The sequence below is a fragment of the Pantoea sp. Ap-870 genome (assembly GCF_011752515.1).
Taxonomy (GTDB): Bacteria; Pseudomonadota; Gammaproteobacteria; order Enterobacterales; family Enterobacteriaceae; genus Pantoea; species Pantoea dispersa.
The window spans coordinates 567,872-671,302 of record NZ_VWXG01000002.1 but is presented as its reverse complement, the minus strand read 5'-3'; the positions used below and the strand labels follow the sequence as shown (position 1 = coordinate 671,302).

The following is a 103,431-nucleotide window of genomic DNA, read 5'->3' as shown; positions in this document are numbered from 1 at the left end:
CCGCACGGATCGTAGCGGCGCAATTCATTGCGCATTCCGGCAACTGTGAAATGTTTAACTTAGCGCGATAAATCGCGCCGCTACATATTGTGCGGTCGGAGGGTACGGATATAATTTTTGGTACAAAGTCTTAGCATCGCTATTTCCTGCATTTTTAATCATCTCGCTATCTGCGCTCCCCCATCCCATTTTCTGCCAGCCAGCCCGCTTCTGCTGCTGTCTGAATCGTCTACACTTCAGGTTGAAAAAGCCGCAGCGGTGTAAAAATGGCGTAAAAATTTGGCCGATTGGTATAAAAATCGTGTACAAAAAAACGCCAACCCCTACCGATTACGCCGCTGAAAGGCTATCTTCGCCAGCATAAAAGTGGGTGATTGCGACACGCCAGTGCGGTTGATGGCGCTCGCCCTTTCTCCCTGAAAAAACAGGAAATGTATGAGTCAATCAGAGAAACAGTCTCTGCCTGCTGGCATGCTGGCCGCCGCCGGCATCGTGTTTGGTGATATCGGTACCAGCCCGCTGTATACCCTGAAAGAGTGTCTGTCGATTTTGCCGGACGGCGCGCCGTCGGCACTGGCGGTGATGGGCTTTCTGTCGCTGATCTTCTGGGCGCTGACGCTCATCGTCACGCTGAAATATGTCTGCTTCGTGATGCGCGCCGACCACGACGGCGAAGGCGGCATTCTCACCCTGATGTCGCTGGCTCGCCGCAACGTTGGCCGCAAAGCCGGTCATATCATCGTGCTGGCCGGTCTGATTGGTGGCGCATTTTTCTACGGTGATGGCGTGATCACCCCGGCCATCTCGGTGCTGTCGGCCATTGAAGGGATTCAGGTGGTCTCGCCCGGGCTGGAAAAATATGTGGTGCCGCTGGCGCTCACCATTCTCGCGCTGCTGTTCATTATCCAGAAACACGGCACGGAAAAGGTCAGCCGGGTGTTTGGCCCGGTGATGTTTGTCTGGTTTGTGGCCATCGGCGCGCTCGGCATTCGCGGTATTCTGCTCAACCCGGAAGTGCTGCACGCGCTCAGTCCGTCCTATGCGCTGACCTTCCTGCTCAGCCACAAAGCGCTCTCGCTCGCGGCGATGGGCATGGTGGTGCTGGCGGTGACCGGCGCGGAAGCGCTGTATGCGGATATGGGCCACCTGGGCAAAGCGCCGATTCGTCTAGCCTGGCTGGTGATCGCCATGCCGGCGCTGATACTGAATTACTTTGGCCAGGGCGCGCTGGTGATCGCAAATGCGCAGGCGCTGAACAATCCGTTCTTTAATCTGGCTCCCGGCTGGGCGCAGATTCCACTGATTGTGCTATCAACGCTGGCCACGGTCATCGCGGCGCAGGCAGTGATTTCCGGCGTCTATACCCTGACGCATCAGGCCATTCGCCAGGGCTTTTTACCGCCGATGCGCATCATTTTTACCTCGCATACTGAGTCCGGGCAGATTTACATTCCGGTGGTCAACTGGCTGCTGTTTACCGCCGTGATGCTGATTGTGCTGGCTTTCCGTCAGTCGTCGGCGTTGTCCTCGGCGTACGGCATCGTGGTGACCGGCACCATGGTGATCACGGCCTGTCTGGCGGGCGTGGTGGCGCTGCGTAACTGGCGCTGGCCGCTGCCGCTGGCGCTATTGTTCCTGCTGTGTATGCTGGTGGTCGACGTGCCGCTGTTCATCGCCAACCTGATGAAGCTGCTGTCCGGCGGCTGGGTGCCGGTGCTGCTGGCGCTGACCATGATGGGATTGATGCTGATCTGGAGCAGCGAGCGTAACCGCCTGATTCGCCGCTTAAATAACGACCAGGACGGTTTACTGGCGCTGGTGAAATCGCTGGAGAGCAATCCGCCGAACCGCGTCGAGGGCACCGCCATCTTCCTCGCGCGCAAGGAGTTTGAAATTCCCCAGGCGCTGTTGCACAACCTCAAGCATAACCGCGTGCTGCACCGCCGCGTGGTGCTGTTGCATATCCGCACCACCGACACGCCGCGCGTCTATAACCAGCAGCGCATCAGCATTACGCAATTGTCGCCGTCGTTTTGGCAGGTCACTGCCGCTTATGGCTGGCGTGAAGTGCCGTCAATGGCCGAGATTCTGCATCTGTGCGGACTGGAAGGTTTTGGCTGCACGGTGAATGAAGCGTCATTTTTTACCGCGCACGATACGCTGGTGATGAAAAAACGCCGCGGCCTGGCGCGGGTGCGCGGCGGAATTTTTCACTTCTGCCAGCGCAACGCGCTGCGCGCCCATGAGCAATTTCATATTCCGCCCAACCGGGTGATCGAACTGGGCGGCCAGCGCGAGTTTTAAGCCGCAGGGCCACGGATGGCCGGATTTGCCTGCACATGATGCACCGACTTTTTTAATGGCAAATGTAAGCAGATGAAAAAATATTAGCGAAACATTACCGGAGTTGTGGCGGAACTTTTCTTAACATCTGATTAGCAATTAAAGCTAAAACGCATAACCTCAAAAGGTGTTTATTAACCCTACCGGCATGATGATTCACCGTGCGCTTTGCCGGAATGTATAAACCAATAAACAACGATCTCAGGATCGGTTAATTCACTTCCGGCTCTGTTGTTATTTTTGAGGAGTAAGACCATGAAAGCGTTAATTAACGATGTGATTTCCATTTTTACGCCGCAAAATGTTAAACCGGTTTTAATTCGCGCCGATTTGACGCACCGCGAATTATCCTCAATCCATCCGGCAGGTGTGACCTCAGTAAGCTGGGCCACGTCAATGGAAGAGTTAACAGACGCCATTGTGAAAAAAGCCCAGGCGGCTGGAGCCGTCGGTTATCATATTACCGACGTTGAATCGCATGAGCCGGGCCACGACGGCCAGCACGTGATGGCAGCCACTGCGACGCTGTATCACATCAATGACAAGGTGGCTTACGGCTGATGCTGGGATTAACACGTTTTTCTGTTTATGGCCTGCCCGTCATTTCCGGCAGGCTTTTTTCATTAAAATAGGCAGCGAGAAAATCGAGAAAAACTTTAATACGCTGCGATTCTGCGGCGCGTTGCGTATACACCGCCCAGATATTGGCTTCCTGATACCACTGCGGTAATACCGCCACCAGCTCGCCCGTCGCCAGATACGGCGCCACATCCCACGCTGAACGCAGCGCAATACCATGCCCCTGCAATGCCCAGTGCAGAATCACCTTGCCGCTATTGGAAGAGTAATGGCTGTTCAGGCGACACAACACCTGCTGCTCGCCATTGGTCAATGCCCAGTTACCAAATGAATTATCGCGCTCATTAATGATCAGACAGCTGTGATGAATTAACGCATCCAGCGAGGCTGGCATACCGGCGCGGGATAAATACGCCGGCGCGGCACATAAAATACGCCGGTTAGCAATCAGCCGGCGGGCAATATAGGAAGGATTGAGATCATCGCCAACGCAGATTTCTACATCCGTGCCGCTCTGTAGCAGGTCGAATGCCCGATCGCTTAGCATCAGTTTAATATTCAGCGACGGATGCTGGTGAATAAATGCCGAAACCGCATCCGATAAATAGTCCTGACCGAAACCAAATGAGCAGCCGACGGTAATTTCCCCGGTCAGCTCGCCGCGCCACTGACGGAAATTATTGAGAAAGCCATCCATTTCCTGCACTACCTGCAGCGCGCCCTCAAGCGCTTTTTCACCTTCCGGCGTCAGGCGCATCACGCGGTTAGTGCGGAAAAACAGCCGCGTCTCCAGCTGTTTTTCCAGAATGGCGATGCGTTTACTGATGTAAGACGGTGACTGACCCAGCTCAATCGCCGCGCGGCCGAAACCGTCATGCCGCGCCACGCTGATAAACACGTACAGGTCTTCAATCGACGGCCAACCCTGTAACGGCTTCTGATAACTTTTTCCGGCAAGCAGTATTTTCATAACAGCACATGGTGAGTGAACGCCACGTGGTTATAACACAGATCCCAGGAAGCGCTGAAGCGAGTGCAGAAACCGCTCTGGCACCTCTTCCTGCGGTGAATGGCCGCACGGTAACGCCTCGCCCTGCACCTGCAGCGCCTTGTCCTGCCAGGTGTGCACCACATCATACAGCTGACCGACCGTGCCCTTTTCGCCCCACAACAGTAACAACGGGCAGGCAATGCGCCGGTCGCTGTCAGCGGCATCGTGTTGCAAATCAATGCTGGCGGCGGCGCGATAATCTTCACATACCGCGTGGATCATCGCCGGATCCTGATAGCAGCGCAGATAATCTTCGAATATCGCCGCTTCGGTCGCACCCGGCGTTTTCAGCTGGCCATCAATGTGTTTACGCAAAAAGAACGCCGGATCGTGACCAATCATGGTCTCCGGCAGCGGGTGCGGCTGAATCAGGAAGAACCACCAGAAATAGCGCGTGGCGAACGCCTGATCGGTCAGCGCGTACATGGTGGCAGTGGGTGCGATATCGACAAACACGCAGCAGCTGACTTTCTCCGGATGATCGAGCGCCAGCCGGTGCCCGACGCGCCCGCCGCGATCGTGGCCGACAAACGCCACGCGCTGCAGGCCAAGCGCGTCGATCAGCTGACTGATATCCTGTGCCATGCTGCGTTTGGCATACGGCAGATGTTCAGCATCGCTGGCGGGCTTGTTGCTGTCACCGTAGCCGCGCAAATCCGGCAGGATCACCTGATAATGCTGCGCCAGCTGTGGTGCGATTTTACGCCAGGCCAGATGATTTTGCGGATGGCCGTGCAGCATCAGCAAAGGCGTGCCCTTGCCGCCGCTGGCCACGCGCAGCGTAACGCCATTATCCAGCGTCACATCCTGCAGGGTAAAACCGGCGATAAACGGCGACGGGCCGCGATCGATAATCTTACTCATGGTTGCTCCCTGGTGCGCTGCAGCCACGGGCGCTGCGCAAAGTGCTGCGCTTCAAACTGGCGGATATCCGCTTCATATTGCAGCGTCCAGTCCACCGCGCTGCCGCCACCGATCAGCATTTCGCGCTTCAGGGCACTGACCGTAAAGTGAATCACTTCATCCGCGAACTGAATGGTTTGCTGCTCCAGCGACACGCTGATGGTGTTGCGCTGCGCATCGGCGGCCACCGCGCTCAGACGCTGATAATCCGCCTCGCTCAGGCTCAGCGTCAGCACGCCGTTACGCTGGCAGTTGTCGTCAAAAATGCCGGCGAAGCTGGTGCCGATAATCGCGCGGATGCCCAGCTGATTCAGCCCCCACACTGCATGTTCGCGGCTGGAGCCACAGCCAAAGTTGGCGCCGACCAGCAAAAACGTCGCGTTCTGCCAGCCCGGCTGATTGAGGATGAAATCAGGGTTTGGTGCACCGTCGGCCAGAAAGCGCAGGTCAAAGAACACGCCGCGGTCCAGCTCCTGCCGGTCAATGCCTTTGAGAAACTGCTTGGGCATAATCACATCGGTATCGATGTTAGCAGCCGGCAGCGGTGCCAGCTTGCCGGTGATGGTAGTGAAAGCTTGCATATTAAACCCCGGATTGCAGATAGTGACGAACATCAACCAGATGGCCCGCCAGCGCAGCGGCGGCGACCATCGCCGGACTCATTAAGTGAGTACGCGCGCCCGCGCCCTGACGGCCGGCAAAGTTACGATTGGTGCCAGATGCGCAGCGATCGCCCGGTGCCAGCACATCCTCGTTCATCGCCAGACACATCGAACAGCCCGACTGACGCCACTCGAAGCCGGCGTCGATAAAGATGGCCGCCAGCCCTTCCGCCTCCGCCTGCTGCCGTACCTGGGTTGAGCCCGGCACGATGATGCCGCGCACGTGCGGCGCGATTTTGCGGGTGCCGATCACCGCTGCCGCAGCGCGCAAATCTTCAATGCGCCCATTGGTGCAGGAGCCGATAAACGCGTGGGTGATGGCAATGTCGGCCAGCGGCGTGCCGGCTTGCAGCCCCATGTAGTGCAGCGCATTTTTCATCGCCTGCTGTTTCACCAGATCGGGTTCGTCTGCCGGATTAGGCACGTGGCCGCTGATGGCGCAGGCCTGATCCGGGCTGATGCCCCAGGTGACCTTCGGTTCCAGATCGCTGCAATCAATGGTCAGTTGCCGGTCAAATACCGCATCATCATCGCTGCGCAACGTGCGCCACTCGGCCAGCGCCTGCTGCCACAGTTCGCCCACCGGCATTTGCGGTTTGCCGGCAATGTAAGCGTAGACCTTGTCATCCGGCGCGATAATCGCCCCGCGCGCACCGGCTTCCACTGCCATGTTACACAGAGTCATACGCCCTTCCATGCTCAGCGCATCAATCGCGCTGCCGGTAAACTCAATCGCATACCCCGTAGCGCCGGATGCGCCAATCTGTTCGATCAACGCCAGCACGATGTCTTTGGCGGCGCAGCCAAATGGCAGCTCGCCGGTGACTTCAACGCGCATGGTTTTCAGCGTGCGATAAATCAATGTCTGTGTCGCCAGCAGGTGCTCGATTTCCGAGGTGCCGATGCCGAACCCCAGCGCGCCAAACGCCCCGTAAGTGGTGGTATGGCTGTCGCCGGCGGCAATCACCATCCCCGGCATCACCAGCCCCTGCTCGTGCGCCACCACATGTTCAATGCCCTGTCGCGGATCGAGCACGTCAAACAGCTCAATGCCAAAGTGTTCAGCATTTTTGCGGAAGTAATCGACCTGCAGCTGGCCGCCAGCGTCGGTCATCGCCGCATCGCGCATCGGCCGCGTCGGGTTCACATGGTCGACGTTGAGTAGAATGGTGGCCGGATGGCGCACGCGCCGCGACCGGTCGCGCAGACCGCTAAACGCCTGCGGGCTGGTGTATTCATTGAGGATTGACCGGTCGATATAGAGCAGCACGTGCCCCTCATCGTCCAGGTGACGTACCACATGCTGTTCGATCAGCTTTTCATACAGGGTTTTGCCCGCCATGCTCATGTCCACGCGAAAGTTAAACAAGTCATCAGAGACCTTAGGGTAAACCCATTCGGCGTCAGATCATCAACACGCTCCGTGCAGTGATAGTGCATGATTTGTCATCGCGGCAGCGGATTTAATTTGACCTAAGTCGTGCCCGTCGTTATAAATAATAACCGCGCTCCGTTAGCGGATATATTGTTGCTTTTTCCCGCATTTCTGCTGTATTCCTGCCGTTTATTTCGCCATCCCGCTTTTATGAAAGTTAATTAATTGCCATCAATAGTTAATTAACTAAAAACAAGTTAATCTTTTCGTAACAATCTTTTAATTTGCCAACCGAATTTTTAACGTTCATCTGCAAAGAATAAACAGGACTGGCATGACTCAGACCAAAAAACTTGTGTCCGCGCTTTCGCTGACGGCACTGCTTGTCTCTTCAGCGGTTCACGCTGAGAACGCACCAGAAAAAACCGACGTGCTGCTGATTGGCGGCGGTATCATGAGCGCCTCGCTCGGTACCTGGCTGCAGGAGCTGCAACCGGGCTGGAAACAACTGATGGTTGAGCGTCTCGACGGCGTCGCGCTGGAATCCTCCAACGGCTGGAACAACGCCGGTACTGGCCACTCTGCCAACATGGAGCTGAACTACACGCCAGAGCGTGCAGACGGTTCCATCGATGTGAGCAAGGCGCTGGAAATCAATGAATCGTTCATGATTACCCGCCAGTTCCTGACCAGCCAGGTACAGCGTGGCGTGCTGCACGATCCGCGTTCGTTCATCAACTCCACCCCGCACATGAGCTTTGTCTGGGGCGACAAAAATGTCGAATACCTGACCAAACGCTATGCGGCGCTGCAGAAAACGACCCTGTTCCAGGGCATGAAGTTCTCTACCGATCACAAGCAGATCGAGCAGTGGGCACCGCTGGTGATGGAAGGTCGCGATCCGAATCAGAAAGTGGCCGCCACCTGGACGCCGGTGGGTACCGATGTGAACTACGGTGAAATTACCCGTCAGCTGATCGGCAGCCTGCAGAAAGATCAGAACTTCAAGCTGGAAACTTCCTCTGAAGTCACCGATTTCAAACGCAACAGCGACAACTCCTGGCACGTCACCATCAAAGACGTGAAGAGCGGCGCAAACCGTGAAGTGGATGCGAAATACGTATTCATCGGCGCGGGCGGTGCGGCGATCAAGCTGCTGCAAAAAACCGGTATTCCTGAAGCCGATAACTACGGCGGTTTCCCGGTGGGCGGTTCGTTCCTGATGACCGAAAACCCTGAAATCACCAGCCGTCACCTGCAGAAAGTGTATGGTCAGGCTTCCGTAGGCGCACCGCCAATGTCGGTACCGCACATCGATGCCCGTAACCTCGACGGTAAGAAAGTGGTGCTGTTTGGGCCGTTTGCCACGTTCTCGACCAAATACCTGAAGAACGGTTCGCTGTTCGATCTGCTGAGCGCCACCACCACCAGCAACTTCATGCCGATGACGCACGTGGGCATCGATAACTTTGACCTGGTGAAATACCTGATTGGTCAGGTGATGCTGAACGATGACGACCGTTTTGCCGCGCTGAAAGAGTACTACCCGAACGCGCGTAAAGAGGACTGGAAACTGATTCAGGCCGGCCAGCGTGTGCAGATCATCAAGAAAGATGCTGAGAAAGGCGGCGTGCTGAAGCTGGGTACCGAAATCGTGACCGATCAGCAGAAAACCGTGGCGGCCCTGCTGGGTGCTTCACCGGGCGCATCAACTGCGGCACCGATCACCCTGAACGTGATGCAGAAGCTGTTCCCGCAGCAGTTCGCGTCACCAGAGTGGCAGCAGAAGATCCGCGCTATCGTGCCAAGCTTCGGCCAGAAGCTGAACGGCAACACCGCGCTGACCCAGCAGGTATGGGATAACACCGCATCCGTGCTGCAGCTGACCAAACCGCCAGTGATTAACATGGACGATCAGCAGTCGGCACCTGCGCAGGCCAAACCGCGCGAAGAGTCCGCGAAGCAGGATATGGCGCTGTAATACGCCATCGCTGAGTCAATCGAACCGATGCCGGTGCGCGAGCAATCGCCCACCGGCATTTTTTTATCTGGAATCTGATGATTGCTATGTCAGACTTCACCAGTGTTACCGCTGAGAGATGCCCTGTGGTTCAGCGACTCTTCCCACTGACTTTGACGATGCAGCGTGCTAAAATTGAACTTCTGACGGGAGATTAATTATGAGCAGAAATACATCTCTGAGTATTGCCAGCCAGATCCAGAATTTAGCGAAGGCTAACCATATCACCGCCGAGCGTGACGGTGTCAGCCTGATGGCTGCTGCGATTACTCATCTGGCAGGCGACAGAGTAGAACTGGATTACGTTGAACAACTGCTGGTTAATCTCAAAAGAAAAGGTGTACTGACTAAAGCAGAAACGCTGAAGCTTCAGGGTTCTTATCTGCAGGAAAAACGTGAGCACAAGCAGAACTTCAGCGCATGACGTTTGATCCTTTCAGCGATTTTTCTACTTCTGGCTACCTGAGAAACGCGTTGGGGCTTAAAGATGCGGATGAGGTAAAAAAAGCTGAGCATCTGGCCTTTGAATCGAGCGTCGAAGATGCGCTTCATTTACTGGCACTTCAACCTGCAATCACTTACAGCACTTTTTTGTCAGTTCATAAAATTCTGTTTTCTGACTTTTATCCCTGGGCGGGTAAAGATCGCAACGAGTTAGTTCCTCATCTTGCTGTTTTTAAAGGCATGCCAGAAGATGCTCATTTTACCATGTTTGAGCAGCCCCACTCGATTCAGCTCGCCGTTGATTATGCACTGCGCCTTGCCAGCGACTCATCGCGGTTCAGAAAAAAACCGGGTGAGGTTATGGGACAACTGGCTTTTGCTCATCCTTTTCTGGATGGTAATGGTCGAACGTTGCTGTTGCTATTTATGGAAATGACCTACCGTGCTGGCTTTGCCATTGAATGGGCAAGAACCAAAAAAGATGCGTATCTTAGCGCACTCAGCGCTGAGATTCGTGAACCCGCTAAAGGCCATCTGGATAATTATTTACTCCCCTGCGTTGTTGATATTGCCAGTCGAAGCGAATGGCCGGCAATGATTAGTGGCATAAAAGGGTTGGACGGTTTAGATAAAGAAGACATTTACTACGGTGCGGTTGATGATCCTGATATCAAAGCGCTCTATAAAAGCTATACGTCATCTTCCCGATTGCCTCATCCACCAGCAGAGCCAGAATAAATACGGTTCAGTCGCTATAGCGGGTCGCTATTAATAGCGACCCTACATGATACAATTTAAGGGTGAACTTTCTCCGTAGGGTGCGCATTCATGCGCACCTGGAAAATAATTACGACTTTACGTAATCCGAATAGGCATTTTGCAGCGCGATGTGGTCGGCAATATATTTCGCATCGTGCCACACGCCGTAAATAAACGACGACGCCCGGTTGACCAGATTGGGCAGGCCAAGGAAATAAATACCGCGCTCGGCAGAAATACCGCGCTTGTGGAATGGCAGGCCCTGTTCATCAAACGCATCCACCTGCAGCCAGCTGAAATCAAATTTAAACCCGGTAGCCCAGATAATGGTGCTGATGCCCGCCGCCTGCACGTCCAGCTGCATCAGCGGATTTAACAGGCAGTCCGGATCCGGCAACAGCTCCCACGCCTGCGGCTCGGCCGGTAAATCCAGCCCGTTGCGCTCAATGTACGCATCCGCATCGCGCAGCACCTCGAAATAGGCTCTGTCACCTTCGGCGATATTCTCTGCCAGCCCCGGCGCAAAGCGCAGCACGCCGTTATCCCAGCGCTCGGTGATGCCGACCAGCGTAATGCCCATATGGGCCAGCCGGCGGAAATCCACGGTTTTACCGCCTTCATAGCCGCTGACGGCAAAGGCCACGTGCTGTTTCTTCGGCTTGATTTTCACTTCGTCCCACAGTCCCAGCGCGCCAAGCCACCAGCAGTAATCACGGTCGCGATAGGCGCGTGGCGGGCGGTAGTGCTCGCCGACCGACAGAAACACCTCGCGGCCGGCCTGACGCAGCTCCTCGGCAATCTGGGTGCCGGACGCACCCGCACCCACCACCAGCACCGCACCGGGCGCCAGCTGCTGTGGATTCTTGTACGCCGATGAGTGGATCTGCTGCGGCACCGCGTCTTCAGGCACGATGGCCGGGAACGCGGGTTTCTGAAACGGCCCGGTGGCAGCCACCACATTATCCGCGTCGAATTCTCCCGCCGACGTCACCACCCGGAAGCCGCTGCGTCCGGGCAGCCGCGTCACCTGCTGTACTTCAACCCCGGTGCGCACCGGCGCGTTGAGCATCTTTGCGTAATCCTCGAAATACTGCGCCATGCGCTCTTTCGGCGGAAACGCCTCCGGTGAAATATTATCAAACTTCAGCGAAGGAAAGCGGTCGTGCCACGCCGGGCCGTTAGCCACCAGCGAGTCCCAGCGTTCGGAGCGCCAGCGCTCGGCAATGCGGCTGCGCTCCAGCACCACGTGCGGGATTTGCATCTGCGCCAGATGTTCGCTCATGGCGATACCCGCCTGGCCCGCTCCGACGATCACGGTATTGATTTTTTCTACTGACATAGGTCATCCCCGAATAGTTGGCATGCCACCAGCGCGGCGCAAATATTGCGCCGCTGGCGATTAACACCAGGTTGTCATGTTTAACGGCGGCTTGATGGCACAGCGAAATTAATGCCCGGCCTCAACGTTTAATATTTTTCCCAGCCCGAAAAATTTATTGGCGATAATTAACATCGCGGCGGTCACCACAATATAAATAACCGACAGCGCCGCCAGCGTCGGGTCGGCAAATTCACGCACGTAGTTGTACATCGCCACCGGCAGCGTCTGCGTCGCCTGGGTGGTAATAAACAGCGAGGCGGTAAATTCATTGAAAGAGAGAATCGCCGCGAACAGCCAGCCACCAAACAGGCCCGGCAGAATCAGCGGCACGGTAATGGTCCATACTACGCGTAACGGCGATGCGCCGAGGCTGGCCGCCGCCAGTTCTATCCGCTGCTCGAGATTTTTCAGCGATACATAGACGCTGCGCAGCACGAACGGCAGTACTAATACCACGTGGCAGAAAATCACCAGCGCGTAGCCGCGTCCCAGATTGAGCTGCGACACCAGCATCAGCAGGCCGAGGCCAATAGTGAAATGCGGAATAAACAGCGGCGACAGCAGAATACTCTCCAGCACCTGTTTGCAGGGAAAGCGATAGCGCTCGATGGCAATCGCCAGCGTGGCACCGATGACCACCGCCAGCGTTGACGCCCATGCTGTGACAATCAGTCCGGACCAGAAGCCGTGACGAAAATCGTCGTAGCTCAGCGCCCGCTCAAACCAGCGCAGCGACCAGCCTTTCGGCGGGAAGAACAGCACGGAGGTGCTGCTGAACGACGAGATAAACACCACGACGGTGGGCAACATGACAAACGTCAGAATGGCGATCACCAGCAGTTTACCCAGCAGCGCGATCAGTTTGTCGTTGTGAGAACGGGTCATATCAGTGCCCTCCCATGGCGTGCAGGAAGCGCGTCATGCGCTTCAGCGCCAGCAGCAGCAGAATGGTCAGCAGCAGGCCAGCAATGCTCAGCGCTGCGGCAAACGGGAAGTTCATCGAGGAGAAGCCCAGCTGATACACCAGCGTAGCCACGGTACTGACGCGCCCGCCGCCAATCAGTTGGGGCGTCGCGAAAGCGCTGAAGGTCCAGGCAAACGCGGTGGTCAGGCTGGCGATGATGCCGGGAATGGATAGCGGAATGGTCACCGTCAGCAGCGCGCGTACCGGTCCGGCACCAAGGCTGGTGGCGGCTTTTTCGTAGTCCGGATTGATGTGTGACAGCGCCGTCGCCAGCATCAGCACCATGATCGGCATGGTGACATGCACCAGCGCGACCACCACACCGGTCTGGGTAAACATAAACTGGATCGGCTGGCTGATGATGCCCAGCGCCAGCAGCAGGCTATTAAGAAAGCCGCTGTTACCCAGCACGATAATCCACGAATAGGTGCGCACCACTTCCCCCAAAAATAGCGGAGTAATCGCGATGATCAGAATGGTGGATTTGATCCACGCAGTGCGGGTGCGCACCAGCGCATAGGCCAGTGGGTAACTCATCAGCAAACCAAATAAGGCCGTTTTGGCGCTGAGCAGCACGGTATTGAGAAACGCATCGCCGTAGATGCGTTTGAACAGGCCACTGAAATTGGCCAGCGTAAAGCCGCCGACATCCAGCGAGCCGGGGATGTACGCGCGCACGCTGAACTGCATCACCGCAAACATCGCGACGACCAGCCCCATCGCGGTCAGCGTGGCGGGAAGAATGAACCAGGGTAAAAATGTCGGTTTTTTCGTCATGGACGTTACTGCCTGCATAGGTGTTACCGGCTGCGGCGAGGCACCCGCCCCGCCGCAGCACCAGGACAATCAGTGAGACATGATGTTTTCAGAGAACCACTGACGCCACTCGGCGGTTTTCTCCGCGCGCAGTTGCGGATCGGTATTGATGGTGGCATTCCACTGCGCCGGCGTGGTCAGCATGCCTGGCAGCTTCGCCAGCTCCGGATCGATATGCGCGTTGGTCACCGTCGGGCTACCGCGATAGATCTTCGCCACCTGCTGCTGAATTTCCGGTTTCAGCGCGATGTTGATGAACTTGTACGCCAGATCGGCATGTTTGCTGCCTTTATTGATGCCGACGGTATCCACGCCGAGGATCGCGCCCTCTTTCGGTATCGCCAGCTTAATGTTGACCCCTTCCGCAATCATGCTGTAGGCGTTCATTGACAGCATCACCTGCACCGGCGTTTCTCCGGTGGAGATCAGCTGCTGGCTGTTGGCATCATCGGTGTAGAACGATTTGATGTTAGGAATCAGCGCCTTCAGCTTCGCCTGGCCCTGCTGCCAGTGCGCGGCATCGCTGCCGGAGAGTTTTGCGGCCACGGCGATGATGTGGCTTGGATCCCAGTCGGGCAGCGCCAGCGTGCCTTTCAGCTCCGGCTTCCACAGGTCGTTCCAGCTGGTAAAGGTTTCCCCTTTCGGCACCAGATCCGGACGGTAGCCGATGGTGTAGACGTAGCCCCACACGCCCAGATGATACGGGCTGACTTTCGCCTGCTGCACCAGATTGACCGCGTTAGGGATTTTGCTCATGTCGAGCTTCTCGAACAGGCCGCTGTTGGCATACAGATAGCCGACGTGCGCGGTGGTGAAGGTCACGTCAGTTTCCGGCGAACCGCCCGCCAGTTTGGCTTTGTTGAGGCGATCGATGGTGCCGCCGGTGACGAACTGGACTTCGACGCCGGTCTCTTTAGTGAACTCTTTAGCGATGGTTTGATCGATCAGATCTTTAAAGCTGCCGCCCCAGGTGCTGACAATCAGCTTGTCGGCGGCCATGGCATTCCCTGCGCTCAGAATTCCCGTGGTTAACAACGTTAAGGCACACATCTTACGCAACATATTTTTGTCCCCAGTGAATGAAAAGGCTGTTATCGCTGCTCTGAACCACCGTTGATTCGCCACGGCGCGCTGCGCCAAAACAGTGCGAAAGTGAAAAGCAGGTGTCACAGCGATTCTGCCGCTGGCCGCTGCTGCGGTAAAACAGCCTTTTCCTCGCCGTTGCATCGGAATTTCTGACGCTAAAAAAGTCGCTGCTTTGCAACGGATTTTCTTAAGCCTTAGTGAGGCAGAAGCGAATGGGCGTGAAGGGTCAGGCAGGGGATTATGCTGCTATTCGCTGTCCGGCATGATAAATGCATGGAAACAGGGGTAAATAGAAAAGCCGGCGCGACAAGATCGCGCTGGCGACACCAGGAGAATCTGCATGCTCAGTCGCATCACCCAGCGCCAGCTGGAATACTTCGTCGCGTCCGGCGAAGCCGGCAGCATTATTGGCGCATCCGAACGTATTCACGTATCGTCACCGTCGATCTCTGCCGCCATTACCCACATCGAATCCGAGCTGGGGGTGCAGCTGTTTGTGCGCCACCACGCGCAGGGCGTGTCGCTCACCGCCATTGGCCATCAGGTTTTAAAAGAGGCGAAGCTGATTCTGGAACAGATGTCGAATCTGTATACCATCGCCTCAGAGTCGCTGAACAACGTGCGCGGCCCGCTGCGCGTCGGCTGTCTCGACACGCTGGCCCCGATGCTGACGCCGGAGCTGGTGTTTGGCTTTGGCCGTGCCTTCCCCGGCGTGCGCATCACGCTGGTGGAGGGCAATCATGAACAGCTGCTGAAACAGCTGCGCGCCGCCGATATCGATATCGCGCTGACCTACGATCTGGTGCCAGCCAGCGACATCGCGTTTCAGTCGCTGGCACAGCTGCCGCCGTATGTGATGGTCGGCGAACATCACCCGTTTGCCAGTCAGTCTGCGGTGACTATTCAGGATCTCGCTACGGTGCCGATGGTGCTGCTGGATATGCCGTGGAGCCGTGAATACTTTCTCAGCCTGTTTAGCGAAGCGGGCGTCACGCCCAACATTGTGATGCGCTCCGGCAATATGGAAGTGGTACGCGCGATGGTGGCCAACGGCGTGGGATTTGGCATCGCCAATGTGCGGCCCAAAGCCAATCTGTCGCAGGATGGCAAACGGGTGATCCGCGTGCGCCTTGCCGGTGTGAACCGGCCAATGTTGCTGGGATACGCCACTGTGGCCCACGTGCAGCAGTCGATGGTGGTCAACGCCTTCGCCGAGCGCTGCCGCATGTTCATCTCCGATCAATACATTCCGGGCATGGCCGCGCCAAGCTACTTCGACCCGCAGGTGGTGCGCGTCGCCTGACGCACTCAGTAACCCCGCGCGGGAAACACCTGGTTGAGCACCGGCTCGCCGCGCATCACCCGCTGGATGTTATCAGCCACCTGACGCGCGGCGCTGGCCGGGATCGCCACCGACGCCAGATGCGGGGTGACCAGCACATTCTCCATGCCCCACAGCGCATCGTCGGGCGGCAGCGGCTCGCGATCAAACACGTCTAATGTGGCGTGCCCGATCTGTCCGCTCTGCAGCGCCGCGGTCAGCGCGGGCTGATCGACAATCGCGCCACGCGACACGTTGATCAGCGCGCAGCCCGGCGGCAACCGCGCCAGACGCTGCGCATCCAGCAAACCGTGGGTTTCCGGCGTGAGCGGCAGCATCACCACCAAAATGTCGCTGCTGGACAGAAACGCATCCAGCGCCTGTATGCCGCTGACGCAGTGAATGCCGTCCAGCGCTTTGGGCGAGCGCGACCAGCCGCGCACGTCGAAGCCCTGACGCGCCAGTTCGCGCGCCGCATACGCACCCAGTTCGCCCAGCCCCAACACGCCCACGCGAATCGACGCCGGCTCGCGCGGATGCAGATAATGCCAGCGACGTTCACGCTGTGCGCGCTCAAATGCCGGTATGTCACGCGCGTAACGCAGCACGGCAAACAGCACGTAACCGGCCATCATGCGCGCCATATCCGGGTCCGATAGCCGGACGATCGGGATGTCAGGCAGGTCGTCGCGCCCTACCAGCGAGTCAACGCCCGCGCCCAGATTCACCAGCAATTTCAGCTGGCGATACGGGGCAAAAAAGCCGCGCGGCGGCTTCCACGCCAGCGCAAACTGCACGCTATCGGCATCCGCAACCTGATCGGCACGGCAGATAGCGACATCCGGTAACTGCGGTGCCAGCAGCGCCGACCACGCCTCAAAGCTGTCGAACTCGCTGTAAAACACCAGAGTCGTCATGCGCTGGGCTCCTGTAGCAGCGTCGCCAGCGCATCGATAGCCAGTTCATAGCCCAGCGCGCCCAGCCCGGCGATCACGCCAGTGGCGGCTTTCGACACCAGCGACTGATGGCGAAACGGCTCGCGCTGCCAGATATTGCTCATGTGCGCTTCGATGATCGGGCCATCGAACATCAGCAGCGCATCCAGAATCGGCACCGATCGATACGACAACCCGGCGGCATTGATGATCAGCCCGTTTGCCTGCTGGCGCGCTTCCTGAATCCAGTCCACCAGCACCCCTTCATGGTTGCTCTGACGAAACTGCAGCCTGAGGCCGTGCGCGTCGGCGCGCCGCTGACAGCGCTCGGCGATGCTGGCAAAACTGTCGCTGCCGTAGGTACCGTGGCGATCCATGCCGTACAAATTGGCATTGGGTCCGTTAAGAAAGAAAATCTGCGACATGGCGGCTCCGTTACAGGTGCGGGCGCGTCGCGGCCATCGCCGGATGCGCGTCAAAAAGGGCAAACCAGGCGGCGCTCTGCGGATGCGTGGCGCGCCAGTTGAGTTCAGCAAAACGGAAGTCGAGGTAGCCCAATCCGCAGCCGATGGCGATCAACCCGAGATCGTCGGGCGTGCGGCTGAACGCCTCCGCCTGCTGCTCAATGGCCGCCAGCGCAGCCGCCACTTTGGTCAGCTGTGCGTCGCGCCACGCTGACCACTGCTTTTCCAGCGGGCGGGCGCTGGTTTCATAGCGCGCCAGCAGCGCGGCGTCCAGCAGCCCATCACCCAGCGCCTGGCGCGTAAGGCACAGCCAGCGTGCCTCGCCGTCTGCCGGCAGCAGCTGGCCCGCGGCGCGGTGGTTAAGGTATTCGCAGATCACCCGGCTGTCGTATAAACATAGTCCCTGTTCGGTGCGCAGCGCCGGCACTTTAGCCAGCGGATTAAACGCGGCAATGCGTGCATCGCGCTCGATGGGGTGCGCCGCCGACGCCAGCAGGGTGATCTCCGGCGTAAGACCCAGCAGCCGGGCGCACACCATCACTTTTCGCACGTAAGGCGAGGTAGACGCGTAATAGAGTTCCATCATGGCATGGCCTCCGCATCTGGCAGTAGCAGCACTTTGCCGATATTGGCATTGGCTTCAAGGATGCGGTGCGCCTGCGCGGCGGCCGTCAGCGGCAATCGCTGATGCACCTGCGGCGTGATGCGCCCGGCGGCCAGTAAAGGCAGCAGATGGGCGCGCACGCACTGCGCCAGACGCGCTTTTTCCGCCGCGCTTTTCGGTCGCAGCGTGGAAGAGGTCAGGCTTAAACCTTTGCGCATGATCAGCTGTAAATCGATCTCCACCGTGGCCCGCTGCATAAAGGCGAGGCTGACGTGCCGCCCGCCCGCTGCCAGCACGCTGAGGTTGCGCGCAATGTAGTCGCCGCCGACGTTATCCAGCACCACATCCACGCCATGTTCCCGGGTCAGCGTCTGAATCACCGCCACAAAATCTTCGCTATGGCGATCGATGGCGCGCCACACGCCCAGCTGCTGCAGCGCGGCAATTTTTTCCGCACCGCCGGCGGTGGCAATCACCCGCGCGCCACAAGCCTGGGCGCACTGGATCGCCAGCGTGCCCACGCCGCTGGCCGCGCCGTGAATCAGCACGCTGTCGCCCGGCATAAGACGCCCCAGCTCAAACAGGTTGTGCCAGACGGTAAACGCGGCTTCGGGAAAACCCGCCGCGTGGCTGAGCGGCAGCGTGTCCGGCACCGGCAGGCACAGTTCGGCGCGCGCCACGCAGTATTGTGCATAACCGCCGCCGCTGAGCAGCGCCATCACCGCCATGCCCGGCTGCAGTTCGCTGACGCCGGCACCCAGCGCCACAATCACGCCCGCCGCTTCCAGCCCGAGAATATCGCTGCAGCCTGGCGGCGGCGGCATGCCGTTGCGCTGCAGAATATCGGGCCGGTTGACCCCCGCGCTGACCACGCGCAGCAGCACTTCGCCCGGTCTCGGCTGCGGCACCGGGCGCTGCACCGCAGTCAGTACGTCTGCGTCACCCGGCTGCGCGGCGATGATCGCCGTCATGGTTTCCGTTGCCATGCGTTATCCCTGTGCGTCACTGGCGAAGGCGCAAACGCCCTCGTCATCAAACGTCAGCCCCACCACGCTGCCGACCGGCCAGCGCGTCAGCGCCTCCAGTCCGGACTGGCGGGCAAACAGCGACGCACTGCCGAGCGCCGGAATATCAAGATGCACGTCAACGTGATCGCCCTGAAACACATGCGTCAGCACCGTGGCGCTGAGCAGCGCCTGCGGACCGAGCGGCGCCAGCTGCACATTTTCCGGACGCACATACACATCCAGCCGGTCGCCGACGCTGGCCTGCACCCGTTTGGCCGGCAGGCGCAGCGTGTTGCCGCCCAGCTCCAGCAGCGCGCTGGTGTCACGGCCGGCGTAGCGGCCCGGCAGTATGTTGACGTCACCGACGAAGCCGGCGACAAACGGATCCTGCGGGCGGCGATAGATCTCATCCGGTGGGCCAATCTGGCGCACGTGACCGGCCGACATCACCACCACGCGGTCGCTCATGCTCAGCGCTTCGCCCTGATCGTGGGTGACGAAGACCGTGGTCACGCCGAGTTTGCGCTGAATCGCCTTCAGCTCGACCTGCATGGATAAACGCAGATTTTTATCCAGCGCGGAGAACGGCTCATCCAGCAGCAGCACTTTCGGGCGAATCACCAGCGCGCGTGCCAGCGCCACGCGCTGCTGCTGACCGCCGGACAGTTCACGCGGTTTGCGCTGGCCGTAACCCGCCAGCTTCACCAGCGCCAGCGCCTGTTCGACCCGCTCGGCGATTTCCGCTTTCGGCACGCCGCGCATGCGCAGGCCGTAGCCAACGTTTTTCTCCACCGTCATGTGCGGAAACAGCGCGTAGTTCTGAAACACGATGCCGATCTCGCGCTGATAGGGCGGGATTTCCGTTACCAGTTCGCCATCGATAAAAATCTCACCGCCGTCGGCTTCGGCAAAGCCGGCCATCAGGTTCAGCAGCGTGGTTTTGCCGCAGCCGGACGGGCCGAGCAGCGTAATGAACTCACCTTCGTGGATGGTGAGAGAAATTTTATGCAGCGCGATGGCATCACCAAAGCGCTTCAGGACGCCATCCAGCTGCACCGCCACGTTGGCCTTATGCGGTGCCGATGACAGCGGCTGCGGAAACGGGGTTACTTCTGCACTGACCATACAATCTCCGGATTCGGACGGGGTGGCTCGTCGCGGGTTCATTCGCACATCCAGGTCGCCAGCCGGCGTAACAGGCTGTCACAGGCGTCCAGCTGTGCGAGGGTGATAAATTCGTCGGGCTTATGGCCCTGCTCCATACTGCCGGGACCGCACACCACACAGGGGATGCCGGCGGCGGCAAACAGTCCGCCTTCAGTGCCAAACGCCACGGTGCCGAAGCTGTCGCTGCCGCTCAACCGGGCAATCAGCTGTGCCGCGGCACTGTGCGCGGCGGTATCCAGTCCTGGATAGGCGCTGAGCGGCGAGAAGCGGATGGCGCTGGCGGGCTGCACCGCGCGCATCTGCGGCTCCAGCGTCTGCTGCGCATACGCCACCAGCTCCTCTGCCACCTGCTGCGCATCCTCCTGCGGCAGCGTGCGCACTTCGAAATCAAAACTGCAGGCGTCAGGCACGATGTTCAGCGCGCGTCCGCCGTGGATCACCCCGGTTTGCACGGTGGTAAAGGGCGGATCGAAGCGCGCATCCTGCCGATCCGGCGCCGCCAGACGTTCACCGATGACAGTTAAGCGCTGGATCAGCTTCGCGGCGTATTCAATCGCATTGACGCCCTGCGGCGCGTACGCCGAGTGGCAGGCCGCGCCCTGCACTTCGCAGCGCATTGCCAGCTTGCCTTTGTGGCCCAGCACCGGACGCAGTTCTGTCGGCTCGCCAATCAGGCAGATCGCCGGTCGATCGCTGCGCTGCGCCAGCGCCTTCACCAGCGAGCGCACGCCGAGGCAACCCACCTCTTCGTCATAGGAGATAGCCAGATGCAGCGGCTGACGCAGCGGCTGGGCGAGAAAATGCGGCACAGCAGCCAGCATGCAGGCGAGAAAGCCTTTCATGTCTGCCGTGCCGCGTCCGTACAGCTTGCCGTCACGTTCGGTGAGCGCAAACGGCGGCACCGTCCACGTCTGGCCATCAACCGGCACCACGTCGCTGTGGCCCGATAGCATCACCCCGCCGCTGCCGGCTGGCCCGAGCCGCGCATAGAGATTGGCCTTGCTGCGTTCTGCGTTGTGCATCAGTTCACAGGTCACGCCCAGCCCGCTGAGGTAGCGCCAGCAGAAATCGATCAGCGCCAGGTTGGATTCGCGGCTGGTGGTGTCGAAAGCCACCAGATGTTCGAGCAGGTTACGGCTGGTCAGCATCGCGTCTCCTCACGCTTATTCATCACCCGGCACGCCGTAACGGGGTGCCAGCGTGGGATTGAGCGCGCGCGTCAGGTAATCCTGCATCTGCGGCTGATAGGCCAGCCACAGCTGATGAAGTTCTGCGATGGGATCGCCCTCCGTCCAGTCAACGCGCAGATCAACCAGCGGCCACGACGGTTCGCCCACCACTGCCAGCGCCGCCGAATGAACCGGCCCGGCTTCACCTCCGGCGGCCATCCCGGCCTGCATGGCCGCGATTAACCGTGCGGCCAGTTCGCCCGGCTGCTGCGTAAACGCGCTGACCATCGCCGCAATCACCTCGGAATTCGCCAGCAAATTACCGGCCGCCACGCAGTCGCTGCCGCACAGCGCGTGATTCACCCCCAGCGTGTGCGTTCCGCTGAAGCAGGCACTGCTGCCGTCGGCCGCCAGCACCGTAAGCTGGCGATAATCAAAAAAATCATCGCTGGCAAGGCCGATCTGCAGCGCCTGCTGCGCCGTCTCGCCCTGACTCAGCCGCTCAAGAATGCGCGGGCCCAGCGCCGGCAGCGTGATGTTCTGTGTGGAGACCGCGCCGACGCCGGCGCGCAGCCACGGACAGCGTGCGCCGACCGCAATACTCGACGAGCTGACCGCAATGCCCAGTTGGCCGGTTTGCGCACAGCGTCCAACAATCGATAACGTCATGATGCGGCGCTCCTTATTGCGGCTGCCAGTCGTCGGGGATCACCGCAATCACGTCGATCTCCATCAGCCACTGCGGCTGGCCCAGTCCCGAGATCACCAGACCGGTGGAGATGGGAAACACGCCTTTCAGCCACTTGCCGACCACCTGATACACCGGCTCGCGATAGCGCGGGTCGATGATGTAGGTGGTGGTTTTCACGATGTGCGACAGGTCGCTGCCCGCTTCTTCGAGCAGTTGCTTCACGTTTTTCATCGCCTGCTCGGCCTGCGCTGCCGGATCGCCCAGCCCCACCAGGTTGCCTTCGAAGTCGGTGCCAATCTGACCACGCACGTAAACGGTGTTGCCGGCGCGCACGGCCTGACACAGGTCGTTGTCCAGCGACTGATTAGGATAGGTATCTTTGGTATTGAATTTGCGGATGCGGGTATGGGTGCTCATGATGCCTGCCAGCGTTTAATTGGTTTCCGCAAGGTATACCGGGCTTAGCGCAGCAGGGAAAACAGCATTAACTGAGGTGTTGCTTTAAAAAATCCGAAGGAGTGCGGCAGGCCTGCTGGCCCGCCGGTGAGTGATTAATGCGCAGCCTTATTTAGCCGCATAAACCGCATCACAAAATGCTTTGCGCGCGCCCAGTTTGGCTGACAGGCGTGCTGCCGCTTCGCGCATCAACACGCCTAACTCTTCATCTTTGCGATTCAGCGTCAGACGCGAAACCGGGCCGGTCAGCGCCAGCGCAGCGGTTAGCCGATCATTTTCGGCAAATACCGGTACGGCAAAGGCCGCGATGTGCGGATCGCGCGCGCCTGAGCTAAATATTGGCAGCGACGGCAGCGCATCGAAGAGATTTTCATTCATGCCCCAGAAACGCAGCACCTTACTGATGGCTGAGTTATCGAGCGGAAAAATTGTCCCCGGCAGGCGCGTATGACGCAGGCCATCAGACGATTCAGCACGAAACAGGCACAGACGCTGGCCGTTATCCAGTACGTACCAGCTGGCGCTCTCGTTGGTCGCCGTTGCCAGCGCCTGCAATTCCGGCTGCACCACGCTGGCCAGATGGAATGATTGCTCATAAAGCTTGCCGAGGTATAACAGACGCGGGCCGAGCGTGTAGACCCCGCTGTCACTGCGCACCACATAGCCCATCCTTTCCAGCGAGTTCATCAGACGATAGACAGTGGTTTTGTGATAGCCGGAAAGCTGCGACAGCGCAGTCAGCGACAGGCTCTCTTCGCCCGGCTTAAAACAATCCAGCAGCGACAACGCCTTCTCCACCGCATTAACGCCTTCATTTCCCATTTTTTCCTCCTGATTTGTGCCGTCCTGAGTGTACCTGAAAACTGTGAGTCACATCGTGTTTACATCACAAACACCTTCGTAACACTGGCATGCGGCGTCAGATCGTCGATATAGTTGTTTTATATTGTACAACATTGTTGTACCAGGTAAAACAAACCACGAGGTGAATTATGTCTGTGTCTGCAAATAACCTGATCAACCGCAACATTGAGCGCGTCAGCGCCCTGTCCGTCAGCCAGGCCGCCGCATTCCAGGCCGCGATTCTGGCCGATGTCGCCGGTCGTCGCGGCACCCTGCATGGCCGCGTTAAGCCGCTGTCGCCGCAGATGAAAGTCGCCGGGCCGGCCATCACGGTGGAAGTCCGTCCGGGCGATAACCTGGCGATTCACGCGGCGCTGGCTATCGCCCAGCCGGGTGATGTGCTGGTGGTAGACGGCAAAGGCGACATCAGTTGCGCGCTGCTGGGTGAAATCATGGCAACCCAGGCCGAAGCGTCCGGCATCGCCGGCATCATCATTGATGGCGCGGTGCGTGATGCTGACGCCCTCGCGCAGGGCAGCTATCCGGTGTTTGCTGCCGGCCTCAACCCAAGCGGCCCCACCAAAAGTATTCCCGGACGCGTTAACCATCCGGTGTCGGTGGCCGGTGCGTCGATTGAGCCGGGCGACCTGGTGGTCGGCGATGCCGATGGCGTGGTGGTGATCGCTAAACAGGATGTGGAACGCATCATTGCCCTGGCGGCGAAGAAGCTGGACGCCGAAACGCGCCGCATCGCGGGTATTAAGCAGGGCGATTTGCGTCCGGGCTGGCTGGAAGATGCCCTGCGCGCGGCAGGTATGTTAGCAGAAGGAGAATCGCTGTAATGAGCAACGTAAAAACTATCCTCATCACCGGCAGCGACCTGGCTGCTGAAGCCGTCGAGCTGCTGCAGGACTATCAGCTGATTTATGCCGGACGCCAGCCGCAGGAAGCCGATTTGATCGCGCTGTGTGAGCGCCATAACCCTCAGGCGATCATTGTGCGCTACGGCAAAATCAACGGGCGCATCATGGACGCCGCGCCGGCGTTGCGCGTGATCTCCAAGCACGGCAGCGGTATTGACGTTATCGATCAGCAGGCAGCGGCGGAACGCCAGATTGCGGTCCGCGCGGCAGTGGGTGCCAATGCCGCTGCCGTGTCGGAGCATGCCTGGGCGCTGATCCTCGCCTGTGCTAAATCCGTGCCGCAGCTGGACCGCCGGATGCGCGATGGACACTGGGATAAAGCGCAGCATAAATCGCTGGAGCTGGAAGGACGCACACTCGGCCTGGTCGGTCTGGGCGCCATCGGCAGCCGCGTGGCGCGCATCGGCCAGGCCTTCGGTATGCAGGTGCTGGCCTACGATCCCTATGCGCAAACCTTGCCGGCTGGCTGTGAAGCGGTTGAATCACTGGATGAACTGTACAGCCGTGCCGATGTGGTGTCGCTGCACTGTCCGCTGACGGACAGCAATCACCAGATGATCAACGCGGCCGCCCTCGCCCGTTTTAAGCCTGGCGCGATTCTGGTCAACACCGCGCGCGGCGGACTGATTGACGATCAGGCGGTGGCGACCGCGCTGCTAAACGGCACGCTGCGTGCCGCCGGGCTGGACAGCTTCACCAGCGAGCCGCTGACTGCACCGCATTTGTGGCAGTCGCTTAACAACGTGATTATTACGCCGCACATTGGCGGCGTGAGCGACAATGCTTACGTGCGCATGGGCACCGGCGCCGCGCGCAACGCGTTGCAGGTTCTGCAGGAGCAGGAGGCGGTATCATGACCGTGCTCACCGTACCGGAGGTGCGCGAGTTAACGCTGTTTTCGCGCCTGCCGGAAGCGTTTCGCCGGCCGGACGCCGGCAATGTCTGGGCTGCCGCCAATCGCGGCGGCCAGCTTACCGACTCCTTTCTCGAAGGCCCGGTGTGGCATCCCTCCGGCTGTCTGTATGTCACCGATATTCCCTATGGCCGCATCTTTCGCGTTGATATGAGCGGCAACTGGGAGCTGGTGGTGCAGTATGGCGGTGAGCCCAACGGCATGAAGCTGACCGATCCGGACACGCTGATCATCACCGATTACCGTAACGGCCTGATGAAGCTGTCAATCAGCAGCGCCACTATCACGCCGTGGCTGACGCGGCGTAACAGCGAAAGCTTTCGCGGCGTCAACGATTTAACCCCCGACAGCCGCGGCAATCTCTATTTCACCGATCAGGGCCAGACCGGGCTGCACGATGCCAGCGGACGCGTCTATCGGCTCAGCCCGGATGGCCGGCTGGATCTGCTGCTGGATAACTGCCCGAGCCCGAACGGCCTGGTTCTGTCGCCGGATGAGAAAATCCTCTACGTGGCGATGACGCGCGGCAACTGCGTGTGGCGCGTGCCGTTGCTGGCGGATGGTTCGGTGAGCAAAGTTGGACTGTTCTTTACCTCGCACGGACCCAGCGGGCCGGACGGGCTGACCATCAATCAGCGCGGCGAACTGCTGATCGCCAATCCCGGCCTGGGGCGCGTCTGGCGTCTTAACGAACTGGCTGAACCGGAAGAGATTCTGCTCAGTCCGCTGGGTCGCTCCACCACCAACCTGTGCTTCGGCGGGGCCGACCTTAACCAGCTGTTTATCACCGAATCGGTCAGCGGCAGCATCCTGACCTGTACCCAGAACACGCCAGGCCGCGCGTTGCCGGCCATCGATACCTCGTTTCTCTGACTACAACTCTGCGTCATCCGAACGCACCGGAGATTACTATGACCCTGCACTCAACATCCAGCCCTGCGCCGGCTCAGCCGGCTGCGGTGCCACCCCGCCATGAAACGCTCAGCGAACAGGATTTCCAGGACAGTGAGCAGGCGGCCGCCAAAGCCTTTCGTCGCATTCTGCCGTTTATCTTTATCTGCTATGTGGTCAGCTACCTTGACCGCACCAACGTCAGCTTTGCCGCGCTGGGCATGAACGCCGATCTCGGCATCACCGCCGAACAGTTTGGCTTCGGCGCAGGCATGTTTTTTATCGGCTATTTCCTGTTTGAAATTCCCAGCAATCTGATCATGCAAAAAGTGGGCGCGCGCATCTGGATCGCGCGCATCATGATTTCGTGGGGATTGATTTCGATGGCGACTGCGTTCATCAGCGGCCCCGTCAGCTTTGCCGTTGCGCGCTTCTGTCTCGGCGTAGCAGAGGCCGGCTTTACCCCCGGCATCTATCTGTTCTTTACCTACTGGTTTCCCGGCAGCTGGCGCGCCAAAATCACCGCCGCGTTCCTGGTCGGCATTCCGGTGGCCAATATCATCGGCTCACCGATTTCCGGCGCGCTGATGCAGATCACCGGCCATGAGCATATCCGTAACTGGCAGTGGCTGCTGTTGATTGAAGGCTTACCGGCGGTGATCCTCGGCGTCATGTGCCTGTTTGTGCTGAGCGACCGGCCGGAGAAAGCGCGCTGGCTGGCACCGCGTGAACAGCAGTTGCTGAGCCGCCGGCTGGCCGATGAGCAGCAGCAAATCGCGGCAACGCACGGTTCCCAGATGCGCGACGCGCTGCGCAATCCGCTGCTGTATCTGCTGGCGTTTATTAACTTTTGCGGCATTGTGGGTTCGATCGGCGTGGGACTGTGGATGCCGCAAATCATCAAACAGCTCGGTGTGAGCCATACGGCAACCGGCTTTCTTGCCGCGCTGCCCTATGTCTGCGGTGCGGTGAGCATGCTGGTGTGGGCGCGCCGCGCCAATGCGTCTGCGCACCGCATTCGCTGGATCAGCGGCGCGCTGGTGATCGCCGCCTTAGCCCTGATGTGCAGCGCGCTGAGCGATGCGCCGGTGATCAAAATGCTGGCGCTGTGCTGCACCGTTAGCGGTATTCTGGCGTTTCAGGCCTCGTTCTGGGCGCTGCCTTCCGGCTTTTTAACCGGCAATGCCGCGGCAGGCGGCTTAGCCATGATTGTCTCGATTGGTAATCTCGGCGGCTTCTTCGGCCCGTCGCTGATCGGCTATGTGCGTCAGTCTACCGGCGGCTTTATGTGGGCGCTGCTGGCGGTGGCAGCAGTCCTGATGATTGGCGCACTGGCGGTTGCCATGGTGAAAGATCCGTGGCGCCAGCGCAGCGCTGAGCAGAGATAATAACGCCGCGTTTCCCGGTGTGCTGTGGCGCATCGGGAAACGAATGTTTTAAAGGATGAAAGCAGGATAACGTCAGACGTGATGAGCCAGATGCGTGCCCTCCCTGGCACAGGCTCATGAGATTATTTCCCGGTGCTGGCCACCGGCTGTTCCGCTTCAACGTGCAGCTTTTTGCTGCGTCCCATCAGCAATACCGCAATCCCTCCCGCCGCGCACAGCAGCGCCAGAGGAATCATCGCCATCGCATGGCTGCCGGTTTTCTCATTAATGATGCCGTAAACGTTCACCATCAGCCCGCCACCAATCAGGTTGGCCATCGCGCCGATAGCAGCCAGACCGGCCGCTGCGGTGGTTGAGGACATCCAGCCCGAGGCCAGCGCCCAGAACGGCCCTTTCATCGAGTAGGCACCAATCAGCACCAGTGACAGAATCACCACGCTGCCCGCCAGCGTATCGGTCAGGAACGCCGCCAGCAGTCCACCGGCAATCAGGAACAGCGTCAGCGCGGTGTGCCAGCGACGCTCACCGCTGCGGTCAGAGCTGCGGCCCCAGACAATCATCAGAATCGATGCCAGACCGTACGGAATCGCATTCATCAAACCGGTGGTGAAGTTATCCAGACCAAATGATTTCAGCAGCTGCGGTGACCAGACGCTCAGCGTCGAACCCGCTGCCGACGCGCCGGCGTAAATCAGCGCCATCACCCAGATATGCTTGTGGCGCAGCAGCTGCCACAGGGTGATATGACCAATCGCTTTGCGCTGTGCATTCTCTTCAGCCAGTTTGCCGCTCAGCCAGTTGCGCTGTTCGCTGGTCAGCCAGTGGGCATTTTCCGGACGGTTGCTGAGCAGGAAGAAAGCCAGCACGCCCAGCACAATCGCCGGGAATCCTTCGATGATAAATAGCCAGTGCCAGCCGCGCAGGCCGAACCAGCCGTCCATCGTCAGGATTGCGCCCGAGATCGGCGAGCCAATAAAGTTGGCTGCCGGGATCGCCACCATAAAGGTCGCAATCACGCGCGCGCGATATTTCGCCGGAATCCAGTAGGTCAGATAAAGGATCACGCCGGGAAAGAAGCCGGCTTCGGCGGCGCCCAACAGAAAGCGCAGCACGTACAGCATTTCTGCACTGCTGACGAACGCGGTGCACACCGAGACAATGCCCCAGGTCACCATGATGCGCGAAATCCAGATTTTGGCGCCAATCTTCTGCATCGCGAGGTTGCTTGGCACCTCAAAAAGAAAATAGCCAACAAAAAACAGGCTGCTTGCCAGGCCAAACACCGCTTTGCTCAGCCCGAGATCTTCATTCATTTGCAGGGAAGCCATGCCGATGTTGCCGCGATCGATAATGGCGATCAGATAGCAGACGATCAGGAACGGCAGAATGCGCCAGATGACGCGTTTTACGGTCTGCTGCTCAATATCGGGCACAGCGGCCGCGCGGGTTATCTTGTCAGACATAGAGTTCCTCACAGAGTCATGGCTTAACGCAAATCGGCCAGTGTTGTTGTTTTACTCTGTACAACATGCGTGTACATAGTAAAACTATTATGTTTGGCCGCGCGACCCTGCGCAGAAAAATGTGTCCGGGCTGCGTGATTTGTCACAAAAAGGTAGCCAGTTGATTATGGATATGTGATGCAGCTGTCAGTTTCTGCTGCAGCACGGGAAAATACCAGCATTCATTCTGCCAGGCGACAGTGGAATTACTTTGCAACATCTTGCCGTTTACCCGCGGCGTCATTCTGCGGTATACCCATTGCCTCACCGCGTAACGCGCTTATCAGGATGCAAAAATGTTCGTAAAGCACTATGACGTAGATGAAAGCCATATCGATTTTCAGGGCGTGGTCGACGGGCTGTACTACCCGTTTTACATGGAGTGGACGCGCCACGCTTACATGCGCGAGGCGCTGGGTATCGACATTGAAGAAGAGTTCAGTCAGGGCAAGATTTACATGGTGCTGGAGTACACGCTGCGCTTCCGCAAGAGCCTGGTGAAAGGCGATAAGGTGGAAGTCACCTGCGCGCTGGAGCAGAACGAGAAGCGCAATCGCGTGAACTTCGTGCAGCAAATCAAGGTCGACGGCGTGGTGTATGCCGAGGCCACGTTTGTTGCCACCTGTCTCGCCAATGGGCGTCCGTCAATGCCGGAAGCGGTAACGCGCGCGCTCGGTCTGTAACGTTACACACTATGTGGCAGCAGCCTGCTCTATGCCTGCTGCCACTCTGCAACCAGCGTCTCCACCAGCTGTGCCGCCGGCAGCGCGCGCACCCGCGCCACCCCCTGACCCGCCCACTGCGCACCGAAGCCGTCCTCGCCGTGCGCTGCTGCCGCCGCCGCCAGGGCTTTTCCCAGCGCATAGGTCAGCGGATAGTCGGGAATCTCCTCCGGCGTTACGTCATGGCACAATTCACAAAATGCGTTGCGCACGCAGCGCGCCTGACGCCCGGAGATCGCCGCCGTCATTACCGTGCCACGCTCGCCAGCTGCCAGCAGCGCGCGACGATAGGCCGCACTGGCCGCCGATTCGGGACACAGCACAAACGCCGTACCGAGCTGTACACCGCTGGCACCCAGTTTCATCATCGTCGTGATGCCGGCACCGTCCATCACGCCGCCCGCTGCCACCACCGGCAGCGTGGTGTGCTGACGAATCGCCTGCACCAGTGCAACGGTCGAAAGCTGCTGGTCTGGCGCGCCCGGATCAAAATGGCCGCGATGGCCACCGGCTTCATAGCCCTGCGCCACAATGATATCGATACCGCTGCGTGCAATTGCCCGCGCTTCCTGCGGACTGGTGGCGGTCGCCAGCGTGACAACGTCACGTTGCTTTAGCCGGGCGATGGCCGTGGCATCGGGAATGCCGAAATGGAAACTGACCGCCGCCGGCCGCGCCTGCTCCAGCACCGTCAGCATCGCCTCATTGTGCAAAAAGCTCTGATAGATCTCTGTTAGTGCCGGCGGCAGCGCCGTCTGGTACTGCGCAAACTGCGGGCTGAACCGGCTGATCCACGCCGCCTCGCGCGCGGCATCCCGCCTTGCCGGCGCGTGACAAAATACGTTGACGTTGATCGGACCGCTCGTCAGTGCCTGGGTGTGGGCAATCATTTCTGCCGCCTGCTGCGGCGTCGCCGCGCCAACGCTAATCGATCCCAGCGCCCCGGCATTTGATACCGCTGCGGCCAGCTGCGGCGTGGCGACACCGGCCATCGGTGCCTGAATCAGCGGATACTGTAGTTTTAACAGCTGGCACAGCGCGGTCGTCATGGTGGTTTTTCTCCAGGCCGTTATCGGGCGTTGATTGCGTCACGTCTCGGGAATTAACATACATTTAACATGCATCTTTTAACAAGCCTGCCGGGCACTTTTCTTACCCGCACGCGCGGCGTTGATCACTTTTTTCTCACATTTTTAACGCCACGGTCGATAATCAAAGTTGCATAGCAAAAACAGCTTTCAGCTTGCGCTGTAACAACATCAGGCAGGTAACACCATTACACACCCCAACTGCGCACATCGGTGCGCAGCGAGACAGCAGCCTGTGCCTGTGGCACGGCTGTAATGGACAACCGGGGAAATCATGCGGTGCCGTCCACTGGACGCGCCGAATGCGTTAGCACGCGCACATCTGCGCCTGCATTTCGTTCAACAGCATACCAAGCGCCTGAGGTCTCTCATGTTCGGGGTGAAAAAATCGAGCCTTTCTCTGCCATTTGCCAAAAGTGGCGACATTGCTAAGGACATTGAAGCGATAAAGCAGCATGTTGCGTGGATTGAGTTTTCACCGGCCGGTGAAATCCTCAGCGCCAATGCGCAATTTTTACAGGTCACCGGCTATCAGCTGCATGAAATTCAGGGACAGCATCACCGGATTTTCTGCAGCCCTGCTTACAGCCAGTCTTCCGACTATTACGCCTTCTGGCAAACGCTGGCCGCCGGCGAATCGGTGAACGGCATTTTTGAGCGTTTCAACAAGCAGCATCAGCGCTTCTGGCTCAGCGCGACCTATTTTCCGGTGAGCGACGAGCGCGGCAAAGTGTACAAAGTGATCAAGGTCGCGAGCGACATCACTGCGCGCCATCAGGAGCTGGAGCATAAAGAGGCGGTGATAACGGCGCTGGACCGATCGATGGCGGTGATTGAATTCACGCCAGACGGTCACATCATTACCGCCAACGCCAACTTCCTCACCCACATGGGCTATACCCTGCCAGCCATTACCGGCCAGCATCATCGCCTGTTCTGCTTCGACAATTTTTACCGCGAGAATCCGGACTTCTGGCGCAAAATCGGCAACGGTCAGCATTTTGTCGGTCGCTTTGAGCGTAAGACCGCCAGCGGCGAGCGCATCTGGCTGGAGGCGAGCTACAACCCGGTGTTTGACGGCGATGGTAAGGTCTACAAAGTGATTAAGATCGCCTCGGATATCACCGCGCGCGTCGAGGCGGCGAAGCGCGTGGCAGATATCGCGCTGACCACCTCTGAGCAGACCTCACAAATTACCGATAACGCCAATGAAGTGCTGGATGAAACGGTGCGTAACTCCGGGCTGGTGGCGCAGCAGGTGAATGCCGCCGCCGAAATTGGCGCGCAGCTCACCGCCTCGGCCAGGAGCATCAGCGACGTGGTGGAAACCATCAACCTGATTGCCTCGCAGACCAACATTCTGGCACTGAATGCCGCCATCGAATCCGCGCGTGCCGGCGAGGCCGGACGTGGCTTCAGCGTGGTGGCAGGTGAAGTACGCCGCCTGGCGGCCTCGACCGCCAGCGCCACCAAACAGATTTCCGTGGTCGTGGAGCAAAATGCCGACCTGATCCAGCAGATGTATCAGCAGCTGGATGAGGTCAGGCAATTTGTGGTGACCGAACAGGAGAAGATCAGCGTGCTGTCGCGCAGCCTGCGGGAAATCAACAGTGGCGTACACGAGTTTGTGAACGTCATTCACCGGCTGGATGTGTGACAGCGTACGCGGGAGCGCTGGCTCCCGCGCGTTTACAGCCCACTGCCCGCCTGCGGCGCGGGCTGCCGCTTCCACTTCAGCGCATTACGCAGCGCCGGTTCGGCATATTTACTGATCAGCCAGGCAACGTAATACAGTACGCTGGCCACCACCACCGGCAGCATCGTCATCACCGCCTCATTTTTGATATAGCCATTAAGCTTAATCAATATCGCGATCATTAAATTTTCATGAATCAGATACAGGGCGTAACTGACAAATCCGATGGCGGTGAAAAAGCGCAGGGAAAGCCAGCGCTCAATCTGTCTGGAATAAAAGCTGGCGATAAAAAACAGCATTACCAGTAGCAGCGGTATCACGGCGACCACGCCGCTGTTTTTAACGTAGTAGCTGAAATTAATCAGCAAGGCCAGCGCGGTCAGTGCGTAGTGATAACGTTTATCGCGCCCGTGCAGACGTTCATAAACCAGACAGCCGACCATAAACCAGGCGTAGTGAATAAAACCGAATTTTGAAATGACATCGATTAATAATGGATGGCCGAGTGATTTCAATACCGATGAGGCGGAAAGTAATAACATCGGCACAATCAGCGCCGGCAGACAATATTTACGTCCGAGGGTGAAATAAACCGCGCCAATAATCAGATAAAACAGCGCTTCAACATAGAGAGACCAGAACGATCCGGCCATGGAGCGGAATTCAATGCCGGTGAGCTGCGTCAGCGTCTCAGGATTAATAAATATCAGACCGGGCAGCAGGTTGCGGCTTTCCGGTGTCATCAGCGACCACTCCGGAAAAAAGCCGCCGGCAACGTACAGCAGCAGACTGGCTATCAGCATCGCCGGAAACAGGCGCAGCCAGCGTTTTTTGAGAAAGCTGAGGTAGCCGGATGATTTATCCAGCGTCATAAATATGACAAAGCCGGAGATCATAAAAAACAACTGCACGCCGACCCAGCCAAATGCCAGCAGCGGAATATGCTGGGTAGTGGCGGCATACGGCAACAGTTCGGGCCAGCGAGCATAGGCGTGATAAGCAATCACCAGCAGGATCGCTAATCCGCGCATGCCATCAAGATGCGTGATACGTGGTTGCATAAGTGGTCTCTGGAAAGAGGAGCAGATGGGTTTCAGCAAATTAGCACTGACAAAGATTTACACTCAACAAGAATAGTCCTGGATAACGCATCATCATTTAATCAGGAAATTCTTCAGGTCCTGAACGTTAAATCACGCTCTGATAAATTATGGCTGTAATATATTTATCGTCATCAGCATGAAATAAACACTAAGCTATTAACGCAACGGGGAAAGTTTACCGGCATTCGCCGTATTGCACTGGCGCAAACGCAGCGGCAGGGCCTTTTATTAACACACTTTATGCAGATCTGATTACAGCACGGCATCGTCGGGCACCTGAACGAATATGCGATCTGTTTTTGCCGCTCCGCTCACGCTTTTTTTACTTTTTCGCCCAGGTTCGGCGCAGTCATGCCGATACTCATAACGTACTTATGAAATATCATTTTACTGGTTTGTGATAAGTCTATGATGGCGAAACGTTCACTGATGGATTTCCCGACCGATGGTCGGATGCGCGGACTGATGCGCCAGCCGATGCTGCTGATGGTGCTGCTGATTTTTCTCTCCTTTATGGTGGCGCTGGTGACGCTGTGCTTTATCGCCAGCGATCTCAACCAGCAGGAGGCGCGGCAAAACCGCCTGCTGCTGGAGAAGGCGTTGCAGACGCGTCAGGAAGTGATGCAGTTTCACCTCTCCGATAATGCAGAATGGGGCGAAGCCTACCAAAACCTGCACCGCACGCTGAATACCGACTGGGCGTGGACGCGGCAGAATCTGGGTGAGTCGCTGTTCCAGACCTTTGCCTACGAGGGCGTGTTTGTCATCGCGCCGCGCGGCGACACGGTCTACAGCGTGATCGAGGGTCAGCTGCAGCAACGCGATTTCACCGGCTGGCTCGGTCGCCAGCAACTGCCCGCGCTGCGTCAGCAATTACAGCACAATGACGGTAAGGCGCTGTCGCGCTTTGTGGTGGTAAATCAGCAGTTAGTGCTGCTGTGCGCGGCATGGATCACCACCGGTGGCGATAACAGCGTGCCGCAGGTGCCCGGTGCGCCATCGCTGATGATCTTTGCCGATCGCCTGACGCCGCAAAAATTACAGCAGCTGGGGCACGAGTACGGCATCAACGCGCTGCGGGTGGAATTCGCTGCACCCCTCGCGCCAGTGGCGGAAAGCCTGCGCCTCGCCGCCGACGGCCATGACGCCACGCTGCGCTGGACCAGCAGCAACCCCGGCGGTAAATTGCTGACCGCCCTGCTGCCGCTGCTGGTGATCGCCATGCTGATCACCCTGTATGGTGCCATCATGCTGATGCGCAACGCGCTGCGTAAAGCGCAGCTCAATGATGAAAATACGCTGCTGCTGGCGCAAAGCCAGCGGGCGCTCAGCGCCAGCGAACGCCGCTTCCGTGATATCGCCGAAATTACCACCGACTGGATTTGGGAGATGGACGACCAGCTGCGCTTCAGCTGGGTTTCCGGCCGCTTCCCGGTAGTGACCGGATTTACCAGCGAGGAGTGGCTGCAGCGCACGCTACTGGATTTCCTGCTGTGCGATGAGCACCAGCGCGCCCGGCTTTTGCAGCTGGCAGACTCGGGCGGTCAGCTTACGCTGAACGGCTGCCGCTATCTCTCTGCTCAGCATCAGCCGCGCTACTGCAATCTGACCCTCAAGCGCGTCAGCCTGGCGCACGGCGTCAGCGGTTTTCGCGGCAGCGCCAGCGACGTAACGCTGGAAGTTGAAGCGCAGGCGCGCGCGCACTATCTGTCGCACTTCGATGAACTGACCGGACTGGCCAACCGCGTGCAGATGCGCGAATTCCTCACGGGGCAGCTGAGCCTGCCGCTGCCGGCGCAGCCGCTGCTGGCGATGATTATGATTGACCTGGATAAATTCAAACCGGTCAATGATCTCTACGGTCATGCGGCGGGCGATCAGGTGCTGCATGCGGTATCAGATCGTATCCGGCGCACGCTCAACGGCAACGGCCTGGTGGCGCGGCTCGGCGGCGATGAGTTTGTGGTGATTCTGCCGGAGGCGGGCAGCCGCGAGCAGGTCGACGCGCTGTGTCAGCAGCTCATCGCCCAGCTCAATCTGCCGTTCCCGGTGTACGACAACGACATCCACATCGGCGGCAGTCTCGGCATCGCGCTGGCCCCGCAGGATGCCGACAACGCCAGCGATCTGCTGCGCTTCGCCGACATCGCCCTGTATAAAGCGAAAAACAGCGGCCGCAACCAGTGGATATTTTTCGACCGTGACATGGAAGAGAAAATTGTGCAGCGGCGCGAAATGGAGCATGAGCTGCGCGCAGCGCTGCAGGAGAACCAGCTGCGGCTGGTGTATCAGACGCGCTATGACCTGATCGCGCAGCGCATCAGCGCGGTCGAGGCGCTGGTACGCTGGCAGCATCCGCGGCTGGGCTTACTGATGCCCGATCAGTTTATTCCGCTGGCCGAAGAGACCGGCCTGATCAGCGCGCTGAGCGACTGGGTGCTGCTCAATGCCTGCGAGGACATCGCCCGCTACCGGCCGGAAATGGCGGTTTCAGTGAATATTTCCGCCAGCGAATTGCAGGATAGCGCCTTAGCCGAACGCATCACCCGGGTGCTGCAGCTCAGCGGTCTGCCGAGCCAGCGGCTGGAAATTGAAGTTACGGAAAACGCGCTGCTGAGCGATCCGGACAAAACCCTGGCGGTGATGCAGGCGGTGAAAGCGCTGGGGGTGAGATTTCTGATTGATGATTTTGGCACCGGCTATGCGTCGCTGTGCTACCTGCGCGCCTTCCCGTTCGACGGCATCAAAATCGATAAATCCTTTATTTTTCCGCTGGCCGATTCGCCCCAGGCGCGCCAGGTGGTGGAAAACATGATTGGACTCGGCAAAGCCTATTCCCTGTCGGTAACCGCGGAAGGCGTGGAAACGCCGGTGCAAATGTCGCAGCTGCAGGAGCTGGCGTGCGATGCCATTCAGGGTTACTACATCGGACGACCGCTGCCGCTGCCGCAAATCTCGACCGAGCCGCCGCAGAGTGAACCGGCGCTGCACATGAATATTTGATAAAAGGTGGCGATCCTTCGCCAGAGGTGATTACAGCGACTGGTGCGCGGTTTCTTTGGCTTTCCATAAGGCAAACAGGGTGATCGCCAGCGCCAGCGTCACATATAGCGACACCCACAGCGTGCTGCCCAGCTCTTTATACAGCGAGGTAATGATCAGCGGGGCAAAACCGCCGCCGATGATGCCGGCCAGCGTATAGGCCAGTGACGAACCGGCATAGCGCACGTGACTCGGGAACTGCTCGGTGACAAACGCCGCCTGCGGACCGTACATCATGGCGTGAATCAGCAGGCCAATCACCACCGCCAGCACAATCAGCCACGGCTGAGTGCTGTCGAGCAGGACAAAAAACACAAACGACCAGACAATAGCCAGCAGCGCGCCGGCAATGTACACCGGACGGCGGCCGAGGCGGTCGGACAGCGCGCCAAACAGCGGCACCGTCAACGCGTTGCCAATCGCGCCGACCATCGTCGCCATCAGCGCCAGCGGACGCGGCAGCTGTAACACGGTGGTGACGTATGTCAGGGTGAACACCACCACCAGCGCGTACAGCACGTCAGAGCCGATGCGCGAGCCGCCGGCGATCAGCAGTTCACGTGGATAGCGCAGGAACACCTCTTTCAGCGGGGTGTGGCTGGTTTTCTCCGCCTGCTGCATCGCCACGAAAGTCGGGGTTTCTTCCACGCCACGCCGCAGCCACAGGCCAAACATCACCAGCAGCAGACTGAGCAGGAACGGGATGCGCCAGCCCCACTCCTGAAACTGTTCGCCGCTGAGTGACAACGTCACTAAAGTGATAAAGCCGGTGCCAATCAGCGTACCGCAGGAAGGCCCGACCTGGGCGAACGAGGCGTTACGCCCGCGCTTACTGGCTTCGCCGTGCTCCATGGAGAGCAACACCGCGCCGGCCCATTCGCCGCCCAGCGCGATGCCCTGCACAAAGCGCAGCGCCACCAGCAGAATCGGGCTCCAGATGCCCCATAGCGCATAACCGGGCAGCATGCCCATCAGCGCCGTGGTCACGCCCATGATCACCAGCGTGGTGATCAAGACCGCCTTGCGTCCGGCGACATCCCCGAGATGGCCAAAGATAAAACCACCCACCGGACGTGATACATAACCGACCGCGTAAGTTGAAAACGCCAGAATGGTGCCGACCAGCGGGTCGAAGCTGGGGAAAAACACATGGTTAAACACCAGCGCCGCCATGATGTTGTAAACGGTAAAGTCGTACCACTCCAGCGCGGTGCCGATGGAGCTGGCCGCAGCAAGACGGCCGGTGTGGGTTTTCCCTGCTGCGGCACGCGCGGCGTGCGGCAGAGTAGAATCAGTATTCGCCATGAGCCATCTCCTGTTTAGTGAGCTGCCAGCTGAGCGCATAAAATTCAGCGCGGGCATTGAGCGCCTGTGACGCGGCCGCCGCCAGTGTCTGGCAGGCATCGGCGCACGAACAGCTGAGCAGCAGCATCGGCTGCATGGCACGCTGCCCCCGATCTTCCTGTGGCAGCGGCGTGCTCAGCGTGGTGTCCGGCGTAAGTAAGCGCGAGGCGATATAGCCCGGCACCGTAGCAACCTGCTGCTGCCAGGCGTTGAGCGTTGCAGTTTCAATGCCAGCCTGTAGCGTCAGCACCGCAAGGTGGCTGCCGCTGCCCTGACCGTGCTGCTGGGTGATGGCGCACACGCGGCGCATCGGTTTGATCATCCGCTCCAGGTTCTTTACCGACCACGGCGTCTGGCGCGTAAAGGCGGCGTAGTAATCGGCACTGGTGAAGGTTTCCAGCGAGCGGGTTTCATACAATCCGAGGTACTTGCGTTCAGCATCCAGCGCCTGATAGCGCGTGCCGCTGAGAAAGCCGTCGATGGCGACGCGCTCGGCGACATGTTCATGGTCATACCATTGATTGAAATCAGCTTCGTTTTCAGCGGCGACGTTGGTGGCGACGAACAGCATGCCGTGAGGATGTGTCATTTTCAGAGACTCCGTTGCAGGATGGATTCAAGCGCCAGCGCCCAGCTGAGCAGCGCGGCATCGTGGCCATGGGTGGCGGCCAGCATCAGACCCACCGGCGCACTGCCGGGCTGATGACAAGGCAGGGAGATGGCGCAGCCGTCCAGCATGTTGATCACGCTGGTGTTGCGCAGCATCAGCAGGTTGACCTGGCGATAGCGCTCCGGGTCGTCGAGTTCGGCGATGGTCGGCGCAATCAGCGGCACGGTGGGCAGCAGCAGGCCATCGAACGGTGCCACCGCCTGCTCCACCCGCTGCCGCCAGTCGGCGCGCTGCTGATACAACAGTTGTGCGTCGGCCTCATTCAGCAACGCGCCGCGCTCAATGCGCATCCGCACTTGCGTGTCATAACCCGTAGCGTGCGACTGCAGCAGCGACTGATGCCACTGCCAGGCTTCCCAGGCGGTGATGCCGCCACGGGCGTTCATGGTTTCCAGTTCCGCCAGTTCAGACAGCGGCAGCTCGGTGAGCGTGGCACCCTGCGCGCGCAGCTGTGCCAGCGCGTAGTGCCACGCCTGGCTGACCGCGAGATCCAGCCCGTCCAGCACCCGGGTTTGTGGAATCGCAAAGTGCGCCCGCGTGATATCACGCTCTGCCAGCTGCAAAGGCCGATCGGCGATGACGCTGTCGAGCAGCCAGCAGCTGCGCACGTCATGGGCAATTACGCCAATACTGTCGAGTGCCGCCGATAGCGGTAGCGTGCCAGCCTGATTAATGCGGCTGGCGCTGGGTTTGAAGCCGGTCAGCCCACACAGCGCCGCCGGTATCCGCACCGAGCCGCCGGTGTCCGTGCCGACCGCCGCGAGGCACATGCCGTCGGCCACCGCCACCGCCGCGCCGGATGAAGAACCGCCGGGAATGCGTTTTTCGCCGCGCTGCCATGGGTTAGCTGGCGTGCCGTAGTGCGGATTGATACCGAGCCCGGAAAAAGCGAACTCGGTCATGTTGGTTTTGCCGACGATAGCGGCACCGGCCTGTTTCAGCTGCTGCACGATATGCGCGTCGCGCGCGGCGGGCGGCGCATCCGCCAGCACGCGCGAGCCGGCGCAGGTGGGTTCGTCCGCCACATCAAACAGGTCTTTGATGCTGATTGGCAGTCCGTCAATCGGGCTGCGCGGCTGCTGCTGTTGCCAGCGCGCTTCAGCCTGCTGCGCCTGCTGAACGGCGTTGTCAGCGTAGGTCCGCGTAAACACGCGTGCGCCTTCGCCCGATGGCTGCTCGGCGGCGCGTAGTGCCTGTTGCGTCGCGGCGCTTGCGGTAAGGTCTCCGGCGCGCAGTTGCTGGCTCGCCTGCCATAAGGTGGTCATACGCGTCTCCTCAGGCAATCACCGGCAGCGCGCCGGTGACATAGTGGTGTTCCAGCGTGCGATTCAGCAGCGGATCGTGCAGCGCCATGCGGAACTCGCTGGCCGGACGGATGCCGCCAATCGCGCTCAACGTGCCGCATGACATCGCAAAGCCTTCGCTGACCGGGCGATCGCCGAAATAGCGCGCCAGCAGATCCATCGGCGTGAGCAGAGACGCCAGCGTGCCCTGCTGATAAGTCACCCAGTCGCCGTTGACTTTGATCCACGCACGCAGCTCCAGCCGATCCCAGTGCGGCTCAACCTCTGCCATACGCCACGCATGACCGGCGACCGGCTTAACGCAGGCCTGTTTCGACAGTGCCACGCTGAAGGTTTCCAGGTGACGGTCAGTGTGATCGGAAATCAGCGACACCCAATATTCGCCGCGATGGAAAAACACAAACGGCTCGGCTTCGCCGGAGGTTTGCTCGCCCACCACTTCCAGCGGGCTGTGCTGCGCCAGCTGCTGGGTGGCTACGCGATAAAACAGCGGGACTGCACCAGGTGCGGGCACGCCCAGCGCCTCCAGCTCCCTGATATGGTGCAGCACTGCCGCCTGGTCGCGGCCAACCCATCCGGCAATGACCAGCTGCTTAATGTCGACATCCAGCACCGGGGCGGCTTGTGAGTCGGTTGTAAAGCGTAAATGCATGCGATGATCTCCTGATGAAAAATGCGTGTGAAATTTCACTGCAATTTCAAGATAGCCATTTTCATGCCAGGTTTTTGTGTAAGATGTCTCAGTACCCAAATAAGGATCTGCGTGATGAGTGATTCAGTTGCTGAAAATGTGAAGTCACAGGCCGGACAAAAAAGCGTTTCATTGAATGAACAGGCCTATCTGGCGTTCAGGCATCGCCTGATTACGCTGCGCTATAAGCCAGGTGAATATCTCAATACCGCGCAGGTAATGGAGGATCTGGCAATGGGCCGCACGCCGGTTAACCAGGCAGTACATCGGCTGGCGACTGAAGGGTTACTGCAGATTATCCCGCGTAAAGGGGTGATGGTGGCACCGCTGTCGATTGACGATGCGCTGGAGCTGATTGAAGTGCGGCTGGTAAATGAAGCGCTGTGCCTGCGGCTGGCGACGCAGCGCGTGAATCCGGCGCAGATTGCCCAGCTACAGGCGCTGAATCAGCGCATCGCCGCCGCCAGCGTGGCGCGCGATCGTGAGCAGATGATGCTGCTGGACCGCGAGTTTCATCAGGTGCTGGCTGACATCGCCGGCAACGGTCGTCTGTCAGATATTCTCAGCATCATTCACGCCCAGGCGCAGCGCTTCTGGGCAACCACGCTGTCGAGCGCGCAGCACATGCAGGAGGTGATCGCCGAGCATGACGCAATCATTGCGGCGCTGGCGCAGGGTGATGTAACACGGGCAGAAGACGCCGCGCGCGTGCACATCTATTCGTTTAAGCAGGCGCTGCTGAACGCCTGATTTCAGCCAGGATAAAACGGGCCGGGACCGATAGATTCGCGCAGAATCAGCTCGCCGGCAAAGGTTTTGCGGTTACGCATTTCGCCGCCGTCGAGCATCGACACCAGCCGTTCAATGGTCTCCTCGATCATGCCGGTCACCGGCATGCGCACGCTGGCCAGCGCCGGAATGGTATAGGGCGCCAGCGGTATATCGTCGAAACCCAGCACCGCCACCTGCTGCGGCACGCGGATGTTATGCGCCGCCAGCGCTTTCAGCGCGCCCACCGCCATCTCATCGTTACTGGCGACCAGCGCGCTGAACGGTTTACCACGCGCCAACAGCGTTTCTACTGCCGCTGCCCCGTGCTGCGCCTGCCATTTGCCTTCCACTACCAGTGCGTCATCCGCCACCAGCTGATGCTGCACCAGTGCCGCGTGATAACCCGCCAGGCGCTCGCGCCCGGTCGGCGAGTCGAGCGATCCGGTGATAAAAGCGATATCGCGATGGCCGAGCGCAATCAGCTGCGCCACCGCCTCGGCGCTGGTGCGCTGCTGATCGGAGTAGATGCAGTAACTGTCGTGCTGACGCAGCCGCCGGTTGATCACCAGAATCGGATGGCGGTGCTGGGCAATGATGCTGTCCATCTCATCAATGGTAAGAAAACGCGGATAGATGATCACGCCATCGCAGCGCAGATCGAGCAGAAACTGAATCGCCGCACGCTCCTCTTCGGCGCTGTGTTTGCCATCCACCAGCAGTAGCTGACGGCCCTGCTGCTCAAGAATACGCGCCGAATGCTGCATCATTTCGCTGAAATAGCTGCCGGTATACAACGTGTTGGTGATCACCAGGCCGATGGTCTGGCTGGATTTAGTCGCCAGATTGCGCGCCAGCAAATTCGGCCGGAAGCCGGTCTCGGCAATCGCCTGGTACACCCGATCGCGCTTCTCCTGGCTGACGTAGCCGTTGCCGGACAACACGCGCGACACCGTCGCTTTTGACACGCCGGCCTTTTTTGCCACCTCAAGTATGGTTGCCATGCTTCACTCTGCTTCGCTGCTCATCGCCTCAGTGTACCTAAGCGATGAATAAGACGGGGAATTTTCTTGTCGCCCTGCGCTTGCGGGTGAAGATCCCGCCGCCCGTCAGCCGATCAACATCACAAAATTAAAACGAAAATGGCGATTTTTCTTGTCTGAATGAATTCGCCTGTTCATGATTTTGTGAAACCGGTTTCTCATGAACACATAACAGCCAGACGAAACCGACGTTTCCTCTACCCTACAATCAGAGACAAACATTCATGGCGACCAACTACGCTGACGCCGCACGAGCCATTGTGGCCTCGCTCGGCGGATTAGAGAATATTGAAGCCGTTACCCACTGCATGACACGCCTGCGCTTCGTGGTGAAAGACAGCGCGCGCGTCGACAACGCCACGCTGAAAGCCATTCCCGGCGTAATGGGCGTGGTGCACACCGACAGCCAGTGTCAGGTGATCATCGGCAACAACGTCAATCTCGCCTTTGAGGAAGTGATGAAACTCGGCACGCCGGGCAACAGCGACAGCGCGCCGGTGAAACGGAAAATCACGCTGCGCAGTATCGGCGCGGGCATTCTCGATGCGCTGGTCGGCACCATGTCACCGCTGATCCCGGCGATCATTGGCGGATCAATGGTGAAACTGCTGGCGATGATGCTGGAGATGAGCGGCGTGCTGCCCAAAGGCTCGTCGACGTTAATCATCCTGAATGTGATTGGTGACGGCGCCTTCTTCTTCCTGCCGGTGATGGTGGCGGCTTCGGCGGCGCTGAAATTTAAAACCAATATGTCGCTGGCGATTGCCATTGCTGGCGTGCTGGTGCATCCCAATTTTATCGATCTGATGGCCAAAGCGGCGCAGGGTCAGGTGGTGGAATTCGCCTCGGTGCCGGTCACCGCGGTGAAATATACCTACACGGTGATCCCCGCGCTGGTGATGACGTGGATTCTGTCGCACATCGAATACTGGGTCGATCGCTTTACCCCGGCGGTGACCAAAAACTTCCTTAAACCGATGCTGATTGTGCTGATTGCTGCCCCCATCGCCATCGTCTTTATTGGTCCGCTCGGTATCTGGATCGGTAGCGGTATTTCGGCGCTGGTGTACACCATTCACGGTTATCTCGGCTGGCTGTCGGTGGCGATCATGGGCGGGCTGTGGCCGCTGCTGGTGATGACCGGCATGCATCGCGTGTTTACCCCGACCATTATTCAGACCATCGCTGAGACCGGCAAAGAAGGCATGGTAATGCCGTCGGAAATTGGCGCCAACCTGTCACTGGGCGGCTCATCGCTGGCGGTGGCGTTCAAAACCAAAAATCCGGAACTGCGGCAGACGGCGTTCGCGGCGGCAGCTTCCGCCATCGTCGCCGGCATTTCCGAACCGGCGCTGTACGGCGTGGCGGTGCGCCTGAAACGTCCGCTGATTGCCAGCCTGATCAGCGGCTTTATCTGTGGCGCGGTGGCCGGCATTGGCGGCCTCGCCAGCCACTCGATGGCCTCACCGGGCCTGTTTACCAGCGTCCAGTTTTTCGATCCCACCAACCCGATGAGCATCGTCTGGGTGGCTGGCGTGATGGTGCTGTCAGTGGTGCTGTCGTTCATTCTGACGCTGATTCTTGGCTTTGAAGATATTCCGGTGACAGAGACCGCGCCGCGTCCCGGTAAGCCGGAAGCGGCAAAGCCGGTCAGCGCGAATTAATAATGGACTGTGATTGAGGTGAGTGATGTCTGAAGTGACATTTCCTGCGGGATTTTTATGGGGCGGCGCGTTAGCCGCCAACCAGTCAGAGGGGAGTTATCGCGCCGGCGGTAAAGGCTTGACCACGGTGGACATGATTCCACACGGCGAGCACCGCATGGCGGTTAAGCTGGGGCTGGAGCCGCGCTATGCGCTGCGCGACGATGAGTTCTATCCGAGCCACGACGCCATCGATTTTTATCACCGCTATAAAGAAGATATCGCCCTGATGGCGGAGATGGGCTTCACGGTGTTTCGCACCTCCATCGCCTGGAGTCGCATTTATCCCAACGGCGATGAACTGACGCCGAACGCGGCAGGTATCGCCTTCTATCGCAGCGTATTTGAAGAGTGCCGCAAATACGGCATCGAACCACTGGTCACGTTGTGTCACTTCGATGTGCCGATGCATCTGGTCACCGAATATGGCTCGTGGCGCAACCGTAAAATGATCGATTTCTTTGCCCGCTACGCCCGCACCTGCTTCGAAGCGTTTGATGGTCTGGTGAAATACTGGCTGACCTTCAATGAGATCAATATCCTGTTGCACAGCCCGTTCTCCGGTGCCGGTCTGGTGTTCGCGCCGGATGAACATCACGAACAGGTGAAATATCAGGCAGCGCATCATGAACTGGTCGCCAGCGCGCTGGTAACCAAAATCGCCCATGAGATCAATCCGCAAAATCAGATTGGCTGCATGCTGGCCGGCGGCAACTTTTATCCGTGGTCCTGCAAGCCGGAAGATGTGTGGGCCGCGTTACAGAAAGATCGCGAGAACTTATTCTTTATCGACGTTCAGGCGCGCGGCGCTTATCCCGCTTATGCCGCCCGGGTATTCCGCGAGAAAGGCGTGGAGATTGTCATGGCGGAAGGCGATAGCGAACTGCTGCGCCATACCGTCGATTTCATCTCCTTCAGCTATTACGCCTCACGCTGCGCCTCGGCAGAGATGAATGAACAGAACAGCAGCGCCGCCAACGTGGTGAAGTCACTGACCAATCCGCATCTGGCGCGCAGCGCCTGGGGCTGGGGCATTGATCCCCTTGGCCTGCGCATCACCATGAATATGATGTACGACCGCTATCAGAAACCGCTGTTTCTGGTGGAAAACGGTCTCGGCGCGCACGATGAAATCAATGCCAGCGGGGAAATTGCAGACGATTACCGCATCAGCTACCTGCAACAGCACATTCGCGCCATGGGTGAAGCGATTGCTGACGGCGTGCCGGTGATGGGCTACACCACCTGGGGCTGCATCGATCTGGTCGCGGCGTCGACCGGTGAAATGAGTAAACGCTACGGATTTGTCTATGTCGATCGCGACGACCACGGCAACGGCACGCTCAACCGGCTGCGCAAAAAATCCTTCTGGTGGTATCAGCGGGTCATTGCCAGCAACGGCCGGGATTTGGATTTTTAATTAAAAAAATGCGGTGAATGGCGCTGAATGATTGTTCAATTCAGGGCCATTACGTCACCAAGGGAATATCCGGCGTTATCAAGCAAATCTTTTTGCGAAAAATCTCGCCGCTGCGCTAATTTTGCTGCGGGAATATCCGGCAGAAGTCAGCCTTAATACGCTTATTCTGCTGCGTTTTTATTCATTCCTCTTTTAACTCTCTATTTAAATCCGGTCCTGACGAATTTATTCTACCCTGCCCGATCGCGGTATCAGCGCCTGTACAGCGGTACTCTTTTGTACAGCGCGATGGTACTATTTCCCGGTTGCTGTTCAGAGATAGCGCTATGTTACAACTACAATTAAAGGTGAAGGGCGACAGCCAGCTGCTCTATTTATTGCAGGGCTTACGCGTATTTCTTCCCGTATTTTCTCTCATTTATCTCCTCTGTTTTCCTGCTGCTCAGGCGGCAAACAGTGCGGTTCAGCGTGACGACCAGGCTAACCGCATCGTCAGCGGCATCATCAGTTTTAGCCACTGGCCACAGTTAACACAGCCGCCACAGCTGTGCGTATTCGCTTCAGCACAGCACCTTGCGCAGCCTCAGGGCCCGACGCCGTTCAGCGTGGTGTGGATTAACCAGACCAGCGAACTCAGCCGCCAGCGCTGCGATGCCATTTACTTCGGCGATCAGACGCCGCAGCAGCAAACTGAACTGCTGGCGATGCTACAGGGTAAAGCCGTCCTGTCCATCGCGGAAAACAACCCGGACTGTGCGGTTGGCGCGGCCTTTTGTCTGATCTTTAGCCGCGATCACACCGCATTTTCCGTCAACCTTGACTCGCTGGCGCGCAGCGGTGTCAGAGTGAGCCCGGACGTGTTGTTGCTGTCCCGCAAAGGAAGCAAATAAGATGAAGTTTGATAGCATAAAAAAAGATAAATCATCGATTCGCAATAAGTTGCGTCGTATCAGCACCGTCAATGCCGCCGTGATATTACTGCTGTGCTGGCTGCTGCTGACATCGACGTCTTTGCTGTTTATTAAACGCTATGAGAAAAGAAACCTCGAGCTTATTGCCGCCACACTCAGCACCAGCCTGACCGCCGCAACGGTATTTGAAGACAGTTACGATGCGCGTAACAAAATTGCTCTGCTCGGCAATGAAGGCATGTTTGCCTCCGCAAAACTGGTCACGGCGGGCAATACCATTCTGGTGGACTGGCACGATCGCCGGGAAGAGAGCGGCTGGTATGAAACGCTGCTGCGACGCTGGATCTATCAGCAGCCGCTGGCGATCGATATTAATCACGCCGAAGCCAAAGTCGGCCACTTAATGCTGGCCGGTACCGTCAGCGGCGCCGCCGATTTCATTCGTTATTCGATGATGATTTTATCGATTGGCATGCTGTGCGTGCTGGTGATTTCCTGCCTGCTGAGTGAATTTCTGCATCGCGGTATTCTGCGCTCGCTGCGCAATATCACCAGCGCCATCCATTACGTGATTCGCTCTGGCGATTTCTCGACGCGCGTACCGCAAAATCCGACCAAAGAGTTTCAGCTGTTTTCCGAAGATCTCAACTCGCTGCTGAGTGAAATGCAGACGCTAAAAGCCTCGCTGCTGCGCGATAACCGTTCACTGGCGGCCAAAGCGCTGGAGGATCCATTAACCGGACTGGCCAACCGCTCGGCGTTCGTTGGCCGCCTGTCGCAGTTGCTGGATCAGCAGCTGGCGCATGAGAATTTTGTGCTGCTGTTTCTCGACGGCGATCGCTTCAAGAGCATTAACGACAACTGGGGCCATGCCGCCGGTGATGAAGTGTTGAAGGCCATCGCGGCGCGCCTCAGCGCGCTGGCGTATCAGGACGATCTGGTGGCGCGGCTGGGTGGTGACGAGTTTGCCATGCTGATCACCAGCCGCACCTCAGAAGCCGATCTGCAGCAGCTGACGGAAGATATTCGTACCGCAATCGCGCAATCGATTGTGATTTCGGAAGGCACGCAGATCACCACATCGGTGACCATCGGCTACGCCTGGTCGCAGCATGGCGATTCGGTGGCGTCGATTCTGGAGCGCGCCGATATGCACATGTATAAAAACAAAGGAATGAGTAAGGTACGCGTATGAAACTGAAATCATGTTTGCTGGTTATGGTGCTGGCCTGTGTCGGCTGTCAGTCAACCGGGCGTTTTAGCGACGCGCAGATTAAAGCGATGCGCGACGCCGGCTTCAGCGAAAACACTGAAGGCTGGGGACTGGGCCTGTCCGATAAGATCCTGTTTGGCATCAATGAATCTGACCTGACGCCCGCCAGCAAAGCCAGCATTGCGCAGATGGCGAAAAACCTGGCCGCCACCGGCATCGAACATCTGCGCATAGACGGCCACACCGATAACTACGGCAAAGCGGATTACAACCAGCAGCTGTCGCTGAAGCGCGCCAACGCGGTGGCCGATCAGTGGGCCACCGGCGCGGCGATTCCACGGCAAAACATCGTGACGCGCGGGCTGGGCATGAGCGCGCCGGTCGCCAGCAATAACACTGCGCAGGGCCGGGCGCAAAATCGCCGCGTCGCCATTGTGATCACGGCGCCGTAAGCGGTTAATCAGCGCGTCTGCGCATAGTCATACAGGCGATCGCGCGCGAGGTTCTTCATTTTGACTTCGCACATGATGTCGAAGCGATCAAACGACAGCGCCCAGTCATTCAGCGTCTGGTTGAAATAGTAGTCAGAATGGGCGCGCAGCTTCGGCTTTGAGGCGGCGAGTAGCTCCTGATCGGGAAAGCCGCTCTCCGGGATCAGCCCTTCCTGGGCGATCGAATAGTGCAGCACCGGCCGCACGCCGCGCCACGACTCCAGAATCACCGCCACGCGCGCATCGCTGGCCTGAATAAACTGATTCTCTTTCACCCAGTGATGGTGAATATCCAGTACCACCGGACACAGCGCACGCGCCTGCAAGACGTCATCCAGCGAGCAGGAAATTTCGTCATTTTCCACCGTCAGCATATTGCGGGCTTCCGGGCTGAGGCGCATAAACGCCGCGCGAAAACCCTCAATACCGCGTTTGCCGTTCATGTGGATGTTGATTTTGAAATCCTGAAACTGCCTGCCGTAGCCCATCAGCACCGCGCACAGCGTATGGTACTCGACATCCTCCAGCGCCCGATCCACCACGTCATCATTATCCGAAGCCAGCACCGTATACTGGCCGGGATGGAACGACAGGCGAATGTTGTGCGCGCGGGCCAATTCGCCGCAGCGGCTAAACAGCGGCTGCAGCTCGGGCAGAATATCGCCATACAGTTCAGTGGCCAGCGGCACGGTGTACAGCGGCAGCAGATCGCTGCCGATGCGCATCATGCGTAATGCATCCGGCTGCTGCGCCAGCTGTTCCAGCGTCAGAGAGAGGTTCTGCAGGTTATTTTGTGCCAGTGTCAGCAGCAGCGTGGCCGCCGCGTTACGCTCCATAGTGAGAAAGCGTGTGCGGGTGGTGGTTTTAAATGGAAATGGCTGTTTAGCCTCAGAATCAAAGTACTTACACGCAAAACCCAATTTCATTATGTTCCCCTTCAGGTCAGCTAGTGAGTCTAGCTGCCGCTGGCAATTATGCGAGGAACGCCACGTGATTAAACGGGCAGCCGCCTTGCACGGCTGCCCGCACTGTTACACGCTCGGGTAAGTGATATTGCTGCCCGGCGCTTCACGATGCAGATGGATAAAGTTCAGGTGACGCTCGTACTGATCGAGAATGTCGATGATCACCTGCTCCTTGTTGTAGTCCATCAGATCGTTGCCCTGGCTGCCCTCCAGCAGGAAGGTTTCCAACCGGTAATAGTGCGACTTACCGCTGCGGGCGCGATAGGTAAAGCCCGGCACCGAATACTGCTGCGGCCACACCTGATAGACGAAATCCTGCTCCTCGCCGAGGTGCACGCGCAGATCAAGGTAGCCCAGCGGCTGGCCCTCTTCCGGCGCAACGCTCTCCAGCGATACGCGACCGCCGCGCAGCTCCAGCTCTTTGGCGACATCCTGCATCGCCGGATAGATCACGGTTTCCATCATCTGCTGGGTATAGCGCGTGCCCGGGTAGTTCATCAGGCGCGACAGCCGCTTTTTCCAGCTCAGACGATCATTGCTCGCCGGAATATAGGGCGCGGTATCACGGCTGGCGCTGGCGCGGCGATGATCTTCCACTTTGAGTGATTTATACAGCCCGGCCATCACAAAGAAAATCACGAAGCTGAACGGCAGGCCCATGATCACCGTGGTGTTTTGCAGCGCAGAGATGCCGTTGGTCATCAGCATGCCCATGGTCAGCACGCCAATCGCCACCGACCAGAAAATGCGCAGCCAGTTTGGCGCATCGCTGTTGATATCCTTCAGCTTCGAGGTGAAGTTCCCCAGCACCAGCGAGCCGGAATCCGCCGAGGTAACATAAAACAGCATGCCAGTAATGGTGGCGACCGAGGCGCTGAACTTAAACGCCGGATACTGCGCCAGCAGGCTGTAGAACCCGCGCTCGGCATGCGCCATCACTTCCTGGGCAAAACCGGCATCGCCGTGGATGATCTCGTACAGCGCCGCGTTACCGAACACCGACAGCCACAGCAGCGTGAAGGTGAACGGGATAATCAGCGTGCCGAGCACAAACTCACGGATGGTGCGGCCGCGGGAAATGCGGGCGAGGAACAGGCCGACAAACGGCGACCACGCCACCCACCACGCCCAGAAAAACAGCGTCCAGCTGTTCATCCACTGCGTCGGACGATCAAACGCAAAGGTGTTGAGCGTCATGCCCATAAAGCGGTTGATGTAATCACCGACGTTCAGCACCAGCGCGTTGAGCAGGAAATCCGTCTTGCCCATAAACAGCACAAACAGAATCAGACCAAGCGCCAGCGCGACATTCAGCTCCGACAGGATGCGAATGCCTTTATCCACGCCCGAGGTCACCGAAATGGTGGCGATCACCACCGACAGTACAATCAGCGCTATCTGCGCCGTCAGCCCTTCCGGCACATCAAATAACACTTTCAGCCCGTAGTTGAGCTGTACCACGCCGATACCCAGCGTGGTGGCGATACCAAAAATGGTACCGATCACCGCCGCGATATCCACCGTGTGGCCAATCGGGCCGTTAATACGTTTGCCAAAAATCGGATAGAGCGCCGAGCGAATGGTGAGCGGCAGATTATAGCGGTAGCTGAAGTAGCCGAGCGCGATGCCCATCAGCGCATACATCGACCAGCCGGTCAGACCGTAGTGGAACAGCGTCCACACCATCGCCTGACGCGCCGCTTCCAGGGTCTGCCCGGCCCCTTCCGGCGGCTGCATATACTGCGTGACCGGTTCCGCCACCGAGAAGAACATCAAATCGATGCCGATGCCGGCGGCAAACAGCATCGCCGACCAGCTCAGCAGACTGAATTCGGGTTTGGACTGCTCCGGGCCCAGCTTGATGGCGCCGTAGCGTGAACAGGCCATATAGATGACGAAGACGATATACAGCGTGGCGGCCAGCATGTAGTACCAGCCAAAAGTGGACGATACCCAGTTGACGGCGCTCTGGATCCAGCCGGCAGCGAGATCGCTGTACAAAATGGTGACAAGTGAAAATGTCAGAATCAGTCCGGCAGAGGTGTAAAACACCACGGGATTGATTCTGTCTTTTTCACTGGCAGGTGGATTAATCATCGGTTACCTCTGGTTAATTTCCTGTAATTATTCAATGAAGTAGCAGGGCCGTAGCGATCGGCCTTATCGGTATCGTTCTCCTGTTTTCCCTCCTGATTGTTCGGCACGGTTCAGTATTCACCTTCCCGTTGCGCTTTCATAACAACCGAAGCACAGTATCCTAACAAGTTTCTTTTTTATATTGAACGTGCAATCAAAAAAAGTTTTAATAGGGGTCTTACATTGCGGTGGAGCTGGAGTCATGCCAAAGGTGGGAATGCAGCCGATACGTCGTCGGCAACTGATTGATGCGACCCTGAGTACCATTAACGAAGTCGGGATCAATGACGCGACCATTGCGCAGATTGCGCGGCGCGCCGGCGTCTCGACCGGCATCATCAGCCACTACTTCAAAGACAAAAACGGTTTGCTGGAAGCCACCATGCGCGACGTGACGCGTCAGCTGCGTGATGCGGTGGCGGCACGACTGAAACCGCTGGCGGGAGCCGGCACCGAAGCGCGCCTGCTGGCGATTGTCGAAGGTAACTTCGACGACACCCAGGTGCACAGCGCGGCGATGAAAGCGTGGCTGGACTTCTGGGCCAGCAGCATGCATCAGCCGCAGCTGGGTCGCCTGGAACGCGTCAGCAGCCGTCGCCTGTTTTCCACGCTCGCTGCCGAGTTTCGCCGCGAGCTGCCGCGTGAGCAGGCGCGGCTGGCCGCGCACGGTCTGGCCTCGCTGATTGATGGCCTGTGGCTGCGCGCCGCGCTGAGCGGCAAACCGTTTGATCTGGCGATTGCCAGAACGCTCACCACCCAATTCATTCGCCAGCAGCTGGCTGGCGCCGCGAATCACTGAGGAAGGAGCAACCATGTCCCGATTCACCGAGCAGCATTTATACATTGATGGTCAATACGTTGCCGCAGCAGCGGGCGACACATTCCAGACCATCAACCCGGCCAATGGCGAAGTGCTGGCCGAGGTCCATGAAGCCGCGCAGGCGGATGTCGATCGCGCGGTCGCCGCCGCGCAAAAAGGCCAGAAAATCTGGGCGGCCATGACGGCGATGGAGCGGTCACGCATCCTGCGCCGTGCGGTGGATATCCTGCGCGAGCGTAACGATGAGCTGGCGGCGCTGGAAACCCTCGACACCGGTAAACCGCTGAGTGAAACCCAGGCGGTGGACATTGTTACTGGTGCCGATGTGCTGGAGTACTACGCCGGCCTGATCCCGGCGCTGGAAGGCCAGCAGATCCCGCTGCGTGATACCTCCTTCGTCTATACGCGGCGCGAACCGCTTGGCGTGGTCGCCGGGATTGGCGCATGGAATTATCCGATCCAGATCGCGCTGTGGAAATCTGCGCCGGCGCTGGCGGCTGGTAACGCGATGATCTTTAAACCCAGCGAAGTGACGCCGCTGAGCGCGCTGAAGCTGGCAGAAATCTACAGCGAAGCCGGCGTACCGGATGGCGTGTTCAACGTGCTGAACGGGCGCGGCGCGGTGACCGGTCAGCTGCTGACCGACCATCCAGGCATCGACAAAATCTCTTTCACCGGTGGCGTGGCCAGCGGCAAAAAAGTGATGGCCAACGCGGCCGGCTCCACGCTGAAAGAGGTGACCATGGAGCTGGGCGGCAAATCGCCGCTGATCGTGTTTGACGACGCCGACCTCGATCTCGCCGCCGACATCGCCATGATGGCGAACTTCTACAGCTCCGGCCAGGTGTGCACCAACGGCACGCGCGTGTTTGTGCCGACGGCATTGCAGCAGGCGTTTGAGGCCAAAATCGCTGAACGCGTGGCGCGCATCAAAGCTGGCGATGTCAACGATCCGGCCACCAACTTTGGCCCGCTGGTCAGCTTCCCGCACCGTGACAATGTGTTGCGCTATATCGAATCCGGCATCAGCGAAGGCGCGCGCCTGCTGTGCGGCGGTAAACGCATGAGCGGCGCGGCGTTTGATAACGGTGCCTGGGTAGAGCCGACCGTGTTCACCGATTGCCGTGATGAGATGACCATCGTACGCGAAGAGATTTTCGGACCGGTGATGTCGATCCTGACCTACGACAGCGAGGAAGAAGTGGTGCGCCGCGCCAATGCCACCGAATACGGCCTGGCGGCGGGTCTGGTCACCCGGGATCTGAATCGCGCGCACCGCGTCATTCACCAGATTGAAGCGGGCATTTGCTGGATCAACACCTGGGGTGAATCCGCCGCAGAAATGCCGGTGGGCGGTTACAAGCACTCCGGTATCGGCCGCGAGAATGGCCTGATGACGCTGCAGAGCTACACCCAGGTGAAGTCTGTGCAGGTCGAACTGACCCGTTTTCAGTCGGTATTTTAATCAAGCTTAACCTGAGGAGCGACTAATGGAATTTGATTACATCATTATCGGAGCCGGGTCCGCAGGGAACGTTTTGGCAACAAGACTGACCGAAGACAGCAGCGTGAACGTCCTGCTGCTGGAGGCCGGCGGTCCCGATTACCGCTTTGATTTCCGCACGCAAATGCCGGCGGCGCTGGCCTGGCCGTTACAGGGCAAACGCTACAACTGGGCGTATGAAACCGAGCCTGAGCCACACATGAATAACCGCCGCATGGAGTGCGGACGCGGTAAAGGGCTGGGCGGTTCGTCGCTGATCAACGGCATGTGCTACATCCGTGGTAACGCCATGGATCTCGACAACTGGGCGCAGCAGCCGGGTCTGGAAAACTGGACTTACCGCGACTGCCTGCCCTACTACCGCAAGTCGGAAACGCGCGATATCGGTGCTAATGATTATCACGGTGGCGAAGGCCCGGTGAGCATCACCACCTGTAAGCCTGGCAACAACCCGCTGTTCGCCGCGATGATTGAAGCCGGCGTGCAGGCGGGCTATCCGCGCACCGACGATCTCAACGGTTATCAGCAGGAAGGATTTGGTCCGATGGACCGTTTCGTGACGCCGCAGGGCCGCCGCTCCAGCACCGCGCGTGGTTATCTGGATACGGCAAAACAGCGTCCGAACCTGAAAATCATCACCCACGCCACCACCGATCGTATTCTGTTCGAGGGCAAACGCGCGGTCGGCGTGCAGTATCTGCACGGCGCCAGCGATACGTCGCACACCGTGCATGCGCGGCGTGAAGTGCTGCTGTGCGCCGGTGCTATCGCCTCGCCGCAGATTCTGCAGCGCTCCGGCGTTGGCGCGGCGGCATTGCTGAAGCAGCACGATATCCCGCTGGTGCATGATCTCCCGGGCGTCGGTGAAAACCTGCAGGATCATCTGGAGATGTACCTGCAGTACGAGTGCAAAGAGCCGGTATCGCTCTATCCGGCCCTGAAGTGGTGGAACCAGCCGAAAATTGGTGCCGAGTGGCTATTCAAAGGCACCGGTATCGGCGCCAGCAACCAATTTGAGGGCGGTGGCTTTATCCGCAGCCGGGAAGAGTTTGCCTGGCCCAACATTCAGTACCACTTCCTGCCGGTGGCGATTAACTACAACGGCTCGAATGCGGTAGAAGCGCACGGTTTCCAGTGTCACGTCGGTTCGATGCGTTCACCAAGCCGCGGTCACGTGCGCATTAAGTCGCGCGATCCGCGCCGGCATCCGGCGATTCTGTTCAACTACATGGCGCACGAGCAGGACTGGCATGAGTTCCGCGATGCCATCCGCATCACGCGCCAAATCATCAACCAGCCGGCGCTGGATAAGTATCGCGGCAAAGAGATCAGTCCGGGGCTGGAGTGCCAGAGCGACGAGCAACTGGATGAGTTTGTGCGCAACCATGCTGAGACCGCTTACCATCCGTGCGGCACCTGTAAAATGGGCAGCGATGAGATGGCGGTTGTGGATGGCGAAGGTCGCGTGCACGGCCTGCAGGGGCTGCGCGTGGTCGACGCCTCTATTATGCCGCTGATCATCACCGGTAACCTGAACGCCACCACCATCATGATTGGTGAGAAGATCGCCGACAACATTCGTGGCCGCCAGCCGCTGCCGCGCAGCGAAGCGGATTACTTCGTGGCGGGCGATCGCCCGGTGCGCGGCGAGCCGCTGCGCGCATAAAGCAGTGATATCTCAGGGGAGAACGTACGGTTCTCCCCTTTTTTCGCCCTCTTCTCTCTCGCCACCCTGCCTGCCATTAAGGTCTGTCAGACTTTGCGCCGCACGGTGCTGGCGTCCGGATTGATGTAGTACACTAACAGTATGTTGTAACTAGATAGCCTAAACGCCTCCGCTAAGCGTCGTGCTCGTCCAGCGCCAGCGCCTGCAAAAAGCGTTGCAGGATGGCGTTGTGACGCGAGCCCTGGCGCGTAACAAGCGCGATTAGACTGTGGTAATGGAACTGCTGCGGCGCGAGGGCGCGCATTTGCTTTTTCTCCACCCACTGCGCGGCGTAGTGGTCCGGCAGGAAACCGATATAGCGCCCGGTGAGAATGAGAAACGCGATCCCTTCGCGATCGGAAGCGGTGGCGCTGCAGTTCAGCTGCTGGTGCAGCGCAATCGCCTCCGCCGGCATGCGAAACAGCGGCGCTATCGCATCGCAGGCCGCCAGCGCGTGGTGTTCCGGCCGCTCCGCCTGGTTAAACAGCGGGTGCGCGTTGCTGCAATAGAGCTGAGCATGTTCATCATACAACTGTGCGTACGCCAGCCCGGAGACCGGCGCCGCCATCGGCAGCGCGCCGACGTGCAGGCGTCCTTCCAGCAGACCTCGCTCGATGTCCGCCGCGGTTAACATACTGATGTTGATACGGATCCCTGCCCCGCTCTCCCGCAGCGCCGCCAGCGCATGGGTGAGACGCATGCGCGGCTGCGTCACCAGATTATTGATGATGCCGATGTTGAACTCCCCGCGCAGCTGCTGATGCATCTGGTTCACCTGCTGGCGAAAATCTTCCACCGCCGCCATCATGGTCTCGCTGTGTCGTAAAATTTCACGCCCTTCCTCAGTGAGCGCAAACCCGGCGCGACCGCGCTGGCACAGGCGCATGCCCAGCCGTTTTTCCAGATCGCTCATATGCAGGCTGATGGCCGAGCACGTAATGCCGAGCAGGCTTTCGGCGGCGGAAAAGCTGCCGCACTCGCTGACGGTTTTGAAAACGCGCAGCAGTCTGAGGTCAAAGTCGGTCACCTGGGCCAGCGTTTTCTTTTTCATTCAGGTGAGTAAATCCATAAGTGAAGACAAGTTAATTAGCATTTAACTTAACCGGGGGCGGATTGCAAACTCTGCTTATCACCCGCCGGAGAAAACCCGATGTCACAGCCGATCAATACCGCCGACCTGAATTTACAGGCGCACTGGATGCCGTTCACTGCTAACCGCTATTTTCAGCAGGATCCCCGTTTTATTGTCGCCGCGCACGGCCACTGGCTGACCGATGGCGACGGCCGCCAGATTTTCGATAGTCTGTCCGGTTTATGGACCTGCGGCGCGGGCCACACGCGCCGTGAAATCCAGCAGGCGGTCGCGCAGCAACTCGGTACGCTGGATTACTCGCCGGGCTTTCAGTATGGCCATCCGCTGTCGTTTCAGCTGGCCGAGCGCATCGCCAGCCTGATGCCCGGCCATCTCAACCACGTGTTCTTTACCGGTTCGGGGTCGGAGTCGGCGGATACTGCGGTGAAAATGGCGCGCGCCTGGTGGCGGGCCAAAGGCCAGCCCAATAAAACCCGGCTGATTGGTCGCGCGCGTGGCTATCACGGCGTGAACATTGGCGGCACCAGCCTTGGAGGAATCGGCGGCAACCGTAAGGCCTTTGGTCAGCTGCTGGAGGTTGATCACCTGCCGCATACGCTGCAGCCAGAGCTGGCGTTCACACCCGGTCAGCCCGCCACGGGGGGCGAGGCGCTGGCGGATGAGATGCTGAAGCTGATTGAACTGCATGATGCTTCGACTATTGCCGCGCTGATTGTTGAACCGCTGTCCGGTTCCGCCGGCGCGATTATTCCGCCGCACGGCTACCTGCAGCGCCTGCGTGAGATCTGTACGCAGCACGATATTTTGCTGATTTTTGACGAGGTGATCACCGGCTTTGGCCGCATGGGACGCTGGAGCGGCGCGGAGTATTTTGGCGTCACACCGGATCTGCTCAACTTCGCCAAACAGATTACCAACGGTGCCATTCCGCTGGGCGGCGTGGTGGCCAGCAGCGAAATCTATCACACCTTTATGTCTCAGCCGCTGCCGCAGCACGCGGTTGAGTTTGCGCACGGCTACACCTATTCGGCGCATCCGGTGGCCTGCGCGGCCGCGCTGGCGACGCTGGACGTGCTGGAAAACGAGGCGCTGATTAGCCAGTCGGCCGAACTGGCACCGCATTTTGAACGTGCGCTGCACGGGCTGCGCGATTGTCCGCAGGTGGTGGATATCCGCAACTGCGGGCTGGTCGGTGCCATTCAGCTGGCACCCCGTGAAGGTGACGCGACCGTGCGGCCGTTTGAAGCGGGCATGGCGCTGTGGAAAGCCGGCTTTTACGTCCGCTTTGGCGGCGATACGCTGCAGTTCGGCCCGATGTTTGATACCCAGCCGGCCGAACTGGACCGGCTATTTGATGCGGTAGGCGAAGCCCTGCACGGCCTCAGATAATCTCAGTGCTGTAGCTGACCGGTTGCGGCGGAATAAATGCCTGCACCGGCGTCAGCTCGCCGCGGTATTTGCGCAACTGCACCACGGTGATTTGTCCGCTACAGCCCTGCGCCAGCGATGAAGTACCGATATCCAGCGTCAGCACATTCGGATTGCCGTGGCGACACAGCGGTCGCAGCGCGGTGGGATCGATCGGATCGTACCAGGCGCCGGTCGGCAACTGCACCACACCGGGCATAATGCTTTCGGTAACGCGAGCGCTGGCCAGCACGTGACCGCGCTGATTGTACAACTCGATAATGTCGCCGTCGGTAATGCCGCGCGCGGCGGCATCGTGCGGATGCAGGCTGCACACCTCACGTCCTTCGCGTTTGCCGCTCAGGCTGTAGTCACCAAAATCCAGCTGGCTGTGCAGACGCGTGGCCGGCTGATTCGCGATCAACCACAGCGGATGTTCCGCATCCGGCTGCTGCTGCGGCGCGCGCCACACCGGATGGCCGGGGCAATTTTCATAGCCAAAGCTGGCGATGGTGGCGGAAAAGATTTCGATTTTGCCGCTCGGCGTCGGTAGCGGTGCCGCCGCCGGATCGGCCCGAAACGCATTGATCATCCGCCCGCCATCTTTCAGCTGCGGCAGTTCAATCACACCCTGCAGCCAGAACTGGTCGAAGTCAGGAATCGTCACCTGATGCGCGGCCAGTTTTTCCTGCAGCTGCGCATAGTGATGGCGCAGCCAGCCGCGGGCGTCGCGTCCTTCGGTGAATGCCTCTTCACGGCCTAAACGACGCGCCAGTTCAGCAAAAATGGTGTAGTCATCCTGCGCCTGCGCGTAAGGTTGCGCCACCGGCTGCATGGCAAACAGATGACGATCGGTCGGCGCACCGCCGATATCTTCACGCTCCAGCGTCATGGTGGCAGGCAGCACGATATCCGCATGGCGCGCGCTGGCGGTCCACGCGGTCTCGTGCACAATCAGCGTATCCAGCTGGCAAAACGCCTGCCGCAGCCGCGCCAGATCCTGATGATGATGGAATGGATTGCCGCCCGCCCAGTAGGCCAGACGGATGTGCGGATATGTTAAGCGCCGGCCGTTGTAATCAAATTGCGTGCCGGGATGCAGCAGCATATCGGCGATGCGCGCCACCGGAATCAGCCGGTCAATCCCGTTCCTGCCCTGCGGCAGCGCCGGGAAACTCACCAGATTATGATGCTTACCGTAATGGCCGAGCGCGCCGAGCGCATAGGTGTAGCCACCGCCCGGCAGCCCCGGCTGGCCCAGCGCGGCCGCCAGCACCAGCCCCAGCCATACCGGTTGCTCACCGTGTTCCGCGCGCTGCAACGCGTGCGCCACGGTAACCAGCACGCGCTTGCCGTGCAGCTGGCGGGCAAAATCGGTGATTGTTGCCGCGCTGACGCCACAAATCTCAGCCGCCCACTGTGCGTCGCGCCGCGTACCGTCCTCTTCGCCGCGAATATAGGCGACCATTTGCGGCCAGCCGACGGTGTAACGCGCGAGGAAAGCTTCATCGGTGCGCTGCTCGTCAATCAGCACCGACAGCAGACCGAGAATGAAGGCCGCATCGGTACCGGGGCGCAGCGCCAGCCACTCTCCCTGCGCCTCATCGGGCAGATCGCTCTGCAACGGGCTCACGGAAATAAAGCGTGCGCCGCGTTCTGCCGCCTGCTGCATAAAGCCGCGTTCGGTGTGTTCGCTCAGACCACCGCTTGCCACCTGCGAGTTTTTCAGCGCCAGGCCGCCGAACGCCAGCACGATCTCGCTATGCCGGGCGATCTCTTCCCAGCTGACGCCGCGGCGGGCGATCTCATTCATGTCGCCGACGATATGCGGTAACAGCACCGAAGCCGAGCCGGAACTGTAGCTGTTCACCGAGCGCACATAGCCACCCATCACCGTGTTAAGAAAGCGGTGCACCTGGCTCTGCGCGTGATGAAAACGGCCGGCACTTGACCAGCCATATGAGCCACCAAAAATACCTTCCGGCCCATACGCGTCACCGACGCGCTGCAGTTCGCGCGCCACCAGCGTGTAAGCCTGCTCCCAGCTCACCGCCACATAGTCGTCATTACCGCGACGTGGATCCGCGCCGGGCCCGTTTTCCAGCCAGCCACGGCGCACCATCGGTTGCGCCACGCGCGCCGGGTGATGCAGGACATTGTGAAAGTTTTGCAGCAGCGGGCTGGGATCGGGATCGCCGTGAAACGGTTCGATGGTCAGTCGATCGCCCTGCTGGCGGGCAGTAAAAGCACCCCAGTGGGCGCTGTGCATCACCGGTTTTTGCGTCATCATGCTTCCTGGAGTCAAAAATGAAAAACGGTGCTTACAGCACCGTTGCAATAAAGTTTCTTACCCGTCCGTTTTCCGGATCGTCGAGCACCTGCTGCGTCGGCCCCGCCGCCACAATCCGCCCGCCTTCCATAAACACGATGTTATCGGCCACCTCGCGCGCAAAACCGATCTCGTGTGTCACGATCACCATGGTGATGCCGGAGTGCGCCAGCTGTTTGATCACCTGCAGCACTTCACCCACCAGTTCCGGATCGAGCGCAGACGTGGGCTCATCAAACAGCATCACGCCGGGATCCATCGCCAGCGCACGGGCGATCGCCACGCGCTGCTGCTGACCACCGGAGAGATTCTGCGGCCACTCTTCTTCGCGCCCGGCCAGCCCCACCTGCTTAAGCAGCGACAGCGCTTTGCTGGTCGCCTGCTGGCGGCTCTGTTTTTTCACCCGCATCGGCGCATCGACAATGTTTTGCAGTACGGTGCGGTGCGGGAACAGGTTGAACTGCTGAAACACCATGCCGATTTCGGCACGCTGACGCGCAATCTCGCTGCTGCTCAGCTCGTGCAGCGCCTGGCCTTTCTGTTTGTAACCGATGATCTCGCCGCCGATACGAATCGTGCCGCCATCCAGTTTTTCCAGATGGTTGATGCAGCGCAGCAGCGTTGATTTGCCCGAGCCGGACGGTCCGAGGATCACCGTCACCGAGCCAGCCGGGATATCAAGATTAACTTCATCCAGAATAGTGACGCCGGAAAAACGTTTGGTCACCTTACGTAAGGCGATCGCTTCAGCCATTGCTTACGCTCCTTTCGGCTTTAGGCGCGGAAAAACCGGGCAGTGACTTGAGCAAACTGCGCTTTTCACGGCGCGTTACGCCACGGCCAAAGTAGCGCTCGACGTAGAACTGACCAACCGACAGTATCGAAGTCATCAGCAGATACCACAGCGTCGCCACCAGCAGCAGCGGGATCACTTCATAGGTGCGCTGATAGATGATCTGCGCCGAAAACAGCACATCCTGCAGGGAGATCACCGATACCACCGCCGTGGTTTTCAGCTGGCCGATGATTTCGTTACCGGCCGGCGGCATGATGGCGCGCATCGCCTGCGGCAGTACGGTATGGCGGAAAATCTGCGCCGGACGGTAACCCAGCGCACGGGCGGCTTCCAGCTGGCCGTTGCCAACGCTCTGAATCCCGGCGCGCACGATCTCCGCCGCATAGGCGGACTGATGCATTACCAGCGCGATCACCGCCGCGCTGAACGGGCTGACCAGCGCATTGGACTGAGTACTCCAGATTTCACCCAGACCCGGCAGCGACAGCGAAATGGTCGGGTACAGCGCCGCGATGTTGTACCACAGGAACAGCTGTACCAGCATCGGCACGCCGCGGAAAAACCAGGTATAGAACCAGCTGACGCCGACCAGCACCGGGTTGGATGACAGGCGCATCAGCGCCAGCACCGTGCCAAAGGCGAAGCCCAGCACCACCGAAATCGCGGTCAGCTGCAGCGTCATCAGCACGCCCTGCAGGATCGACTCGCCGGTGAAGTTTTCCGCAATCACGCCCCATTCGAAGCGCGGATTGTTGATCATCGAATGCGCCATCGCCACCACGCACAACAGCACCACCAGCGCACTGAGCCAGCGTCCGTAGTAGCGTTTACCGACGATTTTCAGATCGTCGGTGTGGTCGTGAAAGTCACTCATTGAAAGATATCCTGATTACGTTTTGACTCTTTAACCGCGCCAAAGCCGATGCCCCAGTTATCCAGGATCTTCTGGTAGCTGCCATCTTTAATCAGCGAGTTCAGCGCTGCCTGTACCGCAGGTTCAAGCGCGGAATCTTTCGGGAAGGCGACCGATACCGGCGCATCATGCACGGTGATTTCGCCGCTCATGGTCAGCGGTTTGATCACTTTCACCTGCCACAGCAGGCCTTCGTATGGACCGAGGAACATCGGCACACGCCCGCTGACCACGGCCTGAACACCCGCCGGGCGATCCGGGAACACTGACACTTTAATCGGTTTTTTCCCGGCCGCTTCACAGGCTTTGCTGGCCTCTTCCAGACGGGTCACCTGGGTGGTGCCGGAACCGGCGCCGACTTCTTTACCGCACACCTCGTCAAGGGTTTTGAACGGCGCGACGTTGGCGTCTTTCCGCGAAATAATGCCGAGACGGCTGGCGTCGTAGTAACTCACGAAGTCGATAATTTTGGCGCGCGCCGGCGTGGCGTTGATGTTGGACAAGGCCACATCGTAGCGGCCGGTTTTCAGTCCCGGAATGATGTTATCGAAGCCGCCGGTATCACGCCACTGCACCTGAATGCCGAGACGCTCACCGACCGCGTTCATGATGTCAATTTCACGGCCGGCCAGCGTTTTGTTGTCTTCTTTATAGAAGGTGGTGGGCGGCGTGTTAGGGTTGGTTCCTGCCACAATATAGCCGCGCTTCGCCACGTCGGCGGGCACCAGGCTTTTCAGCCCGGCATCAGCCTGTACATGCAGTGAGCTGTCGGTGGGGACGGATTGTTCGGCGGCAAACGCGGTGTGCGCACTGAGAGCGAGTGCGAAAAGGGTGATACCTTTTGCGAATTTCACTGGAACCTTTCTCCTGATATTTAAAATGTTTCCCGGCAGGGAAAAGGCGTCGAGGTAGCGATGTATTTTTCCCTTTGCCCATGTCGCGTAAAGCCGCGCGGCGCAAAGGATTGTCATCCTCAAAACGTCCCGCAGCCATTCTCAGGAAGATAGGCAGCGATCACAAATGCGAAAAACAGATATCTATTGCCGGAATCCGGCAATAGGGTTCTTTGCTGGCCTGAATGCGGCCCTTTCATCGCGCAAAAATCAGATTGTTACCGCAAATCAGGCACCTGCTTATGCTGCCATGCTGGATGATTTGCTTATTAACCATAACGTTCCCGTCTAAGCATCTATGTTGCCCTCTTGACAAAAACTGACAAAAAAGCGGCGCGATGCGGCGATTTACGCAGGAATGTAAAGAAGTTGCACACCAATATACAATGCAAACCATTCTCATTATCATGCGCATTTGCTTACAAATGTTAACGCATCAGGGAGATGATATAAGTGAATGTAACTGTATGTGGCAAAAAGCGTCCGGTCGCACTGTGCCTGGCGGGCCTGTTAACCTCACCGGTGTTTGCCGCTGAACCCACGGAGAAGCTGGCCGACGATGAGTCGATGATTGTGACGGCAGAGCAGGAGCTGAGGCAGCAGCCGGGAGTTTCCACCATTACCGCTGAAGACATCAAAAAAAGTCCGCCCGTTAACGACCTCGCGGACATCATCCGCAAAATGCCCGGCGTTAACCTCACCGGTAACGGCGCCAGCGGCAGCCGCGGTAATAACCGCCAGATCGACATTCGCGGCATGGGCCCGGAAAACACTTTGGTGCTGATCGATGGCGTGCCGGTCACCTCCCGTAACTCGGTGCGCTACAGCTGGCGCGGTGAGCGCGACTCACGCGGGGATACCAACTGGGTACCGCCGGAAATGGTGGAACGCATTGAGGTGATACGCGGTCCGGCCGCTGCCCGTTATGGCTCCGGTGCCGCCGGCGGTGTGGTCAACATTATTACCAAACGCCCGACCAATGACTGGCACGGTTCGCTGTCGCTGTTCACTAACCAGCCAGAAGATGACAAGGAAGGCGCCACCCGCCGCGCAAACTTCAACCTCAGCGGTCCGCTGGCCGGTGAGGCACTCACCATGCGGCTGTACGGCAACCTTAACAAAACGGATGCCGACGCCTTCGACATCAATACCGCGCAAAATGGCGCTTACGCCGCCGGACGCGAAGGGGTACGTAATAAAGACATCAACGGCGTGCTGTCGTGGAAAATCACCCCGACGCAGATTGTCGATTTCAGCTATGGCTACAGTCGCCAGGGCAATATTTATGCCGGCGACACGCAAAACAGCAACAGCAATGCCAGCGCTAACGGACTGGTTGAAGCGCTGTACGGCAGCGAAACCAACCGCCTGTATCGCCAGAACTACGGAGTGGTGCACAACGGCATCTGGGACTGGGGCACCTCTAAGCTCAACTTTAGCTATGAGAAAACCAATAACACCCGCCTGAAAGAAGGCTCCGGCGGCAGCACCGAAGGGATGATCAACAGCGATACGTACGCTACCAGCCGGCTGGAGAGCTATCGCGCCGGCGGGGAGATCAATTTCCCGCTGCAGCTGCTGGTCGATCAAACCGTTACGCTGGGTGCTGAGTGGAATCGCGATGAGCTTAACGATCCGGCATCGGTACAGGCCACCAGCGCACCGGGCGTCGATTTCGGCGGCGTTTCCAGCGACGGTTCGCAGCGTGACAGTAAAAACAGCGCCACCATCAGCTCGCTCTATTTCGAAGACAACATCGCCGCCACAGACTCCACCGAAGTGATTCCCGGCCTGCGCTTCGACTATCACGATCAGTTTGGCGCTAACTGGAGCCCGAGCCTCAACCTGTCGCAGGGCCTCGGTGATTACTTCACGCTGAAAGCCGGAATTGCGCGCGCCTTTAAAGCGCCCAACCTGTATCAGTCCACTGAGGGCTATATCCTGTCGACGCGCGGCAACGGTTGTCCGATTGGCCTGTCACGCTGTTACCTGCTGGGCAGCAAAGACCTCGATCCCGAGATCAGCGTGAATAAAGAAGTGGGCATCGAGTTCAGTAATCAGGGCTATGTCGCGGGCATCACCTGGTTCCGCAATGATTACAAAAACAAAATCATCTCCGGCACCACGCCGGTGGCTTCAACCGGCTCGTATAACCTGCTGCGCTGGGAAAACGGCGGCAAGGCGATCGTCGAAGGGCTGGAAGGCAATCTGAGCATCCCGCTGATCGCCGACACGCTGGAGTGGCGCACCAATGCCACCTATATGTTCCGCTCGGAGAGCAAAAAAACCGGCAACCCGCTGACGGTGATCCCGGAATTCACCATCAACTCGCAGCTGGAGTGGCAGGCGACCGAGGCGCTCAGCGCCAACATCAACTGGACGCAATACGGCCGGCAGAAGCCACGTCAGTATGCGGAAACCAGCCTCGAGGCCAGCCGTGGTCTGTCGCAGCGTGAAATCAGCCCGTATTCCATTGTCGGACTGAACCTCAACTACGACATCACTAAAAACCTGAGCGCCAACGCCGGTATCAACAACCTGTTTGACAAGCGCGTTTATCGCGAAAATGCCGGGGCATCGACCTATAACGAACCGGGCCGCGCCTGGTACGCCGGTGTCACGATGTCGTTCTGAGGAATGGACGCGATTGATTTGAGCGACCGAACTTAGCTGAGGGGTTTAAGCACCGCCGGCTGTGCGGCAGGCCTGCGCGCCAGCCGGATGCTCAACAGCGCGCCGGCCGCCAGACAGATCGACATACACACTATCGCCACGATGAAGGCATGGGTAATCTCTCCCGGCCCGGTGCCCGTGCCCAGCACGGCATAAAAGATCCCGCCGATAATGGCCACGCTCAGCGCCGTGCTCAGTTGCAAGGTGGAGCTGGCGATACCGGCAATCATCCCGGCCCAGGCGGGTGCCACGCGTCCGGTGACGATGTGCATCAGCGTCGGCAGCGCCAGCCCCTGGCCAAACCCCACCACAAACAGGCCCAGGGCCAGCGGCAGCGCCGCCGGTGACACACCAACCGGCGTGCTGGCCATCAGCCACGCCAGGCCCAGCAGGCCAGCCACTTCCAGCACCATCCCAGTGGCGTTAACGTAAGGCCCAATCAGCCGTCGCGCAGAGGGCGTGGACAACGGCCCCAGCAGAAAACCCGCACCAAAGGGCAGAAAGATCAGCCCGGCGCTCAGTACGCCCTGATGCAGCGCGCCCTGTAAATAGATCGAGAACAGCAGGAAGAATACGCCAATCGAGTAGAACAGCAGCGCCAGCAGCAGGGACAGCCCCAGCCCCGGCACGCTGAAAATCGCCGGATCGATCAGCGGATCACCGCCCTGCTTTGCCAGCCGGCTTTCATAGCGCCAGAACAGAGTGCCCAGCACCGGCACCAGCAGCAGCGATAGCCACGCCCACAGCGGCCAGCCCGCTTCCCGTCCTTCAATCAGCGGCACGATCAGCAGACCCAGCGTCATCATCGACAGTCCCATTCCGCCAAAATCCAGCTTGCGCGCGTGCTGAGCTCGCGTCTCTTTAATCAACGGGATGCCAAACAACACCACCAGCAGCGCCACCGGCAGATTGACCAGGAAAATGGCGCGCCAGCCGCTATTGAACAGGTTGAGTGAGATCAGGATGCCGCCCAGCGCCTGACCGATCACCGAGGCCAGACCAAATACCGCGCCGTACAGGCTCAGCGCGCGCGATTTCTCCGCCTCCGGGAAAATCGCCTGAATCGAGGCCAGCGCCTGCGGTGCCATAATCGCTGCAGTGATGCCCTGCAGCACGCGGCCAGCGATCAGCGCACCCGGTGACCAGGCAAAGCCACACAGCGCAGAAGCCGCCGCAAAACCGGTCAGGCCAACGAAGAACATGCGCCCGCGGCCAAACAGATCGCCGAGGCGACCGCCGGTGATCAGCGTGACGGCATAAAACCCGGCATAGGACGAGATGACAAATTGCTCCGCCGAGCCGGACGTGGCCAAGTCGCTCTGAATCGACGGCAGCGCCACATTGACAATAAAGAAGTCCAGCGGGGGTAAAAATGCGCCTGTCAGCAGGACGATAAACATCGCCCAGCGGCGTGGCTCGGGATTTAACGCGTGCGGATCGGACATCACAACACCTCACTAAGGAACCGATTGGTTCCAATATGGATAAAAAAATTAGTCGAGCAGACGCATCGTGCAGTCCACTACGGCGTTCATTTCTGCTTCCGTTGCCCCGGTTTTACCGAGGATGCGCATCCCTTCAATCTGGCAAACCAGTAAGCGGGCCAGCACTTGCTCATCACGCTCGGGCAGTTCTCCGCTCAGCTGACCGCGTACCAGTGTTGCCGCATACAGCTGCTGCAAACGCCGGAACATGCGCCCCGTGCGTTCGGCAATCTGTTCATCATGCGCGGCCATCTCGGTGGTGAGTGACACCACCAGACAACCGCGCCGCCCTTTCTCGCCGCTGGAGAGCGCGGCATAACGCAGCAGCGAGGCGCGAATCGCCGCTTTAACCGCGCCGGGCTGCGCCAGAATATCCGAGGTGGCTTTCAGACCTTCGGTCATGTAGATATCCAGCGCGGCCAGCAGCAGCCCTTTTTTATCGCCGAACGCCTTGTAGAGACTGCCGCGCGATAAACCGGTCCCGGCGATCAAATCCGGTAGCGACGCCGCTTCATAGCCGCGATCCCAGAAAACGTGCATGGCGCTGCGGGCGGCCTCTTCCAGCTCGAACTCGCGCGGGCGACCGATGACGGTCAGGTTCTTCATCACTGCCCTCCCCTGTAATTATAAACCAACTGGTTCCTATCTTAGCCGCAATGCAGTGGCTATTGCAAGTCAGCCGCAGCCCCTTCACGGCGCGGCCGCTTACGCGTGGATAATCAGGGTTGAGTGATGCGTTACACAAAAAACTGACGTAACGCGTCGGCCAGCGCCTGCGGTTGCTCATCCGGGATAAAGTGACCACAGTGCGCGAGGCGAATCCCGCTGACATCGGCCGCAAAGGTGCGCAGCGGCTGGGCCATATCGGCAATCGAACCCTGATCGGCGCTCACCGCCAGCAGCGGGATCGCCAGTTTTCCCCGGGTTTGCAACAATTGACGATTCTGCTCCGCTGAGGTGCTGACCTCACGATACGCCGCCATGCCGGCGCGCAGCGCGCCGTTTTGCTGCAGCAGCCGCACATATTCCGCCATCTCTTCGTCACCAAACACCATCGGGCTGGCTGCTTTGCGCTGCAAAAACCACTGCAGATAGAGCGCTTCACGACCGGCGATCAGCGCTTCCGGCAGATCCGGCAACAGGTGAAAAGCAAAATGCCAGGTTTTCCAGGCTTTGTCCGGCGTCGCAGGCAGCGCATCCGGCAGCGTCACGCCGGGAATGCCGGCATCCAGCAGCGCCAGTTTGCTGATGGCATCACCGTGCAGCATCGCCAGCGGCCAGGCAACCCAGGCACCCACGTCATGCGCGACCAGGTAGTAACGCTCAACCCCTAACTGCTGCAACAATCCCTGCACGCTGTGCGCCAGCGAGGTGGTGTCATAACCGCTGGCAGGCTTGTCGGAATCGCCCTGGCCGGGCAGATCCGGCGCAATGATGAAATAGTCTGCCGCCAGCTGCGCCATCACCTTACGCCAGGCAAACCAGCTCTGCGGAAAGCCCGCCAGCAGAACCAGCGTTGGCCCCTGCACATTGCCGCCGCTGACGTAGTGCAGCCGCACACCCGCCACCGTGGCGTAAGCATGGTTAAATTGCGGCAGGTGATCGACGGGCTGTGACCAGCGCGGCGCGGCGTCCAGGGCAGGCAGTGACATAAGCGTTCTCCGGTTATTTTGGTAAAGAGTGTTTCCTTATTGGATGCGATTCTGCGCTACCGCGCCGTTAACGCGGACTCATTAAGGAAATGTTTATTTCCTTAATATTAACGACAGCCACGCGCGCCTTGCAAGCGAGTCTGTGAAATAGATCCGGAAGCGAACGGCGGAGTGAATCGTCCCGCCGCCGCGCCTGAGTGATGTGCGGTTATCCCGCCTTCTTCGCCGTGGGTTTCAGCGATCGATTGAGATCCTGAATGCGTTTCATGGTTTTAACCGTGCGTGCCGAACTGGCGGAGGCCACCGCCAGAATCAGCATTTCGAGGCACACCAGCACCGTACCGTGCAGCGGCATGCGACCATTTTCACCGCCGCGCGGCACGTTAATCACCACATCCGCCTGCTGCGCAAACGCCGAATCCAGCGCGTGGGTCAGCAGAATCACCGGCATACCCAGCCGCTGCGCCTCTTTCAGCGTCGTCATGCCCTCACGGTGCGCCGATTTCTGCGCCATCATGATCAGTACATCGCCGCGCTGTAGCGTTATCAGCTGTTCTGCCAGCGCAATCCCGGCACGGTTAAGCGTCACCGCCGGCAGGCCGATGCGCCGGAACAGTCGCGCGCTGTACTCCGCCAGAATGCCGGAAGCGTTGATGCCAAACAGCGCCACCTGACGCGCTTCCAGCAGCAGTGTCACCGCAGCCGCCACCGCCTGACGGTTGACCGGTTCTGCCAGTACTTCGCAGGCGCGCTGATGGCCGCCCAGCACAAAATCGATGCCGGAGTTGATGTCACACGACAGTTCGCTGATGGTCGCGCTCATCTTCTCTTCCGAGTTTTGCGCCGGACCAAACCACGCTGCCAGCGTGGTTTTCAGATCGCGCAAACCGGCAAAGCCCAGCGCCTGCACGGTGCGCACCACGGTGGCGTCAGAGGTTTGGGTGGCCTGGGCGATATCCAATGCAGTCGCGTCTAATATAGCCTCACGATGTTCGTGGATATATCGCGCCACCGTTTGCAGGCTGGCCGATAATGTCGTGACGCGCGCACGGTAGCGTTCACCGAATACATCCACCCGATTTTTAATGTTATTTGCCGCCATTATGTTGCCTGTTAGTAATACCGCATCGTTGTGAACCGCGTCGGCAGGCCGGCTTGTAGTAAAAATTTGCGCCGCTACCGCTGCCCACTCCCTTCACGCCTGGCTTAACCCGGCCAGCCTCAAACTACAAAAAAAGCATAATCGACTGATTGTAAATAAATTTTCTGACAATCCCGGTTCAAAATTTTCTACCGCGTTCTGCTGTAGTATCCACACCATCATTTACGTTTACTACTACATTTTTTCATGTTTGAATGATTCTCAATTACATCTCAGCCGCCTTTTTCCGCTGACTGATGGCATAACAATGCCGGGCCGCGAATGTCCTGTTCGTCAACGGCAGTATTTTACTGATAGCTTCGTTGCGCGGAATAAATAATCCCGCAATTACACCAGGTTTATATTCGATGCAGAACAACTCACCGCGGGCGGTTAAATTACTGTGCCATCCGGCTATCCTTGCCGCTATTTACGGCGTAACGGCACTCAGCAGTACTGACAGCCTTGCCGCTGAACAAAACAGCACCCTCACCGTGACGGCGCAGCAGCAAAACAGTGACGACGGCTATAGCGCCACCAGCAGTTCGGTCGCCAGTAAAACGCCGGTGTCGCGCCTCAATGAAGCCCAATCGGTGAGCGTGGTGACGCAACAGCAGCTGGAGGATTATCAGGCCGCCAGCCTCGCCGACGCGCTGCGCTTTGTCAGCGGCGTAAGCGAAGGCAATACGCTGGCAGGTACCGAAGATGGCTTTGTACGCCGCGGCTTTGGCAGCAACTCGGATGGTTCCATCTATCGTGATGGCGTGCGCAGCAGCCAGGGGTTGAATTTTGATGCCACCACCGAACGTGTCGAGGTGCTGAAGGGCTCGGCTTCGCTGCTGTACGGTATCCAGAATCCCGGTGGCGTGATCAATATTGTGAGCAAAAAGCCGCAATACACCTGGCACACCAAAGTCAGCGGTCGCGCAGCCAGCGAGGGCGGCGGCGCCGGCACGCTGGACGTCACCGGCCCGCTCGGCAACGGTTTTGCTTTCCGCCTGATTGCCGAAAAGCAGAATCAGGATTACTGGCGCAATTTCGGCAGCGATAAACACACCTTAATCGCCCCCTCGCTACAGTGGTATGGCGAGCAGGCCAGCTTCCTCATCAGCTACGAAGATTATCAATACGATATTCCCTACGATCGCGGCACGGCGTTTGTTAACGGTAAGCCGGTAGCGATTGGCTATAAAGATCGCCTGGACGATAAAGCTAACCATGCGTGGGGCCACAATAAAACCCTGAACGCGCACTACGACTGGCAGTTCAATGAGGCGTGGAGCACGCGCCTGACTTTTGGCTGGAACCAGCGTCAGTACGACAACAACGAAGTGCGGGTTACGGCGATCAACCCCACCACCGGCGTGGTGACGCGCCGCGCCGACGCCAACCGTGGCTTCAACCATAAAACCAAATACGTGGCGTGGGATGTGATCGGTTCACCGCAGCTGTTTGGCATGACGCACGATGTGGTGTTCGGCACCGATTATGAAATGAACCAGACTTACCGTGCGCACCAGTATCAGGGCAAAGCGAACACCGCCTTCAACCTGTACGATCCGCAATACGATATGCTGGCACCGCTCACCAACAGCAGCAGTGAAAACAGCGCCAACGCTAACCTGCTTAACCGCCTGCACAGTCGCTCGGTATACGCCAAAGACAGCATTTCGCTCACCGACGACTGGATTGCGGTGCTGGGCGGACGCTATCAGCACTATGAACAGCGCGCGTCAAAGGGCTTCGATCCGGTGGTGCAAACGCTGGATAGCGAGGGCAACAAGTTCCTGCCGCAGGCCGGGCTGATTTACAAACTGACGCCGGATGTCTCACTGTACAGCAGCGTGAGCAAATCCTTTACGCCGTCGACTGACGTCGACGATGACGGCAACGTCGGCAAGCCGGAACAGGGCACCACATGGGAAGTGGGCAGCAAGTGGCAGATTTCGCCCCGGCTGTTTGCCAGCGTAGCGCTGTACCGCATCGACGAACGCGATATGTCGCTCAACATTAACGGCACCACGCGCGCCATCAATAAAGCGCGTTCGAGCGGCGCTGAATTTGAGCTCAATGGGGAAGTGCTGCCGGGCTGGGATCTGAGCGCCAACTACAGCTACGATAAGGCTGAAATCGTCGACGATGGCGTCAATCCGGCGAACAATGGCAACCGCCTGCAGAATGCACCTCGTCACGCCGGGGCGCTTTACCTGAGCCATAACCTGACGCTGAACGGCATTCCCGGTGACTTCCGCTTCGGCGGCGGTGCGCGCTACGTTGGCTCACGCGCCGGTGATCCGGAGAACAGCTTTACGCTGCCGGATTATGTGGTCGCCGACAGCTTTATCGCCTGGAATAATCAGCTGTTTGGCGAGAAAACCCAGCTGAAGCTTAACCTGAATAACCTGTTCAATAAGCACTATTACACCTCCAGCGGCGGCAACCTGCGCGTGCGCGAAGGGGAAACCCGTAACATGATGGTCGAGGCCAGCGTTGAATTCTGATCGAGCGAAAAAGCCGCTGACGTGGCGTGCCTGGCTGGCAGCCCTCCTGCTGCTGGCGTTCAGCACCAGCGCGCTGGCCAGGGTGATCACCGATATTGACGGCAATCGGGTGGAGATTCCCGATAATCCGCAGCGCATCGTGCTGGGTGAAAGCCGCATGCTGTATACCCTGGCACTGCTGGCGCCGGATGACCCGTTCCGCCACATCGTCGGCTGGCCGCGCGATCTGCAAAAGTATGACAGCCAGACGTGGAACAGTTTTGCGCAGCGGTTTCCGCAGATGCTGAACATCCCGACGCTCGGATCGGGCGGCCCTCAGGCGATCAATCCGGAGCAGATTCTCGCCCTGCGGCCGGACGTGGTCATTCTGCCCAGCCTGGCGCGCTACGATGATGCCGATCTGAGGCTGGTCAGCATCCTGAATGCTGCGCATATTCCGGTAGTGAAGATCGATCTGCGCGTACATCTGTTAAAGAACACCCGGCGCAGCGTAGAGATTTTTGGTGAGGTGCTGAATCAGCAGGCGCGCGCGGCGGCATTCAACCGCTTTTACAGTGCGCATCTGCAGGTGATTGAGGAACGGCTGGCGCGCTATCACGGGCCGAAACCCACGGTGCTGTTGCAGTTGCATCTGGGACGGCGCAACGAGTGCTGCGTGACGGCGATTAACGGCAGTCTGGGCGAGCTGCTCAACGCCGCCGGCGGCGACAATATTGCTGGCAAAACTCAGCACGGCGTGTTTGGCCGTTTGAGTGAGGAGCAGGTGATCGCAGCCCAGCCTGAGTATTACTTTGCCACCGGCTTTGGCGATAACGCCAGCGCAGGCCTGCTGCGCCTCGGGCCGGACGTCGCGCCCGACGCGGCGCTGAGCAGTTTCCGCCAGCTCACCGCGCAGCAGAACGGCCTGCGTGAGCTGAAGGCGATTCGCAACGGCCATGCAGCGGCAATCTGGATGAATTTTTACCTCAGCCCGTGGCACATTGCGGTGACCGAGTTTATGGCAAAAACGCTATATCCGCAGCTGTTCGCCGACATCGATCCGCAGCAGACGCTGGAAACCCTGTTCCGTGATTTCCTGCCGATCCCCTATCGCGGCACGCTGTTTATGCGCATTCCGGCGGTGGATTAACCGTGCTGTTCACCCTGATATTTCTGTGCAGCCATTCCGGTGCGCATGAATGCGCACCCTACAGATGACCTCAGATCCGATGCCGGTATTCATTAATGGCCCCCGGGAATGGTCCCTGTAGGGTCGCCATTTATGGCGACCGCTGCGCTGCCTGCGGCTGGCGCTTAAACACCAAGAACGCCCAGCTGTGGTACAGCAGCGTCAGCGGCAACACAATCAGCAGCCCCGTCACCACGAACCCCTGTGTCACCGGCGAGGAGGCCTGCTGGTGCATCTCCAGCTGCCACGGCAGCAACCACGGATAAAGCCCGCACGCCAGCGCCGCAACCACCACGCCCGTCTGTACCAGCGTGATCATCAGCAACGCCACCATCGCTTCCCGCCACAGCGTGAGCAGCTGCAACAGCCACAGCGCAGGCAACAGGCTCAGCAACACTTTTCCCGGCCAGCGCTGCCAGCTCTGCTGCCACAGCGCCGGCTCCAGCAGCAGCACGGCGATAAAGCAAGCCAGCGTCACCACCCACCACAGCATGGCCAGCGCCCGCGCCCGCTCCACCACCGGCTCACCAATGCGCCAGCACAGCCAGCAGCAGCCCAGCAGCAGATCAACCGCCACCAGCCCGAGACCGCACAGCAGCGGCACCAGCGAAAAATCAATCACAATCCCGCTGGGCGGACGCGACACCAGCATCAACCCGCTCATCCAGCCTGGCAGAAACGCCGCCAGCAGCGAGCTGAACATCAGCAGCCGGTCCAGCCAGCGTCGCCCGGTCTCGCCAGGCTGGCCGCGATACGCCAGCGCCAGCCCGCGCAAAAACAGCGCCAGCAGGAAGAGAAACAGCGGCACTTTCAGCGTTTGTAACAGCAGACTGTACAGCGGCGGAAACAGCGCCAGCATGCCGCCTGCCAGCAACACCAGCCAGGTTTCATTGGCATCCCACAGCGGCAGCAGGCTGTGCACCATCCACTGCCGTTCTTGTGGCTGGTCGAAACTGTACAGCAGCATCCCCACGCCGCTATCCGTGCCATCCAGCGCCAGATACATCAGCAGGGCAAACAGCAGGAGCACCGCAGAAAGTTCGACCAACATCCTCACCCTCCTCAGGCTGGCGTCTGTATGGTTTCCGCTACTGCCGTCGCCTGCGGATCCGGCAGCGGTGCCGCCAGGTGGCGCAGCAGATAACACAGGCCAAAGGCAAAACTCAGTGCGTAAATCACCACCACCGACACGAAAATGGCGACGCTGCTGCCGAGGGACATTGGTGCCAGGCTGTCGGCGGTACGTAGCATGCCGTATACCGTCCACGGCTGCCGGCCGACCTCCGTCACCACCCAGCCCGCCAGCAGTGCAATGAAGCCAGCCGGTGACATCAGCGCCAGCAGACGCAGCACGCGCCGCGACTGATCAAGACGACCGCGCCAGCGCTGCACATTGCCCGCCAGGCTGCTCAACAGCATCAGCAGCGCCAGTCCCACCATCAGGCGAAAGGCAAAAAACACCGGCAGCACCGGCGGCAGGCTGTCGCGCGGAAACTCACCCAGGCTTTTGATGTGGCCGCTGAGGTTATGGCGCAGGTAGAGCGAGCCGATAGCCGGGAGCGCCAGCTCGGCGTGATTCCGCTGCTGCGCCTGATCGGGCAGCGCAAACAGCCGCAGCGGCTCGCCCTCCCCTGGCGCAGGCGGCTGCCAGCTGCCCTCGATCGCCGCCAGTTTGGCGGGCTGATAGTCACGGGTGTTTTCGCCGTGCAAATCGCCCACCACCATCTGCAGCGGCAGGATGCACAGCGACACCGTCAGCGCGCTGCGCAGCATCAGCCGGCTGGCGGCCTCGCCAGCATTACGCAGCAGGCGCCACGCTGCGACGCCACCCAGCAAAAACGCCACGCTGATCCATGAGGCCAGCAGCATGTGCGCCAGCCGCCAGCCAAACGAGGGCGCGGAAATCAAACTCCAGGCGCTGTCCGGCGTGAACTGGCCGGCGTCATTGAGCGTAAAACCGCGCGGCGTTTGCATCCAGGAGTTAGCGGCAAGGATCCAGAAAGCGCTGAAAATCGCGCCAAGCGCCACCAGACAGGTAATGGCGAAATGCACGCCGGGTTTCACCCGATCGATGCCAAACAGCATCACGCCGGTCAGCGCCGACTCGAGGAAAAAAGCGATCAGCACTTCATACAGCATCAGCGGACCGATAATGCCGCCCGCTTTGCTGGCAAACACCGACCAGTGGGTGCCGAACTGAAACTCCATGATCACGCCGGAAACCGTGCCAATCGCCACGGTGAGCGCGAATACCTTGATCCAGAAGTGCAGCGCCTGATGCGCTTCCGGCCGCCTGCCCCATAGCCAGCGCGCTTCAAACCACACCAGAAACGGGGCCAGCCCCAGCGTCAGTGCTGCCAGGGTAATGTGCATGCCCATCGTCAGGGCAAACTGACCGCGCGCGATCAGCAGCACCCACTCCTGGCTACTCACGGCTCGGCTTACCGCTGTAGCGGGTTATCGGCTTCTCCTCATCACCCTGCATGGCGCGCGCGAAGGTTTCCAGCGCCGCCAGCAGTGGCCGGATGCCCTGCCACAGCGCCTCATCATTCAGCAGTTTGAGCACACCGCTGACGCCCGGCGCGCTTTTCTCCTGCTGCGCCGTGTCGCTGGCCGGCTTCATCGCCAGCAGGGCATCGCGCAGCGCCAGCAGCAAATGGTTGAAGCGTTCCGGCGGTACGGTGCTTAGCGTCATAAACAGCAGCGACAGGTTCTGAACCGCATTCTGCGTGCCGGGCCGGTTAAGCCCGGCGGCGACGATTTTGCCGATGTCATTGTTGGCTTTTACCACGTCGTTAGCCAGACGCAGGAAACCGTGCTGATGCAGATTCTCCAGCAGCTCATTCAGCGCTTCCTGCGCGCTGGGTTCAGTGCGCGTCGGGCTGGGTTGATAGTGCAGCGGTTCGGCCATTAGCTTTTCTCCGGATGCGAAACGTGTTCAGGCGGCAGCCGGTATTCAGGCTGCTGCCATTTTTGTTCAACGGGCAGATGATCCAGCGGTGTGCGCTGGCCGTGGCGGAAGTTGTGCAGCGGAATCGGGTGCGGCTGTGGCGCATGCGCCAGTTTACGCATCGTCACCGCAATCTCTTTGTAGGCCGGGGTGTTGACGTCGGGATCGTGGTGTTCACCGGTCAGCCCGTTCACCCCCGGTTTGCCATGGTGGATAGGAATGAACAGCACATTGCCGGCCATCCGTTCGGTCACCACCACTGGCACCTCTACGCTGCCCCGGCGCGAACGCAGCTCCACCCAGTCGCCCTGCTGTAATTGCCGCTCCTGCGCCAGCTGCGGCGAAATCTCAACAAACCAGTTGGGCGACAGCGATTTGATGCGCCCGCCCTGCCCGGTCTGATTAGTCGACTGGAAATGCTCCAGCATACGTCCATTGTTCAGCAGCAGATCGTACTGCTCATCGGGCGCTTCCATCGGTGGCTGCCACGTCAGTGGATACAGACGCGCTTTGCCATCAGGAAAGGCGAAACGCTCGGTGTACAGCAGCGGCGTGCTGCTGCCGTCGGCGTTTACCGGCCACAGCTGTGACTGCCAGCCGACGAGGTTCTCATAGCTGACTCCGGCAAACAGCGCGGCGATACCCGCAGCTTCTGCCATGATGGCGCCGGGATTCGGGTAGTGCCAGTGATGGCCGAGACGCGCCGCGACCTCCGTCAGTATCTGCCAGTCAGGCCGGCTGTCGCCGAGCGGTGCAAACGCAGGCGAGAAGTGCTGAATGCGCCGTTCGGTATTCACGAAGGTGCCCTCTTTCTCCAGGCTCGGACAGCCGGGCAGCACCACATCCGCGAACTGCGCGGTACGGCTCATGAAGATGTCCTGCACCACCATGAAATCCAGCCGGCTAAAGGCTTCGTGCACTTTGGTCGAGTCCGCATCAGAAAAGGCGGTCTCTTCGCCGATGATGTACATGGCGCGCACCCGCTGTTTATGCGCGTCTTCCACCATCATGAAGTTATCCAGCCCGGCTTCCTCGGAAAGCGCTTCCGGTGCCACGCCCCAGGCGCGCGCCCATTTTTCCCGCACCTGCGCATCGGTCACTTTTTCGTAGCCGGGATAGACATTGCTTAAGCAGCCAAAATCGCTGGCGCCCTGCACATTATTGTGACCGCGCATCGGGTAACCGCCGGTGCCAGGGCGGCCGTAGTTGCCGGTGACCAGCAGCAGATTGGAGAGCGCGGTGCTGGTATCCGCACCGTGGCTGTGCTGCGTAATGCCCATCGCCCACAGCAGGCAGGCGCTGCCCGCGTTGCCGATCATCTCGGCGGCTTCGGTCAACTGCGCCACGCTCAGACCGGTGATTTCACTGGCCATCTCAAGCGTAAACGGCGCCAGTGACGCGCGATATTCCGCCACCTGATTGACGCGCGTGCGCAGGAATGCTTCATCGGCATAACCGTGATCGAACATGTAGCGCGCCATCGCCGACGCCCACACCATGTCGGTACCGGGACGGATGCGCAGATAACAGTCGGCGCGCTCAGCCATTTCGTGACGGCGCGGATCGACCACCAGCAGCTTTTGTCCGCGATGTTTGTGGCTCTGCTTGATATGTGACGCGAAAACCGGGTGGTTTTCCGCCAGGTTGCTGCCAACGGTGATGATCAGGTCGGTCTGCTGCAGATCGCGCAGCGTACCGGCATCGCCGCCGTAGCCCACGGTGCGAAACAGCCCTTCCGTCGCCGGGTTCTGGCAATAGCGCGAGGAGTTGTCCACGTTATTGGTGCCGAAAATCAGACGGGCGATCTTCTGCGTCAGGTAGGCTTCCTCATTGCTGGCTTTACTGGAACCAATAAAACCAATGGCGTTACCGCCGTGCTGGCGCGCCACCGCGCGCAGGCCGTCGGCCACGCGCTGTAGCGCCTCTTCCCAACTGGCCGGGCGGAACTGGCCGTTTTCACGAATCAGCGGCGTGGTCAGCCGGTTCGGGCTGTTCACAAAATCCCAGCCAAATTTGCCTTTGACACAGGTTGAGATGCCGTTAACCGGCGCATCGGCCACCGGCTGGATTTTCAGGATATGGCGATCGCGCGTCCAGACTTCAAAACTGCAGCCGACGCCGCAATAGGTGCAGACGGTTTTGGTTTTTTTGATTTCGACTTTGCGCAGCGCATCATCGATCAGCGAAATTCCGGTGATCGGCTCCATGCCGATGCTGTTTTCCAGCGATTTGACGAAATCAATCAGCGGCCGCTTCAGGTCTTCATCCATCGCGGTGAAGGGTCCGGCGTCGGGCTGCATGGTTTTTTCCAGTAGCGCGTTGCACGGGCAGACGGTCACGCAGTGCCCGCAGCTGACGCAGCTGGAACCGGCAATCTGCGTTCCGCCATCCCACAGCACGCGCGGGTGATCGGCGCTGTAATCAATCGACAGCGTCTCATTTACCTCGACATTCTGGCAGGCCTCCACGCAGCGTCCGCACAGAATGCACTGATCCGGATCGTAGGTATAAAACGGATTACTGTGGTCTTTGCTGTCCGGTTTGCGCTGGTAGGGGTAATACTGAATCGGAATGTGCATGTCCGCGACGGTGTTATGCAACGTGCAGTCGCCGGTGTTGTGCTCACACACCGTGCAGTAGAGTTCGTGGCGATTGAGAATGCGGTCCATGCCCTCCTGCTGTGCCGCCTGCAGTACCGCACTCTGGCTGACCACGCGCAAGCCCTCGGCGCTGCGTAACGTGCAGCCGCGCACCGCTTCGCCATCCACCTCCACCCAGCAGACATCACAGGTTTGCAGCGGCGGCAGCGCCGGGTGATAACAGACGTGAGGCAGTTTTTTTCCCTGCTCCTGCAGAAAATCAATTAACGGTTGATTTGCGGTTCCGCTTAAGCGCTCACCATTAAATATAATGGTACATTGTGCTTCGCTCATTTAACGCCTCGTTTAAGCCATCGCTCATAATTATTCGGGCCGGCCAGCGCCGGTTATTATGTAAAGTTATGCTTAGAGCTTAGAAACAAATATCTTTCGCGCAAGCAGGCCGACTCGCTTAATAACGCGCACGGCTTACGCAGCGTTAAAATAATCATTACGTTAGTGATTTTGTAACTAAAAATATCATTTCAGCCACGCCCGCCCCGCTTTAATAAATCGCGACTGCTTATTTTTTGACGTGACAAATATCACATCTCTGCCAGGCTTAATTTACTCGTTCCACTGTACAAGGAGATAGGTATGACTTCATTTACTAACAAAACGCTGATTACCCAGGAATATCCAAAGCCGCCATTCAAAAAGCAGCATCAGCCCATTCCGGGATTAGCCAGTAAGATGGAACCCCGTCCCGATCACGGTGAAACCAGCTATCGCGGCACTGGCCGTTTAACCGGGCGCAAGGCGCTGATTACCGGGGGTGACTCCGGCATTGGTCGCGCAGTAGCCATTGCGTATGCCCGTGAAGGGGCGGACGTGGCGATTAACTATCTGCCGGAAGAGGAGCAGGATGCCGCTGAAGTGGTGCAATTAATCGAAGCGGAAGGCCGTAAAGCAGTGGCAATTCCGGGTGATATTCGCTCAGAATCTTTTTGCCAGCAGCTGGTAAAAGAAGCCGCAGAGAAACTGGATGGTCTGGATATTCTGGTGAATAACGCCGGACGCCAGCAATTTAATGAGTCTATCCGTACGCTCTCAACGGAAGATTTTGACGCCACCTTTAAGACCAACGTTTACGCGATGTTCTGGATCACCAAAGCGGCACTGGAATATCTGCCTGCCGGATCATCCATTATTAATACCTCGTCGGTTCAGGCGTATGAACCGAGCGCTATTCTGCTGGATTACGCGCAAACCAAAGCCGCTATCGCTGCCTTTACCAAAGCGCTGGCGAAGCAGCTGGGCGAGCAGCAAATTCGCGTCAATGCCGTCGCACCAGGACCGTACTGGACCGCGCTGCAGGTGTGCGGCGGTCAGCCGCAGGAAAAAATTGAGAAGTTTGGTGCCAGCGCGCCGCTGGGGCGCCCGGGTCAGCCGGCTGAAATCGCGCCGTTGTACGTGACCTTCGCTGAAACCACCAACAGCTTCACCTCAGGTCAGGTGTGGTGCTCCGATGGCGGTACCGGTACCGTCTGACCGGGGAATTCCACCCGCATTACGTGGCTGCCAGCAGGCGGCCACGCTGCCGTTTCTGCTGACAGGGAAGATCCATGAATAATCAAACGTTCCAGTCGCCGGTGCGCGAACGGGGCTTCGCGCGTCTCGGTGACTACGCGGCCATCGGCGAGGGCCGGTCGGTGGCGCTGATCGCGCCCGACGGCGCCATTGACTGGTGGTGCGCGCCCAACCTTGACTCCGCCCCGCTGTTTGATCGCCTGCTCGATCCCGAGATCGGCGGTTTTTTCCAGATCGAACCTGATGCCCCTTATCGTACCGAACGCGCCTACCGTGCTGACAGCAACGTACTGGAAACCCGCTTTTTTACCGATAACGGCAGCGTACTGCTGACCGAATCGCTAAACAGCACGCTGGCTGGTCGTCTGCCGTGGAGTGAGCTGGCGCGGCGCGTGGAAGGCGTTGACGGCGAAGTGACGCTGCGCCTGACGCTGCGCTTTGGCACCGTTGCCGAAACCCGCTCGCCGTGGCAGGACAGCACCGAACAGGGCGACGTGTACCATATCGGCGATCTGATGGCGATGCTGCGCACCAGCGAGGACTGGCAGATCGAACAGCGTGACGATGAGCAAATCAGCGCTACGCTGCGGACGGCTGCGGACAGTCGATCGCTGGTGGCGTTGCTGGTCACCGAGCGCGAACCGCTGGCGGTGCCGCCGCTGGAGGCGATCGATACCCGGATTGAAACCAGCCATACCGCCTGGTGCGACTGGACCCGCAGCCTGAGCTATCAGGGCCGCTTTGCGGAGCACGTGCGCCGCTCGGCGCTGTCGCTGAAATTTTTATGGTATTCCCCCACCGGCGCGCTGGCGGCGGCAGCCACTACCTCGCTGCCGGAAGGCATTGGCGGGGAAAAGAATTATGACTACCGCTACGCATGGGTACGCGATGCCTGTCTGATCATCAAAGCCTTTGTTTTTCTCGGTGCGCTGGAAGATTGTAAAGCGGCGTTCTCCTGGCTGTCGAAAACCATCATTCGCCACGGTACCGCGCTGCGCACCTGCTACACGCTGGAGGGCAACGAAGTGCCTGCCGAACGCTTTGTGCCGCTGCGTGGCTATCACCATTCTCAGCCGGTACGCGTGGGCAACAACGCGCGCGACCAGCTGCAGCTCAGTATGTATGGCGACATGCTTGCCACCGCCGAGCTGTTTATTCGCGCCGGGCACGTGCTGGACTTAGCCACCTCACGCATGCTGGGTGGGCTGGCTAACCACTGTGCCGATTTATGGCGTCAGAAAGACAGCGGCATCTGGGAACTGCCGGAACAGCAGCATTATACGCATTCGAAGATGGCCTGCTGGCTGGCCCTCGACCGTGCCGTGGCGCTGGCCGAAGCGCGCCACATTGAACCGACCTGGCTGAAACGCTGGCAGCGCGAGCGCGACCGCATCAGCAGCTGAATTGAAGCGCACTGCTGGAACGAAGAGAAACAGTCGTATGAATTTTATCCCGATAGCAACGGCAGGCTGGACGCTGCGCTGGCGCTGGTGCATCCCTACGGTAGCCGCGTCAACCCGGCACGTATGCAGGCCACCTACCGTGCCATTGAGCAGGAACTGGGCCACGGCAGCGCCATGCTGTATCGCTACAGCGGCACGGAACAGGAAGAGAGCACTTTTATCGCCTGCTCGTTCTGGCTGGTGGAAGCCTGGGCGGCGCTGGGCGAGACAACGCGTGCCGAAAGCGCCATGCAGCAGATCCTCGACAAGCTGTGCCAGCGCGGCAATGTGGAAACCTTCAATGAAATGTTCGACGTGCGCAGCGATGAGTGGCGCGGCAATATGCCGCAGGGCCTCAGTCATCTGGCGTTGATCTGCGCCGCGCAGGCGCTGACCGATCATGGCTGAAATGCCCCGCCGGCTGGCGGGGCATGATACTAACGTGAAGGCTGTGGCGCACGAAATACCAGCAGGATACCCGCCAGAATCGCCGCCATGCCCAGCAGGCTCAGCCACGGCAGTCGGTTACCCAGCAGCAGATAGTCGAGCAGCGCGGTAATCACCGGCACCAGATAAAACAGGCTGGTGACGTTAACGATACTGCCCGCGCTCAGTAAGCGATACAGCAGCAGCTGGGCCACCACGGAGATCATCACGCCGAGGAACAGCGCGGCCAGCCAGAAATGTAGCGTGAAGCTGACATGAAAAGGTTTAACCGGCAGCAACAGCAGGCACAGCAGTAAACTCACGCCGTACTGCAGCGGCAGCACCTGCGCCGGATGCTGCGTCACCCGCTGCTGCATGATGGCACCGAAGGTCATGCACAGCAGCGCGGCCAGCGCAAACAGCACGCCGCTGATCGGCAGCTGCGACGCCGCCAGACTGCGCCACACCAGCAGTATCAGCCCCGCCAGCGCGACCGTTAAGCCCAGCAATCGCCTGCCTGGCAGACGCCGCTCCACCAGGCACAGTGTGAGAATAGGCTGGATGCCCATGATGGTGGCGATCAGCCCTGGCGTCACGCCCTCCGCCATCGCCTGGAAATAACACAGCGAATAAGCGCCGATCAACACCAGGCCGGTCAGCATTACGCGCGGGCGCGTACCGGGCTGCGGCAGCCAGCGGCGGCGAAACAGTCCCACCAGCAACAGCGCAACCAGCGCGATGCTAAAACGCACCACCAGCAGTGCCAGCGGTGAGGCATTATCCAGCCCGAGACGCGAGAAAATGGCTGCGCTGCCCCACAGCAGCACAAAGCCTGACGTCGCTGCCTGCGAAGTCAGCGAAGAGGAAGAACGCATAGCATTGCTCCTGAAACAAACGTTGTTAGCGCGCTCGCTTAGCGAGGCGCAGGAAGTTCGATACTTAGCGAATCACAACGCGTGCCGGAGGTGGCGGGCAGCAAGGCGCATACAGGCGAAAGTCAGATGACGATGCGGAATCAGCAGAGAGTGTCATAAACGCGCCTGTATCATGGGGTTGAGGCCAAACGTTAACAGATTGTTTACACCCTGTCATCCATTCAGCCGTTGCGGAAACACCTCACGCAGCCAGTCGATCAGCACCCGCAGGCGCTGGGTGAGATGGCGGCTCTGCGGATAAACCACGTGGAACGGATAGTCTGACGGACGCCAGTCGGCGAGGATCTCCACCAGCCGTCCGGCCTGCAAATCCGCGGCCGCAGCGTAACGGAACGTCTGAATGATGCCCAGACCCGCCACCGCCGCGGCAAGGTGCGCGTTGCTCTCATTGACGCCAACGCGATGCGCGGTCTTTACCTCGATTCGCTCTTCGCCGTGGCGGAAGCGCAGCGGAAACGCGCGCCCGCTCTGCGGCGACAGATAGCTGATGATGCGGTGGCCATTGTTCAGCTCCTGCGGATACGCCGGAATGCCGTAGGTCCGCAGATAGCCGGGCGTGGCACAGGTGATCATTTGCGCATTGCCTAAATGCCGTGCCACCAGTGACGAATCGCTCAGCGGACCGCCGCGCACTACGCAGTCCACGTTATCACTGATGAGATCCACGGTGCGATCGGACACGCCAAGGTCCAAGGTGATGTCGGGAAACCGGGCGACGAAATCGGGCAGCGCCGGCAGCAGCACATCGCGCGCCGTTGAGCCGCCGATATCCATACGCAGCTGACCGTGCGGTTTCGTCGTGACGCTATTGAACGCACAATCGATATCTTCCAGATCGCGCACGATGCGCAGCGCCCGCTCGTAGTAATCGCGCCCTTCTGCCGTCACCGTGACCCGGCGCGTGGTGCGCTGCAACAGGCGCACGCCGAGATGCGCTTCCAGCTCCTGCACCAGCTTACTCAGGGTAGCGTTAGGCATATCCAGTGAATTGGCCGCCCGGGTAAAGTTGCCTGCCTCAACCACGCGGGCGAACGCCCGGATTGCCAGCAATTGATCCATTGTCGCCCCTTACCTGATTATCCACCCAGAGAAATAGTCCTTTCGATTTTACACCATTTATCCGTAAAAGCGGCAGCGCTACAGTGCACTTCAGCGACGGCAGGCCGTCACCACTTAATCTGATCAACTGTGGAGTACATACTATGAACCTGATTCTGCAAGACAAAATTGCTTTAGTGACCGGCGGCACCTCCGGTATTGGCCTCGCCACCGCTCAGGAACTGGCGGCACAGGGCGCACGCGTGTTTATCACCGGTCGTCGTCAGGCTGAGCTGGATGCGGCCGTCGCCAGCATCGGCGGCGGCGCCACCGGCATTCGCGCCGATGCAGCAAAGTTAAGCGATCTGGATGCCGTCTATGCGCAGATTGCGCGCCAGGCCGGCCGGCTGGATATCCTGTTTGCCAACGCCGGTGGCGGCGACATGCTGCCGCTGGGGGCCATCACAGAAGAACATTTTGACCGCATCTTTAGCACCAACGTCCGCGGCGTGCTGTTCACCGTGCAGAAAGCGCTGCCGCTGCTGAGCGATAAGGCGTCGGTGATTCTCACCGGCTCCACCGCCGCGATTCAGGGTACGCCGGGCTTCAGCGTCTACAGCGCCAGTAAAGCGGCGGTGCGTAACTTTGCCCGCTCGTGGGCGCTGGATGTGAAAGACCGCGGCATCCGCATTAACGTGGTGAGCCCTGGCCCGGTGCAGACGCCAGGCTTAGGCGGACTGGTGCCGGAAGATCAGCGCCAGGGGCTGTTCGATGCGCTGGCCGCACAGGTGCCGCTCGGTCGTCTGGGTGAGCCGGGAGAGATTGGCAAGGTGGTGGCGTTTCTCGCCTCCGACGCAGCCAGCTTTATTAATGCAGCCGAGCTGTTTGTCGATGGCGGTATGGCGCAGGTGTAAGCGGGTATTGCACCGGTGCGCCGCCTGGCGCACCGGCTTTCTGCCTGAAGCATGGCTGCGGTTAACGCAGAGAATGCTCACCTGCTACCGCAGCCGGCTCGCCAGCGGTGAGCTGCTGCTCCAGCTGCTCCAGCGATATGCCTTTGGTCTCCGGCACGCGACGCAGCACAAAGACAAAGCCCGCCGCACAAATCACGCCATACAGCATAAAGCTGCCCGCTGCACCGAGTCCGGCATTGAGGATGGGAAAGGTGTAGGTCAGTACAAAACAGGCAATCCACAGCGCCAGCGTGGCGACCGACATCGCCAGACCGCGAATCCGGTTGGGGAAAATTTCCGCCAGCAGCACCCAGGTGACCGGCGCCAGCGTCAGCGCATAAACCGCAATCGCCGCCAGTACCAGAATCAGCACCGGCCAGCCGGTGATGCCCAGCGTGTAGGCACCGGCGATCAGTGCATAACACAGCGTCAGTCCTCCGGCGCCGATCAGCATCAGTTTGCGGCGGCCGAGTCGGTCCACCAGCGGCAGTGCCAGCACTGTTGCCAGCAAATTGATCAGGCCGGTGGCCACGATCGACTTCAGCGTACCGTTGATATCGAAACCAGCCGAAGCAAAAATCTCCTGCGCATAGTTGAAAATCACGTTGATACCGCACCACTGCTGGAAAATCGCCAGCACGATGCCGGTGATGACAATTGGCAGCGTGCGCGGTGCCAGTAGCGAGCCGGCGCGGGCGCGCGTTTGCTGGCGATCCTGTTCCAGCGCGCGGGCAATCTCGCGCTGCGTCTGCTGCGCATAAGCAGGCGAACCAATTTTATTCAGCATCGCCAGCGCGCGCTGCGGCTGACCCGCCAGCATCAGCCAGCGCGGTGATTCCGGCACCCACATCATCAGCAGCAGAAACGCCAGCGACGGCACGGCGGCCGAGGCGAACATCCAGCGCCAGCCAACCTGACCGTTCCAGGTTTCACGCAGCGCCGCATGGGTTGATGCGCCGACGACCGGATCGGCAATCATCAGGTTGATCAGCTGCGCCGCCAGCACGCCAATGACGATTGTCAGCTGGTTAACCGCGACAAACTTGCCGCGCTTGTCTGCCGGGCTGATCTCCGCGATGTACATCGGGCTGAGCGCCGAGGCGATACCAATGCCGACGCCGCCGAGAATGCGCCACCAGACAAACAGCGTAAAGCTGCTGGCCAGCGCGGTGCCGATCGCCGACACCACAAACAGCAGTGCAGCGACCATCAGCGGCAGCCGCCGCCCCAGCTTGTCTGCTGACCAGCCGGACACCAGCGCGCCAAACACGCAGCCCACCAGCGCCGAGCTCATCGCCCAGCCGGATGCCGCCGGATCGGTGACGTTGAACCAGGCCTCATAGAAGGGTTTGGCCCCGCCAATCACCACCCAGTCATAGCCAAACAGCAAACCGCCGCAGGCTGCCACCAGACAGATGCTCCACACGTAACGCATATTCAGATGTTGATGATTGTTCACGGCCACTCTCCGCACCAGGGTCAAAGTGCGGCTATCTCACCACCGATACCGCAGGGTGAAAGTTCAGGCCCTCACAGATTTTAGTAACAGGAGTTTACTAAACTACGCCGTACCGGGATCGGCCTCGACATAGAGATAACCGATGCCGAGGACCTGACGCGCGCGATCCAGCTGACCAAAATGCACGTTGGTGGCTTTGCTTTTTAGCGCATCGCGCGGATCGAAGGGATTGAAATCAATCTGGTGCACGATGGTCTGCAGCCAGTTCTCACCAAAAGTACAGCTGCGACCGTACAGCCAGATTTGATTGATATTCAGCGTATTAAGGAAATTGTACAGACTCATGCCGATGGCTTCCGCGCTGCGCTGCGCCCACTCGACGATCCACGGCTCGCCGGCCTGCCAGGCGGCCAGCAGCTGACGGCTGGTAGGCTGCACCGCCTGCGGCGCGCGCTGATGCGCCAGCCGCTTAAGCGTGCTGAGCGAGGCGACCGTCTCCAGACAGCCCTGCCGTCCGCAGTTACAGCGCTCCCCGTGCGGATCAACAATGGTGTGGCCAATCTGCCCGCTGCCGTACAGGTTGCCGCGAAAGATCTCACCGTTGATGACAAATGATGAGCCGATGCCGTAATCGACATTGATGACGCAGAATTCGGCCAGCGCATTGCGGTTCAGCCACTTTTCCGCCAGCGCCAGCATCACGCAGTCGTTATCGACACGGACGTCAACTGCCAGCTTCTCCTCCAGCAGAAACTTCAGCTGCAGCGGGCTGCGCCACGCCGCCTGCGGCATATGCTGCGAGACGCCGGTTACCGGATCGACCTGCCCGTGCACCGCCAGCGCCAGATTAATCTGTCGCTTCGGCCAGCGTTTACAGGTCGCGCGCCACACCGTTTCAATCTCCGCCAGCTGCTGCTCTGGCGTCTGCGCGTTGATGCTGATTTGCTGATAGTCGCCCTGCGCCACCAGCTGCGCATCCGCCAGCTGCAGTTCAATGCTGGTCGGCTTGACGCACAGGCACAGCGTCCACGCGCCCTCGGCCGGCAGTTGAAAACTGCCGTTACTGTTGCCGCGCGTGCTCAGCGTGGCGCTGGAGTGCTGCACGTGGCCCTGCTCCAGCAGCTCCTGCAAAATCTTGCTGGCCGCCGGAATGGTCAGGCCGCTGAGCTGCGCCAGCTGCGATTTGCTCAGACGTTTATGACGCCACATCAGCTGCATAAACAGCGCTTTGTTGTGCTTACGCACCTGGAAATTATTCAGTCCGACGGTTTTCACGCGGCCTCCTTTCGCTTCATCCGCGCTCATCTTACTAAACAGTGTTTACTGACTTCTGTGATGGTTGCGCCATCCTGCGCGCCTGCCGTGCTTTAGAGTCCCTGCTCATAACACCTCGTTCGCGCTATCCCGGTAAAAAACGTTCTGATAATGCCGGGCGAACGCTTTATCTGGCTGTGCTGACACCAACCCTACAGAGAAAACATAATGACAACATCACCTGCAACCCATCCGTGGCTGATCCGCCTCGGCATTCCGCCCGCGCTGGCCTGGGGCTATCTGGCGGTCCTGCTGTTTATGATTGGCGACGGCGTCGAGTCCAACTATCTCGCGCCCTATCTGCACGAAAACGGCTTCTCCCTGAATATCGCTGCCTGGGTAATAGCCTTTTACGGCGTCACCGTCACGCTGGGCTCATGGCTGGCCGGTTCGCTGTCAACGCTGATCGGCCCGCGTAAAGTGATGCTGGCGGGCGGCCTGATCTGGATTGTGTTTGAAGTGCTGTTTCTGGCCGTGGCGCTGCCGTCGCACAGCGTGCTGCTGCTGGCACTAACCTATGGCCTGCGCGGCGTGGCTTACCCGATGTTTGCCTACGCCTTTCTGGTGTGGATTCAGTCGGCGGCCCCGGCGGAGATGCGCGGCTCCGCCACCGGCTGGTTCTGGCTGGCGTTTACCGGCGGGCTGCCGACGCTCGGTTCGCTGGTAGCGATCTTCTCTATCCGCCTGGTGGGCGAATACGCCACCTTCTGGCTGTCGCTGGGTCTGGTGGCGATCGGTCTGCTGGTGATGCTGCTGGCGCTGAAAGAGCGCAGCGGTTATCAGTCGCTGCTGGATGCCGAACATCGTCAGCAGGGCACGCTGCGCACGCTGATGGGCGGCATCGATATTCTGTGGCGTGAGCCGCGCATCGCTGCCGCGGCAGTGGTGCGCATTATCAACACCACGCCCTATTTCGGCTTCTTTATTTTTCTGCCGGGCTTTTTCACCGAACAGATTGGCTTTTCCCAGACCGAATACCTCAGCCTGATCACCATCATGGGACTGGTGGGCATGAGCTTTAATCCGATCGTCGGCAAGCTGAGTGACCGCATCGGCTGGCGCAAAGTGCTGACGGTGTTCGGCGGCCTGGGTTCCGGCGTCTCGATGCTGCTGATGTACTTTGTGCCGCAGTGGAGCCACGGCAGCTTTGTGCTCAGCGTGATCTGCGCGTGCCTGTACGGCATCACGCTGTGCGGCTACGTGCCCGCCGCCGCGCTGTTCTCATCGCTGTGCCAGCCGAAGGACAAAGGTAACGCCATGGCGATTTACTGCTTCGCCGCCGGTTTGTCCACCTTCTTCGGTCCGGCGCTGTACGGGGCGATCAACGCGCTGCTCGGCACGCTCGGGGTGATTTGGGGCTACGCCTTCCTGTATCTGGTGAGTGCGTTTATCTCGTGGCGTTATCTGCTTAGTCCGCTCGACCCGGGCGAGCAGCACAACCCGGCGGCGCAGCGCCTGCGCCGGTTAGATTCCATCGCATCGGAGTAAACGGAGCGTTATGAAAGAGTACGATTACATTGTGGTGGGCGGCGGGAGCGCTGGCTGTATCGTTGCCGCGCGCCTGGTCAGCGAAGGAAATGCGCGCGTGCTGCTGCTGGAGGCCGGGCGCGACGAATATCATCCGGTGCTGAAAATGCCCGCCGGCTATATGAAGTTTCTCGCCAGCGACCGGTTTCTGACGATGCATCAAACCGAAGCGCAGCCGCAGCTCAACGGACGCGGCGTGATCGTGCCGCAGGCCAAAGTGCTGGGCGGCGGTTCGACTGTCAACGCCATGGTCTACATGCGCGGCCATAAACAGGATTACGCCGACTGGAACCAGGCGCTGGGCGATCAGGGCATCGACTGGTCGTGGGAGGCGCTGCTGCCGCACTTTACCGCCATCGAAGATAACGATCACCTCGGCGCACCCAATCACGGCGTTGGCGGCCCGATGAAAGTGTCGCATCTCGGCCACTTCAGTCCGCTGAGCCGCGCCTATGTCAAAACCCTGCAGGGGCTGGGTATTCCCTATACGGCGGATTTTAACAGTGGCAATCCGTCTGGCGTCGGCTTCATGCAGCACACCATTGACGGTCAGACGCGGCAGCGCTGCAGCGTGGTCGATGCGTTTATCAACCCGCTGCGCCATGACGCACGGCTGACGCTGGTCACTGGTGCACAGGTTGAAGAGGTGCTGTTTGACGGCACCTGCGCCAGCGGCGTGCGCTATCGTCAGGATGGCCAGCCGCAACAGGCGCGCGCCAGCCGCGAAGTGATTCTGGCCGCCGGTGCCTACCAGACGCCAAAACTGCTGATGCTCTCCGGCATCGGTCCGCAGGAGCAGCTGAAACAGCACGGTATTACCGTGCGCCATGCCTTGCCGGGCGTGGGTAAAAACCTGCAGGACCATTACGAAGTGCCGGTGGTTGCCAGCACGCGCGGTGCGTTTGGCTATTACGGCCAGGATCGCGGCTGGCCGATGGTCAAAGCCGGACTGCAATATCTGTTGTTCAAAAGCGGCCCGGTGACCACCACCGGCGTGGAAACCTGCGCCTTTTTCGATCCGCTCGATTTCACGGCGACGCCCACCATTCAGATGTTCTGCGTGCCAACGGTCTATCTCGATCGCGATGTAATGGGGGCCGATCCCGGTGACGGTGTCACGGTAAATTCTCTGCTGCTGCGCCCCAAAGCCACCGGTGAAGTGACGCTGCGCGATAACAACGCCAGCAGCCTGCCGGTGATCGATACGCAGATTTTCGGCCATCCGGACGATTTAGCCCGCACCCTCGCCGGCTTTCGCTTTGCGCGTCAGGTGCTGGCCGCCGCGCCCATCCGCGAGATGGTCCATCAGGAGATCTTCCCTGGTGCGGAAGTCACCAGTGATGACGCGATAAGCGCCCATTGCCGGCGCATGGTGAAAACCGGCTATCACCCGGTCGGCACCTGTCGCATGGGCCACGATGACGATCCGCTGGCGGTGCTGCACGACGACCTGCGCGTGCGCGGCGTACAGCGGTTGCGCGTGGTGGATGCCTCGATGATGCCGAATATTATCAGTGGCAACACCAATGCGGTGGTGATGGCAGTGGCGCATCGCGCTGCGCAACTGGTTCTGCAGTCACAACTTGTCGAGCACAAGGAGGCCGTGTATGAGTGACAAACTGGCGCGCCTGCAACAGGCGCTGGCGCACTGGCAGCTGGATGCGGTATTGCTGACGCGCCGCGATAACATCGCCTGGCTGACCGACGGGGCCAGCTATTATGTGGTGGAGCGCGCCGAGACCGGCGTTGCCAGCCTGCTTATCGGCCGCGACAGCGTGCTGCTGCTGGCACCGGACAATGAGCTACCGCGCATTCTGGCCGAAGAGCCGCTGCCGTTCAGCTGTGCGACCCGGCACTATCCGTGGTACCAGTCGCTGAGCAGCGTGCTGCCGGCGGGCAATATCGGCAGCGATACGCCCATGGCAGGATTGAGCGATATCCAGCCGCAGATGATCACGCTGCGCCAGGGGCTGAGCGCAGCGGAACAGCAGCGCTTTCGCACGCTGGGACAGGAGACAGCGCAGATTGTTGAAACGGTGGCGCGCCAGCTGCGCGCGGGCGTCAGCGAATGGCAGGTCGAAGCCGAGATTGCCGCCGGCTGTCTGGCGCGCGGCATTCGCCCGATGTGCACGCTGGTGGCCGCCGATGAGCGCATCGCCGCATTTAAACATCCGGTGCCGACGCGCAAAACGCTGCAGCGCATGATGCTGATCACTCTCGGTGCTGAACGGCACGGTTTGCATGTCAGCCTGACGCGCCTGGTGCATCTCGGCGAACCCGACGCGGCGCTGCGCCAGCGCATTCTGACGCTGGCGGAGATCCACGCCGATATGCTGTATGCCACTCAGGCGCAGCGCAGCTGGTCAGCGGTTTTTGCCGACATCACTCAGGCTTATCAACGCCACGGTCACGCTGAGGCGTGGCGCGATCATCATCAGGGCGGTCCGGCCGGTTACGGCTGCCGCGACTGGATTATCACCCTGGAGAGTCGCGGTGAGGTGCAGCCCGACACCGCCGTGGCGTGGAACCCGACGCTGAGCGGCGTGAAAAGCGAAGATACTTTTTTGCTCAGCCGCAGCGGGCTGGTGCCGCTCACACGCAGCGACAGCTGGCCGCTGATTCGCCTGCAGCGCGGTGATAATACCCTTGAGCTGGCCGACTGGCTGATTCTCCCGACATCCTCATAAGGAAGCGACTATGTCCCTACGTTTAGCCAATAAAACCGCCATCATTACCGGTGCCGGCAGCGGCATCGGCAGCGCCATCGCCACCCTGTTTGCGCGCGAAGGCGCCCGCCTGGCGCTGTTTGATCGCGACGCACACAGCAGCGAAGTGCTGGCGGCGCAGCTACAGCAGCAGTCCGGCCAGCGCTGTCTGGCCTGCGCAGCCGATGTCACGCAGCCGCAGCAGGTTAGCCGCGCGGTACAGCAGGCGCAGCAGGCGCTGGGAGATATTGATATCCTGATCAACTGCGCTGGCGTAAACGTTTTTCGCGATCCGCTGACGCTGGACGAGGATGACTGGCAGCGCTGCATGGACACCAATCTGAAAGGGCCTTACAACCTGATACGCAGCGTCCTGCCGGCGATGCTGGCACGTCAGTATGGCAACATCGTTAACGTTGCCTCGGTGCACGGGCACAAAATCATTCCCGGCGCGTTCCCTTATCCGGTGGCTAAACACGGGCTGATCGGCCTGACGCGTTCGCTGGGCGTGGAGTACGCCGCGCAGGGCATCCGCGTAAACAGTATTTCGCCCGGTTTGATCATGACGCCAGCCGCTGAAGCCTGGCTGGCGAGCTGTCCGGATCCGCAGGCCGAGCGCGCGCGTCAGGCGGCGCTGCTGCCGTGTAAACGCATCGGCGAGCCGGATGAAGTGGCTTACACCGCGCTGTTTCTCGCCAGCGACGAGGCGCGCTTTATCAATGCCACCGATATCCTGATCGACGGTGGGCGCAGCCAGATGTATCACGAGTGAGCCAGGATCGCCGGTTACGGATGCACGCGCCGGCAATGGTCGGCACCCGCCGCCACCGGATGGGCGGCGATATCAGCGCGGTCGGCGCGGATTGTCGCGGTATCGACGTCAAAGCGCTTGTCGCGGTCAGCCAGCAGCGCCGGATTCAGCTGACCGTCGGCGGTAAAGCCCATCATCAGCGTCGGCGCGCCCAGCGGCAGCGTTTTATCGCGGTCGGTATGCCAGGTGTGCCAGGTTTTTCCGTAGGTGTTGACGATTTTGCTCATCAGCGCATGCTCTGCGGCCAGCGGCAGGCCGGGCGCAATCAGCGTACCGGATTTCACTTCATAGCGATGGCTGTGCCAGTACTGTTTTTCCTGCGCCGGTAGCTGCTTAAATAAACGTTCGCTGATGATATATTCCACGCCCATTAATTTGGCGTCTTTTTTGTTACCGTCAAAAATAACCGCCTGCATCACATCGTCATTAAGAATGGTGACGTAGTGATGGGCCTCCATCTGCCCCTGCTGATTTCCGCAGTAATAATGAAAACCATCCAGATACGTATTGATCGCCTCAATCGGCGGCCGCGACTGCAACGCCGCCGCCCCGCTCTCCAGCAGCGCGGTTTTCCCCGCTTCCGGCGCACCAGGTGCCGTAACCGGCGAGGCGCTGTTATTCGCGCCACAGCCGGATAATAACAATAACGCCAGCGCGCTAAATACACGGTTTCGCATTTCATCACCCCATACTTTTATTGAGTGATAAACATAGTTAATCATCGTCAGGACGCGAGCGCAGCGGGAACACTATCCGGCGGCGAATTAAAACCGCCACGCGGTAAATAACCAACCATTCAGCTGGCCGCCGATACAGTGATGAATGTGTCGGCCACTGTCAGCAAAGTGACAGGCTGTGAGGCTAAATTGGAGGGTGGGTGAATAAGTTTCGCGAGTGAACAGACGATTCCGCTATCATGAGTGAACGCTCATAAAACAAGGCTGCACCGATGAGAGAGTTACCGCCTACCGCTATGCTGCGTGCGTTTGAAGTGGCGACGCGCCATCCGACCTTTACCGCCGCCGCGGAAGAGCTGTTTATCACCCAAAGCGCCGTCAGCCATCAGCTCAAAAACCTGGAAGAGATCTGGGGCGTACAGCTGTTTCAGCGCGGCAAAACGCTGAGTCTTACGCCGGCCGGTGCGGCGCTGGCACCGATCGTGCGCGAGTTTTTCAGTAATCTGGAAACCACCTTAGCCGACTTGCGCGAGCAGAAAGGCCGCGTGCGGCTGCGCGTAAACACCACTTATTCATTTGCGCTGAAGTGGCTGTTGCCGCGCCTGCCGGACCTGACGCGCCAGCATCCGGAAATTCTGGTGACGCTGGAAAGCACCGATGATGCGATTACCTTCTCGCGCCAGGATTCTGATGTGGCGATCCGCTTTGGCCATGGCAATTATCCGGCGCTGCACAGCGAATTTATGTTTCGTGAACAGCTGTTTCCGGTCGCCAGCCCGGCGCTGCTGCAGCGCTTCGGCACGCCGCAGGAACCGGCAGAACTGCTGCGCTACCCGCTGCTGATGCGTGATGGCGCCGATCTGGTGCCAAAGTGGGAGATCTGGTTTAAACAGGTCGGCCTGACGCTGGATGCCTTACAGGAGAGCGTACGTTTTGCCGACACCAATATGACGCTGGAAGCCGCGCTGCTGGGGCAAGGCGTGGCGCTGGCGCGCAGCGGTCACGTTGAAAAAGAGCTGCGCGACGGCAGCCTGGTGCGGCTGTTCAACGTCGCGTTTTCCTCGCCCGCCGCCTACTATTTCGTCTGTCCGCAGGGCATTGAAAGCCAGCCGCACATCGTTGATTTTCGTCGCTGGCTGCTCGCTGAATCACGTCAGGCGCAGCAGGATTATCAGTGAAGCATGAGCTTTTACTCATAGCGCAATGATAAATCTTCGCTTTCCAGGCGGTCTGCAGCTGCATAGCATCAGCCTATGCCTGATTACATTATTGTCTTAACGCTGTGCGCCGCGCTGCTGCACGCCAGCTGGAACACCTTACTGCGCGGCGGGTCCGATCGCCTGTGGTCGATGACCATTATGTGCGTGGCGATCGCGCTGGTGTGTGCGCTCAGTACGCTGTTTCTGCCGCTGCCGGCGCGCGTCAGCTGGAAATATGCGCTGCTTTCGGCGCTGCTGCACGTCGGCTATAACCTGTGCCTGGTGCGCAGCTACCAGAGCGGCGATCTCGGCCAGACCTATCCGATTGCGCGCGGATCGTCGCCGCTGCTGGTGACCTGCGCCGCCGCGCTGTTTGCCGGCGAGCACATCGCCTTCGCTACGCTGTGCGGCATCGTGCTGGTGTCCGCTGGCATTGTGTCGCTGGCGCTGCGCGGCGGCAAACTGGCGCTGCCGGGCCTGCGCTACACGCTGGCGACCGGTGCCTTTATCGCCGCGTACAGCGTGGTGGACGGCATGGGCGTGCGCGTTGCCGGCAATGCGTTTGCGTATACCGCGTGGATGTGCAGCTTGTGGGGCATATTAATGCCGGCGGTCTACATCGCGCTGCGCGACAGCAAAAGCCTGCTGCAGTGGCGTCCAGGCGTGCTGAGCGCCGCGGCGGGCGGCCTGGTTTCGCTGCTGGCCTACGGCATCATCATTTACGCCATGACGGCAGCGCCGATGGGCGCGGTGTCGGCCCTGCGTGAAACCAGCGTGCTGTTTGCCGCCGTGCTGGGCGCGCTGTTTCTCGGTGAAGCATTAACGGTAAGGAAAATGCTGGCGTGTGCGGTGATTGCACTCGGCACGCTGATGATCGGTTAAGCGATGAGGAGATGGCAGCATGTCTGAACGTTGTAAAATCGCCCTGCTGGGCCCCGGTGCAATTGGTACCACCGTCGCGGCGGTGCTGCATGAAGCCGGGCGCACCCCGCTGCTGTGCGGCCGCACGGCCCATGCCCAGTTAACGCTGCGCCACGATGCGGGAGAAATCAGCGTGCCTGGTCCGGTATTGCATGATGCCTCGCACGTGACACAACGCTGCGATTTGCTGTTCGTGGCGGTTAAAACCACCCAGGTCGCGGACAGCGCCGCGTGGCTGGCCACTCTGTGCGATGAAAAAACCGTGGTGTGCGCGCTGCAAAATGGCGTCGAGCAGCAGAGCCAGCTGGGGCCTTATGTCAACGGCGCCACGGTATTACCTTCGGTGGTGTGGTTCCCGGCGCAGCGCGAGCCGGATGCGTCAGTCTGGCTGCGCGCCCAGCCTCGCCTGACCTTGCCGGATGTGCCGCAGGCCGCGCGCGTAGTGGATGCGCTACGCGATACGCGCTGTGAGGTGGCACTGGCCGCGGACTTTCTCTCCATCGCCTGGCGCAAACTGTTACAAAATGCCGCCGCCGGTTTGATGGTGCTGGCCAACCGTCGCGCCGGCATGTTTAGCCGCGGCGATATCACGCAGCTGGGATTAGCCTATTTGCAGGAGTGTCTGACGGTGGCGCGCGCGGCCGGCGCGGTGCTGGACGACAGCGTGCCTCAGGAAATTATCGATGGCTTTCACCGCGCGCCGCCCGATCTGAGCACCTCGATCCTCGCCGATCGTCAGGCCAACCGCCCGCTGGAGTGGGATACCCGCAATGGTGTGGTACAGCGCTATGGCCGTCAGCATGCTATTGCTATGCCGATTAGCGATGTCGTGGTGCCGCTGCTGGCAGCGGGCAGCGAAGGGCCGGGCTGATAAAATAGGTTGCCGGACGCGCGGGGAGAAACAGCTATGCTGCGAATTGTTTATACAACGGCCAGGTTTTGATCGCGGCGCTACCAAGAGGATGCGATGTCTAGCTGATTTAAACCATCGCCTGCCCGGCACAATCACGATAACGGCAACAGGACGCGTTTATGACAGATTACGTTTTTTACCGCAAACAACGGGTTATCGCCACGCTGGAGCGATCGGATGTGGAACATGCCCGACTGCTGATGGCGGACGGTTACAGCAAGATGGATGAAGAAATTAATGCAGCCAGCGCGCAGGCGGCGCTGCGGCGGCTGGCTGATATTCGCCATGAAGAGCACATGACTGAACACGCTTTTGCCACCGGTTCGGTATTCAGCGTGGTGGTCAGCGCCCTGTTCAGACACTGACGTTATGCGCCAAACGCCCCATCAATGGTGTGCATGGCGCCGGTGACGAAACCGGCTTCGGGTCCTGCCAGCCAGGCCACCATGCCTGCCACTTCTTCAGAACGGCCATGGCGTTTGATGGCCATGAAGCTATGCATCAGATCTTTCATCGGACCATTTTCCGGATTGGCATCGGTATCAATCGGGCCCGGTTGCACCACGTTAATGGTGATGCCGCGCGGGCCGAAATCCCGCGCCAGGCCGCGCGCCAGCCCCTGTAAAGCGGATTTACTTAGCGCATAAGACGCCATACCGGGAATCGGCATACGGTCGCCATTGACCGAACCGATAATGATGATGCGGCCGCCGGCTGGCATCTGTCGGGCGGCTTCAACCGCAGCATGATACGGCGCGTGAATGTTAATGCGGAACAGGCGATCGACCGCGTCCGGATCCTGTTCCAGCGCATCGCCAAACAGGGCGATGCCAGCATTAACCACCAGCACATCCAGCGGTCCACTGTCGCGCACGGTAGCAATCACCGCATCGCGCTCTGAGCTGTCGGTATGAACGGCAGCCGAACCGGTTTCGTGCGCCAGTTTTTCGGCGGCCTCCGGCGAACCTGAGAAGGTGAAGGTCACGCTGGCACCCTCATCAGCAAAGCGACGCACGATAGCCGCACCAATACCGCGACTGCCGCCCAGAACCAGAACCTGCTTATCTTTAAATACGCTCATTTGCATCTCCACGTGTGATTTCTTAGTATGCATTACAAAATGAGCCCGAATTAATGTCAACGCAATTTTGTAGCGAGCACTATAAAATATGAAATCACCTGGTCGTCCCCGTAACTTTGACCCCGAACTCGCCGTAGCGGTCGCGCAGGGGTTATTCCATGCCAAAGGTTATGACGCCGTCAGCGTCGCCGATGTCACTGACGCGCTGGGCATCAATCCGCCGAGCTTTTACAGCGCCTTCGGTAATAAGGCCGGATTGTATGCCCGCGTTCTCGATCGCTACGCAGCTACCGGCTCGATTCCCCTGGCTGAGATACTGCGCGACGACCGCCCGGTGGCCGAAGCCCTCGATGCATTACTGAAAGCGGCGGCGCTGCATTATGCCCGGGATGAGGTGTGTGCGGGTTGTCTGGTGCTGGAAGGGATCCGCTGTCAGGATCAGCAGGCGCGTGAGGCGGCCAGGGTGTTTCATCGCGCCGCTGAGGATACCATCCGGCGCTATATCGCGGCCCGCTACCCACAGGACGCACCGCGCCTGACCGATTTTGTCAGTACCGTGATGTCCGGACTTTCTGCCAGAGCGCGTCAGGGTCACAGTGTTGAGCAACTGCTTGCCAGCGCGGAGGTGGCGGGTCTGGCGGTGGTTGCAGCGCTTGAGGCGTGATCGCTTTTCAGCGATGTTCTGACTGCGAAGGGATGCCGGTTAACTGGCTGAGTCGGTGTCCGCCACCGACCGCTGGAACATGCGCATAATGCCGCCAAGATGCCAGTGCAGAAGTTCCAGCGCCTGTTCATCCTCGTAATTAGTTAACCGCGCCACGATCGCCTCATGATCGTTTTGCGAACCCTGAAACTCATCCGGCGTGCGCGTCAGGTGATTGAGAAAGGCGCGAATGCGGTTGATGCTGGTTTTGTAAAAACCGACCAGCTCGCTATTCTGGCTAGCTTCAATCAGTGCCATATGAAACGCCGCATCGGTTTCGCGGTAGGTCTCCGGCGCGTTTTGTAATGCATCGCGTCCACGCGCCAGCTGTTCGTTCAGGCGCGCGATCAGCGCCTGACGATCGTGTTGCAGCGCCAGCTTTAATGCGCCTGATTCCAGAATCTGCCGCATCTCACAGGTTTCGCGCATCTCCCGCTCATTAAACGAAAACACAAAAGTGCCGCGCTGCGGGATAATTTGCACCAGACGCTCCATCTCCAGCTTTTGCAGCGCCGCTCTTACCGGCGTCCGGCTCACGTTAAGCTGGGTGGCAATATCGTTCTCGGAAATTAATGCACCGGGTGCAATCTGGCAGTTCACGATCAGGTCACGAATATGATCGGCCAGAATGCTGCTCAGTGACTGCGGGCGGAGGATGTTTTTCGATGACCAGTCAATGATGAGTTTATCGGCGGGCATAGCGTGGCGAGCGTCCTTTAAACAGCGAGCATTTAGGGGGTCAGAATGACGGTGGGCACTGTGTTTTGTAGTATACAAGAGACAGATCCCCCAAACAATAACGGGCCTGTTTGAGGGAGCGTTGGGTTATGGGGTGAACAAGTATGTCTGCTGCTGAATATGCGCTGGATTAAGTGCCATGCCCATGCCGGGTCCCTGCGGTACCGGGATTAACCCGTTTTGCGGCACCAGCGGATCGCGCAGGAAGTACTGATGAATATCGTTCCATTTCACCAGATACTCCTGATAAGGCGTGTGGATCGGCGATTGCGTGGTGCTGAAATGGGCCGTTGCGATGCTGGAATGACCGTGCGGGATTACCTGCAAATCGTACAGGGTGGCGATAGCGGCAATTTTTAGCGTTTCTGAAAGGCCACCGCACCAGTAGATATCAGGCTGAATAACATCCAGCGCCCCGGAATCAAAGAAGCGTTTGAAGCCCCAGCGCGTGTACTCATGTTCGCCTCCCGCCATCGGGATGGACAGTTTGTCTTTGAGTCGTTGCATACTGCCGATTCTGTCGGCCATTACGCACTCTTCCAGCCAGCGCGGGCGATACGGCTCGATGCCCTTTGCCAGTTCAAGCAGATACGTCACATCCATCGACTGCCAGCAATCAAACATCAGATCGTAATCATCCCCCACGGCTTCGCGCAGCGTTTTTGCCAGTTCAATGTTTTTCTTCAGCCCTTCCCTGCCGCTCATCGGGCCGTGGCGGAAAAACCATTTTTGTCCGCGATATCCCAGCGCCTTATACTCCAGCGCCCGCTCGTGCACCCGCGCCATATCCTGCACCGCAAAGCCCAGCATCGATGCGTACGCCGGAATTTCTTCCCGTAACGAACCGCCCAGCAGACGAAACACCGGTTGCTGCATCCATTTGGCACGCAAATCCCACAAGGCACAATCCACCGCGCTGATCGCCAGCATGCCATCGCCCTGACGCCCATGAATCTGCGCCCGGTACATCTGATCCCACAAACGCTCGGTGTCGCGCGGATCCTGACCCAGCAACAACGGCCGCAGCTGGCCATGAATGATAGATGCAACGGCATGCGGCACCGGTCCTGCCAGCCCGTCCACGCCCTCATCCGAAACGATCTCAAGAAACACAGTGGTAATGGCAAAACCGTCTTCCAGCTGAACGCCACCGTCATGATTATTCACGGTACGAAACTGCGCATAGATATCGGTGGGACGCGCAAGACGCTCCTCCCAGAAATCGCCCTCTCCCGGCATCACGCCTTTCACCTGAAGTAACCGGACATCAATAATCTTCATACTACTGCCCCTCACGTTGTTCATTGCTGGCCTGGTAAGCCGGTAAACGCTGGCGACGGAAGATGATGCTCAGGGTAATGATCGAGAGCATCGCCATCGCCGCCAGCCAGTAAAATCCGCCGTTATAACTGCCGCTGCGGTCGCGTATCTCGCCGATGACCCACGGATTCACCACACTGGCAATACTGCCCAGCGCATTGATCAGGGCGAGGCCGCCCGCCACCACGGATGCCGGGATAAACTGCGCGGGCAATCCCCAGAACACCGGCATCGCGCCGAAAAAGCCAAATGCCGAACAGCACAAAAACATCATTTTCACCAGCGAGTTATCGAACCACGCAACGCATAACAGCCCGACAAAGGAGAAGATCAGCGCCAGATAATTGGCCAGCAGCCGTGACCCGGGGCGATCGGCTATGCGTCCCAGCACCAGCATGCCGGCCAGACCAAATACGTAAGGGATGATGGTGATGAATCCGGTCTGAACATGACTTAAGCCGGTTTCGCTGATGATCAGCGGCAGGAAGGTGCTCACCGCACCGTTGAGGTTCGCCAGTCCGTAATAGGTGAGGCTGAACAATAACACCAGCGGGCTGAACAGCGCTTTCAGCAGACCGCCATGGCCGCGCGACGGCAGTTTTTGCCGCTCAGCAGCCAATGTTGTCACCAGCCAGTGCTGCTCATCTGCACTGAGGAAGCGGGCATCTTCCGGCCGATCGGGCAACGCAAAGGGGACGATCAATCCCAGCATAATCGCCGGAATGGCCTCCAGCAGAAACATCAGCTGCCAGCCGCGCAGCCCCAGCCATCCGTGCAGCTCTAACAACAGGCTGGAAACCGGCGTGCCGATAATCAGCGCAATCGGAATGCCGGTCATAAACGAGGCGATAATGCGTCCGCGCCACGCCACCGGAAACCACAGGGTGAGATAAAACACGATGCCGGGGAAGAAACCGGCTTCAGCGGCACCCAGCAGCGCGCGCATCACATAGAGGCTGTTTTCATTCCACACAAACATATGCGCACCGGAGATGATGCCCCAGGTCACCATAATGCGGGCGATCCACCAGCGCGCGCCCACCCTTTCCATCAGCAGATTGGAGGGCAGTTCGAGGATGGCGTAAGGCAGGAAAAACAGACCGGCGGCGAGGCCAAAACTGGCGGCGCTGATGCCCAGATCGGCATTCATGGTGAGGGCGGCCACGCCGATATTGGCGCGATCGATCACCGCAATCACGTAGCAGCCAATCAGGAGCGGAATCAGTCGCCACGACAGTTTACGGATCACCCGCTTTTCAATTTCAGTATCTGTACTTTGCATGGTCTTTCCCGATGTTGGTGTCATGGATAAAAAATGCACTTGTATACAAGTTCTGTTGTATACATCTGGTGACCACTCTTCAATGGGCTGAGTACGGAAATGAGATATGAAACGTTTCAGCGAGAAGCCGCTGGTAAACGTTTATAAGAGGATTGGGCCGGGCGAAGATGAGCTAAAAACGTGGTGATTAATCGAAGTGAACAGAGTGCGCTGGCACACTCCGGGCAGGGTTATTTTATGCGTAGCCATTGTATAAACGCGCGCATGGCAGGTGACATAGCTTTACCTGCTATCCAGCAAAGCGAATAACCCGGGAATTCCATCTCCCAGGGTTGCAGAAGGCGACAAAGCTTGCCGGCGGCCAGCGATGCACTGACCCGTTCCGCCGTTAACTGGGCAATACCTGCGCCAGCAATAGCGGCCTGCCGCTGCCTTTCGCGGTCGTCTACCACCAGATTTCCATGCACGGGAATATCAAAAATTTTCCCCTCATTTAAAAACTGCCAGGGCTCTACCCTGCTACTTCCCGGCCAGCGCCAGCCGATGCAATTGTGATTGAGCAGATCTTCCGGGACTTCAACCGCACCATGCTTTGCCAGATATGCTGGCGCAGCGACCACAATCTGGTGGAGCGGCTTGCCTAATGGAATAGCAACAAATCCCGGTTCCAGCACCTCGCCTAAGCGCAGTGATAAATCATAGCCGCCGCGGCTCAGATCGACCGGCGCATCGCTGGTTGTGATATCCAGCTGCACGTTGGGATAATCAGTAAGAAACCCGGCAATATTGTGATCAAGAAACATTTCAGCACCCGATCGAAAAGCATGAACGCGAATCAGCCCCTTAATATCCTGGCTTCTGGCGTGTGCCTGCTGCAGGGTCTCATGCAGATTAGTCATAATGGGTGCAGTCTGAAGAAACAGGGACTTGCCATCATCGGTAAGATATACCGCCCGGGTGGTCCGGTTCAGCAAACGTTGCCCGAGTTGTGCTTCCAGCGCGGTGATTTGCTGACTGACGGCTGACGCGGATACCCCTAGTATTTCCGCAGCGGCTCTGAAATTCAGTTGCTGAGCAACCACGACAAAAGCCCGTAAAGCCAGATACTCCGCGCTGTTAATCATTATTGATGTCCTTTATTAATTGCCACTTAACACACCATTAAGATACAGGAACTTCACGCCTGTAAGTATCTCGTTATAATCACTCAAATCATAATTAATAAATAATATCAGGAGCGCTTTATGCTGCAGGAAAACCTTGAATTAGCGCAGAGATTACAAATTATCGAAGACAAACTGGCTATTTATGAATTGATTGCGTCACATCCTCCCAGCGCAGATACTGCAATGGCGGAATATACATTATCGGTTTATCTGGAAAAGAGTGAATTCAATCGCGGCCCTCATCTTGATGGCGCGGAGGGTGCAGAGGCGATAGCCGCCTTTATTTCGCGGCCTGAGCATGAGGAAGCACTGGCTAGCGGATTAGCGCATTTTACCGGATTACCCTTGATTGATCTGCGCGGAGACAGCGCGGTAGTCACCTCTTATTTACAGTTAATTTATCTGGATGATAAAGGCGAATCACGCATGCTGGCCAATCACGGCAGCTCTCCTGGGTATCGCATACATCGCGTTGTCGTGAATCGCTGGGAGTTAAAACGCATTGCGGGCCAATGGAAAATTCATCGCAGGACGTTGATTCCTGTGGACGGTAGCGGTTTATCACGCGCATTGCTTTCCCAGGGTCTCAAAGATGTATTCAGCCGGCAATCACGATAATTAACGCGACAAGACAGTCATTGAGCCAGACCACGCTA

General features: G+C 59.2%; 88 protein-coding genes and 1 pseudogene. 39 read left to right on the top strand and 50 right to left on the bottom strand.

From position 1 onward, the window contains the following. Positions 1-435 precede the first annotated feature (435 nt). Positions 436-2,304 (top strand): low affinity potassium transporter Kup, encoded by a 1,869-nt coding sequence (gene kup / locus F3J41_RS09230; protein ID WP_058758791.1) that lies wholly within the window; start codon positions 436-438, stop codon positions 2,302-2,304. 294 nt (positions 2,305-2,598) lie between these two features. Then, positions 2,599-2,904: a DUF1471 domain-containing protein gene (locus F3J41_RS09225; RefSeq protein WP_021509483.1), complete on the top strand. Its 306-nt coding sequence runs from the start codon at positions 2,599-2,601 to the stop codon at positions 2,902-2,904. Positions 2,905-2,929: 25 nt separating this feature from the next. Here F3J41_RS09225 and F3J41_RS09220 read toward each other — a convergent pair whose 3' ends face one another. From F3J41_RS09220 to leuC, 4 genes are read right to left on the bottom strand one after another with little or no spacing between them, the layout of a single operon-like run. Then, positions 2,930-3,892, bottom strand: coding sequence for a LysR family transcriptional regulator (locus F3J41_RS09220; RefSeq protein WP_021509484.1), 963 nt, complete (start codon positions 3,890-3,892; stop codon positions 2,930-2,932). A gap of 30 nt (positions 3,893-3,922) precedes the next feature. Then, on the bottom strand, positions 3,923-4,837 hold the full coding sequence (locus F3J41_RS09215; RefSeq protein WP_104093591.1) for an alpha/beta fold hydrolase: 915 nt from the start codon (positions 4,835-4,837) through the stop codon (positions 3,923-3,925). Continuing rightward, a complete protein-coding gene (leuD, locus tag F3J41_RS09210; RefSeq protein WP_104093590.1) occupies positions 4,834-5,457 on the bottom strand; it encodes a 3-isopropylmalate dehydratase small subunit in 624 nt (207 codons plus the stop codon). Before leuD ends, F3J41_RS09215 begins: the two co-directional genes overlap by 4 nt. A 1-nt stretch (position 5,458) precedes the next feature. Beyond that, complete coding sequence (gene leuC, locus F3J41_RS09205; RefSeq protein WP_059012853.1) at positions 5,459-6,880, bottom strand: 3-isopropylmalate dehydratase large subunit; 1,422 nt, start codon at positions 6,878-6,880, stop codon at positions 5,459-5,461. Between the two features lie 367 nt (positions 6,881-7,247). Here leuC and mqo point away from each other — a divergent pair, with 367 nt between their 5' ends. The 3 genes from mqo (at position 7,248) to F3J41_RS09190 (ending at position 10,115) form a co-directional block, all read left to right on the top strand. After that, positions 7,248-8,894: a malate dehydrogenase (quinone) gene (mqo, locus tag F3J41_RS09200; protein WP_021509488.1), complete on the top strand. Its 1,647-nt coding sequence runs from the start codon at positions 7,248-7,250 to the stop codon at positions 8,892-8,894. Positions 8,895-9,093: 199 nt separating this feature from the next. Further along, positions 9,094-9,357 carry a hypothetical protein gene (locus F3J41_RS09195; RefSeq protein WP_104093589.1) on the top strand — a complete coding sequence of 88 codons (264 nt, stop codon included), beginning with the start codon at positions 9,094-9,096 and terminating at the stop codon, positions 9,355-9,357. Continuing rightward, positions 9,354-10,115 carry a Fic family protein gene (locus F3J41_RS09190; protein ID WP_104093588.1) on the top strand — a complete coding sequence of 254 codons (762 nt, stop codon included), beginning with the start codon at positions 9,354-9,356 and terminating at the stop codon, positions 10,113-10,115. The genes F3J41_RS09195 and F3J41_RS09190 overlap by 4 nt, the downstream gene beginning before the upstream one ends. Positions 10,116-10,224: 109 nt before the next feature. Here F3J41_RS09190 and F3J41_RS09185 read toward each other — a convergent pair whose 3' ends face one another. The 4 genes from F3J41_RS09185 to F3J41_RS09170 all read right to left on the bottom strand — a co-directional run bounded on the left by F3J41_RS09185 (position 10,225) and on the right by F3J41_RS09170 (position 14,359). Beyond that, on the bottom strand, positions 10,225-11,475 hold the full coding sequence (locus tag F3J41_RS09185; protein ID WP_166710790.1) for an NAD(P)/FAD-dependent oxidoreductase: 1,251 nt from the start codon (positions 11,473-11,475) through the stop codon (positions 10,225-10,227). 108 nt (positions 11,476-11,583) lie between these two features. Then, positions 11,584-12,402, bottom strand: coding sequence for an ABC transporter permease (locus F3J41_RS09180; protein WP_058775057.1), 819 nt, complete (start codon positions 12,400-12,402; stop codon positions 11,584-11,586). Between the two features lies 1 nt (position 12,403). Continuing rightward, positions 12,404-13,258, bottom strand: a complete 855-nt coding sequence (locus F3J41_RS09175; RefSeq protein ID WP_021509491.1) for an ABC transporter permease — start codon at positions 13,256-13,258, stop codon at positions 12,404-12,406. Between the two features lie 69 nt (positions 13,259-13,327). Next, a complete protein-coding gene (locus F3J41_RS09170) occupies positions 13,328-14,359 on the bottom strand; it encodes a polyamine ABC transporter substrate-binding protein (protein WP_058758799.1) in 1,032 nt (343 codons plus the stop codon). A gap of 364 nt (positions 14,360-14,723) precedes the next feature. Here F3J41_RS09170 and F3J41_RS09165 point away from each other — a divergent pair, with 364 nt between their 5' ends. Next, positions 14,724-15,686 (top strand): LysR family transcriptional regulator, encoded by a 963-nt coding sequence (locus tag F3J41_RS09165; protein WP_021509493.1) that lies wholly within the window; start codon positions 14,724-14,726, stop codon positions 15,684-15,686. 5 nt (positions 15,687-15,691) lie between these two features. Here the strand turns inward: F3J41_RS09165 and F3J41_RS09160 are convergent, their stop codons facing one another. The 9 genes from F3J41_RS09160 to F3J41_RS09120 all read right to left on the bottom strand — a co-directional run bounded on the left by F3J41_RS09160 (position 15,692) and on the right by F3J41_RS09120 (position 23,019). Then, the gene (locus tag F3J41_RS09160; protein WP_211075119.1) at positions 15,692-16,621 is read right to left on the bottom strand and encodes a glyoxylate/hydroxypyruvate reductase A; all 930 of its coding nucleotides are present in this window, start codon (positions 16,619-16,621) and stop codon (positions 15,692-15,694) included. Continuing rightward, entirely contained in the window at positions 16,618-17,064 is a 447-nt protein-coding gene (locus tag F3J41_RS09155; RefSeq protein ID WP_166710788.1) for a type II 3-dehydroquinate dehydratase, read from the bottom strand. Before F3J41_RS09155 ends, F3J41_RS09160 begins: the two co-directional genes overlap by 4 nt. 10 nt (positions 17,065-17,074) lie before the next feature. Beyond that, on the bottom strand, positions 17,075-17,689 hold the full coding sequence (locus F3J41_RS09150) for a glutathione S-transferase N-terminal domain-containing protein (RefSeq protein WP_166710786.1): 615 nt from the start codon (positions 17,687-17,689) through the stop codon (positions 17,075-17,077). Next, positions 17,686-18,693, bottom strand: a complete 1,008-nt coding sequence (locus F3J41_RS09145) for an NAD(P)H-quinone oxidoreductase (RefSeq protein ID WP_166710784.1) — start codon at positions 18,691-18,693, stop codon at positions 17,686-17,688. The genes F3J41_RS09150 and F3J41_RS09145 overlap by 4 nt, the downstream gene beginning before the upstream one ends. Before the next feature lie 3 nt (positions 18,694-18,696). Then, positions 18,697-19,839: an ABC transporter ATP-binding protein gene (locus tag F3J41_RS09140; RefSeq protein ID WP_058775060.1), complete on the bottom strand. Its 1,143-nt coding sequence runs from the start codon at positions 19,837-19,839 to the stop codon at positions 18,697-18,699. 38 nt (positions 19,840-19,877) lie between these two features. Continuing rightward, a complete protein-coding gene (argE, locus tag F3J41_RS09135) occupies positions 19,878-21,029 on the bottom strand; it encodes an acetylornithine deacetylase (protein ID WP_058775061.1) in 1,152 nt (383 codons plus the stop codon). 15 nt (positions 21,030-21,044) lie between these two features. Next, positions 21,045-21,719 carry a DUF1028 domain-containing protein gene (locus F3J41_RS09130; RefSeq protein WP_166710782.1) on the bottom strand — a complete coding sequence of 225 codons (675 nt, stop codon included), beginning with the start codon at positions 21,717-21,719 and terminating at the stop codon, positions 21,045-21,047. A 13-nt stretch (positions 21,720-21,732) separates the two neighbouring features. Then, positions 21,733-22,158 (bottom strand): RidA family protein, encoded by a 426-nt coding sequence (locus F3J41_RS09125; RefSeq protein WP_021509501.1) that lies wholly within the window; start codon positions 22,156-22,158, stop codon positions 21,733-21,735. Between the two features lie 147 nt (positions 22,159-22,305). Then, the gene (locus F3J41_RS09120; RefSeq protein ID WP_021509502.1) at positions 22,306-23,019 is read right to left on the bottom strand and encodes an IclR family transcriptional regulator; all 714 of its coding nucleotides are present in this window, start codon (positions 23,017-23,019) and stop codon (positions 22,306-22,308) included. Between the two features lie 170 nt (positions 23,020-23,189). Here F3J41_RS09120 and F3J41_RS09115 point away from each other — a divergent pair, with 170 nt between their 5' ends. From F3J41_RS09115 to F3J41_RS09100, 4 genes are read left to right on the top strand one after another with little or no spacing between them, the layout of a single operon-like run. After that, on the top strand, positions 23,190-23,882 hold the full coding sequence (locus tag F3J41_RS09115; protein WP_058781426.1) for a methyltransferase: 693 nt from the start codon (positions 23,190-23,192) through the stop codon (positions 23,880-23,882). Beyond that, positions 23,882-24,820: a hydroxyacid dehydrogenase gene (locus tag F3J41_RS09110; protein ID WP_166710780.1), complete on the top strand. Its 939-nt coding sequence runs from the start codon at positions 23,882-23,884 to the stop codon at positions 24,818-24,820. The genes F3J41_RS09115 and F3J41_RS09110 overlap by 1 nt, the downstream gene beginning before the upstream one ends. Beyond that, positions 24,817-25,749 carry an SMP-30/gluconolactonase/LRE family protein gene (locus F3J41_RS09105; RefSeq protein ID WP_166710778.1) on the top strand — a complete coding sequence of 311 codons (933 nt, stop codon included), beginning with the start codon at positions 24,817-24,819 and terminating at the stop codon, positions 25,747-25,749. Before F3J41_RS09110 ends, F3J41_RS09105 begins: the two co-directional genes overlap by 4 nt. Before the next feature lie 38 nt (positions 25,750-25,787). After that, entirely contained in the window at positions 25,788-27,155 is a 1,368-nt protein-coding gene (locus F3J41_RS09100; protein ID WP_058770551.1) for an MFS transporter, read from the top strand. A gap of 122 nt (positions 27,156-27,277) precedes the next feature. On the opposite strand, the gene F3J41_RS09095 is transcribed toward F3J41_RS09100, so the two are convergent. Beyond that, positions 27,278-28,618, bottom strand: a complete 1,341-nt coding sequence (locus F3J41_RS09095; protein ID WP_021509507.1) for an MFS transporter — start codon at positions 28,616-28,618, stop codon at positions 27,278-27,280. Positions 28,619-28,953: 335 nt separating this feature from the next. Here F3J41_RS09095 and F3J41_RS09090 point away from each other — a divergent pair, with 335 nt between their 5' ends. Further along, entirely contained in the window at positions 28,954-29,340 is a 387-nt protein-coding gene (locus F3J41_RS09090) for a thioesterase family protein (RefSeq protein ID WP_021509508.1), read from the top strand. A gap of 29 nt (positions 29,341-29,369) precedes the next feature. Here F3J41_RS09090 and F3J41_RS09085 read toward each other — a convergent pair whose 3' ends face one another. Then, positions 29,370-30,428: a nitronate monooxygenase family protein gene (locus F3J41_RS09085; RefSeq protein WP_166710776.1), complete on the bottom strand. Its 1,059-nt coding sequence runs from the start codon at positions 30,426-30,428 to the stop codon at positions 29,370-29,372. A gap of 409 nt (positions 30,429-30,837) precedes the next feature. Here F3J41_RS09085 and F3J41_RS23620 point away from each other — a divergent pair, with 409 nt between their 5' ends. Then, on the top strand, positions 30,838-32,124 hold the full coding sequence (locus F3J41_RS23620) for a PAS domain-containing methyl-accepting chemotaxis protein (RefSeq protein WP_132463717.1): 1,287 nt from the start codon (positions 30,838-30,840) through the stop codon (positions 32,122-32,124). A gap of 32 nt (positions 32,125-32,156) precedes the next feature. On the opposite strand, the gene F3J41_RS09075 is transcribed toward F3J41_RS23620, so the two are convergent. Next, a complete protein-coding gene (locus F3J41_RS09075; RefSeq protein ID WP_150360223.1) occupies positions 32,157-33,224 on the bottom strand; it encodes an acyltransferase in 1,068 nt (355 codons plus the stop codon). Positions 33,225-33,674: 450 nt separating this feature from the next. Between F3J41_RS09075 and F3J41_RS09070 the strand changes: the two genes are divergently transcribed. Continuing rightward, the gene (locus F3J41_RS09070) at positions 33,675-36,269 is read left to right on the top strand and encodes an EAL domain-containing protein (RefSeq protein ID WP_305848983.1); all 2,595 of its coding nucleotides are present in this window, start codon (positions 33,675-33,677) and stop codon (positions 36,267-36,269) included. Positions 36,270-36,299: 30 nt separating this feature from the next. Here F3J41_RS09070 and F3J41_RS09065 read toward each other — a convergent pair whose 3' ends face one another. From F3J41_RS09065 to F3J41_RS09050, 4 genes are read right to left on the bottom strand one after another with little or no spacing between them, the layout of a single operon-like run. After that, complete coding sequence (locus F3J41_RS09065; protein WP_021509513.1) at positions 36,300-37,613, bottom strand: MFS transporter; 1,314 nt, start codon at positions 37,611-37,613, stop codon at positions 36,300-36,302. Next, positions 37,600-38,241: a DUF4286 family protein gene (locus F3J41_RS09060; RefSeq protein ID WP_166710774.1), complete on the bottom strand. Its 642-nt coding sequence runs from the start codon at positions 38,239-38,241 to the stop codon at positions 37,600-37,602. Before F3J41_RS09060 ends, F3J41_RS09065 begins: the two co-directional genes overlap by 14 nt. A 2-nt stretch (positions 38,242-38,243) precedes the next feature. After that, a complete protein-coding gene (locus tag F3J41_RS09055; protein ID WP_166710772.1) occupies positions 38,244-39,587 on the bottom strand; it encodes an amidase in 1,344 nt (447 codons plus the stop codon). A gap of 10 nt (positions 39,588-39,597) precedes the next feature. After that, complete coding sequence (locus tag F3J41_RS09050; RefSeq protein WP_127834846.1) at positions 39,598-40,278, bottom strand: DUF2848 domain-containing protein; 681 nt, start codon at positions 40,276-40,278, stop codon at positions 39,598-39,600. A 114-nt stretch (positions 40,279-40,392) separates the two neighbouring features. On the opposite strand from F3J41_RS09050, the gene F3J41_RS09045 reads away from it, so the two are divergent. After that, the gene (locus tag F3J41_RS09045; protein ID WP_058770544.1) at positions 40,393-41,067 is read left to right on the top strand and encodes a GntR family transcriptional regulator; all 675 of its coding nucleotides are present in this window, start codon (positions 40,393-40,395) and stop codon (positions 41,065-41,067) included. A gap of 2 nt (positions 41,068-41,069) precedes the next feature. Here F3J41_RS09045 and F3J41_RS09040 read toward each other — a convergent pair whose 3' ends face one another. After that, positions 41,070-42,089, bottom strand: coding sequence for a LacI family DNA-binding transcriptional regulator (locus tag F3J41_RS09040; RefSeq protein WP_152390798.1), 1,020 nt, complete (start codon positions 42,087-42,089; stop codon positions 41,070-41,072). Positions 42,090-42,352: 263 nt separating this feature from the next. Here F3J41_RS09040 and ascF point away from each other — a divergent pair, with 263 nt between their 5' ends. From ascF to F3J41_RS09015, 5 genes are all read left to right on the top strand, one after another. Then, positions 42,353-43,792: a PTS cellobiose/arbutin/salicin transporter subunit IIBC gene (ascF, locus tag F3J41_RS09035; protein ID WP_127834844.1), complete on the top strand. Its 1,440-nt coding sequence runs from the start codon at positions 42,353-42,355 to the stop codon at positions 43,790-43,792. A 25-nt stretch (positions 43,793-43,817) separates the two neighbouring features. Then, the gene (locus tag F3J41_RS09030; RefSeq protein WP_159377765.1) at positions 43,818-45,251 is read left to right on the top strand and encodes a 6-phospho-beta-glucosidase; all 1,434 of its coding nucleotides are present in this window, start codon (positions 43,818-43,820) and stop codon (positions 45,249-45,251) included. Positions 45,252-45,577: 326 nt separating this feature from the next. After that, positions 45,578-46,141, top strand: a complete 564-nt coding sequence (locus tag F3J41_RS09025) for a YfiR family protein (RefSeq protein ID WP_166710770.1) — start codon at positions 45,578-45,580, stop codon at positions 46,139-46,141. A 1-nt stretch (position 46,142) separates the two neighbouring features. Next, the gene (locus F3J41_RS09020) at positions 46,143-47,357 is read left to right on the top strand and encodes a diguanylate cyclase domain-containing protein (RefSeq protein ID WP_166710768.1); all 1,215 of its coding nucleotides are present in this window, start codon (positions 46,143-46,145) and stop codon (positions 47,355-47,357) included. Continuing rightward, a complete protein-coding gene (locus F3J41_RS09015) occupies positions 47,354-47,827 on the top strand; it encodes an OmpA family protein (RefSeq protein WP_104093570.1) in 474 nt (157 codons plus the stop codon). Before F3J41_RS09020 ends, F3J41_RS09015 begins: the two co-directional genes overlap by 4 nt. 8 nt (positions 47,828-47,835) lie before the next feature. Here the strand turns inward: F3J41_RS09015 and F3J41_RS09010 are convergent, their stop codons facing one another. Both F3J41_RS09010 and F3J41_RS09005 read right to left on the bottom strand, forming a co-directional pair. Continuing rightward, entirely contained in the window at positions 47,836-48,792 is a 957-nt protein-coding gene (locus F3J41_RS09010; protein WP_166710766.1) for a UV damage endonuclease UvsE, read from the bottom strand. 105 nt (positions 48,793-48,897) lie between these two features. Next, a complete protein-coding gene (locus tag F3J41_RS09005; protein WP_104187216.1) occupies positions 48,898-50,928 on the bottom strand; it encodes a choline transporter in 2,031 nt (676 codons plus the stop codon). A gap of 241 nt (positions 50,929-51,169) precedes the next feature. Between F3J41_RS09005 and betI the strand changes: the two genes are divergently transcribed. Genes betI through betA form a run of 3 tightly spaced genes read left to right on the top strand, consistent with a single transcriptional unit; the run spans position 51,170 to position 54,957 of the window. Continuing rightward, positions 51,170-51,766, top strand: coding sequence for a transcriptional regulator BetI (gene betI / locus F3J41_RS09000; protein ID WP_058758824.1), 597 nt, complete (start codon positions 51,170-51,172; stop codon positions 51,764-51,766). Between the two features lie 13 nt (positions 51,767-51,779). Beyond that, entirely contained in the window at positions 51,780-53,252 is a 1,473-nt protein-coding gene (gene betB, locus F3J41_RS08995) for a betaine-aldehyde dehydrogenase (RefSeq protein WP_104187214.1), read from the top strand. A gap of 25 nt (positions 53,253-53,277) precedes the next feature. Next, entirely contained in the window at positions 53,278-54,957 is a 1,680-nt protein-coding gene (gene betA, locus F3J41_RS08990) for a choline dehydrogenase (RefSeq protein ID WP_021509528.1), read from the top strand. Between the two features lie 172 nt (positions 54,958-55,129). Here the strand turns inward: betA and F3J41_RS08985 are convergent, their stop codons facing one another. Beyond that, complete coding sequence (locus F3J41_RS08985; RefSeq protein WP_166710764.1) at positions 55,130-56,047, bottom strand: LysR family transcriptional regulator; 918 nt, start codon at positions 56,045-56,047, stop codon at positions 55,130-55,132. 99 nt (positions 56,048-56,146) lie between these two features. Between F3J41_RS08985 and F3J41_RS08980 the strand changes: the two genes are divergently transcribed. Next, on the top strand, positions 56,147-57,478 hold the full coding sequence (locus tag F3J41_RS08980; protein ID WP_058758827.1) for an aspartate aminotransferase family protein: 1,332 nt from the start codon (positions 56,147-56,149) through the stop codon (positions 57,476-57,478). Here the strand turns inward: F3J41_RS08980 and F3J41_RS08975 are convergent. The 4 genes from F3J41_RS08975 to F3J41_RS08960 are packed head-to-tail and all read right to left on the bottom strand — an operon-like array spanning position 57,471 to position 62,388. Further along, positions 57,471-59,783 (bottom strand): molybdopterin-dependent oxidoreductase, encoded by a 2,313-nt coding sequence (locus F3J41_RS08975; RefSeq protein ID WP_166710848.1) that lies wholly within the window; start codon positions 59,781-59,783, stop codon positions 57,471-57,473. The genes F3J41_RS08980 and F3J41_RS08975 overlap by 8 nt on opposite strands. A 34-nt stretch (positions 59,784-59,817) precedes the next feature. After that, positions 59,818-60,579 carry an amino acid ABC transporter ATP-binding protein gene (locus F3J41_RS08970; protein ID WP_058758829.1) on the bottom strand — a complete coding sequence of 254 codons (762 nt, stop codon included), beginning with the start codon at positions 60,577-60,579 and terminating at the stop codon, positions 59,818-59,820. Further along, complete coding sequence (locus tag F3J41_RS08965; RefSeq protein ID WP_058781408.1) at positions 60,572-61,495, bottom strand: amino acid ABC transporter permease; 924 nt, start codon at positions 61,493-61,495, stop codon at positions 60,572-60,574. Before F3J41_RS08965 ends, F3J41_RS08970 begins: the two co-directional genes overlap by 8 nt. Next, positions 61,492-62,388: an ABC transporter substrate-binding protein gene (locus F3J41_RS08960; protein WP_166710762.1), complete on the bottom strand. Its 897-nt coding sequence runs from the start codon at positions 62,386-62,388 to the stop codon at positions 61,492-61,494. The genes F3J41_RS08965 and F3J41_RS08960 overlap by 4 nt, the downstream gene beginning before the upstream one ends. 492 nt (positions 62,389-62,880) lie before the next feature. On the opposite strand from F3J41_RS08960, the gene F3J41_RS08955 reads away from it, so the two are divergent. Then, positions 62,881-65,061: a TonB-dependent siderophore receptor gene (locus tag F3J41_RS08955; protein WP_166710760.1), complete on the top strand. Its 2,181-nt coding sequence runs from the start codon at positions 62,881-62,883 to the stop codon at positions 65,059-65,061. A gap of 32 nt (positions 65,062-65,093) precedes the next feature. Here the strand turns inward: F3J41_RS08955 and F3J41_RS08950 are convergent, their stop codons facing one another. The 4 genes from F3J41_RS08950 to F3J41_RS08935 form a co-directional block, all read right to left on the bottom strand. Continuing rightward, complete coding sequence (locus F3J41_RS08950; protein ID WP_211075117.1) at positions 65,094-66,545, bottom strand: MFS transporter; 1,452 nt, start codon at positions 66,543-66,545, stop codon at positions 65,094-65,096. Between the two features lie 48 nt (positions 66,546-66,593). Further along, the gene (locus tag F3J41_RS08945; protein ID WP_058770527.1) at positions 66,594-67,190 is read right to left on the bottom strand and encodes a TetR/AcrR family transcriptional regulator; all 597 of its coding nucleotides are present in this window, start codon (positions 67,188-67,190) and stop codon (positions 66,594-66,596) included. Positions 67,191-67,321: 131 nt separating this feature from the next. Further along, entirely contained in the window at positions 67,322-68,236 is a 915-nt protein-coding gene (locus tag F3J41_RS08940; protein WP_166710758.1) for an alpha/beta fold hydrolase, read from the bottom strand. A gap of 208 nt (positions 68,237-68,444) precedes the next feature. After that, a complete protein-coding gene (locus F3J41_RS08935) occupies positions 68,445-69,338 on the bottom strand; it encodes a MurR/RpiR family transcriptional regulator (protein WP_021509539.1) in 894 nt (297 codons plus the stop codon). 407 nt (positions 69,339-69,745) lie between these two features. Here F3J41_RS08935 and F3J41_RS08930 point away from each other — a divergent pair, with 407 nt between their 5' ends. Both F3J41_RS08930 and F3J41_RS08925 read left to right on the top strand, forming a co-directional pair. Next, entirely contained in the window at positions 69,746-71,878 is a 2,133-nt protein-coding gene (locus F3J41_RS08930; protein WP_166710756.1) for a TonB-dependent siderophore receptor, read from the top strand. Further along, positions 71,868-73,007, top strand: coding sequence for an ABC transporter substrate-binding protein (locus F3J41_RS08925; protein WP_371815452.1), 1,140 nt, complete (start codon positions 71,868-71,870; stop codon positions 73,005-73,007). Before F3J41_RS08930 ends, F3J41_RS08925 begins: the two co-directional genes overlap by 11 nt. A 130-nt stretch (positions 73,008-73,137) precedes the next feature. On the opposite strand, the gene F3J41_RS08920 is transcribed toward F3J41_RS08925, so the two are convergent. Genes F3J41_RS08920 through fdhF form a run of 4 tightly spaced genes read right to left on the bottom strand, consistent with a single transcriptional unit; the run spans position 73,138 to position 78,929 of the window. Beyond that, positions 73,138-74,097, bottom strand: a complete 960-nt coding sequence (locus F3J41_RS08920; RefSeq protein ID WP_166710754.1) for a cytochrome d ubiquinol oxidase subunit II — start codon at positions 74,095-74,097, stop codon at positions 73,138-73,140. An 11-nt stretch (positions 74,098-74,108) separates the two neighbouring features. Continuing rightward, complete coding sequence (locus F3J41_RS08915) at positions 74,109-75,479, bottom strand: cytochrome ubiquinol oxidase subunit I (protein ID WP_166710753.1); 1,371 nt, start codon at positions 75,477-75,479, stop codon at positions 74,109-74,111. After that, positions 75,472-75,957: a DUF1641 domain-containing protein gene (locus F3J41_RS08910; RefSeq protein WP_166710751.1), complete on the bottom strand. Its 486-nt coding sequence runs from the start codon at positions 75,955-75,957 to the stop codon at positions 75,472-75,474. The genes F3J41_RS08915 and F3J41_RS08910 overlap by 8 nt, the downstream gene beginning before the upstream one ends. After that, positions 75,957-78,929 carry a formate dehydrogenase subunit alpha gene (gene fdhF, locus F3J41_RS08905; protein ID WP_166710749.1) on the bottom strand — a complete coding sequence of 991 codons (2,973 nt, stop codon included), beginning with the start codon at positions 78,927-78,929 and terminating at the stop codon, positions 75,957-75,959. The genes F3J41_RS08910 and fdhF overlap by 1 nt, the downstream gene beginning before the upstream one ends. 303 nt (positions 78,930-79,232) lie before the next feature. Between fdhF and F3J41_RS08900 the strand changes: the two genes are divergently transcribed. After that, positions 79,233-80,126 carry an SDR family oxidoreductase gene (locus tag F3J41_RS08900; protein WP_021509546.1) on the top strand — a complete coding sequence of 298 codons (894 nt, stop codon included), beginning with the start codon at positions 79,233-79,235 and terminating at the stop codon, positions 80,124-80,126. Positions 80,127-80,200: 74 nt separating this feature from the next. Beyond that, positions 80,201-82,015: pseudogene (locus F3J41_RS08895) on the top strand (glycoside hydrolase family 15 protein). A 29-nt stretch (positions 82,016-82,044) separates the two neighbouring features. On the opposite strand, the gene F3J41_RS08890 reads toward F3J41_RS08895, so the two are convergent. Both F3J41_RS08890 and F3J41_RS08885 read right to left on the bottom strand, forming a co-directional pair. After that, positions 82,045-82,908 (bottom strand): DMT family transporter, encoded by an 864-nt coding sequence (locus tag F3J41_RS08890; RefSeq protein ID WP_166710747.1) that lies wholly within the window; start codon positions 82,906-82,908, stop codon positions 82,045-82,047. A 213-nt stretch (positions 82,909-83,121) separates the two neighbouring features. Then, positions 83,122-84,027 carry a LysR family transcriptional regulator gene (locus F3J41_RS08885; RefSeq protein WP_021509549.1) on the bottom strand — a complete coding sequence of 302 codons (906 nt, stop codon included), beginning with the start codon at positions 84,025-84,027 and terminating at the stop codon, positions 83,122-83,124. Positions 84,028-84,170: 143 nt separating this feature from the next. Here F3J41_RS08885 and F3J41_RS08880 point away from each other — a divergent pair, with 143 nt between their 5' ends. Next, positions 84,171-84,920, top strand: a complete 750-nt coding sequence (locus tag F3J41_RS08880; protein ID WP_021509550.1) for an SDR family oxidoreductase — start codon at positions 84,171-84,173, stop codon at positions 84,918-84,920. Positions 84,921-84,981: 61 nt separating this feature from the next. Here F3J41_RS08880 and F3J41_RS08875 read toward each other — a convergent pair whose 3' ends face one another. Both F3J41_RS08875 and F3J41_RS08870 read right to left on the bottom strand, forming a co-directional pair. Further along, entirely contained in the window at positions 84,982-86,418 is a 1,437-nt protein-coding gene (locus tag F3J41_RS08875) for a sugar porter family MFS transporter (RefSeq protein ID WP_166710744.1), read from the bottom strand. A gap of 102 nt (positions 86,419-86,520) precedes the next feature. After that, entirely contained in the window at positions 86,521-87,693 is a 1,173-nt protein-coding gene (locus tag F3J41_RS08870; RefSeq protein WP_166710742.1) for an ROK family protein, read from the bottom strand. Positions 87,694-87,900: 207 nt separating this feature from the next. Here F3J41_RS08870 and F3J41_RS08865 point away from each other — a divergent pair, with 207 nt between their 5' ends. Genes F3J41_RS08865 through F3J41_RS08850 form a run of 4 tightly spaced genes read left to right on the top strand, consistent with a single transcriptional unit; the run spans position 87,901 to position 92,736 of the window. Next, positions 87,901-89,220 (top strand): MFS transporter, encoded by a 1,320-nt coding sequence (locus F3J41_RS08865; protein WP_059011891.1) that lies wholly within the window; start codon positions 87,901-87,903, stop codon positions 89,218-89,220. 10 nt (positions 89,221-89,230) lie between these two features. Next, on the top strand, positions 89,231-90,874 hold the full coding sequence (locus F3J41_RS08860) for a GMC family oxidoreductase (RefSeq protein ID WP_166710740.1): 1,644 nt from the start codon (positions 89,231-89,233) through the stop codon (positions 90,872-90,874). Beyond that, positions 90,867-91,946 carry a Xaa-Pro peptidase family protein gene (locus tag F3J41_RS08855; RefSeq protein WP_166710738.1) on the top strand — a complete coding sequence of 360 codons (1,080 nt, stop codon included), beginning with the start codon at positions 90,867-90,869 and terminating at the stop codon, positions 91,944-91,946. Before F3J41_RS08860 ends, F3J41_RS08855 begins: the two co-directional genes overlap by 8 nt. Positions 91,947-91,956: 10 nt before the next feature. After that, on the top strand, positions 91,957-92,736 hold the full coding sequence (locus tag F3J41_RS08850; RefSeq protein WP_166710736.1) for an SDR family oxidoreductase: 780 nt from the start codon (positions 91,957-91,959) through the stop codon (positions 92,734-92,736). Between the two features lie 14 nt (positions 92,737-92,750). Here F3J41_RS08850 and F3J41_RS08845 read toward each other — a convergent pair whose 3' ends face one another. Further along, on the bottom strand, positions 92,751-93,452 hold the full coding sequence (locus F3J41_RS08845; RefSeq protein ID WP_166710734.1) for an OBAP family protein: 702 nt from the start codon (positions 93,450-93,452) through the stop codon (positions 92,751-92,753). A gap of 272 nt (positions 93,453-93,724) precedes the next feature. On the opposite strand from F3J41_RS08845, the gene gcvA reads away from it, so the two are divergent. From gcvA to F3J41_RS08825, 4 genes are all read left to right on the top strand, one after another. Continuing rightward, positions 93,725-94,630: a transcriptional regulator GcvA gene (gcvA, locus tag F3J41_RS08840; RefSeq protein WP_031280119.1), complete on the top strand. Its 906-nt coding sequence runs from the start codon at positions 93,725-93,727 to the stop codon at positions 94,628-94,630. Between the two features lie 75 nt (positions 94,631-94,705). Then, positions 94,706-95,533: a DMT family transporter gene (locus F3J41_RS08835; protein WP_166710732.1), complete on the top strand. Its 828-nt coding sequence runs from the start codon at positions 94,706-94,708 to the stop codon at positions 95,531-95,533. Positions 95,534-95,552: 19 nt separating this feature from the next. Then, on the top strand, positions 95,553-96,443 hold the full coding sequence (locus tag F3J41_RS08830; RefSeq protein ID WP_166710730.1) for an oxidoreductase: 891 nt from the start codon (positions 95,553-95,555) through the stop codon (positions 96,441-96,443). A gap of 161 nt (positions 96,444-96,604) precedes the next feature. Beyond that, positions 96,605-96,850, top strand: coding sequence for a hypothetical protein (locus F3J41_RS08825; RefSeq protein WP_166710728.1), 246 nt, complete (start codon positions 96,605-96,607; stop codon positions 96,848-96,850). Positions 96,851-96,852: 2 nt separating this feature from the next. Here F3J41_RS08825 and bdcA read toward each other — a convergent pair whose 3' ends face one another. Beyond that, positions 96,853-97,566, bottom strand: coding sequence for an SDR family oxidoreductase (gene bdcA / locus F3J41_RS08820; RefSeq protein WP_021509562.1), 714 nt, complete (start codon positions 97,564-97,566; stop codon positions 96,853-96,855). Between the two features lie 88 nt (positions 97,567-97,654). Between bdcA and F3J41_RS08815 the strand changes: the two genes are divergently transcribed. Further along, positions 97,655-98,230 (top strand): TetR/AcrR family transcriptional regulator, encoded by a 576-nt coding sequence (locus F3J41_RS08815; protein WP_166710726.1) that lies wholly within the window; start codon positions 97,655-97,657, stop codon positions 98,228-98,230. Between the two features lie 39 nt (positions 98,231-98,269). Here the strand turns inward: F3J41_RS08815 and F3J41_RS08810 are convergent, their stop codons facing one another. The 4 genes from F3J41_RS08810 to F3J41_RS08795 all read right to left on the bottom strand — a co-directional run bounded on the left by F3J41_RS08810 (position 98,270) and on the right by F3J41_RS08795 (position 102,733). Beyond that, positions 98,270-98,968: a GntR family transcriptional regulator gene (locus F3J41_RS08810; RefSeq protein ID WP_058758854.1), complete on the bottom strand. Its 699-nt coding sequence runs from the start codon at positions 98,966-98,968 to the stop codon at positions 98,270-98,272. Positions 98,969-99,094: 126 nt separating this feature from the next. After that, positions 99,095-100,288 (bottom strand): enolase C-terminal domain-like protein, encoded by a 1,194-nt coding sequence (locus F3J41_RS08805; protein WP_166710724.1) that lies wholly within the window; start codon positions 100,286-100,288, stop codon positions 99,095-99,097. Position 100,289: 1 nt separating this feature from the next. Beyond that, positions 100,290-101,609 (bottom strand): MFS transporter, encoded by a 1,320-nt coding sequence (locus tag F3J41_RS08800; protein ID WP_166710722.1) that lies wholly within the window; start codon positions 101,607-101,609, stop codon positions 100,290-100,292. Positions 101,610-101,839: 230 nt separating this feature from the next. Then, positions 101,840-102,733 (bottom strand): LysR family transcriptional regulator, encoded by an 894-nt coding sequence (locus tag F3J41_RS08795; RefSeq protein ID WP_021509567.1) that lies wholly within the window; start codon positions 102,731-102,733, stop codon positions 101,840-101,842. A gap of 120 nt (positions 102,734-102,853) precedes the next feature. Here F3J41_RS08795 and F3J41_RS08790 point away from each other — a divergent pair, with 120 nt between their 5' ends. Then, complete coding sequence (locus tag F3J41_RS08790) at positions 102,854-103,393, top strand: nuclear transport factor 2 family protein (protein ID WP_166710720.1); 540 nt, start codon at positions 102,854-102,856, stop codon at positions 103,391-103,393. Positions 103,394-103,431 lie beyond the last annotated feature (38 nt).

What these genes read in the sequence shown, in the direction of transcription:
- F3J41_RS09125 (WP_021509501.1), bottom strand. Translation starts at nt 22,158, where the DNA reads ATGAGCACCCATACCCGCATCCGCAAATTCAATACCAAAGATACCTAT.
- F3J41_RS09005 (WP_104187216.1), bottom strand. Translation starts at nt 50,928, where the DNA reads ATGATTAATCCACCTGCCAGTGAAAAAGACAGAATCAATCCCGTGGTG.
- F3J41_RS09115 (WP_058781426.1), top strand. Translation starts at nt 23,190, where the DNA reads ATGTCTGTGTCTGCAAATAACCTGATCAACCGCAACATTGAGCGCGTC.
- F3J41_RS23620 (WP_132463717.1), top strand. Translation starts at nt 30,838, where the DNA reads ATGTTCGGGGTGAAAAAATCGAGCCTTTCTCTGCCATTTGCCAAAAGT.
- F3J41_RS09045 (WP_058770544.1), top strand. Translation starts at nt 40,393, where the DNA reads ATGAGTGATTCAGTTGCTGAAAATGTGAAGTCACAGGCCGGACAAAAA.
- F3J41_RS09070 (WP_305848983.1), top strand. Translation starts at nt 33,675, where the DNA reads ATGATGGCGAAACGTTCACTGATGGATTTCCCGACCGATGGTCGGATG.
- F3J41_RS09020 (WP_166710768.1), top strand. Translation starts at nt 46,143, where the DNA reads ATGAAGTTTGATAGCATAAAAAAAGATAAATCATCGATTCGCAATAAG.
- F3J41_RS09010 (WP_166710766.1), bottom strand. Translation starts at nt 48,792, where the DNA reads ATGAAATTGGGTTTTGCGTGTAAGTACTTTGATTCTGAGGCTAAACAG.
- F3J41_RS08935 (WP_021509539.1), bottom strand. Translation starts at nt 69,338, where the DNA reads ATGGCGGCAAATAACATTAAAAATCGGGTGGATGTATTCGGTGAACGC.
- F3J41_RS09130 (WP_166710782.1), bottom strand. Translation starts at nt 21,719, where the DNA reads ATGACGTTATCGATTGTTGGACGCTGTGCGCAAACCGGCCAACTGGGC.
- F3J41_RS08930 (WP_166710756.1), top strand. Translation starts at nt 69,746, where the DNA reads ATGCAGAACAACTCACCGCGGGCGGTTAAATTACTGTGCCATCCGGCT.
- F3J41_RS09095 (WP_021509507.1), bottom strand. Translation starts at nt 28,618, where the DNA reads ATGTCTGACAAGATAACCCGCGCGGCCGCTGTGCCCGATATTGAGCAG.
- F3J41_RS09105 (WP_166710778.1), top strand. Translation starts at nt 24,817, where the DNA reads ATGACCGTGCTCACCGTACCGGAGGTGCGCGAGTTAACGCTGTTTTCG.
- F3J41_RS08830 (WP_166710730.1), top strand. Translation starts at nt 95,553, where the DNA reads ATGTCTGAACGTTGTAAAATCGCCCTGCTGGGCCCCGGTGCAATTGGT.
- F3J41_RS08835 (WP_166710732.1), top strand. Translation starts at nt 94,706, where the DNA reads ATGCCTGATTACATTATTGTCTTAACGCTGTGCGCCGCGCTGCTGCAC.
- F3J41_RS09110 (WP_166710780.1), top strand. Translation starts at nt 23,882, where the DNA reads ATGAGCAACGTAAAAACTATCCTCATCACCGGCAGCGACCTGGCTGCT.
- F3J41_RS08880 (WP_021509550.1), top strand. Translation starts at nt 84,171, where the DNA reads ATGAACCTGATTCTGCAAGACAAAATTGCTTTAGTGACCGGCGGCACC.
- fdhF (WP_166710749.1), bottom strand. Translation starts at nt 78,929, where the DNA reads ATGAGCGAAGCACAATGTACCATTATATTTAATGGTGAGCGCTTAAGC.
- bdcA (WP_021509562.1), bottom strand. Translation starts at nt 97,566, where the DNA reads ATGAGCGTATTTAAAGATAAGCAGGTTCTGGTTCTGGGCGGCAGTCGC.
- F3J41_RS08850 (WP_166710736.1), top strand. Translation starts at nt 91,957, where the DNA reads ATGTCCCTACGTTTAGCCAATAAAACCGCCATCATTACCGGTGCCGGC.
- F3J41_RS08845 (WP_166710734.1), bottom strand. Translation starts at nt 93,452, where the DNA reads ATGCGAAACCGTGTATTTAGCGCGCTGGCGTTATTGTTATTATCCGGC.
- F3J41_RS09075 (WP_150360223.1), bottom strand. Translation starts at nt 33,224, where the DNA reads ATGCAACCACGTATCACGCATCTTGATGGCATGCGCGGATTAGCGATC.
- F3J41_RS08910 (WP_166710751.1), bottom strand. Translation starts at nt 75,957, where the DNA reads ATGGCCGAACCGCTGCACTATCAACCCAGCCCGACGCGCACTGAACCC.
- F3J41_RS09215 (WP_104093591.1), bottom strand. Translation starts at nt 4,837, where the DNA reads ATGAGTAAGATTATCGATCGCGGCCCGTCGCCGTTTATCGCCGGTTTT.
- F3J41_RS09195 (WP_104093589.1), top strand. Translation starts at nt 9,094, where the DNA reads ATGAGCAGAAATACATCTCTGAGTATTGCCAGCCAGATCCAGAATTTA.
- F3J41_RS08970 (WP_058758829.1), bottom strand. Translation starts at nt 60,579, where the DNA reads ATGGCTGAAGCGATCGCCTTACGTAAGGTGACCAAACGTTTTTCCGGC.
- F3J41_RS09225 (WP_021509483.1), top strand. Translation starts at nt 2,599, where the DNA reads ATGAAAGCGTTAATTAACGATGTGATTTCCATTTTTACGCCGCAAAAT.
- leuC (WP_059012853.1), bottom strand. Translation starts at nt 6,880, where the DNA reads ATGGCGGGCAAAACCCTGTATGAAAAGCTGATCGAACAGCATGTGGTA.
- gcvA (WP_031280119.1), top strand. Translation starts at nt 93,725, where the DNA reads ATGAGAGAGTTACCGCCTACCGCTATGCTGCGTGCGTTTGAAGTGGCG.
- F3J41_RS09185 (WP_166710790.1), bottom strand. Translation starts at nt 11,475, where the DNA reads ATGTCAGTAGAAAAAATCAATACCGTGATCGTCGGAGCGGGCCAGGCG.
- F3J41_RS09065 (WP_021509513.1), bottom strand. Translation starts at nt 37,613, where the DNA reads ATGGCGAATACTGATTCTACTCTGCCGCACGCCGCGCGTGCCGCAGCA.
- F3J41_RS08860 (WP_166710740.1), top strand. Translation starts at nt 89,231, where the DNA reads ATGAAAGAGTACGATTACATTGTGGTGGGCGGCGGGAGCGCTGGCTGT.
- F3J41_RS09145 (WP_166710784.1), bottom strand. Translation starts at nt 18,693, where the DNA reads ATGGCAACGGAAACCATGACGGCGATCATCGCCGCGCAGCCGGGTGAC.
- F3J41_RS08965 (WP_058781408.1), bottom strand. Translation starts at nt 61,495, where the DNA reads ATGAGTGACTTTCACGACCACACCGACGATCTGAAAATCGTCGGTAAA.
- mqo (WP_021509488.1), top strand. Translation starts at nt 7,248, where the DNA reads ATGACTCAGACCAAAAAACTTGTGTCCGCGCTTTCGCTGACGGCACTG.
- F3J41_RS08900 (WP_021509546.1), top strand. Translation starts at nt 79,233, where the DNA reads ATGACTTCATTTACTAACAAAACGCTGATTACCCAGGAATATCCAAAG.
- F3J41_RS09220 (WP_021509484.1), bottom strand. Translation starts at nt 3,892, where the DNA reads ATGAAAATACTGCTTGCCGGAAAAAGTTATCAGAAGCCGTTACAGGGT.
- F3J41_RS08945 (WP_058770527.1), bottom strand. Translation starts at nt 67,190, where the DNA reads ATGAAGAACCTGACCGTCATCGGTCGCCCGCGCGAGTTCGAGCTGGAA.
- F3J41_RS09085 (WP_166710776.1), bottom strand. Translation starts at nt 30,428, where the DNA reads ATGACGACCGCGCTGTGCCAGCTGTTAAAACTACAGTATCCGCTGATT.
- F3J41_RS09140 (WP_058775060.1), bottom strand. Translation starts at nt 19,839, where the DNA reads ATGGTCAGTGCAGAAGTAACCCCGTTTCCGCAGCCGCTGTCATCGGCA.
- F3J41_RS08920 (WP_166710754.1), bottom strand. Translation starts at nt 74,097, where the DNA reads ATGTTGGTCGAACTTTCTGCGGTGCTCCTGCTGTTTGCCCTGCTGATG.
- F3J41_RS09150 (WP_166710786.1), bottom strand. Translation starts at nt 17,689, where the DNA reads ATGATGGAACTCTATTACGCGTCTACCTCGCCTTACGTGCGAAAAGTG.
- betB (WP_104187214.1), top strand. Translation starts at nt 51,780, where the DNA reads ATGTCCCGATTCACCGAGCAGCATTTATACATTGATGGTCAATACGTT.
- F3J41_RS08815 (WP_166710726.1), top strand. Translation starts at nt 97,655, where the DNA reads ATGAAATCACCTGGTCGTCCCCGTAACTTTGACCCCGAACTCGCCGTA.
- F3J41_RS09060 (WP_166710774.1), bottom strand. Translation starts at nt 38,241, where the DNA reads ATGACACATCCTCACGGCATGCTGTTCGTCGCCACCAACGTCGCCGCT.
- ascF (WP_127834844.1), top strand. Translation starts at nt 42,353, where the DNA reads ATGGCGACCAACTACGCTGACGCCGCACGAGCCATTGTGGCCTCGCTC.
- F3J41_RS09050 (WP_127834846.1), bottom strand. Translation starts at nt 40,278, where the DNA reads ATGCATTTACGCTTTACAACCGACTCACAAGCCGCCCCGGTGCTGGAT.
- F3J41_RS08825 (WP_166710728.1), top strand. Translation starts at nt 96,605, where the DNA reads ATGACAGATTACGTTTTTTACCGCAAACAACGGGTTATCGCCACGCTG.
- F3J41_RS08890 (WP_166710747.1), bottom strand. Translation starts at nt 82,908, where the DNA reads ATGCGTTCTTCCTCTTCGCTGACTTCGCAGGCAGCGACGTCAGGCTTT.
- F3J41_RS09055 (WP_166710772.1), bottom strand. Translation starts at nt 39,587, where the DNA reads ATGACCACCTTATGGCAGGCGAGCCAGCAACTGCGCGCCGGAGACCTT.
- F3J41_RS09040 (WP_152390798.1), bottom strand. Translation starts at nt 42,089, where the DNA reads ATGGCAACCATACTTGAGGTGGCAAAAAAGGCCGGCGTGTCAAAAGCG.
- betA (WP_021509528.1), top strand. Translation starts at nt 53,278, where the DNA reads ATGGAATTTGATTACATCATTATCGGAGCCGGGTCCGCAGGGAACGTT.
- F3J41_RS09155 (WP_166710788.1), bottom strand. Translation starts at nt 17,064, where the DNA reads ATGTCGCAGATTTTCTTTCTTAACGGACCCAATGCCAATTTGTACGGC.
- kup (WP_058758791.1), top strand. Translation starts at nt 436, where the DNA reads ATGAGTCAATCAGAGAAACAGTCTCTGCCTGCTGGCATGCTGGCCGCC.
- F3J41_RS09180 (WP_058775057.1), bottom strand. Translation starts at nt 12,402, where the DNA reads ATGACCCGTTCTCACAACGACAAACTGATCGCGCTGCTGGGTAAACTG.
- F3J41_RS08865 (WP_059011891.1), top strand. Translation starts at nt 87,901, where the DNA reads ATGACAACATCACCTGCAACCCATCCGTGGCTGATCCGCCTCGGCATT.
- F3J41_RS08810 (WP_058758854.1), bottom strand. Translation starts at nt 98,968, where the DNA reads ATGCCCGCCGATAAACTCATCATTGACTGGTCATCGAAAAACATCCTC.
- F3J41_RS09025 (WP_166710770.1), top strand. Translation starts at nt 45,578, where the DNA reads ATGTTACAACTACAATTAAAGGTGAAGGGCGACAGCCAGCTGCTCTAT.
- F3J41_RS08805 (WP_166710724.1), bottom strand. Translation starts at nt 100,288, where the DNA reads ATGAAGATTATTGATGTCCGGTTACTTCAGGTGAAAGGCGTGATGCCG.
- F3J41_RS08985 (WP_166710764.1), bottom strand. Translation starts at nt 56,047, where the DNA reads ATGAAAAAGAAAACGCTGGCCCAGGTGACCGACTTTGACCTCAGACTG.
- F3J41_RS09165 (WP_021509493.1), top strand. Translation starts at nt 14,724, where the DNA reads ATGCTCAGTCGCATCACCCAGCGCCAGCTGGAATACTTCGTCGCGTCC.
- F3J41_RS09120 (WP_021509502.1), bottom strand. Translation starts at nt 23,019, where the DNA reads ATGGGAAATGAAGGCGTTAATGCGGTGGAGAAGGCGTTGTCGCTGCTG.
- F3J41_RS08980 (WP_058758827.1), top strand. Translation starts at nt 56,147, where the DNA reads ATGTCACAGCCGATCAATACCGCCGACCTGAATTTACAGGCGCACTGG.
- F3J41_RS08790 (WP_166710720.1), top strand. Translation starts at nt 102,854, where the DNA reads ATGCTGCAGGAAAACCTTGAATTAGCGCAGAGATTACAAATTATCGAA.
- leuD (WP_104093590.1), bottom strand. Translation starts at nt 5,457, where the DNA reads ATGCAAGCTTTCACTACCATCACCGGCAAGCTGGCACCGCTGCCGGCT.
- argE (WP_058775061.1), bottom strand. Translation starts at nt 21,029, where the DNA reads ATGCTGACCAGCCGTAACCTGCTCGAACATCTGGTGGCTTTCGACACC.
- F3J41_RS08885 (WP_021509549.1), bottom strand. Translation starts at nt 84,027, where the DNA reads ATGGATCAATTGCTGGCAATCCGGGCGTTCGCCCGCGTGGTTGAGGCA.
- F3J41_RS09030 (WP_159377765.1), top strand. Translation starts at nt 43,818, where the DNA reads ATGTCTGAAGTGACATTTCCTGCGGGATTTTTATGGGGCGGCGCGTTA.
- F3J41_RS09015 (WP_104093570.1), top strand. Translation starts at nt 47,354, where the DNA reads ATGAAACTGAAATCATGTTTGCTGGTTATGGTGCTGGCCTGTGTCGGC.
- betI (WP_058758824.1), top strand. Translation starts at nt 51,170, where the DNA reads ATGCCAAAGGTGGGAATGCAGCCGATACGTCGTCGGCAACTGATTGAT.
- F3J41_RS09090 (WP_021509508.1), top strand. Translation starts at nt 28,954, where the DNA reads ATGTTCGTAAAGCACTATGACGTAGATGAAAGCCATATCGATTTTCAG.
- F3J41_RS08940 (WP_166710758.1), bottom strand. Translation starts at nt 68,236, where the DNA reads ATGTCACTGCCTGCCCTGGACGCCGCGCCGCGCTGGTCACAGCCCGTC.
- F3J41_RS09175 (WP_021509491.1), bottom strand. Translation starts at nt 13,258, where the DNA reads ATGACGAAAAAACCGACATTTTTACCCTGGTTCATTCTTCCCGCCACG.
- F3J41_RS08795 (WP_021509567.1), bottom strand. Translation starts at nt 102,733, where the DNA reads ATGATTAACAGCGCGGAGTATCTGGCTTTACGGGCTTTTGTCGTGGTT.
- F3J41_RS09100 (WP_058770551.1), top strand. Translation starts at nt 25,788, where the DNA reads ATGACCCTGCACTCAACATCCAGCCCTGCGCCGGCTCAGCCGGCTGCG.
- F3J41_RS09170 (WP_058758799.1), bottom strand. Translation starts at nt 14,359, where the DNA reads ATGTTGCGTAAGATGTGTGCCTTAACGTTGTTAACCACGGGAATTCTG.
- F3J41_RS08975 (WP_166710848.1), bottom strand. Translation starts at nt 59,783, where the DNA reads ATGACGCAAAAACCGGTGATGCACAGCGCCCACTGGGGTGCTTTTACT.
- F3J41_RS08950 (WP_211075117.1), bottom strand. Translation starts at nt 66,545, where the DNA reads ATGTCCGATCCGCACGCGTTAAATCCCGAGCCACGCCGCTGGGCGATG.
- F3J41_RS08800 (WP_166710722.1), bottom strand. Translation starts at nt 101,609, where the DNA reads ATGCAAAGTACAGATACTGAAATTGAAAAGCGGGTGATCCGTAAACTG.
- F3J41_RS09160 (WP_211075119.1), bottom strand. Translation starts at nt 16,621, where the DNA reads ATGACGACTCTGGTGTTTTACAGCGAGTTCGACAGCTTTGAGGCGTGG.
- F3J41_RS08855 (WP_166710738.1), top strand. Translation starts at nt 90,867, where the DNA reads ATGAGTGACAAACTGGCGCGCCTGCAACAGGCGCTGGCGCACTGGCAG.
- F3J41_RS09190 (WP_104093588.1), top strand. Translation starts at nt 9,354, where the DNA reads ATGACGTTTGATCCTTTCAGCGATTTTTCTACTTCTGGCTACCTGAGA.